Origin of the sequence: Anaerobacillus alkaliphilus (assembly GCF_004116265.1) — a bacterium.
Lineage (GTDB): Bacteria > Bacillota > Bacilli > Bacillales > Anaerobacillaceae > Anaerobacillus > Anaerobacillus alkaliphilus.
The window spans coordinates 1-115,106 of record NZ_QOUX01000045.1; the positions used below are offsets into that span (position 1 = coordinate 1).

Here is a 115,106-nt window from a genome sequence, read left to right on the forward strand (position 1 = left end):
TTATGAATTATGAATTATGAATTATGAATTATGAATTATGAATTATGAATTATGAATTATGAATTATGAATTATGAATTATGAATTATGAATTATGAATTATGAATTATGAATTATGAATTATGAATACAACTTGTGATTTATTCACAAGTTGTATTCTATTTTCTTTTTCTGGTCATTGACGTGAGAGTCTTATTTTGTCTAAACTTAAAGGGACACAAACTTGAATTTTTGGGAGGAACATCAAATGGCACGCATTTCTTGGGATCAGTATTTTATGGCACAAAGTCATTTGTTAGCTTTAAGAAGTACATGCACGAGATTAATGGTAGGGGCAACGATTGTTAGAGATAAGCGGATTATTGCAGGGGGCTATAACGGCTCTATTTCAGGTGGAGAGCACTGTACTGATGATAACTGTTACGTTGAGAACAATCATTGTATTCGAACGATACACGCAGAAATTAATGCGTTATTACAATGTGCTAAATTTGGTGTGCCGACTGCTAATGCTGAAATTTACGTGACTCATTTTCCATGTTTAAATTGCACGAAAGCAATCATCCAGGCTGGGATTAAAACTGTTTATTATGCCAAAGATTATAAAAACCATCCTTATGCGGTTGAGTTATTTAAGAGTGCAGGAGTTCATGTTGAATACGTGGAATTAGAGGAGATGATCTTGGACACAAATTCTGCTGAAAAATTAGCATTCACTGCATCGTTACTAATGAAACTTGGACAAGCAGGTTATAGTGAAGAAGAATTACTGAAATTAAAGGAAGAAGCAAATACGCTTTTTACTTCACCAAAATAGTATCTCCAAATTAAATAGACATAGGAGGTCAATTGACTTGCATGGAACTATTCATATTTTGGTCGTAGCAGCGATATGTAGTATATTATTACGGATACAGGGCTTTCATAGCATCTCTATTTGCTTTTTGTTAGCCCTTCTATATCTTTTGTATCGCAACAAAGAAAACTACGTTCTCCTTGTATGTTCATCAATAACTTTAGTCGTATTTTATGCTAACCCCATCTACTTCGAAGATCCACCTTTACAACCATCTACTCAAATTCTTGATGGACAAATTACTTCTATTCCAAGGTATAATGGTAACAAAATTTCATTTGAGATCAAGACTCCAAGAAAGCAGACTTTCCAAGTGAATTATCATGCTAAAACTTCCGAAGAACTTGATGATTTAAAGACATTAAAAATCGGTACGTATTGTTCCCTAAATGGTATATATAAGGAACTTTCAATACCTAGAAACTTTTATAGTTTTGATTATAAAGAGCACCTAGCAACAAGAAATATCTTTTTTCAATTTACACCTACAAGTTTTGAAAAAACGAATTGTATGGAACTTAGTCAAAATCCGTTTCGTTTACTGCAGAGATATCGGCAAAAAGGAATACAATACATAAAAGACAATTTTCCTGAAGCTAGTCAAGGCATTATGATAGCATTACTCTTTGGTGATCGACATGAGATGAATGATCAGGTTTTACAGGCATACCAATCGTTAGGAATTGTCCATTTATTAGCAGTGTCAGGTCTTCATGTTGGCCTAGTTAGTGGAACAATTTACTTTTTATTACTTCGGATTGGTTTCACAAAAGAGAAGACAATCGAACTATTGCTTATCTTACTCCCTATCTATGCTATTTTGGCTGGAGGAGCCCCTTCTGTTGTAAGAGCATCAGCCATGTCAATGGTCGTGATTTTATGTATTAGAGCACGTATGAAGCTTAATCCTTTAGACGGTATCAGTTTTGTTTGTTTAATTCTACTCTTAATAAATCCTTCCTACTTACTTCATCTTGGCTTTCAGCTATCATTTTTAGTCTCTTATACTTTACTTGTATCCGCGACCACTATCTTGCAACGCTATACTAGTTGGATCTTACAATTATTAGCTGTAACAATACTAGCCCAAATAGTATCGTTTCCACTGATTATATACCACTTTTATGAAATCTCATTTTGGAGCATCCCACTAAACCTCATCTATATTCCTTTTGTAACCCTTTTTACGTTACCGTTTGCTTTTGTAACTTTTGTCTGCCACATACTGTTTCCTCAGCCCATAAGTGACATCATTCTTGTAATTTATGATTTTATTATTGCTACTGCCCATAATGGGTTAGAAAAGATTATGGCTTTACCTTATTCATCCTTTCTTTTTGGCCAACCTCCTCTTTATATAGTTGCCTTATATTATGTTGCAATTGGTGGGATATTTTATAGTTGGGAAAAATTTAATTCGACAACAAGCTTACTAAAGAGTAGCAGTTTGTTCATCATTGTTCTTTTACTTCATTGGCATCTACCGTATTTAACTTCGGAGGGGGAAGTAACTATGTTGGATGTTGGACAAGGGGAAAGTATCCTCATTGAACTCCCAAGAAGAAAGGCAGTTTATCTAATAGATACAGGTGGTATTGTTCAAACAGGTTTTAAACCAGAGTTTATGAAACGAGAACGTGAATTTGATGTGGGTAGAGATGTAGTAGTCCCCTATTTAAAGGCAAAGGGAGTAAGGAAAATAGATAAATTAATTTTAAGTCACGGCCATTATGATCATATTGGTGGAGCAGAAGCATTAATTGACGTTATTTCGGTTGAAACAATCCTTTATGGTATAGGTTCTGTTGAAGGAATTTATGAAAAACAACTGTTAGAGAAATTCCGTGAGATAGGCACCAAAATTATTTTTGTTAAACAAGGGGACTACTGGAGAACAGGAAATAGTGAGTTTTTTATTCTTTCGCCATTTGGAAAAGAGCAAAGTTTAAATAACCGTTCAATTGTGTTGTATACCGAATTTGGTGGACTGAAATGGTTGTTTCCAGGGGATTTGGAAGTTGAGGGTGAGAGAAGGTTATTGGAAAATTACCCACAGCTTGATGTAGATGTATTAAAAGTAGGGCATCATGGAAGTTTCACGTCAACTACGGAAGATTTATTAGAGCAAGTCAATCCAAAGATTGCTCTCATCTCACTAGGGAAAAATAATCTTTATGGCCATCCTCATAAAGATGTGATCGAACGATTAAATGAACGAAATATCAAGGTTTTTCGAACGGATCAAAATGGTGCAATCCGGTATAAGTTTAAACAAGGAACGGGGTATTTTGAAACGATGATCAAGGAAAAAGTTCGCTAAAGGAAGAAGCCCTTAAAGATAAGACTTTAAGGGCTTCTTCCGCTAAGTAAAATTAAACAAATAAATCAATAAGTACTGCAATAGCAAATACTGTTGTGAAAAATCCGAATGATACAACGAAACCAACTGCAGAATCTACTGCATCATTACGGTTGCTTTGGACTTCCTTTTCAAATTGATTCACTGGACATCCCTCCTAATACAACTTTTAGTATAAGCGATAAATGATAAAAAATCTACATTTGAAACATTTTCTACATGTTTACATAAGAAACTTTGTTTGTAGAATAGGATGCAGAAAAAAAGGCCCTAATTATACATGGTCATATCACTTTAAATTGTTTACAACGCTGTGAAATGTTGTCACCTATAGATTGAATTTGCATAGGATATGATAACTAATACAAGAGAAAAAAGCACGTGATTATCGTCCTCAAGGGGTATCCTAGGTCCTACTTGATGATGTTTATCATAAATGGGGGGATTAACTTTTCGGTTAATTCCTCTTTTTCACTTGTACTAGCCGTGTTTGTATGTATAAAATTATTGGTAGATCGTTTAAAGAAAGGGTACCAAAAACAATGAGCTTTTTACAAGTGCAAAAAAACATAAAAAAAGGAATTTTATCGCCACTTTATTTATTCTATGGTACAGAAACGTTTTTAATTGAAGAGACAATACATAAATTAATTAATAAAGTTTTGACTGAAGACCAATACGATTTTAATTTATCTACTTACGAAGCAAAGGAAACACCTATTTCAGTTGCGATTGAAGAAGCGCAAACGATTCCTTTTATGGGCAGCCATCGGGTTGTTATTGTAAAGGAGGCTCAGTTTCTTACAGGAAAAGATCAGTCAAAAGTTGAACATGATTTAAAAGAGCTAGAAGCTTATGTTTTAAATCCGATTTCTGAAACTGTCTTTGTCATTGTTGCCCCATATGAAAAATTAGATGAACGAAAAAAAATTGTGAAATTACTGAAATCTCATTCAGAAGTACTTGATGCAGCCCCTTTTTCTGATCATGAAATGGAGAAATGGCTGGATGAAAGAGTAAAAAAATATGGAGTGCAAATAACTAAAGACGGCCGTGAGCAATTGGTTCAACTGCTTGGCAATAACCTTGTGATGATTGCTGGCGAAATTGAAAAACTGGCTCTGTATGTAGGCGATGGTGGGGTAATAGATGATGTAATTGTTGAGAAGCTTGTTTCTAAAACAATGGAACAAGATGTCTTTTCTTTAGTTGATCATGTTATTCATCGTAGAAAACAACAGGCGCTGCAAGTCTTTTATGATTTGATTAAACAAAAAGAGGAACCAATAAAACTATTAGCCTTACTAGCAAGGCAGTTCCGTATTTTATATCAAGTAAAAGAACTCACAAACCGGGGCTATTCTCAACAAAATATTGCAGGTGCACTTAAACTCCATCCATACGTGGTAAAATTGGCTACCCAACAAGCAAAACAATTTGATGAGAAAAAATTATTATCTTTTTTAGATGAAATTGCCGAAACTGATTATAAAATAAAAACTGGGAAAATTGATAAACAACTTGGATTAGAATTATTTATTATTAGAGTCTTAGGAGTTTAGAGAAACTAAAAAAGGGCTGACTGTTGTCAGGCACCTCAATAGAGGAGCTTGACAACAGTAGCCCTTTTTCCCATTTTCATATAGATTATGCAGAAAGCTCGTTTAATTTCTTCGCTAGGCGAGATTTTTGACGAGATGCCGCATTTTTATGAATTAAGCCTTTTGTTGCAGCTTTATCAAGCTTTTTGGTTGCAACCAAGAACGCTTCTTTAGCTCCTTCAACTTCGTTGCTAGCAACTTTAGCTTCGAAAGTTTTGATAGCTGTACGAAGTGCAGATTTAGCAGAAGCATTTTGTGCACGACGCTTTTCACTTGTTTTTACGCGTTTGATAGCTGATTTAATATTTGGCATTCCTTTCACCTCCTTGATGCAACCGGGTAATTGCGAATATATAAGTACAACACATTGCATTGTAACAAAACTCTAGGCTAATTGCAATAGGGGAATGTAATAGAGAATAGCTGGAAACGAACCGGGGAACAATGAAAGGTAGAATATAGTTAAAGAAGGTGGATTTTATGACAAAAGAAATTAATCTTGAACAATATAATGTCCGTACAGATTTAGCACTAGAAGCACATGAATTAGTTAGAGAAAGAGAAGATCAAAAGCCAGAGGATCAAAAGCAACCGATCAGTGGTGTAATTGTTAAGGAGAGAGATGAAGAAGGCATACATATCTCTACAGTTGAAATCACTGAAGAAGGTGCTAAAAGACTAGGTAAGAAACAAGGTAGATACCTTACCTTAGAAGTTCAAGGAATTAGAAATAAAGATACAGAATTACAAGAAAAAGTGGAAAGAGTTTTTGCGAAAGAATTTAACCACTTTTTAATTGAGTTAGGAATAAAAAAAGATGCCAGTTGTTTAGTGGTAGGTTTAGGTAACTGGAATGTTACTCCGGATGCCTTAGGACCAATTGCCATTGAAAACTTATTGATAACGAAACACATCTTTGAGCTACAGCCTGAACAGGTTTCTGATGGATTTCGTTCAGTTAGTGCGATTACACCAGGGGTAATGGGCATAACAGGTATTGAGACTAGTGATATTATCCATGGGGTAATTGAAAAAACAAAACCTGACTTCGTCATTGCGATAGATGCTCTTGCAGCTCGTAATATTGAGAGGGTAAATACAACCATTCAGGTTTCTGATTCAGGAATCCATCCAGGTTCTGGAGTTGGAAATAAGCGAAAAGAATTAAGCAAAGAAACTCTTGGCATTCCAGTTATTGCGGTAGGTATCCCAACTGTTGTTGACGCAGTTTCAATTACAAGTGATACGATCGACTATGTGTTAAAGCATTTTGGACGAGAGATGCGTGAGGGAAATAAGCCTTCTAGATTACTTACACCAGCGGGAATGACATTTGGTGAAAAAAGAGTACTTACCGATGATGATTTACCTGGGGTAGAAACCCGAAAGAATATTATGGGAATGATTGGTGGATTGGAAGAAGATGAAAAACGCCAATTAATTCGAGAGGTGCTTGCCCCATTAGGCCATAATTTAATGGTTACACCGAAGGAAGTTGATGTGTTCATTGAAGACATGGCGAACGTAATTGCCGCAGGATTAAACGCTGCCCTCCACGGAGACGTAGATCAAGATAATGTCGGGATGTACACTCACTAAGACCAATTGTCAATTAGGAATTATGAATTAGCTGTTGGTTTAGCTCCGAAGCTTATCAAAACAATTCAAATTGACAATTCACAATTAATAATTTTAAAAAAGGTTCTACCCCTCTAAGTTTTGTCATATACATGATGTAGACAGGCTTGAGGGGGGAATAGAATGTCGTCTAGAAAGTTTCGAGGTTTTACAGTTTCGTTAAATAGGACAAGTTTTAAGCGGATCGCAATCCTTGTCATTGTCGGAATTATGGCTTTGTTTATTATTACAGGAATGCTGACAGCATTTGAACCTGGTTATGGAATATCATCAACAACCGTTCATGCGTGGAGTTCTTATGTATCAAGTGATGCATTAATGTATATGATGGGTACTGAAAACCCTTATTTTACACAGGTCTTACCAGAAGGTAGTGAACCACCAAAAGTGTCGTCACTTGCTTTCGAATTAGCCACTAGCTTAAACCCTGATGACCCCAGGAGTTTGTTGGGAAGAGAGTTACCTGGGTTTGCTTTATTCGATGGAAAAATTATTGTAGCTGGTGAAGGAACCGATTTTACGAATATGCCAATCGAGTCCGCACCACCAATGGAAGTAATGATGGCTGAGCGGGAAGCTTCTCAAGAAAGCCTAGAAAAGCTGGACAAGCTGAACGAAGAGTTTCCAGCACCTGAGGTTTCGACAGACGGAAGGAAAGTTGTTCATATTATTCATTCCCATAGTCGCGAATCATTTTTACCGGAGTTGAAAGATGCAAAAGTTCCTAATCAAGCGTTCCATTCTGAGGTTAATATTACCCTAGTAGGAGAACGATTAGGTCGTGAACTTGAAAAGCGTGGCATTGGTGTCGATGTAGATACGAGCGACATTGGTACACTGCTAAGTGAACGTAATTGGGTTTATGGTCAATCCTATGATGCTTCAAGGGAAATTGTAAAAGAGGCAATGAGTAGAAATGATGATTTAGAATTTTTCTTTGATCTTCACCGTGATGGTGTTGGGAGAGATGCAACAACAGTAGTTATTAATGGTGTGGAATATGCGAGGACATTTTTCATCATAGGAGAGAACCATAAAAATTTCCAGAAAAATATACAACTTGCAACTGAACTTCATGAGATGTTAGACAAGAAGTATCCTGGGTTAAGTCGTGGGGTAATCTCAAAAGGTGGCGTCGGTTCTAACGGCCGATACAATCAGGACCTATCACCAAACTCAATCTTAGTGGAATTTGGTGGAGTTGAAAATACGTTAGAGGAAACATTTAGGTCTGCAGAAGCCTTTGCAGAAATCTTTAGTGAATTTTATTGGAATGCTCAAAAGGTAAACAATTAAGATAAGTTGGAGGTGGAAACGGTGACGAAGTTTTTGTTAAAATGCTTTTTTACAACGACAGTGTTATTTCTAGGAGTTTTAATCGGAATTCAAGTTGCTAGTAATAGTATGGTAAACATGACTGGTGATCAACATTACTCAACGAAAAATGTTGTGACCACTGAAAGAAGTATTCAAGCTCAAACCGTTTCCTTCGAGACAGAAAGCAACAACCAACTTACAAGTCATGATTTAGAAGGTAAACAAGCAAAATTAGAAAAAATAGAAACTTTTAATCTTTTTTCACAGGTGGGGGCAAAACTTTCGGATGGACTTAATATTGTCTTTTCAAAATTACTATCAAAAATTACTGTAACGATTGGCGATATCCTGACGTAAAAGAGTTGAAAAAGACTGCATTTGCAGTCTTTTTCGATTTCAAGACTATCGTTATTGTGATCTGTTATTACAGCTGTCCTCCGTTCAATACTGAAAAAGATTGAAACAACCTCCTGCTATTGTTATAATTTAACCTAGTGTATTGACGATTGATAAAAGAGAGTGATGAAATCATGAATAGAGAAGAACGATTAAAACGAAGAGATAAAATCCGTAATTTTTCAATTATTGCTCATATAGACCATGGGAAATCAACGTTGGCAGACCGCATTTTAGAAAAGACAAGTGCTTTGACCCAACGTGAGATGAAAGACCAGATGCTAGATGCAATGGACCTTGAAAGAGAACGTGGTATTACAATCAAACTAAATGCTGTTCAATTGACGTACAAAGCAAAAGATGGGGAAGAGTATACGTTTCACTTAATTGACACCCCAGGACACGTTGACTTTACGTATGAAGTTTCGAGAAGTTTAGCAGCTTGTGAAGGTGCGCTTTTAATTGTAGACGCTGCACAAGGAATTGAAGCTCAGACGTTAGCTAACGTTTACTTAGCACTTGATAATGATTTAGAGATTTTACCTGTAATTAATAAGATTGACTTACCGAGTGCTGAGCCTGAACGAGTAAAACAAGAAGTAGAGGATATCATTGGATTAGACACGTCTGATGCTGTTTTAGCTTCTGCCAAGAACGGAATTGGAATTGAAGAAATTCTTGAACAAGTCGTTCATAAAGTACCTGCACCAAGTGGGGATCCAGATGCTCCTTTACAAGCGCTAATCTTTGACTCTTTATATGATCCTTACCGCGGTGTAGTCGTTTATATCCGTATTGTTGAAGGAACAGTAAAACCAGGTCAAAAAATTCGCATGATGGCAACAGGTGCTGAATTTGAAGTAATCGAAGTAGGAGTATATACTCCAAAACCTGTAAAACGCAATGAGCTTACAGTTGGAGATGTAGGATTTTTAACGGCATCTATTAAAAATGTCGGTGATACACGAGTCGGGGATACCGTAACAAGTGTTCAAAATCCTGCAAAAGAACAATTAGCTGGATATCGCAAAATGAACCCAATGGTATTTTGTGGACTTTATCCATTAGATACGAATGATTATAACGACCTAAGAGATGCGCTTGAAAAATTAGAATTAAACGATGCTTCGCTACAATACGAACCGGAAACTTCACAAGCATTAGGGTTTGGCTTCCGTTGTGGTTTCTTAGGACTCCTTCATATGGAAATCATTCAGGAACGTATTGAAAGAGAATTTAATATTGATATCATCACAACAGCACCAAGTGTTATTTACAGAGTAACGTTGACTGATGGTGAAGAAATTCGAATTGACAATCCTTCAAAAATGCCCGATCCTCAAATCATTGAATTTGTAGAAGAGCCATATGTAAAGGCATCTATCATGGTTCCGAATGATTACGTTGGTGCAGTTATGGAAATTTGTCAAAGAAAGCGTGGCAATTATCTTGATATGCAATATCTAGATGCAAACCGTGTTACCCTTTCGTACGATATACCATTATCAGAAATTGTCTACGATTTCTTCGACCAGTTAAAATCAAGTACAAAAGGCTATGCTTCATTCGATTATGAATTAATTGGATATAAGCAATCTAAATTGGTTAAAATGGATATCCTTTTAAATGCAGAAAAAGTCGATGCTTTGTCAGTTATCGTTCACCGCGATGCTGCATACGAACGTGGGAAGGTTATTGTTGAAAAACTCAAAGAACTAATTCCGCGTCAACAGTTTGAAGTACCAGTTCAAGCGAGTATCGGTCAAAAAATTATTGCTAGATCGACGATTAAAGCAATTCGTAAAAATGTACTAGCGAAATGTTATGGTGGAGATATTTCTCGTAAGCGTAAACTTCTTGATAAGCAAAAAGAAGGTAAAAAACGTATGAAGAGTGTCGGAAGTGTTGAGGTTCCACAAGAAGCATTTATGGCAGTTCTTAAAATGGATGAAAGTAAATAATTCAATTTTAATGAAAAACCGTAGAGTGATTTCTACGGTTTTTCTACGCAAACTAAATTACAATTGTGAATTATGAATTAAGAATTAAGAATGTTTAGTCAATGCTTCGAAGCTAACCCGAAGAATTTTACATTCTACATTCTAAATTCTAAATTCTACATTCTACATTTAGAGAAAGGGTGATCCTAGTGCCGAAAGCAGTATATGTCCATATCCCTTTTTGTGAACAAATTTGCCATTACTGTGATTTCAATAAAGTGTTTTTAAAAGGTCAACCAGTCGACGAATATTTAGAAGCTTGTGAAAGGGAAATGAACGAACTAGTACGTCGTTTTCCTACTAAACAAATTGACACAATTTATATTGGTGGTGGAACACCTTCTGCTTTGTCAGCACTTCAACTTGAGAAATTATTAGGTGACCTAGTTGATGTTTTCCAACCTAAAGGTGAATTTACGATTGAATTAAATCCAGGAAATGCAGATGAAGAGAAACTATCGGTAATAAAAGATGCAGGTGTCAACCGCCTTAGTATTGGTGTACAAGCTTTTCAAAAGGACTTACTCGAGAAGATCGGAAGAACACATGAAGAGAAAGACATTTATGAGACAATTAATAATGCTAGAAAATATGGATTGGACAATATATCAATAGACCTAATGTTTGGTTTGCCACATCAGACACTTGAAATGTTTGCTGAAACATTAAGAAAAGCGCTAGAACTAGAGGTACCTCACTTTTCAGCTTATTCCCTAAAAATAGAAGAAAAGACTGTATTCCATCAATTATTTCGAAAAGGGAAGCTACAGCTCCCAAGGGAAGATGAGGAAGTAGCAATGTATGATCTTCTAATAGATACACTTACGAGTAATGGTTTTCACCAATATGAAATTAGTAACTTTGGAAAAGTAGGTTTTGAAAGTAAACATAATTTAACCTATTGGAACAACGATGAATATTATGGAATTGGTGCAGGGGCCCATGGTTATGTTTACGGCCAGCGGTATGCAAATGCTGGTCCTATTAAGAAATACATTACCTCAGTTACAGAAACAGGCTTAGGTATGTTTGATCAACATCAAGTTACTGAACAAGAAAAGATTGAAGAAGAAATGTTTTTAGGATTGAGAAAACTTGAAGGAGTTTCTATTTCTAGATTTGAAGAGCGCTTCGGAAAGTCTCCAATGGACATATTTGCTAAGGAGATTGAACACTTAAGACTCCAAGGGCTTCTTACAGTTGAAGGTGGAAGGATTTCGTTATCTAGAAATGGGCTTTTCTTAGCAAATGAAGTCTTTGAAAAATTTTTACTTTAATTGTAGCAACGCACTCAATCTCAGTTTGAAATTCAAATGAAAACTTTGATTTGAATCGTTGACAACAATCATAGATTTTTGGTAATTTATTATTGTTAGCAATTAGCACTCGACTAACTTGAGTGCTAACAGAGGTGATTAAGGAATGTTAACAGACAGACAGTTACTCATTTTAAAAGCCATTGTTGATGATTACATTCGTTCTGCAGAACCTGTTGGATCTAGAAGTGTATCCAAACGGGAAGATATCTCTTATAGCCCTGCAACGATCAGGAATGAGATGTCAGACTTAGAGGAACTAGGTTATTTAGAAAAGCCTCATAGTTCTGCAGGTAGAATACCTTCTCAGAAGGGATATCGTTATTATGTGGATCATTTGCTAGTTCCAGAAGAAATTCTGAATAAGTCGGACATTGTTGATATTAAATCATTATTTGCCCAACGGATTCAGGAAGTAGAACAGGTGATTGAACAATCTGCTCAGATCTTGTCTAATTTAACAAGCTACACTTCGATTGTCTTAGGTCCAGAAATCTTTGAAACGACGTTGAAACATTTGCAAATTATCCCACTTACTCAAGATTCAGGAGTTGCCATTATTGTCACAAGTACAGGTCATGTAGAGAAACAAACTGTTTCTATTCCTGAGGGAATGAACGTATCTGAAATTGAAATGATGGTAAATATCTTAAATGAGCGCCTTAAAGGTGCATCAATGCTTGAGTTAAGAGGGAAGATATTCTCTGAAGTTGCTGAAATGTTAAAAATGCACACCAGCAACTATACAGAGATGTTACAAATGCTAGAGCAATCGTTTAAACAAGAAAAGAATGAAAAGATCTTCTTTGGTGGGAAAACAAACATTTTTTCTCAACCAGAATTTCGAGATGTAGAAAAAGTGAGACAGCTATTAGAGATGTTTGAAGAAAAACAGTTAATACATCAATTATTTCGCTCCGAAAACTCAGGTATTACTGTAAAAATTGGTCAGGAAAACAATTTCCAAGCAATGGACCAATGTAGTGTAATTACTGCTACGTATACTGTAGACGGAAAACACTTAGGGACAATTGGGATACTTGGACCAACACGTATGGAATACAAACGGGCAATAGGAGTTTTAGACTATCTGTCTAAAGGGATGACAAATACTTTAACAAATTTGTATCAAAGAAATAAGTAATGGCAATATTGACAAAGAGTGCAAATAGGTATATTCTTCCATAGGTTTGCTAATTTCTCTCGATCGTCTAGTAACTAGTCGATCGAGGCGATTTTTCATAGAGTAGTTATTTTGTTAGGGAGGTGAAGTAGTTGGATCAAGCAAAACAACAACTAAATGATGAACAAATAGAAGTTCAAGAAGATGTAGCAGTTGAAACAGTTACTGATCAATCAAATGAAGTGGAAACTGAGCAAGTATTGCTATCTGAAGAGGAACAAAAAATTCAAGCACTTCAAGGTGAAGTTGAAGAGTTAAATAACCGGCTACTACGTGTACAGGCTGATTATGATAATTTTCGTCGTAGAACTCGCCAAGAAATGGAAGCTGCTGCTAAATATCGTGCACAGGGACTTATCGAGGCATTAATTCCTGCGATTGATAACTTTGATCGTGCTTTAGGTGTAAAAGTTGAAAGTGACGATGCACGTAGTTTACTTCAAGGGATGGAAATGGTACATCGTCAATTAACAGATGCACTTCAAAATGAAGGGCTAGAGGTTATTGAGTCAGTAGGACAAAATTTTGACCCTCACTATCATCAAGCAGTCATGCAAGTTGAAAGTGAAGATCATGAGCCTAATCAGGTAGTTGAAGAGCTTCAAAAAGGCTATAAATTAAAGGATCGTGTCATTCGACCTGCAATGGTAAAAGTTAGTCAATAATATTCGTTACATATATAAATTTAGGAGGTATTATTCAATGAGCAAAGTTATTGGGATTGATTTAGGTACAACAAACTCATGTGTGGCTGTAATGGAAGGCGGAGAAGCAGTTGTTATCCCGAATCCTGAGGGAAATAGAACAACACCATCTGTGGTTGCATTTAAAAATGGTGAACGTTTAGTAGGTGAAGTTGCTAAGCGCCAAGCAATTACGAACCCTAATACAATTATGTCAATTAAGCGTTACATGGGAACGGACCACAAAGTAGAGGTAGAAGGTAAGCAATATACTCCACAAGAAATTTCTGCTATTATTCTTCAAAAATTAAAAGAAGATGCTGAAGCTTACTTAGGTGAAAAAGTAACAAAAGCTGTTATTACAGTTCCTGCTTACTTTAACGACTCTCAAAGACAAGCAACAAAAGATGCAGGGAAAATTGCTGGACTTGAAGTTGAGCGTATTGTTAATGAGCCAACTGCAGCAGCTTTAGCTTACGGATTAGAAAAACAAGAAGATCAAACAATCCTTGTTTATGACTTAGGAGGCGGTACGTTTGACGTATCAATCCTTGAATTAGGAGAAGGCTTCTTTGAAGTTAAAGCAACATCTGGAGATAACAAACTTGGTGGAGATGACTTTGACCAAGTAATTATTGATCATTTAGTATCAGAATTTAAGAAAGAAAACTCAATTGACCTTGCACAAGATAAAATGGCATTACAACGTTTAAAAGATGCTGCTGAAAAAGCGAAAAAAGACCTCTCTGGTGTAACGTCAACACAAATTTCATTACCGTTTATTACGGCTGATGCATCTGGCCCTAAGCATTTGGAGTTAACATTAACTCGTGCGAAATTTGAAGAGCTTTCAAGTAACCTTGTTGAACGCACAATGGGCCCTACTCGTCAGGCGCTTCAGGATGCTGGTATGACACCAAGTGATATTACCAAAGTTGTTCTTGTAGGTGGTTCTACTCGTATTCCGGCGGTTCAAGACGCAATTAAGAAGTTAACAGGAAAAGATCCACATAAAGGGGTAAACCCAGATGAGGTTGTAGCATTAGGTGCTGCAGTTCAAGCAGGGGTATTAACTGGCGATGTTAAGGATGTAGTATTACTAGACGTAACACCGCTATCACTTGGTATTGAGACAATGGGTGCCGTGTTCACGAAGTTAATTGATCGTAATACAACGATACCAACTAGTAAATCACAAGTGTTCTCAACAGCTAGTGATAACCAACCATCAGTAGATATTCATGTTCTTCAAGGGGAACGTCAAATGGCTTCTGATAATAAGACATTAGGTAGATTCCAATTATCAGATATTCCGCCTGCACCACGTGGTATTCCACAAATCGAAGTTACATTTGATATTGATGCAAACGGAATTGTAAATGTTAAAGCAAAAGATTTAGGTACAAATAAAGAGCAATCTATTACAATTACATCTTCTTCAGGCTTAACAGATGATGAAATTGAAAAAATGGTGAAAGATGCAGAAGCAAATGCTGAAGCAGATAAAAAACGTCGTGAAGAAGTAGATCTTCGTAATGAAGCAGACCATTTAGTGTTTACAACTGAGAAAACATTAAAAGACCTTGAAGGTAAAGTTGATGAGGCTGAGGTAGCTAAAGCTAATGAAGCTAAAGAGAAAGTGAAAACTGCATTAGCGGGTACTGATATTGAAGCAATTAAAACAGCTAAAGATGAGCTACAAGAACTAGTGCAAGCTCTATCTATTAAGCTTTATGAGCAAGCAGCTCAAGCTGCACAAGGTGCTGAGGGTGCACAAGGTACAGAAACAAAAGCTGACGACAATGTGGTTGACGCTGAGTACGAAGAAGTAAAAGAAGATAAGAAGTAATCTTACTGGAAAAAGTCAAAGTCACGATATTAGGCTTTGACTTTTTCCTCATTAAGCATCATTACAATAATAACTAGAAGATACCAATCCCCTATGCTTCACATTTTTCAGGGATAGTGTTAAGATATTCGTTATGTAATAAATTCGGGAGTGGGTTCAATGAGTAAACGTGATTATTATGAAGTGTTAGGTGTAGATAAAAACGCTGATGCAGATGAAATAAAAAAAGCGTACCGAAAATTAGCCCGTAAGTATCATCCAGATGTCAACAAAGAGGCTGATGCTGAGGCTAAGTTTAAAGAAATGAAAGAAGCATATGATACGCTAGCAGACCCTCAAAAGAAGGCTCACTATGATCAATTTGGCCATACTGATCCTAACCAAGGCTTTGGTGGCGGCGGTGATTTTGGTGGTTTCGGTGATATTTTTGATATGTTCTTTGGTGGCGGTAGTTCTAGGAGAAATCCTAATGCGCCAAGACAGGGAGCAGACTTACAATACACAATGACGCTCGAGTTTAAAGAAGCTGTTTTTGGGAAAGAAACAGATATAGAGATACCAAGAGAAGAAACATGTGATACTTGTTTTGGAAGTGGTGCAAAACCTGGTACGAAACCAGAAACTTGTTCTCACTGTAGTGGTACGGGCCAATTAAGTGTGGAGCAAAACACACCATTTGGTCGAGTGGTAAATCGTCGCGTGTGTCACCACTGTGAAGGAACAGGAAAGTTTATTAAAGATAAGTGTAATACTTGTGGTGGTAAAGGAAAAGTTCGCAAACGTAAAAAAATTCATGTGAAAATACCTGCAGGAATAGATAGCGGGCAACAAATTCGCTTATCAGGTCAGGGTGAAGCAGGAGTAAACGGTGGACCACCGGGAGATTTATATGTTGTATTTAATGTTAAGCCACATGAATTTTTTGAACGTGATGGTGACGATTTGTACTGTGAAATGCCAATTACCTTTGTTCAAGCAACACTAGGTGATGAAATAGAGGTCCCAACACTACAAGGAAAAATAAAATTAAAAATTCCTGCCGGAACACAAACTGGAACAAACTTTAGGCTTAGAGGAAAAGGGGTTCCAAACGTTCGTGGTTATGGGCAAGGCGATCAACATATTAAGGTTCGTGTGATTACACCAAAGAACCTTACTGACAGACAAAAAGACTTGTTAAGGGAATTTGGAGAATTAACGGGAACTCAAGCACAGGATGAACAAAACGATAACTTTTTTTCAAAAGTAAAACGTGCCTTTAAAAGTTTCAACGATTAAATAAACCAGAAAGATGGAGTTGGTAGGTAATGAAATGGTCAGAACTAAGTATTCATACAACACAAGAAGCGGTTGAGCCTATTTGTAATCTATTACACGAGGCAGGAGCTAGCGGGGTCGTTATTGAAGACCCCGCGGACCTTGTGAAAGAGCGGGAAGATCATTTTGGTGAAATCTATCAACTCTCTCCTACGGATTATCCTGAGGAAGGCGTTATTATCAAGGTCTATCTTCAGGTTAACAGCTTTCTAGGTGAAACTGTTGATGGTATCAAGGATGCCATCAACGGTTTGTTAACATATGGTATTGATATCGGTCATAATACCGTAAAGATTAGTGAAGTGAACGAAGAAGAATGGGCAACAGCTTGGAAAAAATATTACAAGCCTGTAAAAATCTCTAAATATATAACGATTACTCCGACTTGGGAGGAATATGTACCTGAGAATAACGATGAATGTATTATTGAATTAGATCCTGGAATGGCTTTTGGTACTGGTACACATCCAACGACAGTTCTATGTATACAAGCCATTGAGAAGAAGATACAAGCATCTGATCATGTTATTGATGTAGGTACAGGAACTGGTGTGTTAAGTATCGCAGCTGCAAAACTAGGTGCAGAAAAAGTGTTAGCTCTTGATTTAGATGAAGTTGCCGTACAAAGTGCAACGATCAATGTTAAGCTCAATAAAGTACAAGAGATTGTTTCTGTTAAGCAAAATAATTTACTCGAGCAAGTTACTGGTGAAGTAGATCTAATTGTTGCTAATATCCTAGCTGAAGTGATTGTTCGTTTCGTTGACGATGCTCGTGCAAGGCTAAAAAACGGTGGTACGTTTATTACGTCTGGAATTATCCGGGGTAAGAAGGAGGAAGTACAGACGGCTTTGTTGGACAATGGCTTTGTCATTGAGGAAACGCTAGAAATGGAAGATTGGGTAGCATTTATTGCAAAAAATAATAAATAATTCCCTAGATAATATACTGATGGTGGTGTAATTTGTGCAAAGGTACTTTGTTACTAACAATCGATTAACTGAAACAACTTTTTCTATTACTGGAGAAGATGTTAAGCATGTCAGTAAAGTCATGCGAATGTCTTCAGGTGATCAACTTATTTGTATAAATGAAGATGGTCTAGTCACGCAATGTGAAATTGAAACAATAACCAGTGATGAGGTTAATGGTAAGGTTGTTAAGGTATTGGAAGAAAATACAGAGCTTCCGGTAAAAGTTACCGTTGCACAGGGACTTCCAAAAGGTGATAAACTAGAGTTAATTGTCCAAAAAGGAACTGAGCTAGGAGCGTATTCATTTCTTCCTTTTCAGGCATCCCGATCAATTGTTAAATGGGATGAGAAAAAAGGAGAAAAGAAGATTGAAAGGCTTGGAAAGATTGCAAAAGAGGCTGCTGAGCAATCATACCGTCGTCTAGTCCCGAAAATTCACAATCATATGTCCTTTCAGCAATTAATCAAAGAAAGCGTTCATTACGATATAAAAATAGTTGCTTTTGAAGAACAAGCTAAGTTAGGTGAGGTAAAGAATTTAGCTAAGGCTTTTCAGCAAGCGCAATTAGGTAATTCTATTTTTGTAGTTATCGGCCCAGAAGGTGGCTTAACAAATGAAGAGGTAACATTTTTAGAACAAGCAGGTTTTATTTCTTGTTCTTTTGGACCTAGAATTTTAAGAACTGAAACTGCCCCGCTATATTTTTTAGGGGCAATATCCTACCATTTTGAAATGTTGAGGTGATGAGTAATGGCGTCAGTTGCCTTCCATACATTAGGTTGTAAAGTAAACCATTATGAAACTGAAGCAATTTGGCAATTATTCCAACAAAACGGCTATGAAAAGAAAGATTTTGAGTCAATAGCCGATGTTTATGTAATTAATACATGTACAGTTACAAATACTGGTGATAAAAAAAGTAGACAAATTATCCGCAGAGCTGTTCGCAAAAATCCTGATGCTGTCATTTGTGTTACAGGATGCTATGCTCAAACGTCACCTGCAGAAATTATGGATATTCCCGGTGTTGATATTGTTGTTGGAACACAAGATCGTACACGCATGTTAGAGTATATTGACCAATTTAATCGAGACCGTAGTCCGATTAACGCGGTAGGCAATATTATGAAGGCTCGTGTTTATGAAGAGTTAGATGTACCAGCTTTTACAGATAGAACTCGTGCTTCTCTAAAGATCCAAGAAGGATGTAATAACTTCTGTACGTTTTGTATCATCCCATGGGCTAGGGGTTTAATGCGTTCTCGCGACCCTAAAGATGTGATTAAACAAGCTCATCAGCTTGTTGGTGCAGGCTATAAAGAGATTGTTCTTACAGGTATTCACACTGGTGGCTACGGTGAGGACATGAAAGATTATAGTTTAGCTAAATTACTAGTTGAATTGGAAGAAGTTCCAGGATTGAAGCGAATTCGAATTTCCTCAATTGAGGCTAGCCAAATAACAGATGAGGTTATTGAGGTGGTTAACAATTCAAACAAAATTGTTCGTCACCTGCATATTCCATTACAATCAGGCTCTGATACTGTTCTAAAAAGAATGCGTCGTAAGTATACGATGGAGTTCTTTGCTGAGCGTTTAGATAGATTAAAAGAAGCATTGCCTGGTCTTGCGGTAACGAGTGATGTAATTGTAGGGTTCCCTGGTGAAACAGAAGAAGAATTCCAAGAAACTTTTGATTTTATCGCTAGCCATAAGTTTTCGGAATTACACGTGTTCCCTTATTCGAAGCGTACAGGAACACCAGCAGCTCGAATGGAAGATCAAGTAGATGAAGACGTTAAGAATGAACGCGTTCATAAGCTAATAGAACTTTCAACCCAACTTGCAAAAGAGTATGCTTCTCAGTTTGAGGGAGAAGTGTTAGAGGTTATTCCAGAAGACCGTGATGATCAAGAAGCTGGTTATTATATTGGCTATACCGATAATTATCTAAAGGTTAAATTTTTCAGTAACGAAGATATGATTGGAAAGTTAGTTCGAGTGAAAATTGCTAAAGCAGGCTACCCTGTTAACGTTGGTGAATTCGTTCGAGTAATGGAAGATGAAATGCATGAAATCGCAGTTAATAGTTAATTCTAACTCCTAGCAAGCTATCTTGTTAGGAGTTTTTATATATTATTAGAAAAAATTCGATAGAAATTTTCAATTTTCAGTGGTATTCTAATAGAGGTACGTACAACTAAAAAGTGAGTTCTGAAAGGGGTTTTTTTCGTGAGTGAAGAATTAGCTCGAATGATCGACCATACATTATTAAAAGCTAATGCTACGGAGCAAGAAGTCGTCGTGTTAGCAAATGAAGCCAAAGAATATAATTTTGCATCGGTTTGTGTAAATCCAACATGGGTACATAAGGCAGCTGAAATTTTACAAGGAACTGAAGTAAAGGTTTGTACGGTAATTGGTTTTCCGTTAGGAGCAACAACTCCCGAAGTGAAAGCATTTGAGACAAAAAATGCCATTGAGAATGGTGCCACTGAAGTAGATATGGTCATTAACATCGGCGCTTTAAAAGATAAGGAAAATGAGCTAGTTGAACGCGATATAAAGGCAGTAGTAGAAGCTGCGAAAGGAAAAGCTTTAACAAAAGTGATCATAGAGACATCACTGCTAACAGATGAAGAAAAAGTTCGTGCTTGTGAAATTGCAGTTAAAGCAGGGACAGATTTTGTTAAAACTTCAACTGGATTTTCTACTGGTGGGGCGACAGTAGAAGATATTACGTTAATGAGAAAAACAGTTGGTCCTAATATTGGTGTGAAAGCTTCTGGCGGAGTAAGGGACCGTGAGACAGCACTAGCAATGGTAGAAGCAGGTGCGACTCGTATTGGTGCGAGCGCAGGTATTGCCATCGTTAAAGGTGAACAATCAAACGCAACGTATTAAAAAAAGTGAGCCTAGGCTCACTTTTTTTAATTTAGAATTAAGAATTTAGAATTAATCTACATTTTACATTCTACATTCTCACTTTAACATCATCATGTAGGGTAGTAATGAATTTAGTAAATAAAGCTACAAACGGCAAAACGGCTAATGACGATATAATATTAAAGATCGTACCAGCATGAGCTAATTGTAGATTAGGAATTGTTGTCAGACTTGATGAAAGTGCCCCTAACCAACCAATAAATGGGAAGAATACTAAAACACCGATGATGTTTAGCCATATATGAGCAAAACCAACTAATTTTGCGGGTCTCGATGCACCAACACCGGCTAGAAAGGCAGTTAGGCATGTTCCGATATTTGCGCCTAATACAATGCCTATACCAGCTTGTAAGGCTAGAATATTATCATTCATAAAACCCATAGCTATCGCCGTTGTTGCTGTACTTGATTGAATTAGTGCAGATAGTACCGCACCAACGCCAACTGCGAGTAGGTTATTTTCATTCGTTAATTGCAAGAAGTTATAAGCTGCTGGAATAGAAGCTATTGGGTAAGCTAGCGTTTCTAACCCCTGCATTGCTACAAAAATACAACCAAGACCAAAGGAAATGCAGCCAAGGCAATAGGTGATATGTTTCCTCATATTTAATAAAATTACACCTATAATTAACAAAGGGATAATTGCAGAAGTAATGTTAAAAGCAATTAGTTCAGTTGTGAAGCAAGTACCTATATTTGTACCTAGGATAATGCCGATTGACTGTTTAAATGTTAGATAGCCAGCAGCTACAAGACCAACTGTCATGACCATTACAGCAGAGCTGCTTTGTAAAATAGCAGTGACCACAGTTCCAACTAGTAGACCTTTTAGTGGAGAACTGGTCATTTTCATTAAGGTCATTTTTAAACGGTCTTGCGATAAATTTACTAGACCTGTTCGCATAACAGTCATTCCGAATAAAAATATTGTGATATATACTGCAAATAAAGAAAATAACTCGCCCATGATTTTCACCTCTATTACATGTCTATGGACGAGTAAGTACGAGCATGACTAATTTTATTGAAACAATTTTTTAGAGGTATACTTATTCTTTTAAATAAATGGAAAATAATAAAAAAGTTGACCTGAAAAAGTCAATATATTATAATCTTTAAAGACATGTTTTTTTACTATCGTTAAATAGCGATGAGTATTGTGGTAATTACCATCTAGTATTAGTATTGTTATGGAAAACATGTTTCATTGGTTGTTTCGGAGGGAGGGAAATTATAGATGGCAGAGACTCGTGTTCGCAAAAATGAATCGATTGACGCTGCTCTTCGTCGCTTCAAAAAGTCAATCTCTAGAGAAGGTACTTTGGCTGAAGTGAAAAAGCGTAAGCACTATGAAAAGCCTAGTGTAAAACGTAAGAAAAAGTCAGAGGCAGCAAGGAAGCGTAAGTTCTAATAAGAGAGGGTGTTGGATTTGAATCTTCTTGATCGTTTAACTGTTGATATGAAGGAAGCGATGAAGAATAAGGAAAAGCAAAGGCTCTCTGTTATTCGTATGGTTAAATCAGCTTTACAAAATGAAGCGATTAAACTTCAGAAAGAACTTACAGAAGACGAAGCACTCACTGTTCTTAATCGCGAGCTTAAACAACGCAAAGATTCCCTCCATGAGTTTGAAAAAGCTAATCGTGAAGATTTAGCTGAAAAAGTACGTGAAGAGGTCGTTATTCTAACTGACTACATGCCGAAGCAATTGTCTGAAGATGAGGTAGCAACGATTGTTCAAGAAACAATTGAAGAAGTTGGTGCAGCTTCAAAAGCAGATATGGGTAAGGTTATGAGTGCAATTATGCCTAAAGTTAAAGGTAAAACTGATGGTTCAGTTGTAAATCGACTCGTACAACAATTTTTATCATAATAAAACAACGTCCTGTATTTATACAGGGCGTTTTTTATAATGTAAATATCTTTTTTACATCAATGAACTTCATAATTCATAAGTATCGCCATTACGATACTAAATGTAGTTGAGCTAAAACATTCGCAATTACATTTAGTATGATATGGCTACATTAGGTAATTATGAAATTCACTCACATAAGTGCTATTATTTTTAAAAATGTGGGAACTTTCCTATACTATAATCGTATATAGATTATCAGTAATTAGACTTAGGTATCTATTATCAAAAAAATGATAAATTAATTAAAGAGGAAGGAGGATATGGATGACTAGATATAAATTAGTAAAACGTTTGTTTTTTCTTTCACTAATCCTTTGCTCTATGGTTGTTTGGTTTCTACAACCTCCGGCACATAGTCAAACGAATCGTGATACAGTTTTCTTTATCCCTGTGGAACAAAGTGTAGAACGGGGTCTTGAGGCATTTTTAAGGCGTGGGTTATCAACTGCTGTAGAAGAAGGAGCAACTCACATAGTGCTTGAAATAGACACACCTGGAGGCCTAGTGGATGCGGCTACTGAGATTGCATTTTTAATAAGACATACTGAAGTCCCAATTACCGCTTACGTAACTGGGAAGGCTTGGTCTGCTGGTGCTTATATCGCATTAAATGCAGATCAGATTGTGATGGCTCCAGGGACAAGTATGGGTTCTGCTGCTGTTATTGATGGAGCTGGTAACGCAGCTGAGGATAAGATGCAGTCTGCGTGGTTAGCTACAATGGAAGAAGCTGCACAATTGAACGGAAGAGATCCTATTTTTGCAAGAGCGATGGCAGATAAAAATGTTAATCTTCCAGAGTATCGTGCCGGCGAAGGTGAACTTTTAACACTAACAACAGCTGAGGCCGTTAAAGTAGGCTATGCTGAAGCGGTTGTAAGTGATCGTGACGAGCTATTGCTTTTTTTAGGAGTAGAGGATGCTGTTGTTCGCGATTTAGAAGTTAGTTTTGCAGAAAAAATTGCAAGATTTGTTACCAATCCTGTCATAATTCCAATATTACTTTCAATTGGTAGTTTGGGGTTGGTACTAGAACTATATTCACCAGGGTTTGGTATCCCAGGGATTATGGGACTTTCAGCGCTATTTCTGTTCTTCTTTGGTCATTTAGTGGCCGGTTTTGCTGGTTTTGAGACAATTATCTTATTTGGGGCAGGTATCATCCTAATAATTATTGAGATATTTTTCCCTGGCTTCGGCATATTTGGAATATTAGGTATTGTATCAATTATTGGCAGCATGGTATTGGCATCGTATTCAACAGTAAACATATTACTTTCAATAGTTATAGCTCTAGTAGTCACAGTCATTGTTTCAATCTTTTTCTTTAAGTATTTCGGATATCGTGGGCCTTTAAAGAAGTTGATTTTGAACTATGCAACAACATCCGAGCAGGGGTATGTCTCGAATACAACAAGGGCAGAGCTTGTTGGAAAAGTAGGCTATGCTTCTACAGTTTTACGTCCCTCTGGAACGGCAATATTTGATGATGAAAGACTAGACGTAGTTTCTGAGGGCGGCTTTATTTCACAAGGAAAGAAAGTAAAGATAGTCTCAACACAAGGATCTAGAATTGTTGTTCGAGAGTTTCAAGAAACGTAAGCGATGAGTTTTCTTGTAAATCGTAATGGATAACATTTGCAATTAAACATGTTTTATGGGTATCTTAAGGGAGACATGTTTTATGTTTTATAAAAAGGAGGAAATTAAATGGAAGATATCTTTTTACTCATTATTGTAGGTTTAATTATTATTGGTTTCGCCGTATTATTTACGTTTGTTCCAGTAATGCTTTGGATTTCTGCGTTAGCTGCAGGGGTTCGCGTTGGGATTTTCACTTTAGTAGGGATGAGGCTTCGTCGTGTAATTCCAGCCCGTGTTGTAAATCCGTTAATTAAAGCGGTAAAAGCAGGTCTAGAATTAAACATTAATCAACTAGAAGGACATTACTTAGCTGGTGGTAATGTTGACCGAGTGGTAAATGCGTTAATTGCTGCACAACGAGCAAACATAGACTTAAGTTTCGAGCGTGCTGCTGCCATTGACCTTGCCGGTCGTGACGTATTAGAAGCAGTACAAATGAGTGTTAATCCAAAGGTTATTGAAACACCATTTATTGCCGGTGTTGCAATGGATGGAATTGAAGTAAAAGCCAAAGCTCGTATTACTGTTCGTGCCAACATTGACCGCTTAGTCGGGGGTGCCGGTGAAGACACTGTTATTGCCCGTGTTGGTGAGGGAATCGTATCAACTATCGGTTCTGCTGGTAGCCACAAAAAAGTATTAGAAAATCCTGATTTAATCTCTCAAACAGTTCTAGCTAAAGGGTTAGATGCAGGAACGGCGTTTGAAATCTTATCGATCGATATTGCAGATATTGATATCGGTAAAAATATTGGTGCCGAGCTTCAAACTGACCAAGCGGAAGCTGACAAGAAAATCGCTCAAGCAAAAGCCGAAGAGCGTCGTGCAATGGCTGTAGCACAAGAGCAAGAGATGAAGGCAAGAGTAGAGGAAATGAGAGCTAAGGTTGTTGAAGCAGAAGCAGAAGTACCACTTGCGATGGCTGAAGCCCTACGTTCTGGTAATCTTGGAGTAATGGATTATATGAACATCCAAAATGTTATGGCTGATACAGACATGAGAGACTCAATCGGCAAAGCTACTGACGATGGAAAGAATAAATAATACTCTTTAATGTCATGACCATTATTGGCAAGTTGCAAGTTTTTCTATTGCAACATCTGAAAGGAGGAGAAAAATGAACCAACTCCTTGAATTATTATTTGCAAATCCTTTTCTACTCATCATAATCGTCGGTGCTATCTTTAGTTTCTTGAAGAGGGGGAGAGAGCAGGAAGCACAAAGGGAAACTAGAAGACCAAGTGCCCCAAAAGCTCATCCCGTTAGTGACGAGTCCTCACGTAATGAGGTTGATTGGCGTGAGATCTTCATGCAAGAAGAAGCTCAGCAGCCACCGACTAGAAAAGTGCAGCCCGTTCAATCATACTCTTATAATGAGTCTCCGTCGGTCTCGGAAGAGGTGCAAAGAAGAAACGAGCTTTTAGAAAAGTATGAAATAGCTAAGCGGAACAAGGAAGCTCAGAAACAAAAAGAGCTCAGCATAAAGGATTCTCCGGTTTATTCGGGTGATTTAACAGCTAATAAGAATAAGATCAATTTAGATTTTTCAAACCTCACAAAAGAAGATGCTATAAAAGGGGTCATCTGGTCAGAAATTCTTGGCAAGCCAAGAGCAAAAGGCTCCTACCGCCCTTCTTTAAATACAAGAAGAAAACAAGGCTAAGCGATACGCTTAGCCTTGTTTTTTCGTTTTTTGATCTAGTCTAATTTCGTAAAAACATGTCTTCCTTTTTCAATTCTCCGGTTTCAATTATTCTACATTCTACATTTTCCATTCTACATTTCAAAAAAGAGTGATACCCTCTCTATTTCTAACATAAAAATGATATGAAAGGGGGCTTCGTTACATTATGAGGAAGATAAACAAGATGGTCAGAAGATGGATGACAGATAAAATGGAACTTCCTGCAGATGTTATGATGGATCTTCCACGAATTACAATGATCGGCCAACTCCACATCTATATAGAAAATCATCGTGGTGTTCTTAAATTTTCCAATCAAGAGTTGCGACTATTGTTAGAACAGGGACAACTTTTAATAAAAGGAAACCACTTTGTAATAAAAACAATATTGCCTGAAGAACTTCTGTTAGAAGGTATTATTGATCAAGTAACTTACATAAATGAAAATCCGCAGAAAAAAAGGTAGCTAGGAGTGAAAGGGAATGAAGAATTCATGGACAAATACATTTGCAGGCTTTACAAGAATTAAAATTGTTGGAAAGTATACGGAGTTATTTTTAAACAGATGTATGAAAGAAGACATCTCCATTTGGCATATTCGCCGGGTGGGAGATGAAACCATTGTTTGCTATGTTTCATTGGAGGACGTAAAGAGATTACGTCCTATCGTAAAAAATACAAAAGTAAAGATTTACTTTATTGAAAGAAGGGGCATGCCGTTCTTCATAAGGAAGATGGTTTCTAGGAGCGGCTTTGTTGGTGGATTTTTAAGCTTTATCGCACTTTTATTTATTTTATCAAATATGGTATGGGGTATCTCTATCGATGGAGCAACTCCAAAGGTTGAACACCAGTTAGCTCAGGTTGTGAATGAGATGGGAATCAAAAAAGGGAAATTTCACTTTTTATTACCCAGTGTAGAAGAAATCCAAATGAAGGTAACTTCGGAAATTGAAGAGGCAACATGGATAGGGGTGACTTTGAATGGGACGACCTACCATTTTAATGTCGTTGAACAAACATTTCCTGAAAAGGAACCACCTGTATCGCCACGACATTTAGTATCAAAGAAAAAAGCAATCATTCATGATATATTTGTTGAACAAGGTCAAGGAAAGGTAGCACCAAACGATTTTGTGGATAAAGGTGCAATGTTGATAAGCGGTTTTATTGGTAAAGAAGGAAGAATGGAAATTGCACCTGCTAAAGGAAAGGTTTTTGGCGAAATTTGGTACAAGTCTAACGTGTCCATTCCCCTTGTCAGTGAATTCTCTACTTTGACTGGAGAGAAAAAAGCTTATTATTCACTATCGATATTTAATGTTTCTGTACCAATATGGGGGTTTAAAAAACCTGAGTTTGCCCAATATGAAATAAATGAGTACAGTAATAAGCTTCAATTTTTAAGGTGGTCATTACCAATTGAATATAATCGAAAGTATTTGTTAGAGAAGGAAACACTAATGAAAGAGTACAGTGTAGATGAAGCTAAAGATGTAGCAATTCTAATGGCGAGAGAAGAACTTATGAAGAAATTGGATCAAGATGCTGTTATTAAAGGGGAAAAAGTTTTGCGTGAAGCTATTACGAATGGTAAAGTAGAACTTATGATACACTACCAAGTAATAGAGGATATTGCACTTTCACAACCAATCATTCAAGGAGATTGATGAATATTGTCAGAGAAGCTTATCGATTTAAAAGTAGAAAAAGCAAATGAAATACAAAGCTTATTTGGGCCAAATGATGTCCATCTAAAAAGAATGGAAGAAAAATTAGACGTAGCAATAGTCACAAGAGGCGAAAAGATTCTTGTGACAGGAGACGAATCACAAATACTAATTGTTGTAGATGTCATTGATGCTCTTCTCACCTTAATTAGAAAAGGTACAAATATCTCCGAACGAGATATTATCTACGCAGTTCAATTAGCTGAACGTGGTATGCTTGAGGAACTACTTGAATTATATCAGGAAAAAATAGCTGTTAATGTTAAAGGAAAACCAATATTAGTAAAAACTTTAGGACAACGTCATTATGTTTCTGCGATAAAAAAACGTGATATAGTATTTGGAATTGGTCCAGCAGGAACAGGGAAAACGTATTTAGCTGTCGTTATGGCTGTGAATGCATTGAAGGATGGTCACGTAAAAAAAATCGTTCTGACGAGGCCTGCAGTTGAAGCTGGAGAAAGTTTAGGGTTTCTACCTGGGGACTTAAAAGAAAAGGTTGACCCTTACCTAAGACCTCTGTATGACGCGTTACATGATGTTTTAGGAACAGAGCAAACGGCTCGCTTAATGGAACGTAATACCATCGAGGTAGCGCCATTAGCTTATATGAGAGGAAGAACGTTAGATGACTCGTTTGTCATCCTTGATGAAGCACAGAATACGACATCAGAGCAAATAAAAATGTTTCTAACTAGATTAGGATTTGGTTCTAAGATGGTTATTACTGGCGACTTGACCCAAATTGATTTACCAAAAGGAAAAAAATCAGGGTTAAAAACTGCTCTTGAAGTATTAGAGATAGTAAATGGAATTGAATTTATTCATCTACAGGCTGCTGATGTAGTTCGTCATACATTAGTTCAAAAAGTAATCAATGCTTATGAAAAAGTAGAAAAAGAAGGGCTGTAGGTAAATATATCTACAAAAAACGGTAATGATCTTGTAACCTTCTTATGAAATGAATATTGTATACTAAATTGAGAATTAACAATGTTGTTAATTCTCGATTTTTCATTACGGACTTAATGAAAATCATTATCCTAATCCCATGTTTTATGTTAGCATTAAATTAAATTAGGAGAAATCGATAAAGGTAAGAGGTGAGAAAATGGGTAAAAGAGCGCCAATTGATCAACAACAGTGGTGGAAAAAGTTAAAAGACCACCGATACATAAGAGTGTCCCTGTTTGTTATTTTAGGAATTATCATGTATTTATCCATGATAAGTAATGTGATCCCAAATACTCTTAATGTTACTTTAGGATCTGTTGCTGAGCAAGATATTCGAGCACCTATCACAATCGAAAATAAGACTGCAACTGAAGAGAAAAAGCGAGTAGCAGCAGAAGCTGTTGGTCCTCAATATACAAATAAAAAGGACTTTGAAGAGAAACAAGCAAGAAAAATTAATGATATTTTTGATTTAGTGATAAGAATTAATGATGAGGCTGAGCAAAGATATAATGAAGCTTTAAATAAGGTAAGGGAAGAAGAATTTGAAACAGAGGAAGAGCTTGAAGAGAAACTTGAAGAAGTTCAACGAATTCCTCTAGATGAAAAATTAAATCAATTAAGATCTATCATTTCAAACCAAACAAGTGACGATTTATCAGATCAAGCTTTAATAATATTTTTAGAATCGGACAAGTCAGAGCTTCTTATTGCTAAAGAAATGACCTTAGATGCTATACGTACGGTAATGCGTGAAGAAATTCGCTTAAACGATGTTGATGAGGCCAAGGATCTGGTGGAAAAGAAAATTATTCCATCCACTGTAAGTAGTCACCAGCTTTATTTAGCAATGATTGAAATAGCCCGATTTGCTATTACAGCTAACTATATAAATGATACTGAAGCAACTGAGATTGCCAAACAAGCAGCTAGAGACGCTGTAGAGCCAGTGATGATCCGAGAAGGCCAACTTATTGTCGAAGAAGGAGAATTAATAACTTCTTCTATCTACAACCAACTAGTTCTCTTAGGGCTTCATGAAGACCAAGTGAATATACTGCCATTTATCGGTTTAGCTATTCTGGTCATTTTACTAGTTTCTATGTTAGCTTATTATATTACTGATGCAAAAACATCACTTCAAAAAAACAACAGCCATTTAGTGATGTATGTTTTAATATTCGCGGTTACTGCATTAATTATGAAGATTACGAGCTATACACATAACCTAAATATACAAGGAGTAACTTTAATTACCCCTGTAGCTGTTGGTTCAATGTTAATAAGCATGCTAATTCACCAACGGGTAGCTTTATTTACTAGTATGGTGTTTTCAATAATTGCTAGTATCATCTTTAACATAGAATCCCCAGGAGTACTAAATTATACTTTGGGTATTTATGTATTTTTCAGCTCAGTTGCTGGTGTTTTCTTCTTAAGTAAATCTAATCGTGTCTCGAGAATTTTACAAGCTGGTATTTTTGTTTCTGCAATTAATATTTGTACAATTGTGGCATTACTAATGTTAAAGAATGCTCAATATGGTTGGATAGAAATAGGTTCTAACATTGGCTTTGCTTTTCTATCAGGCTTCCTTGCAGCTGTATTAACGATTGGTCTATTGCCATTTTTTGAAGCTGGTTTTGGTATCCTGTCTTCTATGAAGTTAATTGAATTATCGAATCCAAACCATCCACTATTAAGAAAAATCCTAGTTGAGACACCTGGAACATATCATCATAGTGTAATTGTGGCAAATTTATCAGAGTCAGCCTGCGAAGCAATTGGGGCCAATGGCTTATTAGCTCGTGTTGGCTCATATTATCATGATTTAGGAAAAACCAAACGCCCTCATTTCTTTATTGAAAATCAAATGAAAATGGAAAATCCTCATGATAAATTATCACCGCAGTTAAGTAAAACGATAATTATCTCACATCCTTACGATGGAGCTGAGATGCTTAGAAACTATAAGATGCCTAAAGAAATTATTGATATAGCTGAGCAACATCATGGTACAACCTTGCTAAAGTTTTTCTATCATAAAGCAAATCAAGATGCTGAGCAGCCAATTCCTGAAAAAGAGTTTCGTTATCCGGGACCAAAAGCACAAACAATAGAAGCTGCTGTTGTTGGAATTTGCGATTGTATTGAAGCAGCGGTTAGATCGATGGCTAAACCAACTCCAGAAAAAATTGAAACATTAGTAAAGAAAATAATTACTGACCGGCTTGAAGACGGGCAATTTGACGAGTGTGACTTAACACTGAAACAATTGAACATTGTTGCAACATCTATATGTGAAACCTTACAAGGAACATTTCATTCAAGGATAGAGTATCCGGAAGATGTAAAAGAGAAAGGAGAAAAACCAAGTGAGCATTAATATCGATATCCACGATGAAACAGATGAACTCTCTTTGGCTCAGTTAGAACTGGTTGAAACACTTTTAAAGTACGTCGCTCGGGAAGAAAGAGTTACTGAGGGTTCAGAGATTTCTGTTACCTTTGTTACTAATGATAGGATACGTGAAATTAACAAAGAGTATCGTAATAAAGACACAGTAACCGATGTCATATCTTTTGCTTTAAATGATGATGAGAGTGATATAATCGATGAACTAATTCCAAATCTCCTAGGGGATATTATCGTTTCCTATTCAAGAATGGTTCAACAGGCAGAGGAATACGGTCACTCAGTCGAACGTGAGCTTGGGTTTCTTGTCGTTCATGGCTTCCTTCATCTCTTAGGGTATGATCATATGAACGAAGTAGAGGAAAAAGTGATGTTTAAACGCCAAGAGGAACTATTAGAGGCCTATGGACTTCAAAAATAGCTACGACCGTTATTGGAAGCGATTTACCTGTAGTTTTGCGTATGCTTGGTCAGGCTTATTGCATGCAATACGTCATGAGCAAAATATGAAAATACATCTACTTATTGCTATAATGATGCTTGGGTTAGCGTTTATATTAGGAATTTCTAATTACGAAAAACTGATCTTGTTACTGGTAATTGGGATTGTCATATCACTGGAAGTAGTAAATACAGCGATTGAGCGTGTCGTAGACCTTGTAACGAAAGAATATCATCCAATGGCCAAAGTAGCAAAAGATGTTTCGGCAGGCGCCGTTTTGGCATTTAGCATTTTTGCTGCAATCATTGGCATATTAATCTTTTATAAACCGATAATAGAGACAATCTCTACTTTTTTGTAGAATTTTCTAAATATATGGTGAGAGGGGGTTCTTCTCATGTGGAAAACGTTTCAAAAAAACATTATTACTGGTTTTATTACCCTTTTGCCAGCAATTGTTACCATTTATGTGATACAGTTATTGTTCTCACTTATTGATCGTTTTTTAGGACAATTTCTCTCGGATCTCTTAAAGGCATTACGGATTATTACAATTGATAGAGAGACCGATACCATATACTTTTTAGGTGTATATACACCTTTTTCAGAACGAATAGTCGGTATTGGTTTTATTCTAACTGTTTTGATTATAGCAGTCATTGGCTCATTAAGGAGAAAAGGGAAAAAACAGCACATATTTGAACGGGTAGACCTGTTTTTTCGGAAGGTACCTGTCGCAAACTATATCTATTCATCTGTTGAACAAATGATTAATGCATTTACACAAGAACGTTCCTCCTTCAAAAAGGTAGTTATGGTTGAATACCCACGTAAAGGTGTTTATACACTTGGATTTTTAACTGGAGAATCAAAAGGTGAAGTTCAACGTAGAACAAATCAGAATTGTATTAATGTGTTTTTACCGACGACCCCTAACCCAACCTCTGGCTGGTTAGTTTTGGTTCCCGAGGAAAACGTAACATTTCTAGATATGACAGTAGAGCAGGGACTAAAATTCATTATTACTGGTGGAGTTGTTGTTCCACCCGATAAGGCATCCTTGTTTGAAGAGAATGAAGGAAAGAGGCTTGAAGAACAATCTTTTAGGAAAGAATTAGTTGTAAAGGTTCATAAGAGAAAGGACGAATAAAGAATGGAACGAAGTCGCTTAATTGAAGAAGCAAAAATTGCCCGGGAAAGAGCGTATGTGCCGTATTCCAAATTTCAGGTTGGAGCAGCACTACTAACAAAAGATGGAAAAATATACCATGGATGTAATATTGAAAATGCAGCCTACAGTATGTGCAATTGCGCAGAAAGAACAGCCTTATTTAAAGCTTATTCTGATGGAGAAAAGGATTTTGATACATTATGTGTGGTTGCTGATACAAAACGCCCAGTGCCCCCTTGTGGTGCTTGTAGGCAAGTGATTGCAGAGCTCTGTGCGCCAGATATGAAAGTGATCTTAACAAATTTACAAGGTGATGTTGAAGAAACTACTGTAGAAAAACTGCTACCAGGGGCATTCTTACCGGAGGATTTACATGGATAAAACAAAAAAAGGTTATAAGTCAGGGTTTGTTTCAATTATCGGAAGACCAAATGTTGGGAAGTCAACATTGCTAAATAATGTCATAGGTCAAAAAATTGCGATTATGAGCGATAAGCCTCAGACGACAAGAAATAAAATCCAGGGAGTTTATACAGACAACGAATCTCAAATCATTTTTATCGATACACCTGGTATACATAAACCGAAGCATAAATTAGGCGATTTTATGATGAAAATTGCCTATCAAACATTAAGAGAAGTTGATATAGTATTGTTTGTTGTCGATGCTAAGGAAGGCTTTGGTGGTGGGGACCAGTATATCATTGAACAATTAGAATCGGTCCGTACACCTGTCTTTTTAGTAATTAACAAAATCGATTTAATTCATCCTGACAAGCTGCTAGAATTTATTGACCAATACCGTACAAAGTTTGATTTCGCCGAAATCGTACCTATTTCGGCATTACAAGGAAATAACGTAAATACATTAAAAGAACAAATTATTGAATACTTAACTGAAGGACCTCAGTATTACCCTGCAGACCAGGTAACAGATCACCCCGAGAGGTTTATTGTGTCGGAATTAATTCGTGAGAAAGTGCTTCATCTAACTCGCGAAGAAATTCCTCATTCAATAGCTGTTGGGATAGAACAGATGAAACAACGAGAAGGTGGTACCGTATATATCGGGGCAACGATTGTTGTAGAAAGAAGCTCACAAAAAGGGATAATAATTGGTAAGCAAGGGGCAATGCTTAGAGAAGTAGGAAAGCTTGCCAGAGGAGATATAGAGAAATTACTTGGATCGAAGATATTTCTAGAATTATGGGTAAAAGTCCAAAAAGATTGGCGAAACAAGCCAGGATTTTTAAGAGATTTCGGCTTTAGTGAAGATGAGTATTAAATATACCGATAAAATGAAAAACAATGGCTGTTTTACGCTGTTGTTTTTTGTTTTATAAATAAGATAAAATGGATTTAGTGTAACGTTAAGATAAATGTTTGTGGAAGTAGGTCAAAATCTGCTTTATAAGGATTTTCTGTTACACAAATAAAAATTAGTAAATTTTCCTTAACATGTTTTTTGCAAATAAGGTCACTCTAATTGTTATAGCGAGGTCTAGGATAGCTTTAATTATAATGGGATAAAGTTACGAAAGATCCAAGTGAAATCAGGTTTCTCGAAAAAAAGAAAGGGTGGATTGTCTTATGATAGATTTTTCCTGGAAGGTATTTTCGATGACAGGTAACGTCGACACTTACTTAATTATGAAGGAAATTGAAAGAGACACTACGCAATCGTTAGAGGAGTTCACAGAGAAGCTAGATGAAATAGACGCTCCTACAAATTGATCTTGTTTGCCATTATTCTATGGCGGCGCGGTGATCAAGAATGCTTCAAAAAGTAGAGGGAATTGTTATTCGTACCACTGATTATGGTGAAGCGAATAAAATATTAACATTGTATACGAGAGAATTAGGGAAAATTGGAGTGATGGCTCGCGGGGCAAAACGTCCGAAGAGCCGTCTTTCTTCAATTTCTCAACTGTTTACCCATGGTCACTATGTGTTTCAAAGAACATCAGGTCTCGGGGTGTTAAATCAAGGAGAGATGGTTATGTCTTTTCGTGATTTAAGGGCAGACATATTCTTAACAGCCTATGCTGCTTATATTGTCGAGCTATTAGACAGATTAACTGAACAACACGAGATAAATCCGTATCTATATGAACTACTTTATCAGACATTGCATTATATAGATGAGGGCCAAGATTATGAAATATTAACTAGAATATTTGAAGTGAAAATGCTAAGGGTTGCGGGTATTGGTTTACATGTTGATGGCTGTGCTCATTGTGGAGCTTCTGAGGGAGAGTTTTCTTTTTCAATAAAGGAAGGTGGATTTTTATGCCATCGTTGTTGGCATGTAGATGAAAGAAACCTGAAAATACAGCCGAACACAGCAAAGTTGTTAAGACTCTTTTATCACTTTGACTTGAATAGGTTAGGGTCGATTTCAGTGAAACCAGAGACAAAAGAGGAATTAAAAACAATCCTTGAGGCATACTTTGATGAATACTCTGGTCTTCATTTAAAAAGTAAACGATTTTTAAGCCAACTTGATAAAATGAAAATGGAGTAATATTTATAAGATATCTTTTTTCCAAACGGGATATCTTTTTTATTTTGACACATCAAAATAACAGATTATCTTTGAAAAATGAGTATTATAGTATATAATTATCGAAAAAGCATAACACATTTTATAGCTGAAAAACACGAATTACATAGAAGGTAAACACATGAAGGGTTTTCAAAATACATAAGAGTGTTATGGAGGCGGTGAGAACAATCGAATTAAATAAACGACAAGAACTAATTTTACAAATTGTAAAGGATAACGGCCCAATTACAGGGGAGCAGATTGCGGAAAAGTTATCTTTGACTAGAGCCACCTTAAGGCCTGATTTAGCCATTTTAACGATGGCAGGCTATTTAGATGCAAGACCAAGGGTAGGTTACTTCTATACAGGAAAGAGTGGTACTCAGCTACTTGCAGAGCGAATAATGAAGATAACCGTTCAGCAATATCAATCAATCCCTGTAGTCGTTAAAGATTCTTCATCGGTGTACGATGCTATTTGTACCATGTTTTTAGAGGACGTTGGGACATTATTTGTAGTTGATCAAGCCTCTGCTTTGGTGGGAGTATTATCTAGAAAAGACCTTCTTAGAGCAAGTATAGGTAAACAAATGCTCGAAACTATACCAGTAAGTATCATTATGACGAGAATGCCTAATATCACGTTCTGTTTTAAGGAAGATTTAATAATTGATGTAGCAAAGAAATTAATTGAAAAGCAAATAGATGCTTTGCCTGTTGTAAAAAGTGGCGAAGGGCTAAAATACGAAGTGGTCGGTCGAATTACAAAGACAAATATCACGAAAGCAATTGTTGACTTAGCAAATGATGAGCTTTTGTAAAAGGAAGAAATAGAGGAGAAAAATCACATTTTGAATACTTTTAACCTTATATTCAAAATATGAAATTGGAGGTAAGAATGCAGTTAATTAATCATCCAATTGTCTACGTAGTTTCTGACTCTGTTGGAGAAACGGCAGAGTTAGTAGTCAAAGCAGCTGCTAGTCAATTTAACCATTCGACGATAGATATAAGAAGAATTCCTTATGTAGAGGACTATGAAACAATAGAAGAAGTTGTGACGCTAGCTCAAGAAGTTAATGCAATTATTGCGTTCACATTAGTTATTCCAGATAAAAAACAGTATCTAATTGATCAAGCTGAAAAAGCTGGTGTAACTACAGTAGATATCATAGGTCCTATGATGAATAAAATACAGGATTTAACTAAAAAGGAGCCAAGATACGAACCTGGTCTAGTCCATAAGTTAGATGAAGACTACTTTAGAAAAGTAGAAGCGATTGAATTCGCTGTAAAATATGATGATGGTCGAGATCCGAGAGGTATTTTAAGAGCCGATGTCGTGTTAGTGGGTGTTTCAAGGACCTCCAAAACACCACTTTCTCAATATTTGGCCCATAAACGTTTAAAAGTAGCGAATGTTCCACTTGTTCCTGAAGTAGAGCCGCCGGCTGAACTTTTTTCAATTTCACCTAAAAAATGTGTTGGTTTAACGATTAGTCCGGAAAAGTTAAATGATATTCGAGCTGAGCGACTAAAAGCACTCGGGTTAAAGGCTGAAGCTAATTATGCAAATATGGAGCGTATTAAGTTAGAATTAGAATACGCAGAAAAGATTATGACTAAAATTGGCTGTCCAGTGATAAATGTTTCAAATAAAGCAGTGGAAGAAACTGCAAATTTAATTTGGAATATGTTTAACGGAAAATAAGTTTCAAAGCACATAGATCATTGATCTCTGTGTTTTTTTCTTGTTTATAAAACTTCTATAGAAAATTGCGACTATTTAAGAATATGCAATATTATAGATAAATTTTAAAATAATATGGCTAGAATGGTAAAAATGGCTTATAATGAAATATTGTGATCAAAAAAATGCATATTTTTTAAATGGAACAAATAAATTAAAAAAGTCAAGACTTAATATATTTTTTTTGGTAATGATAGTAAGGGAGATCTTTACTATTTTTATCGATGAACAAAAGAAGGATTTCTTTACGAGATGTAGAATAGTCAATTATGCATACTCGTGAACAGACTGTTTATGTTGATGCGGATGCTTGTCCTGTTAAGGATTAGATAGAAGCACTATGTTATTAGTTCAAAACAAATTTAGTTTACGTAGCGTCATATGCCCATTCAATTAGTAAAAATCATGGGTACAAAGTAGTAATGGTTGATTTTCGCCCTGAAGAAGTTGATTTATATATTGTTAACCATGCCAAACGGGGAGATATTGTTGTCACTCAAGATCACGGTTTAGCTTCTTTGTTATTACCAAAAGGAATAAAAGTAATATCACCTAGAGATAGGTTGATGAATTACAGGCATTTAGGTAAGCTCCAAAGAAAAGCTGGCATGGGACAAAAGGTCCTAGTAAATTTACAAATGAAGATATTTTAAAATTTGTAAAGGAATTCGAAAAAATATTGTCACACAAAGAAGGAATTTAGCAAAAAAACTCGAATTAATATACTCCGACCTCTTTATTATGAGCGAGTGAGAATGGTGTGAATGAAATGGGAAGTAGAATTTCTGAAGAAAAAATCGAAAAGATAAGAAATTCTGTAGACATTGTTGACGTAATTGGTGAATATGTTCAATTAAAGAAACAAGGCCGAAACTTAATTGGTTTATGTCCGTTTCATGGGGAAAATACACCTAGTTTTTCGGTCTCACCTGAAAAACAGCTATATCATTGCTTTGGTTGTGGTGCAGGTGGTAATGCTTTTTCATTTGTTATGGCTATTGAGGGGTATGAATTTATTGACTCTGTAAAGCATTTAGCATCTAGAGTTAATATTGATATGCCTGAATTAGAACAAAATGATAAAGCAAATGTGTCGAATGATCTTACAGCTATGATTGCAGGAAATGAATTAGCAGCTAAGCTTTATCATCATCTGTTAACAAATACTGATCAGGGGAAAGAAGCCTTAGAATACTTGTTAAAACGAGGTTTTACCCGAGAAAATATTCAGGATTTTTCGATTGGATTTGCTCCAGATTCGTGGGATACATTGACTCAATTTTTACAAAGGAGAAACGTCCCACTAAATTTTATGGAACAAATCGGGTTGCTTTCCAAACGAGAATTTGATGGTAAGTTATTCGACAGATTTCGAAATCGTGTCATGTTCCCTATTTGGAATAAGGACGGAAAAATCATCGGTTTTGGGGGCAGAGTTTTAGGGAATGAGCAACCTAAGTACCTAAATAGTTCAGAATCGAAATTATTTAATAAAAGTCAGATCCTGTACGGCCTGCACCTAGCTCGACCTGACATTCGTAAGAAAAACGAAGCTGTTCTTTTTGAAGGTTATGTTGATGTTATTTCTGCTTGGAAGGCAGGGGTGCGTAATGGTGTAGCAACCTTAGGTACAGCGATAACAAATGAGCAAGCTAAACTTATACGCAGAAATGCTGAAACCGTTATAGTCTGCTACGACTCTGATAATGCAGGACTTAAAGCTACATATCGTGCCATTCAAATACTCGAGGAAAACAATTGTTTCGTTAAGGTTGCTAAACTTCCGGAGGGTTATGATCCAGATGAGTTTATTCAAAAGAATGGTTCAGAGAAGTTTCGAGTCGAGGTTATCGGGGGAAGTATGACAACAATGGCATTTAAGATGAGTTACCTTCGCAAAGGAAGGAACCTTCAAAATGAGGCCGAACGTATGCAGTACATAGAGGATGTACTCACTGAGATTACAACCTTATCGAAATCCATAGAAAGAGATCATTATATTAGACAATTGGCTGAAGAATTTTCACTTTCTTTAGATGCGTTAAAGCAAGAACTTTTTCGTCTCCACAAATTAAAGAATAAGCAAAGTAATAGCCAGGAAATGCACGAAGTAAAAAAATTCAAACCAAATCTTACTGTACAGAAACGTCTCCTTCCAGCATTTCATAATGCAGAAAGGATGCTCTTGGCCCATATGATTAAGGACGTCAATATTGCCATTCAGGTTCAAGAGAAAATTGGTGGAAACTTTAATATTGATGAATATCAATCAATTGTTGCTTATCTTTATGCGTATTATGCAGACGGAAATGAACCAAACTCTAGTCAGTTTATCCATAGGTTGCCTGATGAAAAATTATCAAGAATTGCAACTGAAATTGCGATGATGACAGTTAGTGATGATTTGTCGGAGCAAGAGTTGAATGATTACTTTAAGCTAATCACAAACTATCCCAAGACCGTTCTAATTGAAGAAAAAGAAAAAGAACGGCAAGATGCTGAGCAGAGAGAAGACTATGCACTAGCCGCTAGGATAGCGATGGAAATCATCCAATTAAAAAAGGAATTAAAGCACTAATGCTTTTATTATAAATAAAAAAAAGATATTTGTTCTAATACTAGCAACAATCGTTGTTTTGATATGGAAAAGCTTGTAGTTGAACTATCGGAAGGAGGGGGTCGTATGGCAGATAAACCGGTTCGCCCAGTGGCTGAAGGAGAAATGTCAATCGATCAAGTGAAGGAACAATTAGTAGAGCTCGGAAAAAAACGAGGTGTACTTTCGTATGCCGAAATAACAGAAAAACTATCTGGTTTCGAACAAGATTCGGATCAAATGGACGAGTTCTTTGAATATTTAGGTGACCAAGGGATTGAGGTTCTAAATGAGTCCGATGATATGCCAAACCTTCAGGACGTAGCAAAGGAAGAAGAAGAATTCGATTTAAATGATTTAAGCGTTCCACCAGGAATTAAAATTAATGACCCGGTTCGCATGTATTTAAAAGAGATTGGCCGAGTTCCGTTACTTTCTGCAGAGAATGAAATTGAGTTAGCTAAAAAGATTGAAACTGGTGATGAGGAAGCAAAACGTCGACTAGCAGAAGCAAACCTACGACTTGTCGTAAGTATTGCCAAGCGTTATGTTGGTAGAGGAATGTTATTCCTCGATTTAATTCAAGAAGGTAACATGGGTTTAATTAAAGCAGTTGAAAAATTCGACTATGAAAAAGGCTACAAATTTAGTACTTATGCTACATGGTGGATTAGGCAGGCCATTACAAGGGCAATTGCAGACCAAGCAAGAACGATACGTATTCCTGTACACATGGTTGAGACAATAAATAAATTAATCCGTGTCCAACGTCAGTTACTGCAAGACTTAGGGCGTGAACCAACACCAGAAGAAGTATCTGCAGAAATGGATTTAACACCTGAAAAAGTTAGAGAGATTTTAAAAATTGCTCAAGAACCCGTTTCCCTAGAAACACCAATTGGTGAAGAGGACGACTCTCATCTTGGTGACTTTATTGAAGACCAAGAAGCTTTAGCCCCTTCTGATGCAGCAGCTTACGAGCTTCTAAAAGAACAACTTGAAGACGTTTTAGACACTTTAACAGATAGAGAAGAAAATGTACTTCGTTTACGTTTTGGTCTTGATGATGGTCGCACAAGAACACTAGAAGAAGTAGGAAAAGTGTTCGGTGTAACTCGTGAGCGTATTCGCCAAATAGAAGCGAAGGCACTACGTAAACTTCGTCATCCTAGCAGAAGCAAACGTCTTAAAGATTTCTTAGAATAAGAAGGGTAGGTTTACTTTGTCTGTGGCGAAGTAAACCTTTTTCTTTGTTTGACACAATATGACATCGGCATATAAGCTTTAACAAAGCTGAAACGTGTTAGAATAAAGTCATATGTTTAAGGAGCCCAAAAATGGATCGCAAGAAAATTATTATTAATGAAATAAAATATTGGAAAAAATGTCGACTCTTACCAGATCATTACTGTAATTTCCTTCTATCTTTATATACAGAAGGTGACCAGCCGGAGGAAATCAACGAGAAACAAACAATGCGACCTTTTAAATTAATGCCATTTCTAATGACAATTTTTGTATTAGCATTATTTGGATTAACATTTCTTGTAATTTATTTTACTGACTTTTCTTCATTTTTGCAAACTGCAGTCGTAATTTTTTTAAGTATTATTATCCTCTTACTATCTATACAAATGAAGCATTACGATTCTCGCCTTGTTCATTTATATATCCTTATTGCTGCATTAATGATTTTTATTGCGACAATCCATGTAACTAATGCATTTTTTCCTGAGCAGCCTGAGGCTATTTTAGGAGCTGTAATGCTTACATGTTTTATTTGGCTTGTTATTGGGAAAAAATATAATTTGAAATATTTTCTTTTATCAGGCGCACTTGGAATTATAATTGCTATTTACTTTTTTCTACGATAGTAGTTAGTAAATTAGTGAAGCTATGTTACTAGAATGATTAGGATATAACTATAAGTATGGTGTTAATGTGAACAAATTAAGGAAATATAACAATTTTTATGCTTTTCCCTTTTCTAGTAAGCATTTTTCGAGTAAAATAACATTAGTTTGAAAAAATGGTCTTATAAAAAGATAATAATATTGAAGGAGTGGCAGTATGAGAGGAAAACCTTTATATGGATATGCTGCAGTTGCAGTTGTTGGTTTAACCCTTATGTTAGTTTTATCCTTTGTTGGTGTAAACCAAAAGGATGCTAGACTAGCTTTAGAAGGTGGAGAAGGTGGGCAACCAGCTCAAGAGACTGTTGATACAACAGATCCAATGGCATTAGGTGAGCAAACATACAAAACAACATGTATTGGATGTCATGGTGGGAACTTTGATGGGCCGATGGGTAATCTACAAGGTTTAGCTGACAGACATACAAAAGAAGATATTGTTAATATCATTCTTCAAGGTGGTGGCACAGACTACCCAGGAATGCCTGCTGGCTTAGTCGATGCTGAAAAAGCAGCTGCAATCGCTGAATACTTACTAGAAGCAACAAAATAACAGATAGAAGGATTGTTTTTCAACAGTCCTTCTTTTTTATTGTTTCATTTGCATAGTCTGAAATAAAAGATTAAGATTAAATTGATACTACATAAAAAATTTAGGTGAGCATATATGAATGAAGATAATTTATCAAAACGTTTAACCCTAGTAGCTGAACAAATACCATCAGGAAGTAGGTTAGCTGATATTGGCTCAGACCATGCCTATTTGCCATGTTTTGCATTGAGACGGGGCTTAGTTAGTTCTGCAATTGCAGGCGAAGTTAATGAGGGTCCTTTTCAGTCTGCAGTAGAACAAGTAAAAAAATTAAATTATGAAGATAAAATTTACGTAAAGAAAGGAAATGGACTAGAGGTTATTTCGGCTGGAGAAGTTGATGTTATAACAATTGCTGGAATGGGTGGACCTTTAATTGCTTCGATATTAAATAATGGTAAAGATAAACTAGAAGGTGTGAAGAGACTAGTTTTACAGCCAAACGTAGCAGCCAATCAAATTCGAGTTTGGTTAGAAGCTAATGATTGGCTTCTTATAAACGAGCTAATCCTTGAAGAAGACGGAATTATATATGAGATACTTGTCGCTGAGAGAACAGGTCCTAACCCATATCATGAACAAGACTACCAAACTGAACTATTACTCGGTCCATTTCTAATGAAAGAAAAGAATGACGCTTTTAAGAAAAAATGGACGAATGAGGTTGGTGAATGGAAAAAAATCCTTTCGCAATTTGAAAAAGCAAAGCAAACCGAAGAAGTTCTTATTAAAAAACAGGATTTAATAGAGAGAATTACACGAGTCGAGGAGGTAATCCAATGACAAGGCTTGCCAATGGAAATACAATTATTCAAGCATTTGAAGGATGGTCCCCTAAATCATTAGCGGTAGAGGGAGATAAAGTTGGGCTTCAAATTGGAACTTTGAATAAGCCAATTAGGAAGGTTATGGTCGTTCTAGATTTATTAGATAGTGTAGTTGAGGAAGCGATAAAAGAGAGCGTGGATTTAATAATTGCGCACCATCCAATTATTTTCCGACCTTTAAAAGCTATCCAGACTGATCGCCCCTACGGTAAAATTGTTGAAAAACTTATTAAGCATGACATAGCTGTATATGCAGCACACACCAATTTAGACGTAGCCAAAGGCGGCGTAAATGATTTAATGGCTCAGAAACTGGGTTTAGAAAGCCTAGAAGTGTTAGCACCAACAACAGAAGTTAAACTTAAGAAACTAGCAGTTTTTGTCCCAAGAGAATATGCAACAGTTGTTCGTGAAGCATTAGCGAAAAGTGGTGCAGGTCATATTGGAAATTACAGTCATTGTACATATAACTCTGAAGGCGAAGGAACTTTTAAACCTGAGACAGGGTCAGATCCTTTTATCGGAAAGACCGGGAGCATTGAAACTGTTCAAGAGATAAAGATTGAAACGATTTTCCCAGTTAATCTTCAAAATAAAGTTATTTCTGCATTAGTAAAAGCTCATCCTTACGAAGAGGTAGCGTATGATATTTATCCATTAGATAATAAGGGTGAACAATTAGGCTTAGGTAGAGTTGGATATCTTAACAAGGAACTAACACTTAAGGAATTTGCCCAATTCGTGAAAAAAGCCTTTGAGGTTGATGGAGTAAGAGTTGTAGGTGACCTAAACCGTTCGGTTAAGAAAGTTGCGGTATTGGGAGGGGATGGTAATAAATATGTATCTAGCGCTATTTTTAAAGGGGCAGATGTATTTGTTACTGGTGATATGTATTACCATGTAGCCCACGATGCAATGATGGATGGTCTAATGATTGTAGATCCAGGACATAATGTCGAAAAAATAATGAAAGAAGCTGTACAAAACTTTCTTCTAACATTCTTAGCTGAACAAAAGTACGATACTGAGGTTGTCTACTCTACTCTTAATACTGATCCTTTTACATTTTTATAAAGGGCTATTTAAAAGCAAAAAAACGGGCGCTTGGCCCGTTTTTATTCTTTTACCTTTGGTAGTATTTTACTTAAAGGTACCTTTTTTTCAATTTGCCAAGTTGTAGGATTTTCTTCGTCATACTGTTCTAAGAAAGTGATCACTTCTTTTGTGATTGGTGTTGGTGTAGAAGCTCCACTCGTCACAGCGACCTTCTGAATTCCTTTTAACCATTCAAGTTTTAATTCTGAAAGGTCTGCGATGCGGTGAGCAGGAGTACCTGCAATTTCTTGTGAGACTTGTGCAAGTCGGTTAGAATTATTACTTTTTGGGTCTCCTACGACAATTAGAAGATCTGCTTCTTTTGCTTGTTCAGCAACGGCCTCCTGCCTAACTTGTGTGGCAAGGCAAATCTCGTTATGAATTTCTGCTTGCGGGTATTTGTCTAATGCTGCTTTCATAATGTGTGAGACATCCCATTGACTCATCGTTGTTTGGTTTGTAATGATGATATTCTCGCTAGTTAGATTAAGACTTTCCACATCTGTCATCGTTTCTACAAGATGTACCTTATCGGGTGCTACACCGATTGCGCCTTCAGGCTCCGGGTGATGTTTCTTACCAATATAAATGACCTCGTATCCGGCAGAAGTTTTTTCCGAAATTAAGTCGTGAGTTTTGGTTACATCTGGGCATGTAGCATCTACCGTCGTTAAGCCACGTTCTTTAGCCATTTTACGGACTTCAAGAGAAATTCCATGTGCTGTAAAAATAACCGTCCCTTTATCAACTTTGTTAAGTATTTCAAGACGATTTGGGCCATCTAATGTAATAATGCCATCTTCCTCAAAAGCATCTGTAACATGTTTATTATGAACAATCATTCCTAGTATATAGATTGGACGAGGTAGATCAAGATTTTTAGCAGCCTGTCTTGCTAACACCATAGCATCAACAACACCATAGCAGTAACCTCGGGGAGATATTTTGAGTACTTCCACTGTTAAGTAGCCTCCTTACTTTTGCTTCTTTCATTATATTGAATGATTGTTTATTACGCAATGATTTACCTAGAGATAAAAAAACAGAACACCCTCTTGATAAGGATGTTCCTGTAACTTATGCTCCTTGAGAAACTTGCACATTTTTATCAATAAAAGCGTATGCTTCATCTTCTGTCATATCATTTGCAAGGATCAGTTCGCTTACAATTAATTGTTTTGCTTTATCTAAGTTTTTACGATCTTGGATATGAAGACCATTTGTTCTTTCATATTCTTTCAAGCTTAGATTAGCAATAACGTGTGCAGCATCGATGATACTTCCAGTTTTTAATAAGTTTTCGTTCTCCCTAGAATATTGTTTAGGGTTTTCATTCTTCGTTTGAATTCCGTTTTGTAGAGCATGAATAAGTTCATCAAGTTGAGTTTCTTCAATTACCTTTCTCAAACCAGAGCTACTAATTCGATCTTCGGGAAGCATTAGTGTTACATCATTCAAAGGGAAATAGAGTACGAAATATGATAATTTCTTCCCTAAGACCTCTTTAACCTCGATATTGCGAATAGTTCCAGCACCGTGATATGGATATACGACGTGATCACCTACATTGAACATAAAGCATACCTCCAAACGTTTTCTATTACAATAAACATCTAGCTCCCCTATATTTGGTAATACTTCACAAACAAGGAAAATGGGAGAATAGTACAAATTAAGCGGAGCGTAATATGTAAAAAAAGTGGTTATTATAGTGAAGATTTTTTGAGGATACGAACAGTATAACACAATTGCCCTAAAAAGAAAAATTTTACAGTACCAAGTGCTTTCCTTTCTACTTCTATAATATGTCCCAATCCTAGTGAAATATGTATGAAAAAGAGAGGATGACTCAAAAAAATAGAGTCAGCCTCTAGTATAAGATAATAAGTAGCGTTAAATATATAATTTTGGTGCAGGAATAGACCCTGTAGACTTCGTAGGCTGGTTAGAATTTTTATCACGTTGTTTCGATTGAGTCCTTGTGTTTTTCTTTGTACTTTTTTGAACAGGTTTTTCTTTTATTTTAATGTTGTTCGATGATTTCTTTTTTTTCTTCTTACGTACTTTTACCTCATTGTAACTTTCTTTTTCATTGTCATCATCTTCAATTGCTATGCTTTCAGTAGGTTCTAATTCGTTATCTTCAGAACCCCCAGTGTTTCTCATCATACTAATTAGTGAAGGTAATGATTTCACAAATGGTGCGTATTGCTGAACCATTGGACTTACTTGTTGAAAAACACCAATTGCTTTTTGTGCATTTTGCAACATACCTAAAATATTTGTAAATCCTCCTCCACCAGCTTGTGCACCACCAAAAAGTTTTGACAATAACCCACCGGATTGACCCATAACCCCTTGTTGAAGAGGCAAATTGCTTAACTGGCTTGCACCACCTTGAAGCATACCTCTAGTTAGCATAGAGGCTCCAGGAGATACTGGTGGCATTTGCGGCGTTGGCATTGGAAACATATGCTCCATCCTTTCGTAAAAACGTCGTTCCTCTACAAATAGGTATATGCACTAAGAGATATCTGTGTGCTTCTTTCTATGATATATTGCAAAATTTGTAGCAATTTTGATTTTATGATAATAATGGTATAGTATTATGGCTAGGATACTAGTACAGAGTAGAGTTAATATTAGGTAGGAGAATGTATATGAGCACTAAATCAAATTTTGAAAGATTTCAGTTAAAGCCATTTATTATTGAGGCCTTAACTGAGCAACGCTTCTTTATGCCAACGGAAATACAAGAAAGATTAATTCCAGCAATTATTTCTGGTAAAGATGTCATTGGACAATCACAAACTGGTTCTGGAAAAACATTGGCATTTTTAATTCCGATTGTTGAGCGTATTGATGTGACAAAAGAAGAAGTACAAGCTGTTATTACAGCACCGACAAGGGAATTGGCTGGACAAATTTTTGCTGAATTAGAAAAAATTCTCAAGAATGCAAATGGTGAGGTGTCAGCGAAGCTTATTGTCGGTGGTACTGACAGGTTACGTGAAATTGGAAGACTAAAAACGCAACCGCAAATAGTAGTTGGTACACCAGGCAGAATTTATGACATGGTTGAAGAGCAGGCGTTAAAAGTCTATACAACTGAAATGTTAGTCGTCGATGAGGCAGATCAAATGCTTGATATGGGTTTCATTGAAGAAGTAGATAAAATTGCTTCAAGAATGGGCGAAGTTTTACAAATGTTAGTTTTTTCTGCTACTATTCCAGAAAAACTACAGCCATTCTTAAAAAAATATATGAATAATCCACGTCATGTACAAGTAGATCCTCATCAAACAACAGCTGAGAGAATAGAGCATTTTTTATTACCTGCAAGGCACAGAGATAGACTAAAACTAGTGGTCGATGTAGCTAAGAAGTATAACCCATATTTTGCGATTATCTTTGCCAACACAAAAGAACAAGTTGATGAAGTTGCCGATGCAATGCTTCAAGCAGGCCTTAATGTCGAAAGGATCCATGGCGGGTTACTACCAAGGCAAAGAAAGCAAGTGATGAAAGAAGTTAATGCTGGGAAAGTTCAGTACTTAGTTGCTTCTGATTTAGCTGCTCGCGGAATTGATATCAAAGGTGTTACTCACATTATTAATTATGAGCTACCTAAAAATGATTTGGATTGGTATGTACACCGTGTAGGTAGATCTGCTCGAGCTGGCGAATCAGGGATTGCTTTATCTATTTACGAAGAGAAGGATGAAGCATCAATTCAAAAATTAACAGATCGAAAAATTCGTTTTACTTATGTGGATCTAAAAAATGGTGAATGGGTAGAATTAGAAAACAAAGTTAGACGCCATGTTAGAAAAACTACACTTGTAACCCCTACTGGTACAAAAAAAGGTACAGTTTTAGCCAATACAGGTGGAAAAGCGAAGGCTAAACCGAAAAAAGTGAAGCCGTCATATAAGAAAAGAGCTAGATGGGCTCAAGAAAAAATTGACCAGAAAGCTAGAAGAAAAAATAAGAAATAGTAAACATATAAAGGAGAAATTGAGAGGATGAAATTAGGTTCACACGTATCCATGAGCGGTAAAAAAATGTTCCTTTCTTCCGTAGAGGAAGCACTTTCATATGGGGCTAACACGTTTATGATTTACACAGGTGCTCCTCAGAACACAAGGAGAAAGCCAATTGAAGAGTTAAATATACCTGCAGGTCTAGCACATATGCTTGAGCATGGGGTTGAAGATGTGATTGTTCATGCACCTTATATCATTAACATTGGAAATTCACAAAAACCAGAAACATTTGAACTGGGTGTAAATTTCTTACGCTCAGAAATTGCCCGGACGCATGAGCTTGGTGCAAAACAAATTGTCTTACATCCTGGTGCGCATGTGAATGCCGGTGCTGATGTTGGAATTAAAAAAATCATTGAAGGTCTAAACGAAGTTTTAGAAAAAGATCAAGAAGTACAAATTGCATTAGAAACAATGGCGGGGAAAGGGTCTGAATGTGGTAGAAGTTTTGAGGAACTTGCTGAAATTATTAGCGGGGTTCACTTCAATGATAAACTATCAATTTGCTTGGATACTTGTCACGTTCATGATGCTGGTTATAATATTGTTGAAGATTTTGATGGTGTACTAAATGAATTTGATAAAATTATTGGAATTGATCGTTTAAAAGTCCTTCACATAAATGATAGTAAGAATGAACGTGGAGCAAAAAAAGATCGTCATGAGAATATCGGCTTTGGTCATATTGGCTTCGACGCATTATGTTACATTGTTCATCATCCACAACTAGTCAATGTACCGAAAATTTTAGAAACACCGTTCGTTGGAGAAGACAAAAAAGATACGAAACCACCATATAAACATGAAATTGCCATGTTACGAAGTAAAACATTTGACCCAGAATTACACCTGAAAATAATGGCATAAATGAACAAAAACCTCCCAGTATTTAGGGAGGTTTTTGTTTTTCACTGTTTAAATGGCTATTAATAAGATTTTGAGAGTGCCAGCATATTGCACTTATAAGTACTTATCATATTGCTTTAACATTTCATTCATTTGCTTTTCGGTCTTGGCGTCTACCTGTTGTTTAATTTTCGCTAATATTCTTTCTCTTTGCCCTAGGTTTGTAACATCAATGTTTTCAGATCGTAGGATAGCAATGATTTTTTGTGCTTGATTATCAGTAATAGTAAATTGATATTGCCTTGCTAATTGGATGAGTTCATCTTTTTTTATAGTATTAAGCTTGTGATTTACCATTTGTATGATAAAAGGGTTCATTTGGGTTATTCCTCCTTTATTAATAATTTCAATCTGTTTATTTTATGTATAGAAACCTAGGATTGTGACCAAAAATTTCTGAAGCGAATTTATGCTTGGTAATAGAAGAAAAATGTTTGCAAAATGGAGGAGAACCTTCTATAATTTAGGTTAAGTTAAAAATGTTTCCTGTAGGAAACATTTTAATATTGAGGCAATAAGGGTATGCACATTTATATCCGTTAAACATATATTAAAATTGATTAGTTTAATAGAGTGCATGAACAAAATTGATAAAGTTCGTTATTACTTTATGAGTTTGCTAAGAGTAAACTTGGTTCTTAAATAAACATGATTATGGAGGAGGACCTGCGATGGCTGCTAATCATCCTGAAATTAAAGTTGAGAGTCTCTCGGTTAACTACGATGGACATCACGCACTAAAAAATATAAATTTCAGCTTTCAGAGTGGTCAGCTAGTTGGAATAATTGGCCCTAATGGTGCTGGAAAATCGACTCTAATAAAAGCGATACTTGGGTTAGAGAAACATATTGGTGAAATTGAGATTTTCGGCAAAACGATTAAAGAGATGAGAAAGAAAATATCATATGTCCCACAACGGAGTGCAATTGATTTTGATTTTCCTGTTTTGGTAGAAGATGTTGTACTTATGGGAAGATATTCATTTATTCCTTGGTACAAAAGAGCTAGTCTAAAAGATAAAGAGATAGCAAAAGAAGCTCTTGAGAAGGTTGGTATGACTGAATTTGCAAAACGACAGATAGGTCAACTTTCAGGTGGTCAGCAACAACGTGTTTTTATCGCAAGAGCATTAACGCAACAAGCAGACATTTTTTTCTTAGATGAACCTTTCGTAGGAATAGATGCTACATCAGAGGAAATCATTGTTAAGCTTTTACGACAACTTCAGCGTGATGGGAAAACAATTTTTGTTGTACATCATGATTTAAGTAAAGTAGAGAAATATTTCGATCAGCTTTTACTCTTAAATCAGGAGCTAATCGGAGCAGGAAAAGTTGCAGATATCTATAAACCTGAATTACTTTCTGCTGCTTATAAAGGAAGTATTACAATGTTTGGGAATAAGGATAACGTGATGGTGGTGAGCAATTAATGCAAGAGATAATGAGTTTTATCGATCAGGTATCTAGATATCAATATTTACAGAATGCTTTAATTGCAGCTATACTGGTTGGCCTTATTTGTGGTATTATTGGCTGTTTTATTATTTTAAGGGGAATGGCTTTAATGGGTGATGCAATTTCCCATGCTGTGTTACCAGGAGTTGTTATTGCGTATATGCTTGGAGCTAGTTTTTTTGTTGGTGCAGTAATCACTGGGGTATTAACGGCATTGGGGATTGGCTATATTTCTCAAAATAGTAGAATAAAAGATGACTCTGCCATAGGAATCATGTTTACAGCTATGTTTGCTTTTGGTGTAGTTTTAAACTCTTCGTTAAGAGGAACGAGCGTAGACCTATGGCATATCCTATTCGGTAATGTCTTAGCGGTATCTAGAGCAGATTTATGGGTAACATTTGGAATGAGTATATTTGTTGTTTTAATGGTTATTCTGTTCTATCGACCATTGTTGCTAAGTACGTTTGATCCTACGATGGCTAAAGCAACTGGGTTACCTGTAAAGTTTATTCACTATATGTTAATGCTTCTTTTATCCTTAGTTACAGTTGTTTCTTTACAGGCAGTAGGAATTATCCTCGTGGTTGCAATGTTAATAACCCCGGGGGCAACGGCCTACTTATTATCAGATAGGCTTTCTGTCATGCTTGTTCTCTCTGCCTTTTTTGGTATCTTTTCAGGAGTTGTGGGGTTATTCTTCTCAGTCATATTTGATGTAAGTTCTGGGTCGACAATTGTTTTAATAGCTTCATTGCTTTTTGGTTTAGCGTTTTTCTTTTCACCAAAACAAGGTGTCGTTTGGAAGTTATTACGATCAAAGCTTCAACAAAATTCATAAAATATAAGAAAAGCGAAGGGATACAATCCTTCGCTTTTTTCTTTCTCAATTGTCTTCGAAATATTTGGCGGCCAAGCGGTAAAAGATTAATTGACTTTGAATTTCTAAGTCATGGACCCCTTTTTTTATATATTTATATGTTCCGTCTTTATCTTGTTGTCTTGCTTTTACGTTGTCTCTAATTGTAATCTCCAAAATATCTTTAATTCTTTTCTTTAGTCTATCTTCGTTTATTGGAAAAAGAATTTCCACTCTCTTTTCCATATTCCTTGTCATCCAGTCAGCAGAAGATAGGTAAGTAGAATTCTTTCCACCATGGTGAAAGTAAAAGACACGACTATGTTCAAGGAAACGATCAACAATACTTCGGACAGAAATATTTTCACTAACTCCAGGTATACCAGGCCTTAAGCAACATATCCCTCTAATAATTAAGTCGATACTGACCCCAGCTTGACTTGCTTCATAAAGCTTCATAATTATTGGTTTATCCGTTAGAGAATTCATTTTTGCGATGATCTTTCCGTTTCCTTTTTGTTTGTGACAAGCAATTTCTTCATCAATTAAGTGTAAGAGTGATTCTCTAATTTCAAAGGGAGCTGTAGATAAGTAGTTCCAAGCAGGTTTTTCACTAAAGCCACTTAAATAATTAAAGAAATTGGTTGCATCTATCCCAAATTTTTCATCACAAGTCAGCAGACCCATATCAGTATAGAGCTTTGCAGTTGTATCATTATAGTTACCAGTCCCTAAATGAACAAAACGTTGAATATGACCTTGATCGTGTCTAACGATTAGTATAATTTTACTATGTGTTTTTAATCCGGTAATGCCATAAATGACATGTACTCCAGACTTCTCTAATTTCTTTGCCCATTGAATGTTATTTTCCTCATCGAAACGAGCTTTCAGCTCAACAAGTACAGTGACTTGTTTTCCGTTTTCAGCTGCTCTTGCTAAGGCATTAATGATGGGGGAGTCTCCACTGACACGATATAGAGTTTGTTTAATAGCCAACACATTAGGATCTTCTGCAGCCGTCGCAATAAAATCAATGATTGGCTGAAATGACTCATAAGGATGATGTAAAAAAATATCTCTCTTTAAGATGGCTTCAAAAATATTCTCATCACTTGCTAAATCTTCTGGCGGTTGAGGAACTAGAGTCTCGTTTACTAAATAATCATGCTCTGCCCCGACATAAGCATAAAATTTATATAAGAAAGTTAGGTCGAGGGGGCCATTAAAAGAGTAGACATCCTTTTCCTTTAATTCTAAGACGTCCAACAAAAATGGTAAAACCTTCTCAGACATTTTTCCACTTTGCATTTCTAGACGAACGGCGGATCCCCATTTCCGTTTTTTTAATTCTTTTTCAATTTCTCTTAATAAGTCTCTAGCGCCTTCCTCGTGTATGGTTAAATCAGCATTTCTTGTAATTCTAAATGGGGATACAGAGAGAACATCATATCCCTTAAAAAGCTTATAAATAAAATGACTAATGATATCTTCAAGCAAAATAAATTGTTTTTGCTCGTTTGCAGGTGGGATAGGAATAAATCGGGTTAGTACACCTGGAACCTGGACAATCGCCAATTTTTCTTTTTTTTGATTAGGCTTTTTTAATAATACAGCTAGGTTTATACTCTTATTTAGGAGCATTGGGAAAGGGCGGTATGCATCAATTGCCATTGGTGTTAACACAGGTAATATATACGTATCAAATCGATCCTGAAGAAATTTTAATTGTTCATTATTACATTGCTCGATGGCTAGAAATTGAAACCCTTCTTGATATAACATTGGAACAAGAGTTTCTGTATAGAGTCGATCTTGTAATGATACAATTCGGTGATTTAGAGCAGAAATTCTTTCAAGTTGTTCACGAGGGGTTAACCCAGCTTTGTTCTCAGGTTTATTAAAACCTGCTTTTACCTGATCCTTTAATCCTGCCACCCGTACCATAAAAAATTCATCTAGGTTAGAACTAAAGATAGCCAAAAACTTTAACCGTTCTAATAAGGGATTTCGCTCATCTATTGCTTCTTCTAAAACCCTTTCATTAAAGCGGATCCAACTGAGTTCGCGGTTATTATAATAAATAGGATTATTCAAATCGATCTCATTAGTAAGAGGACTTGAATTTTCGATCATCAAAATCCACCTTTCCAATCATTGGGTATAGGACTTCTATTATTTTACCAAATATTCTTTAAGACTTTTGTAAATTATATGTTAATTTTTACAAAATAGGAGTTCTATTCGCCGTTTAACCACTTTTTCGAGATGTTTTTTATATTTCTTAGCCTGACTTATTTCGAAATATGCATCTTGATTATGATGTAACTTTAATTCCATCATTTCATTCGATTTTTCTGTTATATGAACTGAAGTAAAAACTTCGCGTTTTGTTCGATTTAAACCGTAGGAAAACTTAAGGATTGCACCTAATAGCTCAATTGTGTCAATCTCATCTCTTTGAAACCAGTCGGTATATGGCTTTAAATAGTTTTGCAGGGTCGCTTTTGATTTAAAAGAAGCAATTAAAGCAATCTTCAATCTTTCTATATGTGTAATTCCATCAATTGATAAGTTTGTTAGTAAATAAAAGGTATGCTGGCTACTTGCTTCATGACTAATAAATTCACCGATATAAAGAACTCGACAGCTTAAATGAAGTAGACGTAAATCCTCCTTAGTTAAGTGGTTAAAGAGCTGAGTCATGTCATCAAATAAGTTGGTCGCAATTTTGGATATGTATTTAACATGTTGAATGTTTATCTCGTAATTTCTCGTCAGTTGATATATGCTTTCTTCTGCAACATTTGGAAATTGCGTTATGTTATTCTGGTTAAAAAGCTCATCATAAAACAGCCCATCCCTTAAACCCTTATTACTCATGATAAAGCTCTTTGAACTAGTAACCTCCATCAACATAATAATTGCTTCAGCCGCTGGAATGATAATATCAGCCCTATCTTTAGAGAGACCCTCTACAAACTGTCTTTCTTTTAAAGAAAGTTTGCCTAAGGTATTAATGATCTCTTTTAAATTCTCAAAGTCCATTTCATATTGATGTAATCCAGATAACGGATAATTTTTACTTCTCTGATGGATAAGAGATAGATTTCTCGCACTACCACCAATACCCACTAGTGGAAGATCGAGTTGCTTAAGCCAATGTAAGGTTTCAAATTGTGTTTTTAAGTATCCTCTAAGGTTCTCTAATTCTTCTTTTGTTGGGATTTCATTTTGAATAAACTTTTGCTTTAAAGAAATGGCTCCGAATGGAAAGCTATGATAGTGCAGTAACTTTCTATTTTTAAATAAAGTTACCTCTGTACTGCCTCCACCGATGTCAATTGTTATCCCATCGTTAATACTCGTGGAATTTGTTACGGCTAAAAAGCCAAAATAGGCTTCCTCATATTCTGATAACACGCGAATTGAAAAATCAGTTTGTTCAGCGATTTTTTTTAGTATTGCTTGTTGATTTTTGGCCTGCCTGATAGCTGCTGTGGCCACACACTTTATAATTGAAAGATTATATGTACGAGTAATCTCTTGGAATTGCTTTAATGTGTTGAGTAAGACACTTACTCCTTTATCTGAAAGTTCTCCGTCCTCAGTAATATGGCTACTTAACCGTGCTACTACTTTTAAATTCTGTATTTCCTTATAGTAGCCTACCCCGTCTAATTGAAAAATCACGAGACGTATTGAATTAGAGCCTATATCAATGAGTGCGATTGACTGTTCTTGTGTCATGGCAGTAACCTCCTAAACTTCCTAATTGGAAAAGGAATGATATTAATTATACAATACTATAATGGAAAGGGTGTATCGTTTACAACAGCCTGATTAGTAATGTATACTACGAATGGACAAAACGGAATGATTCTTAAATTTTTATTGTTTGTAAAACAATGGCATGATCGAGAAAAGCAGAGTGATCCTCTGCTTTCTATATTATCTAGGTTGACATGGTTGTTTGTTAAAAAAACAAGTATTTCTTTAGTATCTTTCAGTGGGGGATAGGATTTTATGTGTAGTGAGTTAAAAAACAATGAGAATGTCATTGATATACAGTCGTTAACGTTTAAATATGGTACGAGAACCGTATTGGATAATATTAACTTGCAGGTGAAAAAAGGAGCCTTTTTAGGACTAGTTGGACCAAATGGTTCTGGTAAATCTACATTACTTAAATGTATTTTAGGTCTCTTGCAACCCTCTAGTGGAAATATTAAACTTTTTGGTAAGTCAAGTCATAAATTCAAGGATTGGGATAAGATTGGTTTTGTATCTCAAAAAGCAAATAGTTTCAATACGGGATTTCCTGCAACGGTTTATGAAGTGGTTTCAATGGGCTTATTTGGAAAAGTTGGGTTGTTTCGTTTTTTAACAAAACAACATAAGGAGAAAGTAAAGGAAGCGATTGAGTTAGTTGGTCTGTCTGAATACATGAAACAAAACATAGGTGAACTTTCTGGTGGCCAGCAACAGCGGGTGTTTATTGCTAGGGCACTTGTTAGTGACCCTGAGCTAATCATTTTGGATGAACCAACCGTGGGCGTAGATATACATTCAGTGAACAACTTCTATGCAATGCTGAGTCAGTTAAATCAAATGGGGATTACCCTTCTTTTGGTAACTCATGATGTATCTGGGATGACAAATCATGTAAATGCAGTTGCTTGCTTAAATAGACATCTACATTTTCACGGGAATACAAAGGATTTTCAAGAAAATCATAAGTTGTCCGCATTTCATGGGCAAGAAGTTCATTTACTTGTTCATAATCACTCTACTCGCGGAGGTGAGTAGAATGGAATTTATTTCAGTTTTTTTACAATATGAATTTTTAAGGAACGCCTTCTTTACAGGAATCATGGTTGGATTTCTAGCGCCTATATTAGGTGTGTTCTTAGTTGTTAGGAGATTAGCATTAATTGCCGATGCATTATCGCACATTACCCTCGCAGGAATTGCAGGGAGCCTTCTTCTAGGGAAGCATATCCTATTTTTTGCTGGTCTTAACCCTCTATATCTAGGTATTATTTTTTCAGTAGGGGGGGCTTTACTCATTGAGAAATTAAGAACAGTGTACAAATCCTACCAAGAACTTTCAATCCCTATTATTCTTTCTGGAGGAATTGGGTTGGGCGTAGTGTTTATATCGTTAGCAGACGGTTTTAATACTGACCTTTTTAACTACTTATTCGGAAGTGTCATTGCTGTTACAAGATCAGACCTCTGGACAATTTCATTTATCACAGCAGTTGTTACAGTATTATTAATTTTCTTTTATAAAGAATTATTCTTTTTATCTTTTGATGAGGAACAAGCGATCGTTTCTGGTATTAATAAGAAGCTGGTTCATTTAGTTTTCATTATTATGGTAGCTCTGGTAATTGCTTCCTCAATGAGAATTGTTGGTATCCTTCTTGTTTCTTCGCTTATGACATTACCTGTTGCAGCGAGTATGCGAATTGCAAAAGGCTTTAAGCAAATGTTTGTATATTCTATCCTATTTGGTGAATTATCAGTTATTATAGGATTAATCAGTGCTTACCACCTTGATTTAGCACCTGGAGGGACAATTGTTGTAACTGCTGTTATTATTTTAATTATAGCTATCATTTGGAAGAAGTTTCGTAAATAGAGGGGGCTTTTTTGTATGGATGTAACGAAGGCATTATTGCTTTTAAAAGAAAAAGGGTACAAGCATACGGGGAAAAGAGAACAAATGCTTCAACTGTTTTCCGATCAAAAAAGATACATTGCAGCGAAGGATGTTTTAGAAGCAATGCAGGGTGACTATCCAGGATTATCGTTTGATACCATTTATAGGAATTTATCTACTTTCGTGGATTTAGGAATATTAGAAATGACAGAATTAGATGGTGAGAAAAAATTCAGGTTTAGTTGTGCCATTGATGGTCATCATCATCATGTGATTTGTTTATCATGTGGCAAAACAAAACACGTTCACCTTTGTCCAATGGATGATTTTAGCGATACGAAGGATTTTAAGATAGTTGGACATAAATTTGAAGTTTATGGTTATTGTAGTGAATGTATATAAAAATAGTAAAAAGTTCTTCCTTAAAAAGGAGGAACTTTTTTACTATTTTATTATTTTGGCAGAAGACCCCCACTTCAAATTTTCAATAGAAAATTAAGTGGCGGGTAGTTCACTTTAACCAGTTATTAACCCATGTGGAAGCTTCATTCCAGTCTTTTACCCTAATCACTTGATGAGGGACTGGGTCTTGGTTATAGGGGGTATCTATTAGGATAACCGGAATTTTACACTCTTCAGCAATATCGCATGCATTATCATGTTTATCTTCAAAAAAGATATCAATATCATTCTTCCTAATGGCATTGAGCTTATCATGTTGACCAAGCAGCTCTATTTGATGAAATGGAATGTTATTTTTTTTAAACCAATTTTCTGTTACTTCAAAAAGATGATTTCCACGTGCACTAATGTACGTGAAATGGTGTGTATCCTGCCAATTCTTAATAGCTTCAGTAAAGAAATTAGCAATTTTTGCATTAGCATAAATAATTGGTTCATGTTTAGACATCCATTGCCAAAACTCTTCTTTAGTAACATTTAATATAGCTGATATTTCGTATTGCGTAATGTCTGACAGGGATATATTTGTTTGAAAGTGTTCATTTAAATATGGAATAAATGTTTCTGGACAGGTAACTGTTCCATCGATATCTAGTCCAAAGCGCATTTGTTTATTCATCTTAAGACCACCAATCATAATTCTTTACTACTTCTATCATAGCACATTCCTTAATATGAAATCATTAACATCTATATATCCTATTGACTGTGTAATACTAAAACTGCTCCTGAAAAAGAAAGTGAGGGATGACGATGACTGATATGAATAACAACATGAACAACAATAGGTTCAACAACGGAAGATTTAACAACAATGGAACAATGAACAACACCAATCAGGATAATCGATCTCTTCGTTTGGAGAATGAAGAGAGAGACGAAAATCCAAATGGTGTAACATCCGCTGATTATCCTATTGGTGATCATCGAGAAGAAACAGCAGCTGAGTTTGCACCTCAACGCGGTTTCGTTGGAGAGCGTCCTTTTGCTGAAAATGTTGATGAGGAGATTGAAGCCGACAGGGACAATGAAGTAACTGAAGGAAGAGGAGTAGGGGCATTTGCCATTGTACTCTCAATTATTTCTTTGTTCTTCTTACCTGTGATTTTAGGAGCAGCAGGTATTATTGTTGGGTTTATCGCTCGTCGTAACGGAGCAACTGGTCTTGGAAACTGGGCTATTGGTATCGGTGCAGTTTCAATTGTCTTGACGTTGTTTTTCTCACCATTTTTCTAATGTGACAACAGGTACAAAATAAAGAAGAGGCAAACTTTTGATAAGTTTGCCTCTTTTTGATCTATATATTATTTTTTGCCATTTTTTCAGCAGCAATAAGATCAATTTCTTTTTTTAGTTCTTCGACCATAATGGCCTCAGGTACCTTTCGGACAATTTCACCATGTCTGAATAACAATCCTTCGCCTCTCGCACCAGCAATTCCAATATCAGCCTCTCGAGCTTCACCAGGTCCGTTTACTGCACACCCGAGTACTGCCACTTTAATTGGTGCTTTAATCTTCGAAATATAATCTTCAATTTCATTTGCAATACTAATTAGGTCAATTTCAATACGTCCACAAGTAGGACAAGAGATAAGTGTTGCTGCATTGGCAGCAAGGCCAAATGATTTTAACAATTCTCTGGCAACTTTTACTTCTTCAACCGGATCGGCACTTAATGAAATACGAACTGTGTTACCAATTCCCATGTGAAGTAGGACTCCAAGACCTGCTGCACTTTTGATTGTTCCAGCAAATAATGTTCCTGACTCAGTAATTCCTAAATGAAGAGGATAGTCAAATGCTTTCGCAGCTTTTTCATACGCTTCAATAGCCAAATTGACGTCAGATGCTTTCATCGAAACTATGATGTCATAAAAGTCTAGATCTTCAAGAATTTTTATATGATGAAGAGCACTTTCCACCATCCCATCTGCAGTAGGATAGCCGTATTTCTCAATAATTCGCTTTTCTAACGACCCAGCATTTACGCCGATACGGATTGGAATACCTTTTTCTTTTGCTGCTTTAACGACAGCTTCTACTTTTTCTCGTCTTCCAATATTTCCAGGATTAATTCGAATTTTATCAGCGCCGCCTTCAATTGCCTTTAAAGCGAGCTTGTAGTCGAAGTGTATGTCAACTACTAAAGGGATATTAATTCTTTTTTTAATTTCGCTAATTGCTTCAGCAGCTCGCATATCTGGGCAAGCAACACGAACAACCTGGCAACCAGCTTCTTCTAATCGTAATATTTCAGCAACAGTAGCTTCTACGTCATGTGTTTTTGTTGTTGTCATACTTTGAATGACAACTTCGTTATTACCACCAATTGTTAATGGACCTACTTTAATTGGCTTCGTTTTCGTTCTATGAATAATTTGGGTCATCTTTGAAATTCGCCCCTTCTAATGGTAAGAATTTAGAAACGTAAGCATGAGATATTTTTACTTAAGTTCAAAATTACTTTCATTTTATCAATGAAGAGGAATGTTTGGCAAGAAGGAAGTAGATAATTATTTTCGGTATACTGGAAAATAGTAAGCTTTACCAGTTTGTATTTTACTTGCATTTGTACCAGGATTTAAGGTTTCGAAATCCAAAACAATTTGCTGAATTGTAGCATTAACAGGTTCTCCATGGAGTTCCTCGACGATGGAAAGTACCGTGTATCCTGGTTCAACGACGATAAGCTCTGCTGGTATTTGGAATGTAGTTTGCTCAGGAACTTCAATCATAGGGCTAGTTTCTGCTGCAAAAGTACTCGTGGGTAACGTACCAATTTTAAGGTCAAAATAAATGCTATATATAGAAATTAGTAACAAAACTGGTATTAGTAACTTTTTCATAAATTTTAATCCCCTTTGTTATTTTTTTAATAGGCTGTTTTCGCAAAGTTTGTTGCTTTCGTAAAAATCCCAAAAGCCGGATTTTTACACAAATTACTAAGAATTTACCATTAATTTAGTAAGTACTGCTCTTTTCTTACATAATTTATTGGCTCATATCTCCATCTAGGTATTTACCCGATTATTTTAGGATAAAAAAGCCACAATGTTTACGAAAAGAGCCTTTTAATAAAAAATAGAATGGACAAGCTGTTAATTCAACGTATGCTTGTCCAACTACCGATATGACCATTTTTTAGTTTTTGTATGAAAGAAAGTTTGAACAAAGGGTATAAAAGCGAAATGTTACATAATATAAGATCTAATTGCGAGAAAAATAGGACAAAGGTCACTTCTTATTTCATTAGAAAAAGTGTTCTATTACAAGTAATATGTTTTATATTAAAAGGTCTATGGAAAGGAGTACATAATGAAAAAACTATCCCTGCTTATATTGATAGGATTTTTTAGCTTGTTTATTCCTAGTGCAGCATTAGGAGATGCTGTAGTAGGGGAGGTAATTGTAACACTAGGTGAGAATTTATCAGTTGACCAGCAAAGACTACTTCTTCAAGAAATGGATGTTGCTGAGGATGTACCAATTATTTTTGTTACAAACCAAGAAGAGCATCAATATTTAGGAAATTATATTAGTAAACAAAAAATTGGAACTAGAGCAATCTCTTCTGCAAGAATTACCATGTTAGAAGCTGGTGCAGGAATAACCGTCCGAACCAACAATATTGATTGGGTGTCTGAGGGGATGTATGCAAATGCCTTAGTTACCGCGGGTCTAACAGATGCAGATATATATGTAACAGCACCATTTAAAGTTTCTGGTACTGGTGCCTTAACTGGCATAATCAAAGCCTATGAAATTTCTGCTGAAATTGAAATTCCTGAAGAACAAAAACAAGTCGCTAATGAGGAAATGGTTAAGACTGCAGAACTTGGTGACCGCTTCGGATTTGAACAAGCAACAGAATTAATGACTAGAATTAAAGAAGAAATTGCGAAAAATCCAGTGACAACTGATGCCGAATTGCGTGACTTAATTCTAAGAGTAGCAAAAGAACTTGGGATTACTTTGACTGATGAGGAATTGAATGGTTTAGTTTCCTTATTTAATCGCATGAAAGACCTAAATATCGATTGGAACCAAGTTCAAAACCAAATAGGAAAAATTCGTGACAACTTAGGGGATTTCTTAAGTAGGGAAGATACACAAACATTTATTGGTAAGTTTCTTGAAGTTATCTCGGAATTAATTAATGTAATTAAAGGTTGGTTTACAAAAGGGTAAACCATAAAGAGGGTCTACTTCTAAAAGAAGTTTGACCCTCTTTTCGAGTTCAAATAATTTTAGTAACCAGTATGATAAACTTTAAGCATATGTAAACAATAATGATTAAATAGAAATCTTTTTGGTTTCAAATTGTTTAAAAGAAAAGCTAGTTTTCTGGTTAGTTTTATGACCTTTATTTTTGGGTATATTGACTTTTTTCAAAATTACACCACCTCTTTAGCTAGTATGCCATCTATGTTTCAAAACATTAATAAATTTTTGAAACAAATTGTAATGCTAATACGTAAGTAAGAGTAAAGAAACGTTAATTTCAAAGGAGTGATAAAAAGATGGATATTCTAAATATAGCAAGTGTAGGCTTTTTAGTCGTATTCATAGGATCACTATTTTTATTTGGTGAACTTCTTGTAAAAGTTAAAGGTTTATTCGCAATTATTGGCATTGGCATTATGGCCATGTATTTTTCGTTTCATATTACAGTAGGATCTGGGATGGGTTTATGGGTTGCTCTTCTATATATTTGTGGGATTTTCTTAATTGTAATCGATGGAAAATTCATTACAGATGGGACAATTGCCATATTAGGAATTTTCTTAATGATTTTAGGGATAGCCATTCCTACACCTAGCATTGTTTATGGCTTTCTTGTAGCAATGGCGCTAATATTAGGCGCAATCTCTTCAAGTTTTTTTATTAAAGTTTTTCCACCAAGAAATATATGGTCAAAAATGACCCTTAAAGATCGCTTAACAGGAGATTTGGGCTATAACTCCTTAAATGCATCTTATAAGGATTTAGTTGGAAAAATAGCAATAACTGCAACACCTTTTCGGCCAATTGGTACAATTGAACTAGATGGGAAATTCTATAGTGCTACGAGTGATAGTCAATGGGTAGATGCCAAAACAAAAGTTGAAATTATTTCTGTTGATGGAACAAGAATTGTTGTAAAAAAAATAGATAATGAAAGTAAAAACGAGTAGTGCCCTTGGGCACTACTCGTTTTTTTAATACTTATCAAGCGAATCTTGTTTTTCTAATTCTTCTTGCTTGGGTTTAGGTATTTCTTTAAAGATTAAGTAAAGCATAATTACTGCCACTACCCAATAAAGAGTAAATGAAATTGGAATTTGGATACGTAAAGCATCTGTAACTGCAAAGAAAACAGTTGGTAGTGTTACTGCATATGCAGATAATATCCAAATTTGTTTATAGGATAAAGTGGCTTCCGAAGTTTTCTTCATAATTAATCCAAATAAGGTTAATACGAAAATACCAATAAACTTTAATGCTGTTAAAACTAAATATAAGATCAATACGATCATGCTAATAATTAAAGGAAGGAGATCTACAACTGTTTCAGTTAGTTCTTCCACTTGTTGCTTACTCATATTAATATTACCTAGATCACGATAGCGAAATGATTCAGCAACACCTTCAGATACTAGCACTGCTTCGGTTTCTAATAAGGCTAGTACATTATTGTAGCGGTTTTCAATTTCAGCTTTTGTCAACGTCCCCGTTGTATCAAAAATAACCATATCACCATTTTGAGTAAGATAGATCGGCTCTTCGATGTCAGAAATTAAAATACTGTTTCTAAGTTCAAAGTCAGGCAGCTCATCCCTAAGATCAGCTTGAAATTGTTGTACTGTTGTTGATATCGTTGTTGCTAGTTGATAGGCTGTAATCGATGTAGTAATAAGCATCAACACGAAAACATACAGTATTGTTTTTCCTATTCCTTGAAAACGGAATTTAGCGACAGTTGGTGGCGAATAAATGCTTTTAATGAATTGTTGGAAAATATTCATTCTCCTACTCCTTTTTATAGTTTATTTTCTATTGTAAGAATCTTAGACTACGGTATATTTTACAGAAAGTTTAACAGCCTAACAAGTACACATTATTGAATCAGACATGTTTTTAAAGCGCGAGTAGGTTTACACTTTATTCATAAAGGCTGTTTTCGCAAAGTTTGTTGCTTTCGTAAAAATCCCAAAAGCCGGATTTTTACACAAATTACTAAGAATCCACCACTAATTTAGTAAGTAATGCTCTTTTCTTACATAATTTATTGGCTGATATCTTCATCTAGGGTATTTTTCCGATAATTTTAGGATAGAAAAGCCACAATGTATACGAAAAGAGCCTTCATAAAAGCCAATAAAGATAAATATTCGTTAAAATCTTTACAAAATCTTTACAAAACGTTAATGTTTTTTCAACAAAAAACAAGTATGCTTGTTAAGAATTGTCGAAAAAAGAAGAAAACAATTGAAGGGGCGAATTTTTTTGGATATTCAACAAATACTGTTCATGTTTTTTGGAGGTCTTGGGATTTTTCTATTTGGAATTAAATTTATGGGAGATGGCCTTCAAAAAGTAGCTGGAGATAGACTAAGGGACATCTTAGATAAATTTACATCAAATCCGGTAATGGGAGTAATTGCGGGTATTATCGTAACTGTTGCTTTACAAACAAGTACAGGAACAACTGTTTTAACGATTGGATTAGTTAATGCAGGCTTTATGACGCTAAAACAAGCAATCGGGGTTATCATGGGTGCCAACATTGGTACAACAGTTACTGCATTTATTATCGGTTTTAAAATACAGGCATATGCTTTACCGATTATCGCGGTTGGGACATTTTTTATCTTTTTCATCAAGAATAAAAAAGCACAAAATTATGGACAAGTTATCTTTGGTTTTGGAGCTTTATTCTACGGTCTAAGCTTAATGGGGGATGCGATGAAGCCGCTTCGTACTCTTCAGGCCTTTATGGACTTAACAGTTAGCATGAGTGACAATCCAATATTAGGTGTCGTAATAGGTACAGTGTTTACCATGATTGTACAGAGTTCTTCAGCTTCAATTGGATTGTTACAGACCTTGTATGATCAAGGAGCCATGGATTTATGGGCAGCTTTACCTGTTCTATTTGGTGATAACATTGGGACTACGATTACAGCAGTTCTTGCATCTTTAGGAGCTTCAATTGCAGCTAGGAGAGCGGCATTAACACATGTAATCTTTAACTTAATCGGAACTGTAATCATTTTAATTATATTAACACCATATACACATTTCATTGCGTATATAGGTCAAGCACTTGAACTTAATCGTCCTATGCAAATTGCATTTGCACACGGAATATTTAACTTTGCTAACGTTCTAATTCAGTTACCATTTGTTGCTGTCTTAGCGCTAATCGTCACGAAAATAATTCCAGGTAAAGACTCAGCGATTGAATATAAAGCACAGCATTTAGACCCGCTGTTCATTCAGCAGTCACCTGTAATTGCCCTTGGACAAGCGAAAAAAGAAGTTATAAGAATGTCTGAATTTGCTGAGCAAGGATTAATTGAAGCTAGTCAATACGCCAAAAATAATCAAAAGAAACATGCAGAACTGACTGTTCAGTTTGAAGATGCTATAAACAATCTTGATCGAAAAATTACCGATTACCTGATTTTAATTTCTGCTAAATCTTTATCAGCAGCAGATTCAGAACTTCATTCCATGTTAATGGACACCGTTCGTGACATCGAGCGAGTTGGTGACCATATGGAAAATATCGTTGAATTAATCGATTATAAAATAACGAATAAAGTAACAATTTCAGATAAAGCAATGAGTGATTTGGACGAAATGTTTAATCTAACTATTTCAACATTACAGCAGGCGATTAAGTCACTTGAGAATAATGATATTATTGAAGCCCGCTCAGTGTTGTTAAAAGAAGAAAAAATTGACAAAATGGAAAGACAATTACGTAAAAATCATATCTTACGTATCAATGAAGGAAACTGTACAGGTTCAGCTGGTATCGTGTTTGTTGATATAGTAAGTAATTTAGAACGTATTGGCGATCATGCTGTTAATATTGCTGAAGCAGTTATCGGAGAAGAAAATCTTTAAGATAGCAACGAAAGTGCCTATACTATTAGGCACTTTTCTTAATCAGGAGATATAAATCGAAAAAAAGTTGTAAAATACCTTGAAATGAAAAAAATATTGTGATATATTTTTCTTTGTCACTAGATTATAACTTAACAAGGATTACTAAAAGGTTAAAAAAGTGTTTGACATATTTGATGCCTTCATGGTAATATAAATCTTGTCCTTAATTTTATTCCACAGTAGCTCAGTGGTAGAGCAATCGGCTGTTAACCGATCGGTCGTAGGTTCGAGTCCTACCTGTGGAGCCATATATGGCGGCGTGGCTCAGCTGGCTAGAGCGTACGGTTCATACCCGTGAGGTCGGGGGTTCGACTCCCTCCGCCGCTACCAATTTTATCTATTCACTTTCACCTATGGCGGTTGTGGCGAAGTGGTTAACGCACCGGATTGTGGCTCCGGCACTCGTGGGTTCAATTCCCATCAATCGCCCCATATTTAACGTTATTAATAGCTTGGACCCTTAGCTCAGTTGGTTAGAGCTACCGGCTCATAACCGGTTGGTCGTAGGTTCGAGTCCTACAGGGTCCACCATTGAATTACGGAGGAATACCCAAGTCCGGCTGAAGGGATCGGTCTTGAAAACCGACAGGCGGGTTAAACCGCGCGGGGGTTCGAATCCCTCTTCCTCCTCCATACTACATAATTTAACGATTTATATGTTCAGTAAGATATGAGCATATAGGTCGTTTTTTATTTTATAACGACATAATTAATAAAAAAAGTGAGTTCCTTAGAAAACAAAGGTACTCACAGCATAAATATATAATTAATTGTTTTAAAAATAGATTTCAATAATAACTTATGTGATCAAATGACGATCTGGACGTCCTGAATAAATATCCAAACAATGACACCGAGTATTATGCAATAAACTGCGAAATATGAAAGTTTGGTCCGATTAACCATTGAAATTAACCATTTTATACCAACAATTGCAAATAAAAAGCTAGCGATAAAAGCAATTGTTGTTTCAAAAAAGTATTCATTAAAGAATAATGGGGACATTTCCGGTATTTCTACAATTGATATACCTACTATCAATGGAATAGATAGCAGAAATGAGTAACGAACTGCTGTTTGTTTATCTAAGCCACACCAAAGTGCAGTAACTAATGTACTACCCGCTCTTGATATTCCAGGTAAGACCGCTAATGCTTGCCCAAAGCCAATAATCACTCCATCTCTCCAAGTCATTTGTCCTGCTGTACGTTTTCCTGGTTTTACTCCGTGCTCTATCAGAATAAGAAACAAGCCAGTAACAATTAGAGAAGCGCCGATAGTTGTGGTATTCGTCATATTATTACCTAAAACATCTTCGAAGAGCTTACCTAAAACGGCTGTTACTCCCGTTGATAAAATTAGTAACCAGCCAAAGTGAAAGTGAACTTTCTTCTCATTTTGTCTTGATAGCAAATATGAAAAAAAGCCTTTGACTATGTCAGAAAGATCTTTTCTAAAATAAATCGTTACAGCTAATAGTGATGCGAAATGTAGCAATACCTCAAACTCTAATTGATTTCCTTCTACATGTATGCCTAATATCTTTTGAACAATAATGAGATGTGCTGAACTTGAAATCGGTAGAAATTCGGAAAGTCCCTGTACAACCCCTAAAATAAGTGCCTCTATCCAATTCATTCTGTTTCTCCTTTCGTTAAGCCATCATTTAGGCCTGTCTTTACATGTATAAAAGAAAAACGAAAAAAAATGCTAAAAAATTCATCATGAATTGGTTATTTGTGGGGTACTGTATACAAGGGAATAATTTTAACGCTTATCGATTCTATGTAAGCTAAATATTTGATTGGTAGGGGTAAATCTGCTAATGTATAATTGACAGTTAGCAACTGTTGGAAAAAAAACATGAATTGTGAATGTTGATTTGTAAATTTTGAATTGTAAGGATCTATCGATATAAACTTCAGTTCAAAATGAACAAATTCTAACTTCATAATTACATAAGCTTACCAAAATTAAAGGAGGAAATATTAATGGCAAACTTTACTTTACCAGAATTACCTTATGCATTTGATGCACTTGTTCCACACATCGATGAGGAAACAATGAAAATTCATCATGGTAGACACCACAATACTTACATCACAAACTTAAATAATGCGTTAGAAGGTCATGCTGATTTGGCTGAAAAAAGCTTAGAAGACTTACTAAGTAACTTAGATGCACTTCCTGAGAGCATTCGTACTGCTGTTCGCAACAATGGTGGTGGACATGCGAACCATACATTATTTTGGGAGATCTTATCTCCAAATGGTGGTGGAGCTCCAACAGGAGAATTAGCTGATGCTATTAACTCTGCTTTTGGAAGCCTTGATGCTTTTAAAGAAGAATTCGCTAAAGCTGCAACAACTCGTTTTGGGTCCGGTTGGGCTTGGTTAGTTGTCGATAATGGTCAATTAACTATTACAAGCACTCCTAACCAAGACACTCCAGTAATGGAAGGTAAAACTCCTGTATTAGGTCTTGATGTATGGGAGCATGCTTATTACTTAAACTATCAAAACAAACGTCCTGATTACATTTCAGCATTCTGGAATGTTGTAAATTGGGATGAAGTTTCAAAGCGTTATAACGCTGCTAAATAAAAGTGTTTTAAGGAGACTACTCAATTAGAGAAAGTCTCCTTTTATTTTTGAGCAATTAACAAAAGCTGCTTTTTCCATTTAATTAGTATAACGACTCTTAATTAAGACAAACTAGCTATGAGATGTTAAAGGGGAGTCGCTAATGAAAACAATTTTCAAAAAATTTCTTGGTGAGGTAGAAGTAAATCGTGATTTAGGTCTGCTTTTAGTTATTGGTGGACTATATGCGCTGAGCATCGCCTTATCGAATACATTTGTAAATGTTTACTTATGGAAGCAGTCAGGTGAATTTACCCATATTGCTCTTTACAATTTAGCATCAGTAGTAATGCAACCTCTAACTTTTATACTAGCTGGTAGGTGGGCAAAGAAAATTGATCGTGTCATCGTTTTACGGCTAGGAGTATCCTTCCTATCCGTTTTCTTTTTTACTGTTTTGTTTCTAGGTGAAAAAGCAAACAGTTACTTATTACTCTTGGGAGCATTAATTGGGATTGGCTTTGGATTTTATTGGCTTGCATTTAATGTATTAACGTTTGAAATTACAGAGCCTGAAACTAGGGATTTCTTTAATGGATTTCTCGGACTACTTACATCCTTTGCAGGAATGATTGGACCAATTTTAGCAGGCTTTTTGATTACAAGCATGGAGAAGTTTACAGGATATAAAGTGATCTTCGCTATTTCATTAGGACTATTCGTAGTCGCTGTAATCTTGAGTTTCTTTCTGAAAAGAAGACCTGCTACAGGAGTCTTTGATTTTAAGCGGATACTAGCTGAACGAAAGAAAAATGCGAACTGGAAGCACATTTTGCATGCTCACTTTTTTCAGGGGTTACGTGAAGGTACATTTGTATTTGTAATCGTTGTCTGGGTGTATATTGCAACAAATAGTGAGTTGGCAATAGGAACCTATGGTTTAGTTGCTTCAGCAGTTTCGTTTGTGACCTATTACTTAGTTGGTCGTTTTATTAAGCCTCATCTTCGAAAGAAAGCGATCTTACTTGGTGGTATAGGTTTATACCTAGCGATTTTCTTAATTATTTTTGATTTGACATTTACAAAACTGATTATCTACGGGATTGTCATTTCCTTGTCATACCCAATTCTATTGGTTCCATATATTTCTCTTACCTATGATATCATCGGTAAAGGGTGGAAGGCTGCAGAAATGCGTGTTGAGTACATTGTAGTAAGAGAAATATTTTTAAATGGTGGGCGTATTACCTCTATACTACTATTTCTGTTAACCGTAACAATTTTTAATGAGGAGCAAGGAATTCCAATGTTACTGTTGTTCCTTGGAGCAGGTCATTTAATCATATCCCTGTTCGTCCGTCATATTAAGGTAGATACACCAAGTGAGGGTGGAGAAGAATATACCTTACCAAGAAATAAAAAACAAGGTGATGGAGATAACGATGGGTCACCTATATAATGAAGTGAATAAGTGTAGAATGTAAAATGAAGAATTCGAAATGAATAACATGATAAAGTTGGAAATTCTCGATTTTACAATCTAAGTTTATGGCACCTTTTGGAGGTGCCTATTTTTCTGTTTTTTAGTATAATGGATAGGGTATTACGGATCTTTAGAAAGAGGGGAACTGGTTCATGAGTAAAAAGAAGAAAAAAACACATATGCCGGTTCGGTTAAATATACTGTTTTTTGTTGTGTTTTTATTATTTTCGGCATTAATCCTTCGCTTGGGTGTAGTTCAAATCGTAAAAGGTGAAGACTACCAGCGGAAAATTGACAGAACTGTAAATGTTATCTCAAAGAATGATGCACCTAGAGGATTAATGTACGATCGTTATGGGCATGTTGTTGTAGATAATGAACTGGTCCTTTCTGTTACTTATACTAGCAGAAATACCTCTAATGATGAAAAACTTAGAGTTGCTAGACGTTTAAATGATTTTATTGATGTTGAAACAACAGCAATAACAGAAAGGGATAAAAAGGACTATTGGTTACTGACACGTCCCGAAGAAGCAAAAGAACTAGTCACTAGAGAAGAAATGAATGAGTTAAATAATGATCATATGAAGATCTATCGTCTTCAATTAGATCGGATAACAGATAGACATTTAGCACAGATTTCTCAAGAAGAGATGGAAGTTCTTGCTATTAAACGAGAATTTGACCGTGGCTATGCCCATTCCCCGCAACGGGTAAAAGTTGATGTCACGTATGAAGAAGCTGCAAAAGTTTTAGAACATTTGCATGAGCTTCCTGGAGTTGATATCTTAAGAGACTCGAAAAGAAAGTATGCCTATGGTAATACATTTTCTTCATTTTTTGGAAACGTAGGGCAAATCCAAAGACCGCTAATTGATCATTATTTAGCTAGAGGCTATGACCGCAGTGATAATGTTGGAACGAGTCAGTTAGAGCAGCAGTACGAAGATGTGTTGAGAGGCAAGAAGGCAGTTGTTGAGCATATACTAGATGGATCAAGGAAAATTGTAGGTCCGCCTCAAGAGAAGTTGGGAGAGCGTGGAAAAGACTTAGTTTTAACTGTAGATATGGAATTACAGCAAGCTGTCGAACAAATAGTCATAGAGGAAGTCGAGCGAGTTAAAGCGAACCGTGGCTTTCATGATAATGGTACAGCTTATGTTGTACTAATGGATCCTGCTACAGGAGAAATATTGTCCATGTCTGGATATGACACGTCTAGACCTTTTATGAATGATGATCTAGGAGTAGTCAACTATGCTTTTGTTATGGGTTCTGCCGTAAAAGGCGCTAGTGTATTAGCTGGTTTTGAAGCTGGCTATGCTCACCCAGGAAAAATTTATCATGATCGACCGATTCAAATTGGAAATACAACAAAAGGTTCTGTTGGTGGTAGATCTTTTGGAAACATAAACGATTTAACAGCACTAGAACGTTCTTCGAATGTATATATGTTTGAAATTGCTATGGCGTTTGGAAATTATCATTATGCCTCAAAACGAGGTGGTGGTCTCAACGACCGTACTAAGGGTTTTCATCAAATGAGGTATTTCTTTAACCAGTTTGGTCTTGGTGTTAAAACTGGAATTGATTTACCAAATGAAGGAACTGGCTATAATGGTGGGGTGCAACAATTAGGGCATTTACTTGACTTTAGTATCGGACAGTTTGACACTTATACACCAATGCAAATGGCTCAATATGTATCGACAATTGCCAATGGTGGTTATCGTATTCAGCCTAGACTTGTCCGAGAAATACGACAGCCAAGTATTGTCGAAAATGAACTAGGAAATATTATAAAACAGTTTGCTCCAAACGTATTAAACCGTGTTGATATGACTGATGAGCAAATTGAGCGAGTTCAAGAAGGGTTTCGTCTTGTTGTCCATGGGAACCAGGGGACAGCTAGGGGGTTTGCAAATAAGCCTTATCTAGTTGCAGGGAAGACGGGTACTGCACAGGTTACGTTAAATGGTGAACGATTAAATAATCATATTTTTGTAGGGTATGCACCTTACGATAATCCCGAAGTTGCTTTTGCAGTGATTGTTCCCAATCTTTATATTCGTGACAGTATAGGAAGACCAGCAATTGCCATTTCAGAGAGAGTTTTAGATACGTACTTCCACCTGAAAACAAATCGCGGATCAAGAAATATTGTTGATGAACTAAACGAATTTGATGGATTTGATGAGGATGTAGAGGAAGAGGAAACAGAAACAGAAACAGAAACAGAAACAGAATAAAAATAAGGGGCTACCAAGTCAGACGAGGTAGCCCCTTATTTTATTCTCTCTTCTCATTATAGCCTGCAGTTAATATGGCAGCTAAAAAGGCCGCAACTACTACAAGAATGAGTAGTGTCTTTGGATAATCTACCGCATGTGTAAATTTCATAATGACTAGATAATGAACGGGAATAATTAAAAAAGCAAAGATAGTAACAATCACAATTGCAGCTACTTTCAAATAGTAAACTCCTTTCATGCATTTGTATCGTTAGTGTTTACTATTTCCTGTTGTTTTAACAATTGTGAAAGGTAGTAGTTACGTTAGTTTTTCAACAATTTCCTCTAGTGACATATCTGATGCGAGCGTATAATCGCCAGCCTTTATCTTTGTTTCTAGACCTTTTTGTTTCAAATAGCTTTCGAAATTTTCTTTACTAGTAATCAAACCTTTTTCTTCCAGTAATAAAGCAATGCTACTACTACTCGTACCTGGTTCGATTGTAAAAAATACTTCCTTAACGACAATTCGTTCAATAATCTTCTCAGAGTTTGGTTCATTGTCAATTTCAACAGTTTCTCTGTTTGCTACTTGGTCAAGTAATTTTTCATAATCAATCAAATCAAGAACGACTAATCCATTTTTTGCAATATATTCTTCTATGTCTTGATCCGTAATAGCTCTTGTCTTTTCTTCACTTGGTATTTCTATTTGTATAGTAGTATTATCAGAATAGTAGAAATTAAATGCAAATACTAACGTGGTTAACAGTATTCCAGTAGCAATTCCTTGTAAAGTTTTCTTGGTCATCTTTCTCTCCTTTCTTACATTGAAGCAAAGTTATTTACGCATTACCTAAAATTTCATTGATCGTATCAATAGGTAATCCGGTCATTTCTTCAATTTCTTCGAGAGAATAACCGTCTTCATAGTAAGATAAGATTTGATCGCGATCTATGTTTGGTTCTTCTTTATTTGTAAAATAGCGCTCATCTTGCCCAATTAAAATCTCTTCCTCAAGGACATTAATTTTTTTTCGTAATTGATATATTTCTTGCATTAATGTAATCGAGAAATTTTCAATTTGTTTTTCAACATCCTTATTACGATCTTTCTTAAAGAAAGAAACAACATACAGAATAATTGATAAGGATAATAAAGCCATAATTGTAGTTTCCATTGATGTGTACCTCCTTAAAACAATACTATTCATTTATATCACAAAAACTAAAAATAACAAGGCTTGCTTAGAAAATGGATACATTTTGCAGTTTCGATTATAGAAATCCTCATCCGGCAGTCTTATAAAGAGATCACAAGTATCTATACGGAGGAAGTTGTCGAATTAAGGGGGTGGTAAAAATATTTGAAAGTGGAATATAGAATAACTTTGTCGTATTAAATCTAGTAAATGTCTTTTATTTTCACTTTAATAAGAATATATAACGTTTGGAAAAAAATAATAAGGTCTACACCCAATAGTTATCTAGCATAGACATTATTCTACAAAATAGACTTCTTGTTGCCTGATTATATCGAATGTAAGATGTAAGTAGATTATTTTTTTATACATACTTATCCTTTAAATAAATACACATGATAAGTTAACTACCTATAGAATACTACCTGAGGTGAAAGTGTTTGATTAGTGAAATTGTTACATTAAGAAATGAAGGATTTTCAATAAAAGAGATCGCCGATGAATTAAATCTTACGATGGGCAAAGTTCGCTATCAATTGAGAGAATTTGATAACAATATTCAGCATAACAAAATTGTAGTTAGGCAGTTCCATGAACATAGTAGTCAATGTACATTAATGGTCCGGTCTCCATACTCACTGTTTTGTTACTGGGAAATATCTGACAAGAAAAGGCATATGGTAAAACACCACTTGAATGATGAGTGGGGATCCTTTGATTTGCAACTAAGATTGTATGATGTTACGAAAATTAATTTTAATGGGCATAACGCACATTGTTTTCAAGACTATCTGCTACCTAGAGAAAGTCAGCAATGGTTCTTTTATGATTTAAACCCAAATCGAACTTATTGCGTAGACATCGGGGTAATTACAAGAGAGAAAAGGTATTTCTTCCCTTTCATTCGCTCAAATACCATGGCTACCCCTCACTTAAATGACGATCAGAGAGGGCTTTCTACGTCAGCTGACTTACAATGGAAAGAAGGAATTAGGAAAGAACCAGACTGGTTAGAAGGATTTAGTAGTTATTCCTATTATGAGAAACTTAAATGAGTGGAGCGAGTAAACTTGATAAATGGTTATTTCTCTTTGGTGCTACATGCACATTTACCATATGTAAGGCACCGTGAGGCAGAAAGACTTGAAGAACATTGGCTTTTTGAGGCTATGACAGAAACGTACATTCCATTGATTTGGGCTTTGGAAAAACATCAATTTAGAAAAGCGTTAACCATTTCTTTTTCAACTCCACTAATGGAAATGCTTACTGACTCACTTATGCAGAGGAGATTTTTACATTACATTGAAAAGATACAACTCCTTTTGGAAAAAGAGTCAAACCGTGAAGAACAAGTTTATGAAGAGTTACTGTTAGTAAACTTTTATAAGGATCGTCTGAAAAAGATAAAGCAAACGTTTTTAAAATACAATCAAAATCTTTTACAAGCATATCGTGAGTTAATGGAAGAAGAAAAAATTGTTTGTATATGTAGCTCGGCCACTCATGCTTTTCTACCCTATTTGCAAACACAAGAAGGGCTCAAAGCTCAAGTGGTCCATGGGATAAAAACATTTGAAAAACACTTTGGTAAAGCTCCAAGGGGCTTTTGGTTGCCAGAATGTGCTTTTACCCTGGGAATTGATCGGGTGCTATTTGAGGAAGGTATTCGTTATACTTTTGTTGATGAACAAGCACTGAAAAATGCTAGTCCAGGCCCTACAATATGTTCAGGAAAACCAATTTACTCACCAAATGGGATTATGCTATTTCCTAGGAATCAGAAGATTTCTAATCAAGTATGGAGTTCAATAGATGGATATCCAGGTGATTTTGATTATCGCGAATTTTATCGTGATGTTGCTTACGACCGTGATTGGGAGTACATTAAGCATTTTATGCATTCAGATGGAATACGTTTTGACACAGGTTTAAAGTATCATCGAGTTACAGGAGCTACTGAAGAAAAAGATTTTTATCATCGAGTGAATGCTCTTAACAAAGTGAAGGAACATAGCGACCATTTTATTGAAACGCTAAAAAAAGAACTTCTATTTAATGAGAAGAAAGGCAATCTTCCCTACCTAATTATGGCTCCTTTTGACGCAGAACTATTTGGCCATTGGTGGTTTGAAGGCCCAGACTGGCTAGAAGAAGTATTAGTAAGAGGAACTCAGGAACAATTCTTCTTCTCACCAGAAGAATATGTAGAAACACATTTTCAACAGATTGATACGGGGTACGTGTCATTTTCCACATGGGGCAGAAATGGATATGGCGAAGTGTGGTTAAATGAAAAAAATAGTTGGATTTATCCTAAGCTTCATAGAATTGAAAAGGATCTTATTCATTTAATTAGTATATACAAATGGGATGGTGTTATTGTCGAACGTTGTCTAAAGCAAATGGTTCGAGAATGGATGCTAGCAACTAGTAGCGATTGGCCATTTATTATTGATGGTGAAACTGCTACTAAGTATGCCAAAAATCGAATTCAAGAGCATCTTCATAGATATGAGAAATTAAGAGAGGTACTCGTTACTCAAAAAATTACACAAGAACTAATAACTGCGTATGAAGCTGACTACCCTTTTTTAGATGACATTTTCTTGGAACTACTAATCTCTAGACATGATCAATACGTAATTAGTAAGTATAGGTTAAAAGAGTCAGAGTTAGCAAAGCGAAGAGTTTTGATTTTAGCATGGGAGTATCCACCCTTGGTGATTGGAGGGTTGGCAAGACATGTCTATGATTTATCTAGAGCACTCTCTGACAATGGTTGTGAAGTTCATGTAGTGACAACTACTGCTGAAGACGCTCCGGAATATGAAGTAACTCAAGGTGTGCATATTCATCGGGTTAATGGATTAGAGCCTCATGCTAGTGAATTTTATCATTGGGTAGGTGGGTTAAATATCGCTTTTATGGATTACGTGTTTGAATTAGCTAAAGTTATTGAATTTGACGTAATTCACGCCCATGACTGGCTTGTTTGCGTTGCAGCCAAAGCAATCAAAGAGCATTTGGAAATACCCATAGTAGCAACAATTCATGCAACCGAATATGGTAGAAATGGTGGTATTCATACTGAGTTGCAGCAAGAGATCTCGCATAAAGAATGGGAATTGACCTATGAAGCAAGTAAAGTCATTGTCTGTAGTAATTACATGAAAGAACAAGTTAAAGAGGTTTTTCAGTTACCTGGAGAAAAAATAGAAGTCATCCCTAATGGTGTTGATATAGAAATGGTTAAAAGCAGTAAATCAGATTGGAAGCAGTGCTTTGGGACAGAAGAAGATATCTATATTTTTTCAATTGGAAGAATGGTCAAAGAAAAAGGATTCCAAACCATTATAGATGCCGCACCGTTAATTATCGAAAATTATCCAAATATCAAATTTATTATTGCTGGGAAAGGTCCTCTCTTACAAGATTATCGGAGACAAATTGTCGAAAAGGGTCTCGAAAAAAATGTCTACTTTATTGGATTTATTGACGACCAACTTAGAAATGAAATGTTTCATGGTTGTGACATTTGTTTATTTCCAAGTTATTATGAGCCATTTGGGATCGTAGCATTAGAAGGAATGATCGCTGGAAAACCAACGATTGTTTCAGAGACAGGCGGTCTAAGTGAGATTGTGACTCATGAAGAAACAGGTTTAACTATTTATCCAAATAATATTGAAAGTTTAACAGCTCAAGTAATTCGTTGTATTGAGGAACAGGAATTAAGCAAGAAAATTTCTATTAATGGAAAAAGGCTAGCTGAAACGAACTATAGTTGGGATTCTATTTCGAAAACGACAATGAAAGTTTATGAAGCGTGCTTAGTAAGATGGAATAAACAGTAAAGTTGTAGAAACTATTCAGTAGGAATGGGGGTGTAATCGATGAAGGGTGTTATAATGGCTGGTGGTAAAGGAACGCGCCTTCGTCCGTTAACATGTAATATACCAAAACCAATGGTTCCGCTCTGTCATAAACCAGTTATGGAGTATGGTATTGAACTGCTGAAAGAATATGGAATTACAGAAATTGCAGTAACACTACAGTATTTACCTGATATTATTAAAAGTTATTTTGGGGACGGAAGCCAATTTGGTGTTAATTTACATTACTTTGAAGAAACATCACCCTTAGGAACTGCTGGCAGTATTAAAAATGCAGAGTCATTTTTAGATGAGCCATTTGTTGTAATTAGTGGTGATGCATTGACTGATTTTGATTTGAAAAAGGGAATTGTATTTCACCAAAAGAAAAGTGCTTTGGCGACAATTTTTATGAAGCAAGTTTCTAATCCTTTAGATTTCGGTGTAATTAAGACCAATGAAAAAAATGAAATTATTAGATTTCTAGAAAAACCAAATTGGAATGAAGTTTTTAGTGATACGATAAATACGGGAATATATGTCTTAGATCCGGAAGTGTTTCAATACCTAGAGCCTGGTGTTCGGACTGATTTTAGTAGGGATTTATTCCCTCTCTTACTAAAAGAGAAAAAGGCGTTATATGGCTACAGAGCTGAGGGATACTGGGCTGATGTAGGAAGTCTTGCTACATATAGAGAAACACAATTTGATATGTTAAACAAAAAAGTAAAGGTAGCTCTAACAGGAAAAGAAGTCAAATCAGGGGTTTGGATTGGTGAGAACGTTATTATTGAAGAAGGTGTAACTTTAAACGGACCTTTATCTATTGGCGATGGTGCAGTTCTACGGACTGGTGTTATTGTCGACGATAATTGTGTTGTGGGTAGGAATACAGTTTTATCAACTAATAGTTCACTTAAGCAATCAATCCTCTGGAATGACGTTTATGTCGGAGATAAAAGTGAATTAAGAGGGACGACTATTTGTAGAGGAACGACACTTAAACATACTGTTTCTTTATATGAAGCCTCAGCTGTCGGAGATCACTGCACAATAGGAGCAAACGTTATTGTTAAACCAGAAGTAAAGGTTTGGCCAAATAAGGGAATAGAAGAAGCCGTAGTTGTTCATACGTCAAAGTATGTGAATAGAATTCGAAATATTCAGAGGTCTCAATTAATAAAAACGGTAGGTGAAATCAAATGAAGGTAAAATATCGTCATGAATTAAGGAAACTAACGTATGGTATCTGGATCGATGGGAATTTTACATGGTTAAATGATAAAGGTTGGATGATTGAAACGAAAAGTGAAGAGCATATTGAGCTTACTCATCATGAACTAAGTATTGAAGTCACAATGAAAACAAAGGTTTATAACGAAGGTACGATTCAATATTTCCTCATAAAAAATTTAAGTAGTAATAAGGATAGGGAAATTAAGTTGTTCTTAAGGCAAAACTTAATGGAAAATGCAGATGAAAGCATAACTTTCTACGCACCGTGTATTCAAGCTATTGTTAGATCTTATAATGATCAGTATTTATTATTAAATGGATTAATGAATAACCGTGGTATTGTTCAATATTGTACCGACTTTACAGAGTGTGATTTGTCAGCAGAAGGTATAGTTCTACTCCAACCTTTTTCATTGAGTAGTGAGGAGAGTATACTTAGTATAGAAGGAACAATAAAGGAAAATGAAAATATTGAAGGATATTTTTGGTTATGTACTGGTGGAGATGAGGAAGAAGTTATTAAGAATAACTCTATCATTCAGTTGTACCTGCCTGATGAAGTTCTTACTACTGGTCTATGTTCAAAATAATGAGTAAAGAAGTACTTGATTGTTAGGTGGGATTTTGCTATTATTTAAAAGTATGATTGAAGTAAAGCATGTTTGGAGGGAAAAGGAATGCGCGTAAATATTACATTAGCTTGTACAGAAACAGGTGATCGTAACTACATCACTACTAAAAATAAACGTAATAACCCAGATCGTCTTGAGTTAAAAAAATATAGCCCAAGATTAAAAAAAATGACTTTGCACCGCGAAACAAAGTAAGCAGACTTTTCTGCTTACTTTTTTTTATAGATAAAGATAAAATAAAAGCATGAAATACTGTTAAAAGGTGGGGGAATTGTGAATAAAACTGTGTTCCGGAACAAAATGAAACAACGGCTCCTAGAGATGACAGATACTGAATTTTTAGCTTTCTCTGAGAATATTAAAGATAAGCTTCTAGAAAGTACTGAATGGATAGAAGCAAAAACAGTTGGTATTACTATTTCAACAGGCAGGGAAGTAGACACAAAAGGAATTATTGAGGAAGGATGGCGACAACAAAAGCGTATCGTTGTGCCAAAATGTTATCCTAGTAGAAAAGAAATAAAGTTTTATGAAATTACTTCATATACCGAGCTTGAAGATAGCTTTTATTCGTTAAAAGAGCCAATTACTAACATTGCTCCACTTGTTTCAAAAGAAGAGATAGACTTACTTATTGTTCCGGGTATCATTTTTGATAAACGAGGTTTTCGAATTGGGTATGGTGGAGGGTATTATGATCGCTTTTTAAGTAATTATCAAAATAAAACACTTTCATTAGCTTTTGATTTTCAAATTGTAAATGATATACCTACTGAAACACACGATATTGCTGTTGGGAAAATAATTCACAATACATAAAGAGTTTGGAGGAAGTTTAATGGTAAGTAAAGATCGATATTCTAGGCAGGTTCTTTTTCAACCTATAGGCGAAGAAGGACAAAGAAAATTGGCAAATAAAAAGATCTTAATTGTTGGAATGGGAGCATTGGGGACTGTGCTTGCAAATCACCTTGTTCGAGCGGGAGTTGGGCATGTTCGTTTTGCGGATAGAGATTATGTGGAAAAAAGCAACCTTCAAAGACAAATGCTTTTTGATGAAGATGATGTGATTGAAGCATTACCAAAAGCAGTAGCTGCACAAAACCGGTTACAAAAAATAAATTCGGATGTGTTGGTCGAAGGTATTGTTACCGACGTAACACTGCAAAATATCGAGGAATTGATGGAAGGTGTTGACTTGGTTTTAGACGGGACCGATAATTTTCAGACTCGGTTCTTAATTAATGATGCTTGCTATCAAAAAGGTATACCATTTGTTTATGGTGGAGCAGTTAGTTCAAGAGGGATGTCAGCAATCTTCATTCCGGGAGTAACCCCTTGTTTACGTTGTTTTATCGGTGGTGGTAATTCAGCTGGACAAACATGTGACACAATTGGTGTCATATCGCCTGTGGTTGATATTGTAGCGTCGTTTCAGGCTATTGAAGCATTAAAATACTTAACCGATAATCATGACGTACAAAGAAAAAGTCTCATAACATTTGATGTATGGAAGCATCATATGTATGAAATGAAGTTTTCAAAAAGGAAAGAGAATTGTCCAACTTGTAGTCTAAATGAGTATCCTGCCCTACAAGGTGATCAAGAACAGACAGTTACTTCTCTTTGTGGAAGAGAAACAGTCCAAATTAATTTGGGCCAAAAGCTAAATATAGAGGAATGGGCTGAAAAGTTAGCAAAGGTTGCTGACGTTACAAAAACGCCATTTTTAGTTAGAGCTAATTTACCAGAGGGTGAAAGATTGGTTTTATTTCCAGATGGTAGGACCCTGGTTCAAGGAACTGAGGATATAGCTAGAGCAAAAAGTTTGTATGCAAGATATATCGGTTTGTAAAAAAAATGGTGTTTCAGTCTAGTAATAGTAACAATATTGCCATATTTATGTAAGTTTTCTTATCACTTCTACGTCTTTATAAAGGTAAAATGAAACAAAGAATCGTTTTGAAAGGGTGGAGTTACACTATGAATATCAATAAAACAACAAGGGTTGTAGTCATCGGCACTGGATTTGTAGGGTCAAGCTATTCATTTGCTCTTTTAAATCAGGGAATTACTGATGAAATGGTCCTACTTGACTTAAACAAAGAGAAGGCCGAGGGAGATGCTATGGACTTAAACCATGGCATGCCGTTTGGTTCACCTATGAGAATTTGGGCAGGGGAATATAGTGATTGTAAAGATGCAGATATTGTGGTGATTACAGCAGGAGCAAACCAAGGACCTGGAGAAACTCGCCTAGACCTTATTGAAAAAAACGCCAAAATCTTTAAGCATATTGTTGGGGAAGTTATGAAGAGTGGATTTAATGGGGTATTTTTAATCGCTACGAATCCTGTGGATATCCTGTCATACGCAACCTGGAAATATTCAGGATTGCCGATGGAACGAGTGATTGGTTCAGGAACGATTCTTGATACAGCACGTTTCCGCTTTTTATTAGGTAAATATTTCAATATCGATTCTAGAAGTGTTCATGCTTATATAATGGGAGAGCATGGTGACACTGAACTTCCTGTTTGGAGCCATGCGAACATTGGTGGAAGACCAATCTTAACATATTTTGAGGAACATAAGGAAGGGCGCAAGATTGAGGATCTTGATGAGATTTTCATTAATGTACGAGATGCTGCCTATCATATCATTGAACGTAAAGGGGCTACTCACTATGCAATTGCTATGGGATTGCTTCGTCTTACAAGAGCGATTCTTAGAAACGAGAACTCAGTATTAACGGTTTCTACCTTACTTCAAGGAGAATATGGCTTAGATGATATCTATATCGGTGTTCCAGCAATTGTAAATAGTAATGGTATTCGAGAAGTGTTGGAGTTAAATCTAAGTGAAGAAGAAAAACAAAAACTTCATCATTCTGCAAAAGTTTTAAAAGAAGCAATGGGGCCAATTCAATAGGCTATTTTAAGAAAACCTTAGATGGATTAGGTTTTCTTTTTTTCGTCGCATAAATCATGTCTCATTGATGAAAACTTAATAATGAGGTGAAAGAAAATGTTTACTACTAGAAATAATAATAACAATATGTTGACAACTCTATTAGTTACTATGCTTTCTGTGTTCTTTGTTTATCGTTACCGATACCGTATTATTAACATTGTATTAGGAACAAGATGGATTCGTCGGTTAGCTGTCACAGGTGCTCTACAAATTCCATTTATCAAAAACCGTTTATATGCTCGGTTTATGCCATTTTAATTAAAAGGCTTTTGGGATTTTTACGAAAGCAACAAACTTTACGAAAACAGCCAATTAAAAAGAAATGTTGTCTTTAAGGGAAGTGAGCATCAATTGTTCACTTCTTTTATGTTCTAGAAAATTCTAAGGTCTACTATTCGAGAAAACGAGCCTTTCGTTGTTATAATAATGGTAAGAGGTGTAAATGACGATGAGATGGAAAACGATATGTTTTGATCTAGATAACACACTTTTTAGTCATGAAAAAGCGTTTGAGGATGCGATATGTTTTTGTTTTAATTCTATTATAAGAAATAAAAACCTAACTGATAAAGTAAGTACAAAAGAATGGTTTCCTGTATTTAAGAAGTATAGTGATTTATTTTGGTCTGATTATGAAGCCGGAGTCATTACCGCTAAAGAATATCGAAGAAAGCGTTTTTTGCAATCGGCTCTGCATTTTCAACTTCCGTTTACGACAAGTGAAGCGGACGAATTTCACAACCACTATTTCTTCATCGTAGATGATTTTAGTGAACCTTATCCAAGTTTACATACAATGATGCAAACATTAGTTACAGCAAATGTAAAAGTGGGTATTATTACCAACGGAACTGCCGATACTCAATCTAATAAGATAAATAAGTTAAATCTAACTCAATGGCTATCAAATGACTGTATTTTTATTTCGGAAGAGTTAAAGGTATTTAAACCTAAGAGAGAAATATTTGATTTAGCGAAAAGTAGACTGCAATCTGATGGTGGGTACCTTTTTGTAGGAGATTCATGGGAGCATGATGTGGTTGGTGCAATTAATGCAGGTTGGGATGCAATTTTCTTAAATACCCGAAGTGAAACACCTAAATCAAATCACAAACCTGTTTATACGAGTGGAACTCTAGCAGAAGTAGCTTCTTTTATCTATCAAGAAAATAATTTGAAAGGATGAAAATATGTACGTACAAAGCCAAGACGCATATTATTGGCAAGTCATTCATCATCTTGTTGTTCATGTTGGAATCACTGCATTTAAAGTAAAATCAAATGAGAAGGAAATTTGGTTAGAGAAAGAAGATACCGATAAGACGACATTGATACGTATTTATCGTCGAGATATGGATTGGGGTAACTATATTAGTAGAGACCTAGAAAATGTCGCTAAAGATGGAGAGTCTATTCGAAAAGAACTACGATGTAGGCACCTAAACATTATTAATGTATATATTTCTACTTTTTTACCCGTGGATACTTATGAGAGTTTACTTGAGCCGGTTGTTACAAAAAATAAACGCATTAAAATTGATACATTTTTACTCCATGGCGAAACTGGAGGTGAAATGGAAGTTTCTAAGTTAAGCGAAAAGCTAGGCTGCAAACTTCCTCTTAGAGACGCTGGTCGTTACTATACAACCGATGATATCCAGCACTATCGTCGTAGAGTGGTTACAATTTCTGAGAAGAAGCTAAATGAAGAGAAAGCTTTATTTACATATGGAAAACCAGTCTTTACAATGGTGCTTTTAGTGAATGTTCTAGTTATCTTTGGATTGATGGAGTATTATGGGAGCAGTACAAGTTTACTAACCTTAGTAGAATTCGGTGCAAAATACGATCCACTAATTTATCAGGGCGAATGGTGGAGATTTTTTACAGCTATCTTTTTACACATTGGATTTCTACATTTATTTATGAACTCCTTAGCGCTCTTTTATTTAGGAAGTGCTGTAGAAAGGATTTATGGAACATCAAGATTTATCATCATCTATTTAACTGCAGGTCTGTTTGGATCAATCAGTAGCTTTGCTTTTAATAGTCAAATCTCAGCTGGTGCTTCAGGAGCTATCTTTGGATGCTTTGGTGCATTACTTTATTTTGGGGTTGTACATCGAAAACTGTTCTTTCGGACAATAGGGAAAAACGTTATTGTCATTTTAATCATTAATTTAGGTCTTGGTGCAATGATACCGATGATTGATAATAGTGCTCATGTTGGAGGATTAATAGGCGGCTTTTTAGCTTCGGCTGCGCTCCATTTGCCTAAGCATAAATTTAAATATCAGCAGATCCTAACATTTGGTGCGACTCTAACATTGGTAAGTGGGCTTTTGATTTATGGATTTTCTTCTGGAGAGGATCCTGAAAAAATGCATTTAATAAATGTTCAGATTAGCCAGGAGTTATTGCAAAGAGGAGACATAGAGAGAGCGTATCCGCTACTTAAAGCTGCAGTAGATGAAGATGTAGATATTGTGGAGGCGAATTTCCTGCTAGCTTACAGTGAAGCAAGGCTAGGTTTACTGCAGGATGCTGAGAAAAACTTATTAATTACTCTAGAACATCGCCCATTTCTTCATGAAGCACATTTTAACTTGTCCCTTGTTTACTTTGAATTGAAACAATATCTTGATGCTTATCGTTCTGTTGAAAAAGCACTAGAATTAAAGCCAAATACCGAAGACTATCAGAATTTAAAAAACACGCTTGAGAAAATTTTAGAGAAAACTAGATAATAATAGAAATGTAGAATGTAGAATGTAGAATGAAGAATGTAGAATGTAGAATGTAAAATGTGGAAGCGTTAGTTCTACATTTTCACATTCTACATTAAAGGCTATTGCAAGTTTTTTATGATAATATATTTTTCTCCGTCTCTACTACTAAAGATGATGAGAAGATGCGAATATGACTTGTGATAAAGGATTAATGGAACACTACTTCCAAGAGGGCTAGCAATGGTTCCATCATGTTTTTCTAAGCCTGAAAAATAATCTTGGTATAAAGTTCCCCAAGTTTGACGAAGGATCTCGTTTGTTTGGGAAACTGGCAATTCTGGAAGTGATAAATCATTGTATTTATAAAGACTTGTTAAGGGGATTGAATAATATTTACTAGAGTCAACTTGAAAATAATTGGTCAATTCTTCCCATGTATATTGCAAATTCTGTTTAATAATTGTATCTAAAATTCTTTGGCCTTCTTCTTCTGAAGGCGAATTAGGTCGTTTAAAGTACTCCAACGGACTTAAAGGAGAATCTAATATATATATTTGGTCATAACTCATGGACTGTACACTTTTTGTAATATCATTTGGGTAATGCAATTCACTATAATGAAAGGTAATTGCTTCAAAATGACCACTATCTTCTCCGTCAACTTTTAATTTTTGAGTTAACTTATTGCTATTTTCTTTTGCTTGTGATAGTGTTTCTTTTAATCGCCCATCTTCAAATAACAAAGAGATATCGTGACTTATGTACATTTTTTCGGTAATCTCGGAACTCGTCTTCCATTCGATTGTATATTCGTCTTCGTCATTTTGTTCAATTAATTTTAATGATGTTTGAACGCTTTTAAATTTCTTATTGTTATCAATAGGAAAGTTAGCAATTGTCGCCTGAAATGGTTTATGGAGTGTTGAATAGTAGAAAGCACAACTAACTACTAAAGCACTAGTAATAATAAATCCAACTAATAATTTCCTCAACGAAATCCCTCCTTGGACAGCCTATCTAACTCTATGATGAAACAATGAAATTTATGTATAGTAATTAAAGGAGTGACTGTGAAATGTCTTTTCAATTTAATTCAAATGAAGTTGTAAGTTTACTAGAAAGGTTAGTAAATATCCCTAGTCCTTCTGGAAGTACCGATAAAGTAATAAGTTTTATTGAAGATTTTTGTAAGGAACTACATATTGAAACAAAACGAAATCGTAAAGGTGGCTTAGTCATTTCCATTGTTGGAAAAGACCAAACAAAACATAGAATGCTAACAGGACATGTCGATACACTAGGAGCCATGGTGAAGGAAGTTAAGAAAAACGGTCGTTTAAAGCTAACAATGATCGGTGGGTTTCGTTGGAACGCCGTTGAAGGTGAATACTGTCAAATAGCAACAAGTGATGGCAAAATTTACACTGGGACGATATTAATGCAACAAGCTTCTGTTCATGTCTACAAAGATGCTGGAACAGCGGAACGGGACGAGAAAAATATCGAGGTTAGAATTGATGAAGTTGTTAAAAATGACGAAGAGGTAAAAGCTCTAGGAATTTCTGTAGGTGATTTTGTTTCTTTTGAACCAAGATTTGAAAGAACGACAAGTGGTTTTATTAAGTCTCGTCATTTAGATGACAAGGCAAGTGTGGCTATTTTATTGAACATAATAAAAGAAATAAAGGAAAATCAGCTCGAATTACCTTATACTACTCACTTTCTAATTTCAAACAATGAAGAAATAGGATATGGTGGGAATTCGAATATTACCCCAGAAACTGTTGAATACCTAGCAGTAGATATGGGGGCAATTGGCCTTGGCCAAACAACAACAGAGTACTGTGTGTCGATCTGTGCCAAAGATTCTAGCGGGCCATACAACCTGCTATTAAAAAACAAGCTTGTACAACTGGCGAAAGAACACCAACTTGACTATGAAATTGATATCTATCCCTATTATGGATCGGATGCTTCGGCAGCCATTCGTTCAGGACATGATATTGTACACGGTTTAATTGGGCCAGGGATTGCAGAATCTCATTCACACGAACGTACGCATATCACTTCACTAGAAAATACGAGTAAGTTAATTTACCACTACTTACTCTCAGAGATGGTTATTTAAATGATAAGAGTGTAGAATACGAGGTTTTAGCTCGAATTCTACACTCTTTTTTGCATTATAGGAAAATATAATTTCGACTTAAATATTGTCTAGCTCCAGGCGCCATCTGCTCCTGCGGTTACTCGTCGCAAAGATCCGAGAGGTAATTCAAAGATGTTCTTGGCTCGAGGTCAAATAACCTGACCAAAGAAAAAGTGTAATGCCTTTTTCCTAGATAAAAAGTGAAAGAGCGCACTTTTTTCGGTCAGAACATTTGCTTGTCGCCGATAGGCTGGTGCCTTGCGCTTTTCTTATTATTCAGGTTTTGACCACATCTCTGTTGGGTTTAGTTCATAAATACCATTTTCTCGATACATAAAGTGATTCATAATGAATTCTCTACGAATTGTTGCATAGTCTTCATGGAATTTTTGAATGTATTCATTTATTTCTTTTTCAGTGTATTTTACCCCCGCTTTTAAACCCTTAACAAGTTGAGTAAAAACAATCAGTTTTTTCTTTCTTTGACTTGGAATTTGCTTTAACTTTCCTTCAGTAGTAAAGAAGTTCTTAATGACCTCACTATTATCTTTCGTTTTCAATTCATCGTCCCCCTCACTTCCTATTCGTAATATGGCTTTCAATGACAGATCAGATTTCTGTTGCAGCGTTTTTTCATTTAAGTAAAAATAAATCGTATTTTTATCTCGACGTTCAGTTATAAGGGCAACTTCCCTTAACTTTGTTATGTGGTGTGTAATGGTCGGTGCTTTTAATCCGAGTTTTCCGGCGATTGCCTGTCCATGTAATGGTCCATTTGCTAATAGTTTTAATATTTTAATCCGGGTTGGATCAGCTAATGCTTTGTGAAAGTTAACAAGTTTATCTAACTGCATAGTGACTCCTTTCATCTATCTAATTAGATATTTATTTAATTAGATAATATTCTAATTGTAATTGTGTGTCAACAAATTTTGAATGGATTTTTATTTTTTAGCAAAAAATGTTATAGAAGTGGAGGCGATAAGTTTGTCATACGATGAATTAGTACACCCAGCATCAAAAGATTTTGATCAGAATATCGCTTATTTAAGCAGAGAACTTGGTGTAGATAAAAGTTTTGATTTAATCCGAATAGACTTGGAGTATGGCGGTAAAAAAATGGCTTTCTTTCTTGTCGATGGTTTTGCCAAAGATGAGGCCTTAACTCAAATCCAAAGAGAGTTTATGCGAATTAAAGATGAAGAGTTAACGGTTGATGCGTTACGAACGCTAGTAAGGTCAAAGATCCCATACGTAGAAATTGATACAGAAAAAGATTTAGAAAAGGTTATTGATCAAGTCCTTGCAGGTCCAACTGCTGTTGTAGTTGAAGGCATTGATGAAGTCATTTTAATCGACACTAGAACATATCCTGTGCGAGGTCCTGAAGAACCTGATACTGAACAAGTGATTCGTGGTGCTAAGGATGGGTTTGTTGAAACGTTAGTTATGAACTGTGCGCTAGCAAGAAGGAGAGTAAGAGATAGGACACTCCGTAATGAATTTATGACAGTTGGACGTCGTTCAAAAACTGATATATGTGTAACCTACATTGAAGACATCGCTGATCCATTCATCGTAACAGAAGTCAAAAAAGCGTTAGATAGAATTGATACAGATGGGTTACCAATGGGAGATAAAACAATTGAAGAATACTTATTTGGTCAGCACTATAATCCGTATCCACTAGTACGTTATACGGAACGACCAGATGTGGCTGCAGCACATCTATTTGAAGGGCATATTATTATTATGGTAGATGGCTCCCCAAGTGTAATTATTACTCCTACAACCTTTTGGCATCATCTTCAACATGCTGAAGAATATAGACAAAAGCCTATTATTGGAATTGCTTTACGATTAGTTAGATTTTCAGCTGTTTGGGTATCGATATTTCTTCTACCATTGTGGCTTTTACTTGCGACAAATCAAAATTTATTACCAGAAACATTAGCATATATCGGTCCAAATGAAACAGGAAGTGTTCCATTGTTAGGTCAGTTTATTATTGCCGAAATTGGAATAGAAATGCTGAGAATGGCAGCAATTCATACTCCTTCCGCATTGGCAACGGCCTTAGGTTTAGTAGCGGCAATTCTCATTGGTCAAGTTGCGATTGATGTAGGTTTGTTTTCACCAGAAGTTGTCTTATATCTAGCTGTAGCAGCTGTAGGTTCTTTTGCAACCCCAAGCTATGAAATGAGCTTAGCAAATCGGTTGATTCGCGTAGGTCTACTAGTTGCCACAGGTTTCTTTAACGTTTTCGGTTATGTAATTGGGGTAACATTGTTATTTCTGTTGTTAACAACAATGAAGGTGTATCATACACCATATCTATGGCCGTTTATGCCATTTTCAGCAAGAAGCTTTCGTGATGTTATCTTTAGGTCACCAATCCCATTAAAACGACAACGACCAAAAGCAATTCATCCTTTAGATGAGGATCGGTGAATAGAAAACAGGGTGGCATTTTGGCCACCCTGTTTTTGTTAGAGACAATTACTATTCCATATCACGCTTATAAATCTCATCTTGTATAAAAAACTCGGGTTCTTTGCCATAGTTAATCGCAGTATTACTAGCTAGAACTAGTCCAATTGGAGTATCATGGCCGTCGTTAACTACTGTAAATGGAATTTTGTACTTTGCTGCTTCCTTAAGATAGTTAGAATAAAGGGTATAGGTTAACTCTCCATTAATAAATAAATGTGCATCTTTCTTTGTCTTCATTACATCAATAGCTTCAGAGTACATTCCTTTATGGATTACTTGTCTATTCGTTAGCGCCAAATAAATTCTTTCACTGATTGTTGATAAGAATAATGCCCGTTCTTCTGGAAGTGTTTCGGGACTTCCGTAAATTCCCCTTTGTAATACATCTTGAAGTTTGTTATTTGCCATGTTTATGCCTCTTTTCAACAAAATCATTTTCTTGTCCTTAATATAAACCTACAAACATAAACTAATACAAGTATACAAGTATTAGAAATGGGGTGAGGTTTTGGCAATTATTATATCTTCTATTTTAACCGTATTCATAGCAGGGCTGTCAACAGGAGGGTTACTTGTTTCTAGGCGGATTGACCCTCATCAAACAGTATTTCTAGTGGTAGGTTTAGCTTTTTTTCTGTTCTCCTATATAGGGATGTTTTTGGGAAGTAAGAGTTCTGGCTTTATAAGCCATGGAGCATTTAGCATTTTCTTTGGATTGTTTTGTTTTGGTCTGATTGGGTTTTTAGTTTGGAAATATGATCCTTCTTTTGGTTTTGTGAAGCAAGAACCTGCGACTTTATCAATTTTTGTTGCCTTTTTTCTACTACTAGGATTTGAACTAGGAGTTTTGGAACTGTCTCTTTGGTTCACACTATTTGGCTTCCTCTTTTTTGTGGGTGGCTTAATTGTCGGTTTTATGTTTATTTATCAAATTATTCAACGTCATCGTAGCCCGCAATTTTTTGCACTTATACCTCTTATTCCTCTGCTTTTCATTGGTCTTTTTAAACTGATATAATAGTCAGGAGAATGAAAGGGTGGAAGATAGATGAAGACGATGTATGAATTAAGACAATTTTTACAAAAACATGGTGCTTTTATTTATACAGGTGATCGAGCAGGCGATCTTGAACTTTTTGAGATGGAATTAAGGCAGTTATACGAATGGAATATGATTGATGTTTTGACACTTCAACAAGGCTTACTGATCCTCAAAAAAGAGTTAAGTGAATACCAAAAGGGAAATTCTTGATTTTTATATGGCATGGTGTGACACACTATAATTGGGTGAGAAATTATGAGTATACTTTCATTAAACCGGGTCTGGAAAAGAACAGACAACGCGTTCTGGCTAAAAAATATTACGTTTGAAATACATGAGGGGGACTGGCTCTTAATCTCAGGTCCAGTTGGACAAGGAAAAGAAGAGTTACAACAAATTCTTTTAGGGTTCGATACGGACTGGGATGGGGAGATCCTCCTACATAAAAAAAGTATAAAAGAAATTACTTCTTATAATGATAAGATTGCCTTTATACCCAATATGATAATGGACGAACAAAAACTTGAAAGTGTATATGAATATTTGGCCTTTCCATTAAAAATTCAAGAACTTTCAGAAGAGAAAATTGCTGAAGAAATTCATTCTGTAGCCAAAAATATTGATCCTTTTATTGACCTTGAAAAACCGATAAAAGAGTTATCTTTCAAGGAAGGGGTACTCATCACATGTATTAGAGCTATTTTATCTAAACCGAGTCTCATAATCATCGATGAACCGTTCTATCAATTCCCGAATAGCAAAAGAAAAGAAATTATACACGTAGTGAAAGAATTTCATGATAACTGGGCAGGCTGTCCTGTCGTTATATTTAGTAGTTATAACAAAGAATGGCTTTCTTTTGTCAATCGTTTAGCTATTATCCAGGGTTACGAACTTCTACAAATTGGAGATCCAAAATCCTTAGTTGAAGAACCAAAATCAATTTTTGTGGCAAAATACATCCATGGCGAAGGCTTCACCCTTTTAAGAGGAAAGCTAAAAGGAAATCACTTTACGAGCAATGGTTTTTCATGTTCCTTGCCACTAATAAAGTTTAGTGAAGATAAGTTCTATGAAGGACAAGACGTTGTCATTGGAATTCATGCGACAAGCTTTCAGATAAACGAAGGAAGAGATACTTCTGATATAGTGTTGAAAGTACCAGTACATATAGTATTAGAGGAGGATTTCTATTACAAGTTGTATACTAATGTCGATAGTCAACCTCTAGTTGCCCATGTGAAAAAAAGTGGTAAAATGAACGAAGGGGAACAAATACAATTGTCACTTCCTTTCGAAAATTTGTTGTTTTTTGATAGGAATACAGAAAAAAGATTAATGTAAAGAGGTTGATATGAATGAGTAGTCATTGGTTTGTAGGCGTGGATATTGGGGGAACAACGATTAAGCTAGCAATTATTGATACATACGGGGAAATCATAACTAAGTGGGAAATCCCCACAAATACAGAAGATGAAGGAAAAAGAATACCTATTGAATTAAGTAAAGCTATTTTCACAAAAATGGAAGAGATCAATGAACCAAAAGAAAAGCTAAGAGGGATTGGTGTAGGAGCCCCGGGCTTTATTGATATGGATACTGGTCTTATATATCGTGCAGTGAATATCGGTTGGACCAATTTCCCTTTAAAAGATCTAATTGAAGTTGAAACTGGTCTTCCAGTTGTTGTAGATAATGATGCTAACTTAGCAGCTCTAGGTGAAATGTGGCGTGGAGCTGGTGAGGGTGCTAAGAATTTATTAGCTGTTACTCTAGGGACGGGTGTTGGTGGTGGCTTAATCGCGAATGGACAAATTTTGCATGGAGTCAATGGAATGGCAGGAGAAATTGGTCATATCACATCAATTGCTAAGGGGGGAGCACCCTGCAACTGTGGGAAAACCGGTTGTTTAGAAACAATTGCTTCTGCAACAGGAATTGCTCGAATTGCTACAGAAAAAGTGATAGGTGGCATTACTAGTAGTGAACTAAAGGAAGTTTTTAATCGAGAAGGCAAATTATCAGCAAAGGATGTTTTTGATGCTGCTAAAAACCAAGATTCTCTTGCTTTAGAGGTTATTGATGAGATAAGTTTTCATTTAGGTTTAGCAATTGCTAACTTGGCTAATGCATTAAATCCTGAGAAGATTGTACTTGGTGGAGGTGTTTCTAAAGCTGGCGAGTTCTTAACTACTTCTATTCAAAAGCATTTTGAAGCCTATGCATTACCGCGTGTCGTTGAAGGAGCAAACATTGCAATTGCTACATTAGGGAATGATGCTGGTGTAATTGGTGCTGTTTGGCTCATTAAACAAAAGATAAACAAATAATTACTTATATAGTCAAACTTCTGTTCACAAGAAGTTTGACTATTTTTTTTTGACCCAAGTTTTTCTATTCTATTTTGTTTGAGACTCCCGTCGATTAATGGGATAATAAAGAGACAAGGAGGGGGTTAATGTGAAGAAATTTTCTGCTATTCTTATACTTATCTTCCTACTTAGTTGTGATCAATTAGGTGAAACTGAATTTTTACCTAGTAGCGATTTATCCGGTAATTCCTCTAGGCTGCTAGCTAAATCAGGCATACCTTTGTCTCTAACAAATATAGAGCAAGTACAAAGCATAGGGGCGTCCATGTATAGTTTTGTAACTATTAATGATTGGTATGATAACGAGTCATTACTTTATTTGACGGATGAAAATGGACTGTCAATTGTTTACAAGTTTCATATATTAACAGGGGAAGAAGAAATCTTTTTTCAGTTGGATCAACCGATTATTAGCTTAGAAGCGAATAGAAATTTCTCTATTTTTGTGATTGAAGTTTCGACAATGAGAGGAAATAAGGAACTCTATTTTTTAAGTAAAAAGGGAGAGGTTTTATATACGTTAAGTGAATTAGGTGAGCACTACGAGTTATATTGGAACCCTCATACAGAAGGTGAATTGACGGTTGCGACAGTTCAAGATGACTTTTCAATAGAATTATTCCACCTTAATCTTAACACAAAGGAAGTAAGAAATTTCGAGTTTGATCATTTCTACATTCAATGGATGAACAAGGAGGAACTAGCCTATTTAAATTGGGACATGTATTCACTTAGTTTCTATGCAACGTTATATACGTATGATGTAAAGGAACAAAGAGAAACAAAACTTCTTGACGAAATTATTACTTTTTTCTCATTTGGTGATGTATTTCTAACAGTCTCAATAGAAGATAAAAATGTATCGAAATCTGACTATATTTTCTATGATACTCAGACCAAAGAGGAAATATCGAGTATAAAAATTCCAATACTAAATACGTATTCAGAACAATGGTGGATTCCTTTCCAAGATTATGACGCTAGCAGTAATACTTTTTATATTTTACAACCTCTGAGCAATGGTGACTTATTTGATTACTCAGAGGGATATAGGTTGGTTTCCTTTGAGGTTGAAACAGAAAAAACAAAAGATATTGCTCTACTTAGTGAAGACTTCCCTCTCAAAGCTTCCCCGGACGGTCAGTGGTTAGTGTACGGGTACCAATTAGAAAACTTGGTTGATATAAAAAAGAAAAAAATACATTCTTTACTACATTGGTAAGTAAAACGATTGAAATTACCTAGATTTCTGTCATAATTAAAGAAAATGTAAAAACTTTATAGAAGACTAGGGGTGCCGCTTTTAGGCTGAGAAAAAGGTAAGACTTTTACCCTTGAACCTGATTTGGATTATACCAGCGTAGGGAAGTCGTTGATTTGCTATGAACTAGCCGTAATCCGTCTTTCTTGGGTTACGGTTTTATTTTAGTTAGAGTATGAAATTTTCGGAGGTTGATTATGAAAGAATTTCGTTTATATGCAATAACAGGAGAAGAGTTTCATCAAGGAAGAGATTTAATTGAAGTGATGGAAGCGGCCATTGTTGGCGGGGTTGACATCTTTCAACTTCGAGATAAAAACAGTAGTAAAAAGGTAGTATTTGAGAAAGCAAAACGACTAAAAGAATTAGCCCAAAAGTATAGTGTGCCGTTCATTGTGAATGACCATATTGACATTGCATTAGCCGTTGATGCAGACGGTATTCATTTGGGTCAAGATGATTTACCACTTCAAGAGGCCAGAAAAATTTTTGGTCAGAATAAAATTATTGGGATTTCAACCCACGAAATAGCAGAAGCAAGAGAAGCCGAACTTAATGGTGCCGATTATATAGGTGTTGGTCCAATTTTCCCGACAAAGAGTAAAGTAGATGTGGTTGACCCTGTGACGACAAAGTATATTGAGGAAGTCGTAAAAGAGATTACAATTCCTTTTGTAGCAATCGGAGGAATAAAGCTTCATAACGTTGATCAAGTGTTAGCCGCTGGAGCAACTAGAATATGTGCAATTAGTGAGATTGTCGGCAATGAAGATATTACAAAAACATGTCAAGAATTTATAAAGAAGATTGAAGCAAGGAGGTAGGGGTATTGTTTATTTTTATTAACGGAGAAAAGACCGAATTATCCTTAGAGACACTAGCAGATGTGGTTAACCATTATAAACTAGATGAACAACTAGTTGTCACTGAAGTGGATGGAGAAATTATTGGGTGTGAAGATCGTCCTCGCACAAAATTACAGGAAGGTATGAAAATTGAAATTGTACAGTTCGTTGGCGGTGGTTGATTAAAGTTCTTTACGAAGAATAGAAACAAAGTGGAGGGTCATAAATTATGACGATAGCGAAAGCATTAACTATTGCCGGCTCTGATTGTGGTGGCGGTGCGGGCATTCAGGCGGATTTAAAATCATTTCAAGAGCGTGATGTGTTTGGTATGAGCGTTATTACTGTTTTAACAGCTCAAAATACACTAGGAGTTCATGGTGTATATCCCCAAACACTTGAGGCTATTGGTGCTCAAATTGATGCGATTTTTCAAGATATGGGAACAGATGCAGTAAAAACAGGCATGCTTTTCTCCGATGAAATTGTTCATCTAGTCGTGGAAAAACTACAACAATATAAGGCTAAGAATATTGTTGTAGATCCTGTTATGATTGCTAAAGGAGGAGCCCCACTATTACAGAAACAAGCAATGGATACAGTAAAGTCACGTTTGCTTCCAATAGCTACAGTTATTACTCCTAATTTACCTGAAGCTTGTGAAATTCTAGGTTTAGACTCAATTAACACGCTTGAAGAAATGAAAAAAGCTGCGAAAGCACTTAGAGAGCTTGGACCTAAATATGTAGTATTAAAAGGTGGCCATTTAGAAGGGAGTAATGAAGCGGTCGATATCTTATTTGATGGTGAAGAATACTTTTATTTTACTGCAAAACGAATTGATACAATACATACTCATGGCACGGGTTGTACATTTGCCGCAGCAATTACGGCTGAACTAGCAAAAGGTAAGTCTGTACATGAAGCAGTTGGTACGGCTAAACAGTTTATTCAAGCTGCCATTGAGGAATCACTTTGTATTGGTAAAGGAATAGGTCCTACAAAGCATAGTGCATACCGTTTAAGATAGGTGATTAGGGATTGTTTAAAGTACGTATTACTTTGAAATAATCCCTTTTTCACTTTTTTCCTTATACATGCTATTCTAGTAGTAAAGTATCTGTTATTAAGAGAGAAATGAGGAGATAGAAACAGTGAACAAATTTGTATTTTTCTTACCGGTAGGAGTAATGGCCCTATTGTTTTACTTTGGCTATCACTATATTAATAATATTGATGCCACCACAAATGAATCGTTACAAAAAGATATCGTAGTTTCATTTGAGGCAAATCGAGAAGGCGATACAGTCACTATCATTGGAAAATGGGACTGGACACAAATGCCAGTAGACGGGCTAGTTGGTAACGATTATATAACCATAGCATTTCAAGATAAAGCAGGAGCTACTCTTTTACCAGACAACATTTATTCAACCGAATTAAATCTTCTTAAAGGAAATCAGGTATTACAAACCATAGAGGGTGAAGTAAATGAGAAAGGCATTGTATTTTCGTTTCCAAATGAAATTATTGATCACGAGAGTTACGGAAATCGAGGAGAAGTAACAGTTGTAGCTCGGTTAGATAGTAATGAGCAATATATGGCTTCGCTTTCATATGTACATACATGGCTTGATCATGAGCTGATTGCTTTTAATAGTCTATACTCGTTAGAAACTGGTCTTTCAGATATCCTAACTAATAAATATTGGGTAATCAATCGATTAATTCAATTTTAAAGGGGCGTGAACATCTTATTGATTAAAGGAATGTCATACCAAAATGGAATTTTCTTTATGGGTAAGACGCATATTTCATGTGCTTATAACGAGCAAGGAAAAATTGTTGAATGGGTCAAGCCTATTGATAGTAAATCATTATTACAAGCAAGTAAGCAAGTTATCGTTGCAATGCCACTTTGGTTTAAATTGTTATCAATGATATTTTTTTTAGCGATCTTTCTACCAAAGGTCCTAGTAACATTTGGAGGATTAGGGTGGAATGGTCTTCCATATTATTCTATCTTTTACTATATATTTGGTACCCATTTCATCTTTCCTAAGGAGTTGCGTAAGTATCATGGTGCTGAACATAAGGTGTTTAGTTTTTCTGGGGTAAAAGCGATGTATCGTGCTCATGAAATCAAACAAGCGAAAATAACTAACCGCTACTGTTCAACAAACATAGTTGTCGTTTATTTTAGCTTAGTAATCACCCTGACGCTCTTGGCTTCCCTATACTTATCGTTTTACGACGCTATTGCCCTTGCTTCCTATGGAGCGTTGCTAATTACTCCCTTACTAAATAAAAAACTTAATCATAAGTGGCTTCGATTTATTCGAGGTTATGTCTTAAACGTTTCTTACTATCTTCAAGAAAAGGTTACAACGACGGAACCAGATGATTTTCATATTCGAACGGCAATTAGATCATATCGAAGGTTAGCATTAAAAGAGTTTCCAAGTGAATTAAGAGAAAGAATACAACCTAAGGAGGAAAAGAGAATGGCAATCGTTGATATTACAATTATTCCAATAGGAACAGATGGACCTAGTGTTAGTCAGCATGTAGTAGAAATTCATAAAGTGTTAGAAAGGTATCAAGATCAAATCAATTATCAGCTTACACCTATGAGCACGATCATTGAAGGTGAGCTACCTATTTTATTTGAAGTGATACAAGCAATACATGAGGTTCCCTTTTCTAAAGGTATCCAAAGGGTTGCTACGAACATCCGTATTGATGACCGTCGTGACAAAATTCAGACGATGGCAACAAAAATCCAGAGTGTCGAAGAAAAGTTACACAAAGAAGAATAAAGAAAAAAGAGGCCGATTGGCCTCTTTTTTCTAAACGCTTCCTGTGAAAGAAGATAAAATTGTCATAACAGAAAACCATCCGAATACAGCAAACGAAAGGAATGCAAATGCTGCTCCAAAAAGGTTTTTGCGACGGAATTCACGAAGAATGCCCAAACCACTTAGAATAGCTACTAATAGTGTAATAATACCTAGAACCATCCTGCAAAACCTCCTTAACTAACTATGTAATGTATTGTTATTATTTTGCTATTATTAAGTACACTATATTATTTTAATTGTTTTCAAACTGTTTGTCGAGTGATACTTTATAATATTGAGACTGAAAACATGTTTATGGATAAAATGTTACAATAATTTTGTAGGCGTCTGCTACTCCTTGAATTAGCTCTTGGTGATAACGTTCTACAAAATAGTAGGTTTTATTCGTACAAGTATCAACACCGACTAAATGTTCATCCATTTGTTCTAAAGCAGCAAGTACATCTTTCTCATTATTTCCTGAAGTTGTAAAAGGAATAACTAAATCTCCATATAGAAAATATTTTTTTTCATTTGAGATAAAACCAAAATCGAGAAATGTACTTTTTGTCGTTGCGTTTTCTAGCATATAAATAGCAAAGGATGTTTCAAATAAATCCAGCGTTTGTAACAAGTTGATTAATTCATGTTTTTCTTCATTCGTCTTTACAACAATTCCATACTGGTAATAATCTAATGGATGTTTTGTTAAGTAGTCTTTAACTTCAGGATACTCAGCAATAATTTCTTTCGTTTCGTTCACGAGTTCAACACCAGTGTATTTGTCCATATATCCTCCATTAGCTGATATTTTTGAAAGCTTGTTTATTTAAGTGTAAAATAAAGACAATATAGATGTAAAGGAGAAGATTTTAATGAAATGGGAACAAATCCCGCTAGGACCGCTACAAACAAATGCATATGTTTTATATAATGAGGACAATAAAGAAGCTATTATCTTTGATCCAGGTGGTGAAGGAGCAAAGTTAAACAATTGGATAAAGTCTGAAGGGTTAAAACCTCTTGCCATCCTCTTGACTCATGCCCATTTTGATCACATCGGAGCAGTTGATGAGGTTCGAGAAAAATGGGAAATTCCTGTTTATATACATAAGAAAGAAAGTGGTTGGTTATCTGATCCTAAAAAGAATGGCTCTGCTTTATTTATGGGAGTAAATGCAATCAAGGCGAAGGATGCAGATTACCTAATTAAAGAAGAAGGTCAATTAGAAATTGGATCATATGTATTAGAAGTACTCGAAACGCCTGGCCATTCTCCAGGTAGTGTTTCTTACTACTTTCAGAAGTTAGGTGTTGTTTTTTCAGGTGATGCATTATTTGCTGGAGGAATTGGAAGAACGGACTTACCTGGCGGCAGCTATGAAGTACTAATGAAGAGCATAAATTCTAAGTTAATGGAGTTACCTGAAAATACGGTTGTTGCTAGCGGTCATGGTTCATTAACAAGAATAGGAATTGAAATGGACTCAAATCCTTTTTTATCTGGGATGTAAGTAAGTAACATAATATAGGAAAATTGTGGAACACTATGAAAAACAAGGAGGGTTTCGTTTGAATAGTGTTTCTACTTTTTTAGTATTTCAAGGGTTGTTCGGTCTCTCTATGAATGCTTGGATTTTAATCATTGTTATGCTTAGTTTGTCTGGTGCAGCCTCGTTTATTTTCATCGGTGCAAAGAATAGTGGTCAGTTCGATGATGTTGAGGGAATTAAGTACAGAATGTTAGTTGAGGAAGAGGAAGAGTTAGAGTTTTATGACTGATGATAAGAAAAGCGCAAGGCGCCCGCCTATCGGCGACAAGCAAATGTTCTGACCGATAAAAGTTTGCACTTTCACTTTAATTAAGGGAAAAAGGAAAGTCACTTTTTCCTTGGTCAGGTTATTTGACCTCGAGCCAAGAACATCTTTGAATTACCTCTCGGATCTTTGCGACGAGTAACCGCAGGAGCAGATGGCGCCTGGAGCTAGACAATTTTTACGTTGGAATTTTATGTAAAAAAGGAGGTTGACTCTACGGGAGTCAACCTCAAATGGGGAGTTAATCTTAGTTATCATAAATGAACTTTTGAGGGGAGGGGGAACTCCCGAAGATCATTGCTAACTTACAAATTTATTATATAACCATATAAACAACATGTCAACAGTGTTAATTATATTTTTTAGGATGGGGGAGATCATTTTGAAAGAGTACGTTATTGCTACAATTCAAAGCACAGAAAAGAAAATGATCACATATGCAGAGTATATAAATCTTGTTTTATATGATACTAGTATAGGTTATTACATGAAGGATCAAAAGAAATTAGGCAAAGACGGAGACTTTTATACCAGTAGTGGTGTTCATGAAGTTTTCGGACGTGCGTTTGCTCATTTTTTCATAGACTTACTTGAGAAAGAGTCTCTACCAGCAAAAATTTGTGAGTTTGGTGGTGGAGATGGCCGTTTTGCCAAAGCTGTTCTTGATGAGTGGGATAGTATTAGTGATCAATCACTAGAGTATGTGATTATTGAAACTAGCCCTTACCATCGAAATGAACAACGAAAGCTAATCGGTGACAACAGATTTTATCAATTTGCTAGTTTAGAAGAATTTAAAGACCATGCTGGAAAAAAATTTGAGGGCATCATTTTCTCAAATGAGCTACTCGATGCATTTCCAGTCCATGTAGTTGAAAAAGCTGGAAATAACTTGTTTGAAGTGTTTGTGGCTGTGGATGATACGGGGAACTTAATTGAAAAAAGAGAAAAATGTAGTGAAAAACTAGAAGAATGGTTAATTGAATATGGGCCAAAGTTAGCTGACAAGCAGCGAATCGAGGTACCAATCTACATGAATTCATGGTTAGATAGTGTAAATCATTTTCTCGAGAAAGGTTTTTTACTAACAATTGATTATGGTTATACAAAAGAAGAATGGACGTTTCCGCAAAGATACGATGGTAGTCTCCGTGGTTACTATAAACATCAGATGATTAAAAATCCACTTGAACATCCTGGTGAAATGGATTTAACTACACATATTCATTTAGATGCCTATGAAGAAATTGTAACAAAAATGGGTTTCGAAAAAATTTGTGAAGTAAAACAAAACCGCTTTTTACTGATGATTGGCATGCTGAAGTTTTTGCAGGAAAACTATGATCCTAATCCATTCTCCGAAAGAAGTAAACGGAACCGAGCGATACAATCGCTAATTAGTGATACTGGAATGAGTGCAGCTTTTCAGGTTTTTCTTCACGGTAAAAAGATTGAACATGGAAAGTCTTATAAGTTTCTTCATGAGGATCCGTATAAAATTTAAAGGCTCTTTTCGTAAACATTGTGGCATTCTTATCCTAAAATAATCGGGAAAATAGCTAGATGAATATATCACCCAATAAATTATGTAAGAAAAGAGCGTACTTACTAAATTAGTAGTAAATTCTTAGTAACTTGTGTAAAAATCCGGCTTTTGGGATTTTTACGAAAGCAACAAACTTTGCGAAAACAGCCAATTTAAAAGTAAGAATAAAAAAAGGCGACTTAGTCAAGTCGCCTTTTGATCGTCTTCTTAGTGTCCGCCAATTCCTGGTACCATTAAGAACGTAGCATAATACGTAAATCCAACAAAAAATAGTGTTAGGAAAGCACCAAAAATGTATAAGTACATACGTTCTGAAAGATTTAAGTAACTTAATGCTAGAAATGCTCCAGTAATTCCGAAGAAAAGTATTGCCGTACTATGCATATCACCAATCATAAATAAAACTGCAAAAATACCTGTCCAGAAGCTTAAAACACGATACATGCGCTCCACGTTATTCCCCCCTTTATTATGTATAGGATATACACATTTAAACAATTTAGTCATTATTTAAATGTGTATGAGAAGATAATATCAAATATATTATATACATAGGAAAACGAGTTGTAAATGTTAAGGTAGGATTAACGTTCGATATGCACAGAAACTATATTGATGACTATCTGACATTGCGTTAGTTTTATCTAAGTTAATTTCTCCAAAGAAGTAGTCAAAGAATCCGTTTATTAAGGCTTGATGCATTTTACAAATGGGAATACGGTCAGGAACTAACTCTTTAAATGTACAGTTATAAACTCTAAAGTTCACTTCATGAGTATTTTTATCATAGTGCAGTTCAGGATTTAAGCCTTGTTGAAGTGCAACAGTTTTAATATGAGTTAGACGTTCTTCATTTGAAAGTGCTTTTAGGTTTAAATCTAGGTATTGTGAATACGTTCGAGAAGTTTCATAACCAAATTTTCTACCCGTCTCCATTAATGCTTTTTCACCAACAGGACCTAAGCTCAGTAGTGTATCTATCGCAATTTCTGATAACTTTTGGAAATCTCGAAATGGAAACTGAAGACTAATAACCTCATCGGAAACACGATAAAACCTGCTCGGTCTTCCACCTTTTCCTGTTTTCTTTGTTTCAGAAATTAACATATTAACGTCTTCTAGTTTTGTTAAGTGAAGTCTTGCTACGTTTGCGTGTATCTCAAATGCATCTGCAATCTCTTGCACTGTCACATCACGATGTTGCTTTGTTACATATTGGTATATAGAGAATCTTGTTGGATCTGAAAGAACACCTGTAATCTTTAATGTTTGTTGTTCCATCTATATTCACTCCCCGTGAGTCTTTCCCTCATTATATTATAATTAAAAGCATTTACAATTTAATTATGTGGTTAAAGTTAGAAATTTATTTGAATTTTTTTTGAACATTTTGATTAGAAAAAACAAAAAAACTATAAATTTTGCTTGCAATTTCTGAAACGATAAAAAGATCCATGGAGCGCATCCATGGACTTTTTAGAAATATAATAATTGCAATGGCTGGGATAGAAGGATTCGAACCTTCGAATGACGGAGTCAAAGTCCGGTGCCTTACCACTTGGCTATATCCCATCAACTGATTACATTTGTTAGTATAGGTAAATTACAAGATATTATTCATAAAAAAGAGGAAAAAGTAAAGTTAATGTCGAATTGTTATTTTGAAATTCCCCATAATTCCCCGAGTAACTTTATAAGGAAGGTGCCAACATGTCTAGCATTGAACGAAAGAGCGATGAAATTGTTTTGAGGGCCGTTCAGCAAAAAGCTTCAGACATCCATATTGTCCCCGCTAACAGCTATTCAGCCGTCCAATTCAAAATTAACAATCGTTTAGTAAGTTACGAAAAGTTGAAAAACAGTGAAGCAGAAAAACTTATCTCTCATTTTAAATTCCGGTCTAAAATGGATATTGGTGAGCGAAGGAGACCTCAAAATGGTTCGTTAAAGATACAAGTCAAGCAGCATGAGACTAACTTACGTTTATCTACTTTACCAACTACTCCTCATGAAAGTTTAGCCATTCGAGTTTTACCTCAAAGTGAAATTACCACCCTAAATCAACTTTCACTTTTTCCCAATCAGACAGATCATTTACGATTATTGATGAAAAAAGCACACGGTTTGTTACTTGTCTCTGGACCAACGGGTTCAGGTAAAACAACAACTATTTACTCCTTACTATCGGATGAGATGCTAAGAGGTAGGAGAATTATCACCATTGAAGATCCAATTGAAAAAAGAAATGATGCCTTTATACAAGTAGAAATAAATGAAAAAGCGGGGGTAACATATGTAGAAGCTCTGAAAGCTACACTACGCCATGATCCTGATATCATTATGATAGGTGAAATTCGTGATGAGAGAACTGCACAAATAGCCATTCGAGCAGCTATGACGGGACACTTAGTCATAAGTACCATTCATGCAACTAATTGTGTGGGCAGTATCTCAAGGCTGAGAGAATTTGGATGTGCTAAAATAGATTTGAAAGAGACAATTATAGGTGTAGTTTCTCAGCGACTTCTGACTTTAAAATGTCCCCTCTGCAATCAGCACTGCTCTAATTATTGTTGCTTTAATCAAAATAAAAGATTAGCTGCTTACGAAATCCTATCTGGAAGTATGTTAGAAATGGCGCTAGATCATAAAGACATCCCACTGAATTTTGAAACTCTTCCTAGAGTGATAAGAAAAAGTATTGCTTTAGGGTATGTTGATATAATGGAATATGAAAGGTGGCTATGTTAATGAAATTGAAACATAGCTGGGATACCCACCAAAAGGCTGAGTTTTTGATTAGAATAGGGACTCTGTTAGAGCAGGGTTATACGATTACCGAGGGTGTAAATTTTTTTAGTAAGTACCAAAAGGAAAACCAGAAGCCGTTACTTAGAGAGCTTTTAGACAATCTTCACAGAGGAGTTACTATAAGTAAAGCATTGGAGGTTTTGAGTTTACCACAACACATTATTGGCTTTGTGTATCTGGCTGAACACTATGGTAACTTACCAAGTGGATTAATCGATGGCGGAAATTTATTAAAAAAGAGCGAAGAGCTCAAAGAAAAACTACAAAAGTTATTAAAATATCCACTATTCCTAATGTGGATGTTAAGTCTATTTATGGTTGTCATGTACCAGTATTTATTTCCGCAATTTTTACAGCTTTTTTCTACAATGAATGTCGAATTACCATTCATAACGAAAATGTTTCTGCACTTCATTAAAAACTCTCCTTTACTTATCCCCTTTATTTTGATTGTCCTAGCTTCTTTTGCTTTCTACTATCTCATTTCATTTCGTAAGAAAACTATAAGACGAAAAGCAAAGTTTTACTCTTCACTCCCACTGTTTGGAAGTTATTATCAAATCGTTATTACATACATGTTTTCTACTAACCTTAGCTATTTAATTAAAAACGGAATTTCCATTTATGATTCACTTATGATTTTTAAAAAGGTTGAAGGTCTAGGGTATATAAGTGAACAAGCAGAAAGGTTAATTGAAAGATTAGAAGCAGGTGAACAATTACAAAATGTCATTATAAATGAAACTCTTTACCTTGATGGTTTGGGATATATTATTGAACATGGTCAAACGAATAGCCGTCTTGATGAGGAGTTGTCACATTATAGTGATTGGCTTTTCATAGAATTAGATAACAAATTAAAAAAATTACTAATGATCGTTCAACCAATTTTGTTCCTGTTCATTGGTCTTATCGTACTCGTAATGTTCGCAGCGATATTGCTACCGGTGTTTTCTCTTATTAAGGGCCTCTAGCTAAAATAATAGTGTCCGCTGTTCGAATGCGGACACTATTATTAATTTGCTAATAACGTGTGAATGGTTACAAATCGGTAGCCTTTTGCTCGAAGTTCATCAATGATTCGGGGTAACGCTTCAACAGTCCCATCCAAGAGTCTAGCGTCCTCTCGATGTGGTTCGAAATTGTGCTGTAAAATAATTCCTCCTGGAGAGATATCACGATGGACGATCGAAAGTATATCGTCCCCTGATAAACCACTCCAATCCAACGTATCAACTGTCCACATAATTGTTCTCATTCCCATTTTCTCTAGCAATAAGGCGTCAGCTTTCGTAATCGCACCATATGGTGGCCTAAATAAATCCGATCTACGACCTATCGTTCGATCGATCACTGTTTGTGTCGAATTAATTTCTTCAATAATTTGTTCAGTCATTACTCGGGGAAAACTAGGATGATTCCATGTATGGTTACCAAATGCATGACCTTCATTAAATATTCTCTTCATAATATTGGGGTAGTTCTCAACTTGCTTGCCCATAACAAAAAATGTGGCACGAACATTTTTTTCCTTTAATATATCTAAAATTTGTGGTGTGTAATGTGGATCAGGTCCATCATCAAATGTTAGTGCCACAAACTTCCGTTCTGGATTGCCTCTTCTAATTGAGCTCTTAGCGGAACGAATATTTGTTGTAATCTCCGTTCTTCTAAGTTTAGGGTTATAGGTTACGATCATTCCAAATTTTTTTGCGAGATCAACTAGGGGTACGTATACATCCCCATCTATTTCAACTGTATTTGTAACCAAAGGAAATCTAACCCATTTTTTCACTTTTCCAAGATAATCATCGGAAAAATTTTTATTTATAGGTAAGGCATAAAGATTTTCTTCAAATGAAAATACCACTGATCGGTACTGTTGGTTACGATTCACATTCACTCCAGTATGCTTTAAAAAAAATGCAGGGACTAATATATGACCGCTTCTCATTAGGTATTTAGTTTTTTGTGGCCTTCCATCAACGATTATTTCAGCCTCAGGTATAGCAGACTCGTCTGCAAAGCTAGAGTTTAAAGGTAGTAGCAAGCAAATTAAAAAACCGACAACAAGGATAGTAAATTGTTTATTCATTAAAACTCTCATTTCTTTTTTTTATTATTTTGTATTGTTTCCTAATTTTAGAAAGATATGAGTAATACATCGGTCATTACATATAGAAAAAAAATATTTGACATTGATAATCATTATCATTTATAATCTAATTAACGAATAGAAGAGCGATGGGAGAGACAAATAAATGAGATCTTTATTAATAGTTGGTGCTGATCACTTGGGGACAATTCCACAAAAATTGGAGGAACTAGGCATTTCAGAAGTAACACATTTATGTGGGAGAAAAGTACAGATGGTAAAAAGAGAAATACCTGAAAATGTAGATTCGATTCTTGTCTTAACAGATTATATAAATCATAATCTAGCAAAAGCACTTAAGAAAAAAGCCCAAGACCAGTCAGTTCCCGTTTATTATGCCAAACGTTCATGGTGTTCAATTTACCAAGCTCTATCTAAATGCGAAATTCTATGTCCTGTACATAATGAATGCAAACAAACAACGATGAAACATTAAATATAAATAAAAAGTAAGCTGAGGGGAAAATCTCAGCTTACTTTTTAGAGCCTTTCAAAGCTATGGTATCGTGTTCCTTGAAATGTTAACTTACCAACATCACCTTCTGCTAGTTGGTTAAATTCTTTTCCTGTGATTTGAAATTCAACATTTTTAGAAGGATCTATTACAAAGGTTGCATAGTAATCAGTGGGAACAGGGTTGTTATCCCTAAGATTGTGCACGGATCTAGTTTTCTTTGTTCGTAGAGAAATAACTTTACTGTTTACTGTAAGGATTGGTTGTTTGTTATTCCGCCTCCAATCCATAACACCCTTATAGATTTTAAATACTATTACTGCAACGACAATGAGAAGCAAGATAGGAAAAATGCTACTCTCAAAAAAGGATGGATCGATCATATAGGAGCCTCCTAATCAATTGGGTTTACTTAAACTAGGATAGAGAAATTTCACAATTTAGTAAAGAAGTTAGTAAATATAAGGCAGGAATTCTGTTGAACTTTGTCAAATCTTACTCATGAAGAACAAATTCCTCTTACCTTAAAGAAAGATGGAGGTGACAAACTTCCCAGAGCTTCCAGTGTTTCCCCTAATCAAACCTACCTTAATAACCCACAATGAAACAGTCTCAATAAAAACTTATTGAGGTGTAAAAATGAAATCACTTAAATATGTCAAAAATGAAATGGCGTTTACATTAATTGAAATGATGATAGTCCTTATGATCATTTCGATTCTCCTTCTAATTGCTATTCCAAATATGTCAAATAATAATAATGTTGCCAATGCACGGGGTTGTGATGCTACAATACAGTTATTGCAAGCACAGGTTGGGGCTTATTATGTCGAGAATAAAATGTATCCAAAGGACTTAGGTGATCTATCTCCTAAATACGTTGAAACAATCGTTTGTCCCGATAAAACAGTGCTTATGTTAACCTCAGATAATAAAGTAGTAGTGAAACCCTAATCCTAATGTTAATCAAGAATGAAAAAGGCCACACCTTACTTGAAATGTCCCTCGTATTGTTCATCATCGCCGTTGTCTCTTCAATCTCTATTATCAATATGAAATCCACTTATGATGCAGGCATTCGTAATCAGTTTTTATACCAACTGCAGCAAGATTTATATTACGCACAACAAATGGCTATCAGTAAGCAAACACTGACAACAGTGATCTTCTATAACGGCACCAAAGAGTATAGAGTTATTCAAAATGGAAGAGCAATTATTCAGAGAGACTTTCCTCATATTGATACTAGGTTTTTCCAGGGGACGTTAGCACTTAACGACATTCATTTCCTTTCTAACGGGAGTCCCCGAAAGTCAGGTAGCTTAACATTTTCCCTAGGTGATTACCGATATCGGTTGGTCTTGCTCATGGGAAGGGGAAGATTTTACATTGAACAATTCTAAAGGATTTTCGCTAATTGAGGTCATGACGTCATTAATGATCTTATCACTTACCTCCATGGCAATTCTGCCAGCACTAAACCAAGTATATGAGGAAAGAATGGCAATTCTGCAAGAAAAACAAGGGATTAACATCCTTGAAAAGATGTTAACAGAGTGGACTTATGATGGTGATTTTTTGTATGAGGAAGAAATCAATGACTTAGAAACAATGTATCGTGTATCCTACACATTTGCTGATTCGGGGCCAGATTTAAAAGTCTGTGTTACTTGGCAAGGAAGAAATCAACGATTGTACGAGAGGTGTGCATCCGCTAAGAAATGAAACATAAAAATGGTTTTACGTTAGTAGAAGTTCTGATCGCCTTTTCAATTCTAATCTTACTTACTTCATTTCTCCCACAAGCTATAAAAGTCATTCGTTTTGAGCCGAAGCTTTTACACCACATGGAAACAAGCTTATTCTTTCAACAATTAACATTAGACGTGCAGCTGTCGTCTACTATCCAAGTTGCTAATAATATCTTGTATCTTCAACAAAACAACGAAGAGGAAGTTACATACGCTTATTTCCAAAACCGAGTAAGGCGGCAAGTAAATCATAAGGGACAAGAGATAGTTTTACAAAATATATCAACTATTAAGTTTACGAAATGGAAAAACGGGATTGACGTGCTTATAACAGACATCTACAATCAGACTCATCAGAATAGAATTACTCATCGTCTTCCTTTAGAGACAATGAAAGATGGATAATAATCGAGGCTTTATCTTGCCAACTACCCTTATGATCCTATTTTTATTACTATCTTTTTTAACCTTTCAAATTAGTCAGTATATGATCGAAAAGGAGCTCATCAAAGAAGAAGCAGAACTTTTTACAGCTGAACGCTTATTACAAAAAGGAATTGTCGATGTCTCAAAGATGTTAAAATCAGATAGTCGGGATGTTTATTCGGGAATACTTTTTTATGAAGAAGGAGAAATAACGTTCGTTGTCAAAAAAGAAGTAAGTACAGTAAAATCTGTTCAAGTAGTAAGTAAAACGTATCAAAATCGATCAAAACAAACTACATTCTATTATAATATACAGAATGAGACTGTTCTGCCGTGGTTAAAGGAGAGATAAGGTGGGTAACAAAGAACACATTTTTTTAACAGGATTTATGGGGGCTGGGAAAACAACTGTTGGCCAATTACTTTCTAGGCAATTAAATATTCCGGTCATTGACACAGACAGCTATATTGAAGAAAGCTTTGATAAGAGCATTAAGGCAATTTTTCAAGAGGATGGAGAAAATATATTCCGTGATTATGAAACAAATGCACTTCAAAGTTTGTGCGGCCAAACTCAAAAAATCATCACAACTGGTGGGGGGATTGTTCTTCGACCTGAGAACCGTCAGTTAATGAAAGAGTATGGCATAGTGATTTTTCTTTATTGTGATATTGAGGAAACAACTCGTAGGTTGGCAACAGATCAAAGCAGACCATTATTTAAAGCGGATTTTGCTGCCAATAAAAAACGTTTTGAAGCAAGACTCCCATTTTACCGGGAAGCTGATTTTACGATTGAAACAACAAAGAAACCCCTTGATGAAATAGTTAATGAAATCATCACTTGTTTAGAATAACAGTCATTAACATTGGTAATAATAAGTGTAAAAACTAAGCTGGTGATTTTGTAATGAAAACAAATGACTATGTAAAATATGTAACCCAACAATTTGTTAGTTATGTAGATACACCTAGTGAGAAACGGAAGGCAATGAAAGAAGAGCGAAAAGCAAGTAAAGATCCTTTTGCTTATCGTTGGTTTGGTTTAATTCCATTTGCTCTTTCGCAACTATTTCAAACGAAGAAGAAAAATTCATAATAAACTAAAACTGACTCAACTTGTTCAAGTTGAGTCAGTTTTGGTTATTTACTACTTAGATAAAAAAGACCACCGTTGATAATGTTGATATTTATTTTAGGTTCATATTGGTCCTTTAGCGCCTCAATTTCTAAGAAATAGCTCTCAGGTTTTTCTTCCATATCTTCGTAAAAAGTTTCTAATAAACGTAAGTCTTGATCCCAACGGTATTGGGCATCTTCTGCCCATTGGTGGTCGTCCTGGGAGATAATCGAACGAATCGTGTTCTCAAGCCGTGACAGTCCACTTCTAGGCGTAATTAACGGTGATAAGGTAAAACAAAAGTCTGGAATTTTAGGAGTTAGATCTTTTGTTAGTAATAAATCATGAAATTGATCTTGGATTTCTCCGTTAATTAAATTGAGTCCTAATGAAATTACAATATCTTTTTTACGATCACATTGATATGAAATTTTTGCATTTAAACAAAGCCAAGGATGTAAAGCCGTAGAATTCATTCTTTCACCTACGGGAATTTGTTCAAAGAGACGAATGTAAGCACCCAACTGCTGTACGGACTGAAAGATTTGATGTAGCCTAGGAGAACCAAAATGAACTTGTTCGCCTTTTTTATCCTCACTACATTCTTCCGGATTTGTAATCAAGGTCATTTGCATAGGGTTAGGTGTCCCACCAGTTTTTTCTAAGTAGTGCCAGTAAAAAGGTCGATTCATTAAAAGTTTATCTAAGTCGATTGAAAGCTGCACATGAAGATAACCTCGACTATTTTCAAGAATGGGACTTTCATTCGCTGTAAAATATCTCTCTAAGAAATTATGAATGTCCTGCTGCTGCATCTTCTTGAGTCGCTCCTTCGCTTAGTTTTATAAGTTCACTGAGATGGTTCATTTTCACTTTTATTTCACCATCACTCCTAGAATTTACAAGGATATCAGAGATATGTTCCTCAATATTATTTAAATCAAGTCTAGCTAATATATCATCTAATTCTCCTATTACTCGCTCAAACAAACGTATTTTATCATAGAGTAGTGATAAAATATGTTGTTCGACTGTATTTTCAGTCGCAAAATTATAGATATGGACATCCTTTTCTTGACCCAAACGATGGATCCGGCCAATTCTTTGTTCAATCCGCATCGGATTCCATGGAAGATCGTAATTTATAATATGGTGACAAAATTGAAGATTTATCCCTTCGCCACCTGCTTCAGTCGCAATAAGCACCTGAGCACGATCTTTAAAGAGCTGTTTCATCCAATCTTTTTTTCCACGTTTAAAGCCGCCTCGAAAGGGAACAGAGCTAATCCCATGTTGATTTAGAAACCACTGTAGATATAGTTGAGTAGCACGGTACTCTGTAAAGATAATGACTTTATCGTTAATATTTTGAATTAACTCAAGTGCTTTTTCTGCCTTTGAATTGGTTTTTACTTGTTCAATCTTTTTAAAGAGAAATTGCACTTTCTCAACTAACTCTGGCGTTTGCTCCATTTTTTCAGCCATATTCTTTAATGTAAGAAACGCGGCTTCTCTGCTACTACAGACTTCCCTTTGTAAGGTTAAAAGTGAAAAATGATTTTTTATTAAAGCCTCTTCATTATTTGAAACTTGTTTTAAGGCAGTGACAGCATCATATAATTCTTGTTCTTCTTTCGATAGAGGAATTGTAATGGTATTTACTACACGTTTTGTCCATTCAATTCCAGTATCCTCGCGACGGTTTCGGACCATGACCTTATTAACGAGCTCCCTAAGTTTTTCATCATTTTTAGGGGAACGGGTATTTGAACGAAAGTCATGATCAAAGCTTGCTTCGTCACCTAAGTGTCCGGGTTTCAATAATGAAACAAGATTAAAGATTTCCTCTAGTCTATTCTGAACAGGTGTTGCCGTTAAAAGTAAGCAAAACTTTTTCTTCAGGCTTTGAATAAACTCGTAGTTTTTGGTTTTTTTGTTTTTAAGCTTATGAGCCTCATCGATAATAATTAAATCGTAATTTTGTTTTAAAACAATATCTCTGTGTGGGTTACGCTTTGCTGTATCAATAGAGGCAACAACAACATCACATTGTTCCCATACATATGTTTTTCGTTGAGCAACGGCAGGAATATAAAATTTTTGGTTTAGCTCGATTGACCATTGAGACACGAGTGAAGCAGGTACTAAAATTAAGGCTTTTTTTACTAGACCACGAATCATATACTCTTTTAAAATTAACCCGGCCTCAATCGTTTTTCCCAAGCCAACCTCATCAGCTAAAATTGCTTTTCCGTTCATTTCTTCAATCACCTTTTTGGCTACTTCTAGCTGATGCGGGAAAATGGTTAGGTTAGGAAGGTGTGTAGGTGCCACGAGCCCAGAAAATTTATTAATAGATAAATTATTTTCGGCTTCAATGGCTAGTTTATACAACTCCCAACTTGACCAAGGACCGTCATCATCCATTTTTTTTAACAATCCCTCTTGCCATGAAGAATCGAAATTCATGGTAATATTCATGGACACCAATCCTTTCTTTGAATAATTAAAATTAAATGATTGCCAATTAATCTAGGGTAGTGATAGGATAGATTATGGGTGTTTTTCATTTCACAAAGTCATATTTTTTAGTATTGACAAAAACAATGGAAAACAATCGAACAATATCATAACTGCGAATGAGAACATGGGGAGAGACTGTAATCTACTGACTTAGAATTGGTTATAGATGAAGCTTTACCTAGCTTTCCTACAGCGCCGAAGGAGCAAGCATATATATGTGAATCTCTCAGGCAAAAAGACTCATGTTTGACGCAACTCTGGAGAGTGTCTGTAATCGATTTCTGATTGATTAGACCACCCACGAGGATAATTCCTACTTACTTATGGAATAAACTTTCTGGTTTAAGGACAGAGAATACACACATATCAGTGTATTTCTCTGTCCTTTTTTGCTGTTTTATTAAAAAATTGCCTTACTATTAAGTCACTTTTTTCCCAAGAAAGAACCAGGTTTATAGGAGTAAAATACTTAAAGTAATAAAAAACTAATGCTAAATGATAAGATGGAGGTTATTTGATGAGTGCTTTAAAACGAACGCCGCTCTTTGAAGTTTACGGGGAGTATGGAGGTAAAACAATCGACTTTGGTGGCTGGGATCTTCCTGTGCAATTTAGTAGTATAAAAGAAGAGCATGAGGCTGTAAGAGAAAGAGCTGGTCTTTTTGACGTATCACATATGGGTGAGTTTACTGTTATAGGTCCTTCTGCGGAACAGTATTTACAAACTTTAGTTACAAATGATGTTTCTAAACTGAAAGTTGGCGGTGCTCAATATGCTGCGATGTGTTATGCAGATGGTGGAACTGTTGATGATCTTATTATCTATAGAAAACAAGAAACTGACTTTCTAATCGTTGTGAATGCTTCAAATATTGAAAAGGATTTCGATTGGATGGAGTCTCACTTAATTGAAGGTGTTGAGCTGAAGAATATTTCAAACGAGGTTTCTCAGTTAGCCATTCAAGGTCCATTGGCTGAACAAGTACTGCAAAAATTGACAACAACTAACTTATCAGAAATTACATTTTTTAAATTTCAAGATGAGGTAGACCTTCAAGGAGCCAAAGCATTAGTTTCAAGAACTGGGTATACTGGTGAGGATGGATTTGAGATTTATTGTAAGCCGGAAGATGCCGTATCCCTATGGAGAAAGATCTTAGAAGTAGGGAATGAGGAAGGAACGCTTCCTTGTGGTTTAGGTGCTAGAGATACACTTCGCTTTGAAGCGCGCTTACCATTATATGGCCAAGAATTAACAAAAGATATTACCCCTATTGAGGCAGGTATCGGCTTTGCAGTAAAAGTTGATAAAGAAAGTGACTTTTTTGGAAAAGAAACATTAAAGCAACAAAAAGAAAAAGGGCTAGAAAGAAAGATTGTTGGTTTGGAAATGATTGATAAAGGGATTCCGAGAACCGGATACGAAGTTTTTGTTGGCGATACACAAGTAGGCTTCGTTACGAGCGGTACTCAGTCACCGACATTAAAGAAAAATGTAGGTTTAGCTCTTGTTAACATAGATTTTGCTCCACTAAATACAATTGTTGAAGTTCAAGTAAGAAAAAAACGTTTAAAAGCTCAAGTTGTTAAAACTCCATTTTATAAACGAGGATAATTTAAGGGGGAAGTACATTGAAATTTCGTTATTTGCCAGTAACTGAGCAAGATAAAAAAGAAATGTTAGAAACAATTGGGGTCCAATCTGTAGAAGAGTTATTCGCAGATATTCCTGAAAAAGTTCGCTTTAAAGGTGAGATGAACTTAAAAGAAGCACTTTCTGAACCAGATACAGTAAGAGAGTTAGGTAGAATGGCTAACAGGAATGCAAATACAAAGCAATACACGTCATTTTTAGGGGCAGGGGTTTACGAACATTACATTCCTTCTGTAGTTGACCACGTGATTTCAAGGTCAGAATTTTATACAGCATACACTCCTTATCAACCTGAAATCTCTCAAGGTGAGCTTCAAGCAATCTTTGAATTCCAAACAATGATTAGCGAACTTACAGGAATGGATTTGGCAAACTCTTCAATGTATGACGGACATACGTCGCTTGCTGAAGCGGCGATGATGAGTGCTGGTCAAACTAAGAACAAAACGATCTTAGTTTCGAAGGCAGTTCATCCTGAAGCAAGAGATGTATTGAAAACGAACGCTAAAGGTCAAAACTTAAAGGTAGTTGAAATTGAAGTTGAAAATGGTGTAACAAGCCTACTAGACCTTCAAGAAAAATATGACGCAGATACAGCATGCGTTGTTGTTCAATATCCAAACTTCTTTGGTAATATTGAAAACTTAGCAGAAATTGAAAAAATAGCTCATTCCCAAAAAGGTCTTTTGGTTGTATCAAGTAATCCATTAGCATTAGGTGCTCTTGTTCCTCCAGGAAAATTCGGTGCTGATATTGTTGTAGGAGATGCACAACCATTTGGAATTCCTCAACAATTCGGTGGCCCCCACTGTGGTTATTTTGCTACTACGACAAAGCTAATGCGTAAAGTACCGGGAAGATTAGTAGGACAAACTACTGATGACAAAGGTCAGCGCGGATTCGTGTTAACATTACAAGCACGTGAACAACATATTCGTCGTGATAAAGCCACTTCAAATATTTGTTCGAACCAAGCTCTAAATGCACTAGCAGCCTCAGTTGCGATGAGTGCACTAGGAAAAGCTGGTGTGAAAGAAATAGCTATTCAAAACATTCAAAAAGCAAATTATGCAAAAAAAGCATTTTTAGAACAAGGATTTACAGTGTTAGATGCTAATAACGCTACTTTTAATGAGTTTGTTGTAAAATTCTCTAAACCTGTAAAAGAAGTAAATGAAATATTATTTAATCAAGGGATTATTGGTGGCTATGACTTAGGAAGAGACTATGCTGACCTTGGAAATCATATGCTACTTACAGTTACTGAACTTAGAACAAAGGCAGAAATTGATCGTCTTCTTGAGGCATTGGAGGGAGTAAAATAATGAAAAATCAACCTTTAATTTTTGAACAAAGTAAACATGGAAGAATTAGCTATGCCCTGCCTGCATTAGATGTACCTGAAATGGAATTATCTGATGTACTACCTAAAGAATTTATTCGTGAAGAAGAAGCAGAACTGCCTGAGGTATCAGAACTTCAGTTAATGCGTCACTATACGGCTCTATCAAAACGTAACCACGGGGTAGATTCTGGATTTTATCCACTAGGTTCTTGTACGATGAAATATAACCCGAAAATAAATGAGGATGTAGCAAGATTTGAAGGTTTTGCTCATATCCATCCATTACAA

The 115,106-nt window shown here is 35.7% G+C and carries 122 protein-coding genes, 6 tRNA genes, 1 pseudogene and 2 riboswitches (1 of these 131 running past the window's edge); of the genes and pseudogenes, 100 read left to right on the forward strand and 29 right to left on the reverse strand.

Going from position 1 to position 115,106, the window contains the following annotated elements; all coding sequences use genetic code 11:
* The first annotated feature begins 246 nt into the window (after positions 1–246).
* Together DS745_RS14110 and DS745_RS14115 are read left to right on the forward strand one after the other, a co-directional pair.
* Positions 247–816: a ComE operon protein 2 gene (locus tag DS745_RS14110; protein WP_129078890.1), complete on the forward strand. Its 570-nt coding sequence runs from the start codon at positions 247–249 to the stop codon at positions 814–816.
* Between the two features lie 37 nt (positions 817–853).
* The gene (locus DS745_RS14115) at positions 854–3,175 is read left to right on the forward strand and encodes a DNA internalization-related competence protein ComEC/Rec2 (protein WP_161568271.1); all 2,322 of its coding nucleotides are present in this window, start codon (positions 854–856) and stop codon (positions 3,173–3,175) included.
* A 52-nt stretch (positions 3,176–3,227) separates the two neighbouring features.
* On the opposite strand, the gene DS745_RS14120 is transcribed toward DS745_RS14115, so the two are convergent.
* Positions 3,228–3,359, reverse strand: a complete 132-nt coding sequence (locus DS745_RS14120) for a YqzM family protein (RefSeq protein WP_129078892.1) — start codon at positions 3,357–3,359, stop codon at positions 3,228–3,230.
* Positions 3,360–3,771: 412 nt separating this feature from the next.
* On the opposite strand from DS745_RS14120, the gene holA reads away from it, so the two are divergent.
* On the forward strand, positions 3,772–4,776 hold the full coding sequence (gene holA, locus DS745_RS14125) for a DNA polymerase III subunit delta (RefSeq protein ID WP_241657830.1): 1,005 nt from the start codon (positions 3,772–3,774) through the stop codon (positions 4,774–4,776).
* Between the two features lie 85 nt (positions 4,777–4,861).
* Here holA and rpsT read toward each other — a convergent pair whose 3' ends face one another.
* Positions 4,862–5,128 (reverse strand): 30S ribosomal protein S20, encoded by a 267-nt coding sequence (gene rpsT / locus DS745_RS14130; RefSeq protein ID WP_129078894.1) that lies wholly within the window; start codon positions 5,126–5,128, stop codon positions 4,862–4,864.
* A gap of 167 nt (positions 5,129–5,295) precedes the next feature.
* Here rpsT and gpr point away from each other — a divergent pair, with 167 nt between their 5' ends.
* From gpr to deoC, 13 genes are all read left to right on the forward strand, one after another.
* On the forward strand, positions 5,296–6,414 hold the full coding sequence (gene gpr / locus DS745_RS14135; RefSeq protein ID WP_129078895.1) for a GPR endopeptidase: 1,119 nt from the start codon (positions 5,296–5,298) through the stop codon (positions 6,412–6,414).
* Positions 6,415–6,576: 162 nt separating this feature from the next.
* Positions 6,577–7,749 (forward strand): stage II sporulation protein P, encoded by a 1,173-nt coding sequence (gene spoIIP / locus DS745_RS14140; protein ID WP_129078896.1) that lies wholly within the window; start codon positions 6,577–6,579, stop codon positions 7,747–7,749.
* Between the two features lie 21 nt (positions 7,750–7,770).
* On the forward strand, positions 7,771–8,127 hold the full coding sequence (locus DS745_RS14145) for a DUF3679 domain-containing protein (RefSeq protein ID WP_129078897.1): 357 nt from the start codon (positions 7,771–7,773) through the stop codon (positions 8,125–8,127).
* 173 nt (positions 8,128–8,300) lie between these two features.
* Positions 8,301–10,127 (forward strand): translation elongation factor 4, encoded by a 1,827-nt coding sequence (gene lepA / locus DS745_RS14150; RefSeq protein WP_421721824.1) that lies wholly within the window; start codon positions 8,301–8,303, stop codon positions 10,125–10,127.
* A gap of 188 nt (positions 10,128–10,315) precedes the next feature.
* The gene (gene hemW, locus DS745_RS14155) at positions 10,316–11,443 is read left to right on the forward strand and encodes a radical SAM family heme chaperone HemW (protein WP_129078898.1); all 1,128 of its coding nucleotides are present in this window, start codon (positions 10,316–10,318) and stop codon (positions 11,441–11,443) included.
* Between the two features lie 145 nt (positions 11,444–11,588).
* On the forward strand, positions 11,589–12,626 hold the full coding sequence (gene hrcA / locus DS745_RS14160) for a heat-inducible transcriptional repressor HrcA (protein WP_129078899.1): 1,038 nt from the start codon (positions 11,589–11,591) through the stop codon (positions 12,624–12,626).
* A 131-nt stretch (positions 12,627–12,757) separates the two neighbouring features.
* A complete protein-coding gene (gene grpE / locus DS745_RS14165) occupies positions 12,758–13,330 on the forward strand; it encodes a nucleotide exchange factor GrpE (RefSeq protein WP_129078900.1) in 573 nt (190 codons plus the stop codon).
* A gap of 37 nt (positions 13,331–13,367) precedes the next feature.
* Positions 13,368–15,197, forward strand: a complete 1,830-nt coding sequence (dnaK, locus tag DS745_RS14170; RefSeq protein WP_129078901.1) for a molecular chaperone DnaK — start codon at positions 13,368–13,370, stop codon at positions 15,195–15,197.
* Positions 15,198–15,356: 159 nt separating this feature from the next.
* Positions 15,357–16,475, forward strand: a complete 1,119-nt coding sequence (dnaJ, locus tag DS745_RS14175; protein ID WP_129078902.1) for a molecular chaperone DnaJ — start codon at positions 15,357–15,359, stop codon at positions 16,473–16,475.
* A gap of 29 nt (positions 16,476–16,504) precedes the next feature.
* On the forward strand, positions 16,505–17,446 hold the full coding sequence (gene prmA / locus DS745_RS14180; RefSeq protein WP_129078903.1) for a 50S ribosomal protein L11 methyltransferase: 942 nt from the start codon (positions 16,505–16,507) through the stop codon (positions 17,444–17,446).
* Positions 17,447–17,480: 34 nt separating this feature from the next.
* Complete coding sequence (locus tag DS745_RS14185) at positions 17,481–18,233, forward strand: 16S rRNA (uracil(1498)-N(3))-methyltransferase (protein WP_129078904.1); 753 nt, start codon at positions 17,481–17,483, stop codon at positions 18,231–18,233.
* A gap of 6 nt (positions 18,234–18,239) precedes the next feature.
* Positions 18,240–19,583: a tRNA (N(6)-L-threonylcarbamoyladenosine(37)-C(2))-methylthiotransferase MtaB gene (gene mtaB / locus DS745_RS14190; protein ID WP_129078905.1), complete on the forward strand. Its 1,344-nt coding sequence runs from the start codon at positions 18,240–18,242 to the stop codon at positions 19,581–19,583.
* A gap of 159 nt (positions 19,584–19,742) precedes the next feature.
* A complete protein-coding gene (gene deoC, locus DS745_RS14195; protein ID WP_421721826.1) occupies positions 19,743–20,393 on the forward strand; it encodes a deoxyribose-phosphate aldolase in 651 nt (216 codons plus the stop codon).
* Positions 20,394–20,463: 70 nt separating this feature from the next.
* On the opposite strand, the gene DS745_RS14200 is transcribed toward deoC, so the two are convergent.
* The gene (locus DS745_RS14200) at positions 20,464–21,402 is read right to left on the reverse strand and encodes a Na/Pi symporter (protein WP_129078907.1); all 939 of its coding nucleotides are present in this window, start codon (positions 21,400–21,402) and stop codon (positions 20,464–20,466) included.
* 270 nt (positions 21,403–21,672) lie between these two features.
* Between DS745_RS14200 and rpsU the strand changes: the two genes are divergently transcribed.
* The 25 genes from rpsU to DS745_RS14325 all read left to right on the forward strand — a co-directional run bounded on the left by rpsU (position 21,673) and on the right by DS745_RS14325 (position 43,691).
* On the forward strand, positions 21,673–21,846 hold the full coding sequence (rpsU, locus tag DS745_RS14205) for a 30S ribosomal protein S21 (protein ID WP_071317389.1): 174 nt from the start codon (positions 21,673–21,675) through the stop codon (positions 21,844–21,846).
* Between the two features lie 18 nt (positions 21,847–21,864).
* Positions 21,865–22,308, forward strand: coding sequence for a GatB/YqeY domain-containing protein (locus DS745_RS14210; RefSeq protein ID WP_129078908.1), 444 nt, complete (start codon positions 21,865–21,867; stop codon positions 22,306–22,308).
* A gap of 309 nt (positions 22,309–22,617) precedes the next feature.
* Positions 22,618–23,955, forward strand: a complete 1,338-nt coding sequence (locus DS745_RS14215) for an NfeD family protein (RefSeq protein WP_129078909.1) — start codon at positions 22,618–22,620, stop codon at positions 23,953–23,955.
* A gap of 108 nt (positions 23,956–24,063) precedes the next feature.
* A complete protein-coding gene (gene floA, locus DS745_RS14220; RefSeq protein WP_129078910.1) occupies positions 24,064–25,041 on the forward strand; it encodes a flotillin-like protein FloA in 978 nt (325 codons plus the stop codon).
* A 73-nt stretch (positions 25,042–25,114) separates the two neighbouring features.
* Entirely contained in the window at positions 25,115–25,660 is a 546-nt protein-coding gene (locus DS745_RS14225) for a hypothetical protein (protein WP_129078911.1), read from the forward strand.
* Between the two features lie 187 nt (positions 25,661–25,847).
* The gene (gene yqfC, locus DS745_RS14230) at positions 25,848–26,147 is read left to right on the forward strand and encodes a sporulation protein YqfC (protein WP_196121271.1); all 300 of its coding nucleotides are present in this window, start codon (positions 25,848–25,850) and stop codon (positions 26,145–26,147) included.
* A 16-nt stretch (positions 26,148–26,163) separates the two neighbouring features.
* A complete protein-coding gene (gene yqfD / locus DS745_RS14235) occupies positions 26,164–27,351 on the forward strand; it encodes a sporulation protein YqfD (RefSeq protein ID WP_129078913.1) in 1,188 nt (395 codons plus the stop codon).
* Positions 27,352–27,357: 6 nt separating this feature from the next.
* Positions 27,358–28,323, forward strand: coding sequence for a PhoH family protein (locus DS745_RS14240; RefSeq protein WP_129078914.1), 966 nt, complete (start codon positions 27,358–27,360; stop codon positions 28,321–28,323).
* Positions 28,324–28,522: 199 nt separating this feature from the next.
* Complete coding sequence (locus DS745_RS14245; protein ID WP_129078915.1) at positions 28,523–30,751, forward strand: HD family phosphohydrolase; 2,229 nt, start codon at positions 28,523–28,525, stop codon at positions 30,749–30,751.
* Entirely contained in the window at positions 30,741–31,202 is a 462-nt protein-coding gene (ybeY, locus tag DS745_RS14250; protein WP_129078916.1) for an rRNA maturation RNase YbeY, read from the forward strand. Before DS745_RS14245 ends, ybeY begins: the two co-directional genes overlap by 11 nt.
* Positions 31,186–31,584: a diacylglycerol kinase family protein gene (locus DS745_RS14255; RefSeq protein ID WP_129078917.1), complete on the forward strand. Its 399-nt coding sequence runs from the start codon at positions 31,186–31,188 to the stop codon at positions 31,582–31,584. Before ybeY ends, DS745_RS14255 begins: the two co-directional genes overlap by 17 nt.
* Before the next feature lie 36 nt (positions 31,585–31,620).
* The gene (locus DS745_RS14260; protein WP_129078918.1) at positions 31,621–32,373 is read left to right on the forward strand and encodes a DUF502 domain-containing protein; all 753 of its coding nucleotides are present in this window, start codon (positions 31,621–31,623) and stop codon (positions 32,371–32,373) included.
* 3 nt (positions 32,374–32,376) lie between these two features.
* A complete protein-coding gene (locus DS745_RS14265) occupies positions 32,377–32,775 on the forward strand; it encodes a cytidine deaminase (protein ID WP_129078919.1) in 399 nt (132 codons plus the stop codon).
* A complete protein-coding gene (gene era / locus DS745_RS14270) occupies positions 32,768–33,679 on the forward strand; it encodes a GTPase Era (protein ID WP_129078920.1) in 912 nt (303 codons plus the stop codon). Before DS745_RS14265 ends, era begins: the two co-directional genes overlap by 8 nt.
* Positions 33,680–33,984: 305 nt before the next feature.
* Positions 33,985–34,128, forward strand: coding sequence for a YqzL family protein (locus DS745_RS14275; RefSeq protein WP_129078921.1), 144 nt, complete (start codon positions 33,985–33,987; stop codon positions 34,126–34,128).
* Positions 34,129–34,168: 40 nt separating this feature from the next.
* Positions 34,169–34,918, forward strand: coding sequence for a DNA repair protein RecO (gene recO / locus DS745_RS14280; protein ID WP_129078922.1), 750 nt, complete (start codon positions 34,169–34,171; stop codon positions 34,916–34,918).
* Positions 34,919–35,109: 191 nt separating this feature from the next.
* Positions 35,110–35,760 (forward strand): transcriptional regulator CcpN, encoded by a 651-nt coding sequence (gene ccpN / locus DS745_RS14285; protein ID WP_129078923.1) that lies wholly within the window; start codon positions 35,110–35,112, stop codon positions 35,758–35,760.
* A 77-nt stretch (positions 35,761–35,837) separates the two neighbouring features.
* Positions 35,838–36,650: a pyruvate, water dikinase regulatory protein gene (locus DS745_RS14290; protein ID WP_196121273.1), complete on the forward strand. Its 813-nt coding sequence runs from the start codon at positions 35,838–35,840 to the stop codon at positions 36,648–36,650.
* Between the two features lie 431 nt (positions 36,651–37,081).
* Positions 37,082–37,342: a DUF188 domain-containing protein gene (locus tag DS745_RS25185; protein WP_241657838.1), complete on the forward strand. Its 261-nt coding sequence runs from the start codon at positions 37,082–37,084 to the stop codon at positions 37,340–37,342.
* Positions 37,343–37,458: 116 nt separating this feature from the next.
* The gene (dnaG, locus tag DS745_RS14300; RefSeq protein WP_129078924.1) at positions 37,459–39,267 is read left to right on the forward strand and encodes a DNA primase; all 1,809 of its coding nucleotides are present in this window, start codon (positions 37,459–37,461) and stop codon (positions 39,265–39,267) included.
* 105 nt (positions 39,268–39,372) lie between these two features.
* Positions 39,373–40,491, forward strand: a complete 1,119-nt coding sequence (gene rpoD / locus DS745_RS14305) for an RNA polymerase sigma factor RpoD (RefSeq protein ID WP_129078925.1) — start codon at positions 39,373–39,375, stop codon at positions 40,489–40,491.
* Between the two features lie 131 nt (positions 40,492–40,622).
* Positions 40,623–41,159 (forward strand): hypothetical protein, encoded by a 537-nt coding sequence (locus tag DS745_RS14310; protein WP_129078926.1) that lies wholly within the window; start codon positions 40,623–40,625, stop codon positions 41,157–41,159.
* Positions 41,160–41,355: 196 nt separating this feature from the next.
* A complete protein-coding gene (locus tag DS745_RS14315; RefSeq protein WP_129078927.1) occupies positions 41,356–41,751 on the forward strand; it encodes a c-type cytochrome in 396 nt (131 codons plus the stop codon).
* A 114-nt stretch (positions 41,752–41,865) separates the two neighbouring features.
* Complete coding sequence (locus DS745_RS14320) at positions 41,866–42,573, forward strand: tRNA (adenine(22)-N(1))-methyltransferase (RefSeq protein ID WP_129078928.1); 708 nt, start codon at positions 41,866–41,868, stop codon at positions 42,571–42,573.
* Complete coding sequence (locus tag DS745_RS14325) at positions 42,570–43,691, forward strand: Nif3-like dinuclear metal center hexameric protein (RefSeq protein WP_129078929.1); 1,122 nt, start codon at positions 42,570–42,572, stop codon at positions 43,689–43,691. Before DS745_RS14320 ends, DS745_RS14325 begins: the two co-directional genes overlap by 4 nt.
* Before the next feature lie 41 nt (positions 43,692–43,732).
* Here DS745_RS14325 and DS745_RS14330 read toward each other — a convergent pair whose 3' ends face one another.
* The 3 genes from DS745_RS14330 to vrrA all read right to left on the reverse strand — a co-directional run bounded on the left by DS745_RS14330 (position 43,733) and on the right by vrrA (position 46,184).
* A complete protein-coding gene (locus DS745_RS14330) occupies positions 43,733–44,671 on the reverse strand; it encodes a 4-hydroxy-3-methylbut-2-enyl diphosphate reductase (RefSeq protein WP_129078930.1) in 939 nt (312 codons plus the stop codon).
* 118 nt (positions 44,672–44,789) lie between these two features.
* Complete coding sequence (locus DS745_RS14335) at positions 44,790–45,287, reverse strand: CarD family transcriptional regulator (RefSeq protein WP_129078931.1); 498 nt, start codon at positions 45,285–45,287, stop codon at positions 44,790–44,792.
* Between the two features lie 318 nt (positions 45,288–45,605).
* Positions 45,606–46,184 carry a VrrA/YqfQ family protein gene (gene vrrA, locus DS745_RS14340; protein WP_161568272.1) on the reverse strand — a complete coding sequence of 193 codons (579 nt, stop codon included), beginning with the start codon at positions 46,182–46,184 and terminating at the stop codon, positions 45,606–45,608.
* A 188-nt stretch (positions 46,185–46,372) separates the two neighbouring features.
* On the opposite strand from vrrA, the gene DS745_RS14345 reads away from it, so the two are divergent.
* Together DS745_RS14345 and DS745_RS14350 are read left to right on the forward strand one after the other, a co-directional pair.
* Positions 46,373–47,710 (forward strand): DEAD/DEAH box helicase, encoded by a 1,338-nt coding sequence (locus tag DS745_RS14345; RefSeq protein ID WP_129078933.1) that lies wholly within the window; start codon positions 46,373–46,375, stop codon positions 47,708–47,710.
* A gap of 27 nt (positions 47,711–47,737) precedes the next feature.
* Complete coding sequence (locus DS745_RS14350) at positions 47,738–48,625, forward strand: deoxyribonuclease IV (protein WP_129078934.1); 888 nt, start codon at positions 47,738–47,740, stop codon at positions 48,623–48,625.
* A 93-nt stretch (positions 48,626–48,718) separates the two neighbouring features.
* Here the strand turns inward: DS745_RS14350 and DS745_RS14355 are convergent, their stop codons facing one another.
* Positions 48,719–48,982 carry a DUF2624 family protein gene (locus DS745_RS14355; protein ID WP_129078935.1) on the reverse strand — a complete coding sequence of 88 codons (264 nt, stop codon included), beginning with the start codon at positions 48,980–48,982 and terminating at the stop codon, positions 48,719–48,721.
* A 353-nt stretch (positions 48,983–49,335) separates the two neighbouring features.
* On the opposite strand from DS745_RS14355, the gene DS745_RS14360 reads away from it, so the two are divergent.
* Positions 49,336–50,097, forward strand: a complete 762-nt coding sequence (locus DS745_RS14360) for a metal ABC transporter ATP-binding protein (RefSeq protein WP_129078936.1) — start codon at positions 49,336–49,338, stop codon at positions 50,095–50,097.
* On the forward strand, positions 50,097–50,963 hold the full coding sequence (locus DS745_RS14365) for a metal ABC transporter permease (RefSeq protein ID WP_129078937.1): 867 nt from the start codon (positions 50,097–50,099) through the stop codon (positions 50,961–50,963). Before DS745_RS14360 ends, DS745_RS14365 begins: the two co-directional genes overlap by 1 nt.
* 45 nt (positions 50,964–51,008) lie before the next feature.
* Here DS745_RS14365 and DS745_RS14370 read toward each other — a convergent pair whose 3' ends face one another.
* Together DS745_RS14370 and ppx are read right to left on the reverse strand one after the other, a co-directional pair.
* The gene (locus DS745_RS14370; RefSeq protein WP_129078938.1) at positions 51,009–53,117 is read right to left on the reverse strand and encodes an RNA degradosome polyphosphate kinase; all 2,109 of its coding nucleotides are present in this window, start codon (positions 53,115–53,117) and stop codon (positions 51,009–51,011) included.
* Positions 53,118–53,198: 81 nt separating this feature from the next.
* Entirely contained in the window at positions 53,199–54,731 is a 1,533-nt protein-coding gene (gene ppx, locus DS745_RS14375; RefSeq protein WP_129078939.1) for an exopolyphosphatase, read from the reverse strand.
* A gap of 276 nt (positions 54,732–55,007) precedes the next feature.
* Here ppx and DS745_RS14380 point away from each other — a divergent pair, with 276 nt between their 5' ends.
* Genes DS745_RS14380 through DS745_RS14390 form a run of 3 tightly spaced genes read left to right on the forward strand, consistent with a single transcriptional unit; the run spans position 55,008 to position 57,051 of the window.
* Complete coding sequence (locus tag DS745_RS14380) at positions 55,008–55,790, forward strand: metal ABC transporter ATP-binding protein (RefSeq protein WP_129078940.1); 783 nt, start codon at positions 55,008–55,010, stop codon at positions 55,788–55,790.
* A gap of 1 nt (position 55,791) precedes the next feature.
* Positions 55,792–56,628: a metal ABC transporter permease gene (locus DS745_RS14385; protein ID WP_129078941.1), complete on the forward strand. Its 837-nt coding sequence runs from the start codon at positions 55,792–55,794 to the stop codon at positions 56,626–56,628.
* Positions 56,629–56,643: 15 nt separating this feature from the next.
* Positions 56,644–57,051: a Fur family transcriptional regulator gene (locus DS745_RS14390; RefSeq protein WP_129078942.1), complete on the forward strand. Its 408-nt coding sequence runs from the start codon at positions 56,644–56,646 to the stop codon at positions 57,049–57,051.
* 109 nt (positions 57,052–57,160) lie between these two features.
* Here the strand turns inward: DS745_RS14390 and DS745_RS14395 are convergent, their stop codons facing one another.
* Positions 57,161–57,730: a hypothetical protein gene (locus DS745_RS14395; protein WP_129078943.1), complete on the reverse strand. Its 570-nt coding sequence runs from the start codon at positions 57,728–57,730 to the stop codon at positions 57,161–57,163.
* Between the two features lie 203 nt (positions 57,731–57,933).
* Between DS745_RS14395 and DS745_RS14400 the strand changes: the two genes are divergently transcribed.
* Positions 57,934–58,347, forward strand: a complete 414-nt coding sequence (locus DS745_RS14400; protein ID WP_241657839.1) for a DUF4190 domain-containing protein — start codon at positions 57,934–57,936, stop codon at positions 58,345–58,347.
* A 61-nt stretch (positions 58,348–58,408) separates the two neighbouring features.
* Here DS745_RS14400 and ispG read toward each other — a convergent pair whose 3' ends face one another.
* Positions 58,409–59,500: a flavodoxin-dependent (E)-4-hydroxy-3-methylbut-2-enyl-diphosphate synthase gene (gene ispG, locus DS745_RS14405; RefSeq protein WP_129078944.1), complete on the reverse strand. Its 1,092-nt coding sequence runs from the start codon at positions 59,498–59,500 to the stop codon at positions 58,409–58,411.
* Positions 59,501–59,626: 126 nt separating this feature from the next.
* Positions 59,627–59,959 carry a hypothetical protein gene (locus DS745_RS14410; protein WP_129078945.1) on the reverse strand — a complete coding sequence of 111 codons (333 nt, stop codon included), beginning with the start codon at positions 59,957–59,959 and terminating at the stop codon, positions 59,627–59,629.
* A 469-nt stretch (positions 59,960–60,428) separates the two neighbouring features.
* Here DS745_RS14410 and DS745_RS14415 point away from each other — a divergent pair, with 469 nt between their 5' ends.
* Positions 60,429–61,301, forward strand: coding sequence for a DUF1002 domain-containing protein (locus tag DS745_RS14415; RefSeq protein WP_129078946.1), 873 nt, complete (start codon positions 60,429–60,431; stop codon positions 61,299–61,301).
* A 332-nt stretch (positions 61,302–61,633) separates the two neighbouring features.
* A complete protein-coding gene (locus DS745_RS14420; RefSeq protein WP_129078947.1) occupies positions 61,634–62,287 on the forward strand; it encodes an NfeD family protein in 654 nt (217 codons plus the stop codon).
* A 24-nt stretch (positions 62,288–62,311) separates the two neighbouring features.
* Here the strand turns inward: DS745_RS14420 and DS745_RS14425 are convergent, their stop codons facing one another.
* On the reverse strand, positions 62,312–63,118 hold the full coding sequence (locus DS745_RS14425) for a DUF1189 domain-containing protein (RefSeq protein ID WP_129078948.1): 807 nt from the start codon (positions 63,116–63,118) through the stop codon (positions 62,312–62,314).
* 481 nt (positions 63,119–63,599) lie between these two features.
* On the opposite strand from DS745_RS14425, the gene DS745_RS14430 reads away from it, so the two are divergent.
* The 6 genes from DS745_RS14430 to DS745_RS14455 all read left to right on the forward strand — a co-directional run bounded on the left by DS745_RS14430 (position 63,600) and on the right by DS745_RS14455 (position 65,903).
* Positions 63,600–65,228 carry a Na/Pi cotransporter family protein gene (locus tag DS745_RS14430; RefSeq protein ID WP_241657831.1) on the forward strand — a complete coding sequence of 543 codons (1,629 nt, stop codon included), beginning with the start codon at positions 63,600–63,602 and terminating at the stop codon, positions 65,226–65,228.
* Between the two features lie 215 nt (positions 65,229–65,443).
* Positions 65,444–65,518 (forward strand) — tRNA-Asn (locus DS745_RS14435).
* Between the two features lie 5 nt (positions 65,519–65,523).
* Positions 65,524–65,600: transfer RNA gene (locus DS745_RS14440), tRNA-Met, on the forward strand.
* Positions 65,601–65,626: 26 nt separating this feature from the next.
* Positions 65,627–65,702 (forward strand) — tRNA-His (locus DS745_RS14445).
* 22 nt (positions 65,703–65,724) lie between these two features.
* Positions 65,725–65,801 (forward strand) — tRNA-Ile (locus DS745_RS14450).
* A gap of 9 nt (positions 65,802–65,810) precedes the next feature.
* A tRNA-Ser gene (locus tag DS745_RS14455) sits at positions 65,811–65,903 on the forward strand.
* Positions 65,904–66,077: 174 nt separating this feature from the next.
* Here DS745_RS14455 and uppP read toward each other — a convergent pair.
* A complete protein-coding gene (gene uppP / locus DS745_RS14460; RefSeq protein ID WP_129078949.1) occupies positions 66,078–66,908 on the reverse strand; it encodes an undecaprenyl-diphosphatase UppP in 831 nt (276 codons plus the stop codon).
* A 353-nt stretch (positions 66,909–67,261) separates the two neighbouring features.
* Here uppP and DS745_RS14465 point away from each other — a divergent pair, with 353 nt between their 5' ends.
* The 3 genes from DS745_RS14465 (at position 67,262) to DS745_RS14475 (ending at position 71,584) form a co-directional block, all read left to right on the forward strand.
* A complete protein-coding gene (locus DS745_RS14465) occupies positions 67,262–67,873 on the forward strand; it encodes a superoxide dismutase (protein WP_129078950.1) in 612 nt (203 codons plus the stop codon).
* Between the two features lie 142 nt (positions 67,874–68,015).
* Positions 68,016–69,311: an MFS transporter gene (locus tag DS745_RS14470; protein WP_129078951.1), complete on the forward strand. Its 1,296-nt coding sequence runs from the start codon at positions 68,016–68,018 to the stop codon at positions 69,309–69,311.
* 176 nt (positions 69,312–69,487) lie between these two features.
* A complete protein-coding gene (locus DS745_RS14475; RefSeq protein WP_129078952.1) occupies positions 69,488–71,584 on the forward strand; it encodes a peptidoglycan D,D-transpeptidase FtsI family protein in 2,097 nt (698 codons plus the stop codon).
* Between the two features lie 40 nt (positions 71,585–71,624).
* Here DS745_RS14475 and DS745_RS14480 read toward each other — a convergent pair whose 3' ends face one another.
* The 3 genes from DS745_RS14480 to DS745_RS14490 all read right to left on the reverse strand — a co-directional run bounded on the left by DS745_RS14480 (position 71,625) and on the right by DS745_RS14490 (position 72,747).
* Positions 71,625–71,807 (reverse strand): hypothetical protein, encoded by a 183-nt coding sequence (locus DS745_RS14480; protein WP_129078953.1) that lies wholly within the window; start codon positions 71,805–71,807, stop codon positions 71,625–71,627.
* A 78-nt stretch (positions 71,808–71,885) separates the two neighbouring features.
* Entirely contained in the window at positions 71,886–72,377 is a 492-nt protein-coding gene (locus DS745_RS14485; protein WP_129078954.1) for an endolytic transglycosylase MltG, read from the reverse strand.
* 34 nt (positions 72,378–72,411) lie between these two features.
* Entirely contained in the window at positions 72,412–72,747 is a 336-nt protein-coding gene (locus tag DS745_RS14490; RefSeq protein ID WP_129078955.1) for a hypothetical protein, read from the reverse strand.
* Positions 72,748–73,208: 461 nt separating this feature from the next.
* Between DS745_RS14490 and DS745_RS14495 the strand changes: the two genes are divergently transcribed.
* The 11 genes from DS745_RS14495 (at position 73,209) to DS745_RS14545 (ending at position 84,231) form a co-directional block, all read left to right on the forward strand.
* On the forward strand, positions 73,209–73,823 hold the full coding sequence (locus DS745_RS14495) for a DUF4912 domain-containing protein (protein WP_129078956.1): 615 nt from the start codon (positions 73,209–73,211) through the stop codon (positions 73,821–73,823).
* A 15-nt stretch (positions 73,824–73,838) separates the two neighbouring features.
* The gene (locus DS745_RS14500; RefSeq protein ID WP_129078957.1) at positions 73,839–76,625 is read left to right on the forward strand and encodes a 1,4-alpha-glucan branching protein domain-containing protein; all 2,787 of its coding nucleotides are present in this window, start codon (positions 73,839–73,841) and stop codon (positions 76,623–76,625) included.
* A 39-nt stretch (positions 76,626–76,664) separates the two neighbouring features.
* Entirely contained in the window at positions 76,665–77,849 is a 1,185-nt protein-coding gene (locus tag DS745_RS14505) for a nucleotidyltransferase family protein (protein ID WP_129078958.1), read from the forward strand.
* A complete protein-coding gene (locus DS745_RS14510; RefSeq protein ID WP_129078959.1) occupies positions 77,846–78,469 on the forward strand; it encodes a hypothetical protein in 624 nt (207 codons plus the stop codon). Before DS745_RS14505 ends, DS745_RS14510 begins: the two co-directional genes overlap by 4 nt.
* Before the next feature lie 87 nt (positions 78,470–78,556).
* Positions 78,557–78,706, forward strand: coding sequence for a 50S ribosomal protein L33 (rpmG, locus tag DS745_RS14515; protein ID WP_071312021.1), 150 nt, complete (start codon positions 78,557–78,559; stop codon positions 78,704–78,706).
* Between the two features lie 78 nt (positions 78,707–78,784).
* Positions 78,785–79,330: a 5-formyltetrahydrofolate cyclo-ligase gene (locus DS745_RS14520; RefSeq protein WP_129078960.1), complete on the forward strand. Its 546-nt coding sequence runs from the start codon at positions 78,785–78,787 to the stop codon at positions 79,328–79,330.
* Between the two features lie 19 nt (positions 79,331–79,349).
* The gene (locus tag DS745_RS14525; protein ID WP_129078961.1) at positions 79,350–80,366 is read left to right on the forward strand and encodes a ThiF family adenylyltransferase; all 1,017 of its coding nucleotides are present in this window, start codon (positions 79,350–79,352) and stop codon (positions 80,364–80,366) included.
* Between the two features lie 128 nt (positions 80,367–80,494).
* Positions 80,495–81,442, forward strand: coding sequence for an L-lactate dehydrogenase (locus tag DS745_RS14530; RefSeq protein ID WP_129078962.1), 948 nt, complete (start codon positions 80,495–80,497; stop codon positions 81,440–81,442).
* Positions 81,443–81,538: 96 nt separating this feature from the next.
* Positions 81,539–81,742 carry a sodium:proton antiporter gene (locus DS745_RS14535; RefSeq protein WP_241657832.1) on the forward strand — a complete coding sequence of 68 codons (204 nt, stop codon included), beginning with the start codon at positions 81,539–81,541 and terminating at the stop codon, positions 81,740–81,742.
* Positions 81,743–81,926: 184 nt separating this feature from the next.
* Complete coding sequence (locus tag DS745_RS14540; protein ID WP_129078963.1) at positions 81,927–82,670, forward strand: HAD family hydrolase; 744 nt, start codon at positions 81,927–81,929, stop codon at positions 82,668–82,670.
* A gap of 4 nt (positions 82,671–82,674) precedes the next feature.
* Positions 82,675–84,231 carry a rhomboid family intramembrane serine protease gene (locus DS745_RS14545; protein WP_129078964.1) on the forward strand — a complete coding sequence of 519 codons (1,557 nt, stop codon included), beginning with the start codon at positions 82,675–82,677 and terminating at the stop codon, positions 84,229–84,231.
* Between the two features lie 101 nt (positions 84,232–84,332).
* Here DS745_RS14545 and DS745_RS14550 read toward each other — a convergent pair whose 3' ends face one another.
* Positions 84,333–85,205, reverse strand: a complete 873-nt coding sequence (locus tag DS745_RS14550; protein WP_129078965.1) for a hypothetical protein — start codon at positions 85,203–85,205, stop codon at positions 84,333–84,335.
* 83 nt (positions 85,206–85,288) lie between these two features.
* On the opposite strand from DS745_RS14550, the gene DS745_RS14555 reads away from it, so the two are divergent.
* Positions 85,289–86,341, forward strand: coding sequence for a M42 family metallopeptidase (locus DS745_RS14555; RefSeq protein WP_129078966.1), 1,053 nt, complete (start codon positions 85,289–85,291; stop codon positions 86,339–86,341).
* A gap of 293 nt (positions 86,342–86,634) precedes the next feature.
* On the opposite strand, the gene DS745_RS14560 is transcribed toward DS745_RS14555, so the two are convergent.
* The gene (locus DS745_RS14560) at positions 86,635–87,216 is read right to left on the reverse strand and encodes a DUF2087 domain-containing protein (protein ID WP_129078967.1); all 582 of its coding nucleotides are present in this window, start codon (positions 87,214–87,216) and stop codon (positions 86,635–86,637) included.
* Positions 87,217–87,349: 133 nt separating this feature from the next.
* On the opposite strand from DS745_RS14560, the gene DS745_RS14565 reads away from it, so the two are divergent.
* Positions 87,350–88,813 carry a spore germination protein gene (locus DS745_RS14565; protein WP_241657833.1) on the forward strand — a complete coding sequence of 488 codons (1,464 nt, stop codon included), beginning with the start codon at positions 87,350–87,352 and terminating at the stop codon, positions 88,811–88,813.
* A 51-nt stretch (positions 88,814–88,864) separates the two neighbouring features.
* On the opposite strand, the gene DS745_RS14570 is transcribed toward DS745_RS14565, so the two are convergent.
* Positions 88,865–89,263 (reverse strand): YueI family protein, encoded by a 399-nt coding sequence (locus DS745_RS14570; RefSeq protein ID WP_129078969.1) that lies wholly within the window; start codon positions 89,261–89,263, stop codon positions 88,865–88,867.
* A gap of 100 nt (positions 89,264–89,363) precedes the next feature.
* Between DS745_RS14570 and DS745_RS14575 the strand changes: the two genes are divergently transcribed.
* From DS745_RS14575 to DS745_RS25195, 11 genes and pseudogenes are all read left to right on the forward strand, one after another.
* Complete coding sequence (locus DS745_RS14575; RefSeq protein ID WP_129078970.1) at positions 89,364–89,873, forward strand: hypothetical protein; 510 nt, start codon at positions 89,364–89,366, stop codon at positions 89,871–89,873.
* Between the two features lie 30 nt (positions 89,874–89,903).
* Positions 89,904–90,107 carry a YqgQ family protein gene (locus DS745_RS14580; RefSeq protein WP_129078971.1) on the forward strand — a complete coding sequence of 68 codons (204 nt, stop codon included), beginning with the start codon at positions 89,904–89,906 and terminating at the stop codon, positions 90,105–90,107.
* Between the two features lie 45 nt (positions 90,108–90,152).
* Positions 90,153–91,241: an ATP-binding cassette domain-containing protein gene (locus tag DS745_RS14585; RefSeq protein ID WP_129078972.1), complete on the forward strand. Its 1,089-nt coding sequence runs from the start codon at positions 90,153–90,155 to the stop codon at positions 91,239–91,241.
* Between the two features lie 14 nt (positions 91,242–91,255).
* Positions 91,256–92,227 carry an ROK family glucokinase gene (locus DS745_RS14590; protein WP_129078973.1) on the forward strand — a complete coding sequence of 324 codons (972 nt, stop codon included), beginning with the start codon at positions 91,256–91,258 and terminating at the stop codon, positions 92,225–92,227.
* Positions 92,228–92,357: 130 nt separating this feature from the next.
* Positions 92,358–93,491, forward strand: a complete 1,134-nt coding sequence (locus DS745_RS14595; RefSeq protein WP_129078974.1) for a YqgU-like beta propeller domain-containing protein — start codon at positions 92,358–92,360, stop codon at positions 93,489–93,491.
* A 58-nt stretch (positions 93,492–93,549) separates the two neighbouring features.
* Positions 93,550–93,653: riboswitch (TPP riboswitch) on the forward strand.
* 74 nt (positions 93,654–93,727) lie between these two features.
* Positions 93,728–94,354, forward strand: coding sequence for a thiamine phosphate synthase (gene thiE, locus DS745_RS14600; RefSeq protein WP_129078975.1), 627 nt, complete (start codon positions 93,728–93,730; stop codon positions 94,352–94,354).
* 5 nt (positions 94,355–94,359) lie between these two features.
* Complete coding sequence (thiS, locus tag DS745_RS14605; RefSeq protein WP_129078976.1) at positions 94,360–94,557, forward strand: sulfur carrier protein ThiS; 198 nt, start codon at positions 94,360–94,362, stop codon at positions 94,555–94,557.
* A gap of 47 nt (positions 94,558–94,604) precedes the next feature.
* On the forward strand, positions 94,605–95,405 hold the full coding sequence (gene thiD, locus DS745_RS14610) for a bifunctional hydroxymethylpyrimidine kinase/phosphomethylpyrimidine kinase (RefSeq protein WP_129078977.1): 801 nt from the start codon (positions 94,605–94,607) through the stop codon (positions 95,403–95,405).
* Between the two features lie 124 nt (positions 95,406–95,529).
* Entirely contained in the window at positions 95,530–96,114 is a 585-nt protein-coding gene (locus tag DS745_RS14615) for a hypothetical protein (protein ID WP_129078978.1), read from the forward strand.
* 30 nt (positions 96,115–96,144) lie between these two features.
* Positions 96,145–96,807 (forward strand): annotated as a pseudogene (locus DS745_RS25190) (DUF1385 domain-containing protein); the annotation flags it as partial.
* Positions 96,808–96,879: 72 nt separating this feature from the next.
* Positions 96,880–97,194 (forward strand): MTH1187 family thiamine-binding protein, encoded by a 315-nt coding sequence (locus tag DS745_RS25195; protein ID WP_241657840.1) that lies wholly within the window; start codon positions 96,880–96,882, stop codon positions 97,192–97,194.
* Positions 97,195–97,224: 30 nt separating this feature from the next.
* Here the strand turns inward: DS745_RS25195 and DS745_RS14625 are convergent, their stop codons facing one another.
* On the reverse strand, positions 97,225–97,395 hold the full coding sequence (locus DS745_RS14625) for a DUF2759 domain-containing protein (RefSeq protein ID WP_129078979.1): 171 nt from the start codon (positions 97,393–97,395) through the stop codon (positions 97,225–97,227).
* Between the two features lie 133 nt (positions 97,396–97,528).
* The gene (locus tag DS745_RS14630) at positions 97,529–98,005 is read right to left on the reverse strand and encodes a hypothetical protein (protein WP_129078980.1); all 477 of its coding nucleotides are present in this window, start codon (positions 98,003–98,005) and stop codon (positions 97,529–97,531) included.
* Between the two features lie 85 nt (positions 98,006–98,090).
* On the opposite strand from DS745_RS14630, the gene DS745_RS14635 reads away from it, so the two are divergent.
* The 3 genes from DS745_RS14635 (at position 98,091) to DS745_RS14645 (ending at position 100,537) form a co-directional block, all read left to right on the forward strand.
* Positions 98,091–98,729: an MBL fold metallo-hydrolase gene (locus DS745_RS14635; RefSeq protein WP_129078981.1), complete on the forward strand. Its 639-nt coding sequence runs from the start codon at positions 98,091–98,093 to the stop codon at positions 98,727–98,729.
* Between the two features lie 58 nt (positions 98,730–98,787).
* Positions 98,788–98,997, forward strand: coding sequence for a cbb3-type cytochrome oxidase assembly protein CcoS (gene ccoS / locus DS745_RS14640; protein WP_206662934.1), 210 nt, complete (start codon positions 98,788–98,790; stop codon positions 98,995–98,997).
* Positions 98,998–99,415: 418 nt separating this feature from the next.
* Positions 99,416–100,537: a class I SAM-dependent methyltransferase gene (locus DS745_RS14645; protein WP_241657834.1), complete on the forward strand. Its 1,122-nt coding sequence runs from the start codon at positions 99,416–99,418 to the stop codon at positions 100,535–100,537.
* Between the two features lie 249 nt (positions 100,538–100,786).
* Here the strand turns inward: DS745_RS14645 and DS745_RS14650 are convergent, their stop codons facing one another.
* From DS745_RS14650 to DS745_RS14660, 3 genes are all read right to left on the reverse strand, one after another.
* Positions 100,787–101,032 carry a DUF2626 domain-containing protein gene (locus DS745_RS14650; RefSeq protein ID WP_129078983.1) on the reverse strand — a complete coding sequence of 82 codons (246 nt, stop codon included), beginning with the start codon at positions 101,030–101,032 and terminating at the stop codon, positions 100,787–100,789.
* Between the two features lie 120 nt (positions 101,033–101,152).
* Positions 101,153–101,860: a helix-turn-helix transcriptional regulator gene (locus DS745_RS14655; RefSeq protein WP_129078984.1), complete on the reverse strand. Its 708-nt coding sequence runs from the start codon at positions 101,858–101,860 to the stop codon at positions 101,153–101,155.
* Between the two features lie 216 nt (positions 101,861–102,076).
* A tRNA-Gln gene (locus DS745_RS14660) sits at positions 102,077–102,151 on the reverse strand.
* Positions 102,152–102,289: 138 nt separating this feature from the next.
* On the opposite strand from DS745_RS14660, the gene comGA reads away from it, so the two are divergent.
* Positions 102,290–103,330, forward strand: a complete 1,041-nt coding sequence (gene comGA, locus DS745_RS14665; RefSeq protein WP_129078985.1) for a competence type IV pilus ATPase ComGA — start codon at positions 102,290–102,292, stop codon at positions 103,328–103,330.
* A complete protein-coding gene (comGB, locus tag DS745_RS14670; RefSeq protein ID WP_161568273.1) occupies positions 103,330–104,364 on the forward strand; it encodes a competence type IV pilus assembly protein ComGB in 1,035 nt (344 codons plus the stop codon). The genes comGA and comGB overlap by 1 nt, the downstream gene beginning before the upstream one ends.
* 41 nt (positions 104,365–104,405) lie before the next feature.
* Here the strand turns inward: comGB and DS745_RS14675 are convergent, their stop codons facing one another.
* The gene (locus DS745_RS14675) at positions 104,406–105,485 is read right to left on the reverse strand and encodes a polysaccharide deacetylase family protein (protein ID WP_241657835.1); all 1,080 of its coding nucleotides are present in this window, start codon (positions 105,483–105,485) and stop codon (positions 104,406–104,408) included.
* Between the two features lie 166 nt (positions 105,486–105,651).
* On the opposite strand from DS745_RS14675, the gene DS745_RS14680 reads away from it, so the two are divergent.
* The gene (locus DS745_RS14680; protein ID WP_129078988.1) at positions 105,652–105,981 is read left to right on the forward strand and encodes a DUF2325 domain-containing protein; all 330 of its coding nucleotides are present in this window, start codon (positions 105,652–105,654) and stop codon (positions 105,979–105,981) included.
* Positions 105,982–106,025: 44 nt separating this feature from the next.
* Here DS745_RS14680 and DS745_RS14685 read toward each other — a convergent pair whose 3' ends face one another.
* The gene (locus tag DS745_RS14685) at positions 106,026–106,382 is read right to left on the reverse strand and encodes a DUF2500 domain-containing protein (protein ID WP_129078989.1); all 357 of its coding nucleotides are present in this window, start codon (positions 106,380–106,382) and stop codon (positions 106,026–106,028) included.
* Between the two features lie 256 nt (positions 106,383–106,638).
* Between DS745_RS14685 and comGC the strand changes: the two genes are divergently transcribed.
* The 7 genes from comGC to DS745_RS14720 are packed head-to-tail and all read left to right on the forward strand — an operon-like array spanning position 106,639 to position 109,275.
* Positions 106,639–106,953: a competence type IV pilus major pilin ComGC gene (comGC, locus tag DS745_RS14690; RefSeq protein WP_129078990.1), complete on the forward strand. Its 315-nt coding sequence runs from the start codon at positions 106,639–106,641 to the stop codon at positions 106,951–106,953.
* Positions 106,954–106,958: 5 nt separating this feature from the next.
* Positions 106,959–107,402 carry a competence type IV pilus minor pilin ComGD gene (gene comGD / locus DS745_RS14695; protein WP_129078991.1) on the forward strand — a complete coding sequence of 148 codons (444 nt, stop codon included), beginning with the start codon at positions 106,959–106,961 and terminating at the stop codon, positions 107,400–107,402.
* Positions 107,389–107,724: a type II secretion system protein gene (locus DS745_RS14700; RefSeq protein ID WP_161568274.1), complete on the forward strand. Its 336-nt coding sequence runs from the start codon at positions 107,389–107,391 to the stop codon at positions 107,722–107,724. Before comGD ends, DS745_RS14700 begins: the two co-directional genes overlap by 14 nt.
* Positions 107,721–108,155: a competence type IV pilus minor pilin ComGF gene (locus DS745_RS14705; RefSeq protein ID WP_129079099.1), complete on the forward strand. Its 435-nt coding sequence runs from the start codon at positions 107,721–107,723 to the stop codon at positions 108,153–108,155. The genes DS745_RS14700 and DS745_RS14705 overlap by 4 nt, the downstream gene beginning before the upstream one ends.
* Complete coding sequence (gene comGG, locus DS745_RS14710; protein WP_129078993.1) at positions 108,148–108,528, forward strand: competence type IV pilus minor pilin ComGG; 381 nt, start codon at positions 108,148–108,150, stop codon at positions 108,526–108,528. The genes DS745_RS14705 and comGG overlap by 8 nt, the downstream gene beginning before the upstream one ends.
* 1 nt (position 108,529) lies before the next feature.
* A complete protein-coding gene (locus DS745_RS14715) occupies positions 108,530–109,033 on the forward strand; it encodes a shikimate kinase (RefSeq protein ID WP_277750926.1) in 504 nt (167 codons plus the stop codon).
* Between the two features lie 53 nt (positions 109,034–109,086).
* A complete protein-coding gene (locus DS745_RS14720) occupies positions 109,087–109,275 on the forward strand; it encodes a YqzE family protein (protein ID WP_129078994.1) in 189 nt (62 codons plus the stop codon).
* Positions 109,276–109,319: 44 nt separating this feature from the next.
* Here the strand turns inward: DS745_RS14720 and DS745_RS14725 are convergent, their stop codons facing one another.
* Positions 109,320–110,111: a YqhG family protein gene (locus DS745_RS14725; RefSeq protein ID WP_129078995.1), complete on the reverse strand. Its 792-nt coding sequence runs from the start codon at positions 110,109–110,111 to the stop codon at positions 109,320–109,322.
* On the reverse strand, positions 110,089–111,777 hold the full coding sequence (locus tag DS745_RS14730; protein WP_129078996.1) for a DEAD/DEAH box helicase: 1,689 nt from the start codon (positions 111,775–111,777) through the stop codon (positions 110,089–110,091). Before DS745_RS14730 ends, DS745_RS14725 begins: the two co-directional genes overlap by 23 nt.
* A gap of 158 nt (positions 111,778–111,935) precedes the next feature.
* Positions 111,936–112,071, forward strand: a riboswitch (glycine riboswitch).
* 265 nt (positions 112,072–112,336) lie between these two features.
* On the opposite strand from DS745_RS14730, the gene gcvT reads away from it, so the two are divergent.
* The 3 genes in view from gcvT to gcvPB are tightly spaced (at most 17 nt apart) and all read left to right on the forward strand, a layout consistent with a single transcriptional unit that may run on beyond the window.
* Complete coding sequence (gene gcvT / locus DS745_RS14735) at positions 112,337–113,434, forward strand: glycine cleavage system aminomethyltransferase GcvT (RefSeq protein WP_129078997.1); 1,098 nt, start codon at positions 112,337–112,339, stop codon at positions 113,432–113,434.
* A 17-nt stretch (positions 113,435–113,451) separates the two neighbouring features.
* Complete coding sequence (gene gcvPA / locus DS745_RS14740; RefSeq protein ID WP_129078998.1) at positions 113,452–114,798, forward strand: aminomethyl-transferring glycine dehydrogenase subunit GcvPA; 1,347 nt, start codon at positions 113,452–113,454, stop codon at positions 114,796–114,798.
* Positions 114,798–115,106 carry the 5' portion of an aminomethyl-transferring glycine dehydrogenase subunit GcvPB gene (gene gcvPB, locus DS745_RS14745; protein ID WP_129078999.1) on the forward strand. It continues 1,146 nt past the right edge of the window, so 309 of the gene's 1,455 nt are visible here — the first part of the coding sequence; it begins with the start codon at positions 114,798–114,800; its stop codon lies off the right edge, out of view. The genes gcvPA and gcvPB overlap by 1 nt, the downstream gene beginning before the upstream one ends.

What these genes read in the sequence shown, in the direction of transcription:
- rpoD (WP_129078925.1), top strand. Translation starts at nt 39,373, where the DNA reads ATGGCAGATAAACCGGTTCGCCCAGTGGCTGAAGGAGAAATGTCAATC.
- DS745_RS14325 (WP_129078929.1), top strand. Translation starts at nt 42,570, where the DNA reads ATGACAAGGCTTGCCAATGGAAATACAATTATTCAAGCATTTGAAGGA.
- DS745_RS14290 (WP_196121273.1), top strand. Translation starts at nt 35,838, where the DNA reads ATGCAGTTAATTAATCATCCAATTGTCTACGTAGTTTCTGACTCTGTT.
- era (WP_129078920.1), top strand. Translation starts at nt 32,768, where the DNA reads ATGGATAAAACAAAAAAAGGTTATAAGTCAGGGTTTGTTTCAATTATC.
- DS745_RS14655 (WP_129078984.1), bottom strand. Translation starts at nt 101,860, where the DNA reads ATGGAACAACAAACATTAAAGATTACAGGTGTTCTTTCAGATCCAACA.
- DS745_RS14490 (WP_129078955.1), bottom strand. Translation starts at nt 72,747, where the DNA reads ATGGAAACTACAATTATGGCTTTATTATCCTTATCAATTATTCTGTAT.
- comGC (WP_129078990.1), top strand. Translation starts at nt 106,639, where the DNA reads ATGAAATCACTTAAATATGTCAAAAATGAAATGGCGTTTACATTAATT.
- gpr (WP_129078895.1), top strand. Translation starts at nt 5,296, where the DNA reads ATGACAAAAGAAATTAATCTTGAACAATATAATGTCCGTACAGATTTA.
- comGG (WP_129078993.1), top strand. Translation starts at nt 108,148, where the DNA reads ATGGATAATAATCGAGGCTTTATCTTGCCAACTACCCTTATGATCCTA.
- thiE (WP_129078975.1), top strand. Translation starts at nt 93,728, where the DNA reads ATGAAAGAATTTCGTTTATATGCAATAACAGGAGAAGAGTTTCATCAA.
- DS745_RS14260 (WP_129078918.1), top strand. Translation starts at nt 31,621, where the DNA reads ATGTGGAAAACGTTTCAAAAAAACATTATTACTGGTTTTATTACCCTT.
- DS745_RS14525 (WP_129078961.1), top strand. Translation starts at nt 79,350, where the DNA reads ATGGTAAGTAAAGATCGATATTCTAGGCAGGTTCTTTTTCAACCTATA.
- DS745_RS14465 (WP_129078950.1), top strand. Translation starts at nt 67,262, where the DNA reads ATGGCAAACTTTACTTTACCAGAATTACCTTATGCATTTGATGCACTT.
- DS745_RS14360 (WP_129078936.1), top strand. Translation starts at nt 49,336, where the DNA reads ATGGCTGCTAATCATCCTGAAATTAAAGTTGAGAGTCTCTCGGTTAAC.
- DS745_RS14625 (WP_129078979.1), bottom strand. Translation starts at nt 97,395, where the DNA reads ATGGTTCTAGGTATTATTACACTATTAGTAGCTATTCTAAGTGGTTTG.
- DS745_RS14730 (WP_129078996.1), bottom strand. Translation starts at nt 111,777, where the DNA reads ATGAATATTACCATGAATTTCGATTCTTCATGGCAAGAGGGATTGTTA.
- mtaB (WP_129078905.1), top strand. Translation starts at nt 18,240, where the DNA reads ATGGCGTCAGTTGCCTTCCATACATTAGGTTGTAAAGTAAACCATTAT.
- DS745_RS14315 (WP_129078927.1), top strand. Translation starts at nt 41,356, where the DNA reads ATGAGAGGAAAACCTTTATATGGATATGCTGCAGTTGCAGTTGTTGGT.
- ispG (WP_129078944.1), bottom strand. Translation starts at nt 59,500, where the DNA reads ATGACCCAAATTATTCATAGAACGAAAACGAAGCCAATTAAAGTAGGT.
- DS745_RS14395 (WP_129078943.1), bottom strand. Translation starts at nt 57,730, where the DNA reads ATGAATAAACAAATGCGCTTTGGACTAGATATCGATGGAACAGTTACC.
- DS745_RS14505 (WP_129078958.1), top strand. Translation starts at nt 76,665, where the DNA reads ATGAAGGGTGTTATAATGGCTGGTGGTAAAGGAACGCGCCTTCGTCCG.
- dnaG (WP_129078924.1), top strand. Translation starts at nt 37,459, where the DNA reads ATGGGAAGTAGAATTTCTGAAGAAAAAATCGAAAAGATAAGAAATTCT.
- ppx (WP_129078939.1), bottom strand. Translation starts at nt 54,731, where the DNA reads ATGACACAAGAACAGTCAATCGCACTCATTGATATAGGCTCTAATTCA.
- DS745_RS14510 (WP_129078959.1), top strand. Translation starts at nt 77,846, where the DNA reads ATGAAGGTAAAATATCGTCATGAATTAAGGAAACTAACGTATGGTATC.
- DS745_RS14485 (WP_129078954.1), bottom strand. Translation starts at nt 72,377, where the DNA reads ATGACCAAGAAAACTTTACAAGGAATTGCTACTGGAATACTGTTAACC.
- DS745_RS14590 (WP_129078973.1), top strand. Translation starts at nt 91,256, where the DNA reads ATGAGTAGTCATTGGTTTGTAGGCGTGGATATTGGGGGAACAACGATT.
- DS745_RS14675 (WP_241657835.1), bottom strand. Translation starts at nt 105,485, where the DNA reads ATGAATAAACAATTTACTATCCTTGTTGTCGGTTTTTTAATTTGCTTG.
- DS745_RS14110 (WP_129078890.1), top strand. Translation starts at nt 247, where the DNA reads ATGGCACGCATTTCTTGGGATCAGTATTTTATGGCACAAAGTCATTTG.
- DS745_RS14545 (WP_129078964.1), top strand. Translation starts at nt 82,675, where the DNA reads ATGTACGTACAAAGCCAAGACGCATATTATTGGCAAGTCATTCATCAT.
- uppP (WP_129078949.1), bottom strand. Translation starts at nt 66,908, where the DNA reads ATGAATTGGATAGAGGCACTTATTTTAGGGGTTGTACAGGGACTTTCC.
- DS745_RS14380 (WP_129078940.1), top strand. Translation starts at nt 55,008, where the DNA reads ATGTGTAGTGAGTTAAAAAACAATGAGAATGTCATTGATATACAGTCG.
- DS745_RS14310 (WP_129078926.1), top strand. Translation starts at nt 40,623, where the DNA reads ATGGATCGCAAGAAAATTATTATTAATGAAATAAAATATTGGAAAAAA.
- DS745_RS14585 (WP_129078972.1), top strand. Translation starts at nt 90,153, where the DNA reads ATGAGTATACTTTCATTAAACCGGGTCTGGAAAAGAACAGACAACGCG.
- rpmG (WP_071312021.1), top strand. Translation starts at nt 78,557, where the DNA reads ATGCGCGTAAATATTACATTAGCTTGTACAGAAACAGGTGATCGTAAC.
- DS745_RS14200 (WP_129078907.1), bottom strand. Translation starts at nt 21,402, where the DNA reads ATGGGCGAGTTATTTTCTTTATTTGCAGTATATATCACAATATTTTTA.
- DS745_RS14685 (WP_129078989.1), bottom strand. Translation starts at nt 106,382, where the DNA reads ATGATCGATCCATCCTTTTTTGAGAGTAGCATTTTTCCTATCTTGCTT.
- deoC (WP_421721826.1), top strand. Translation starts at nt 19,743, where the DNA reads ATGATCGACCATACATTATTAAAAGCTAATGCTACGGAGCAAGAAGTC.
- comGA (WP_129078985.1), top strand. Translation starts at nt 102,290, where the DNA reads ATGTCTAGCATTGAACGAAAGAGCGATGAAATTGTTTTGAGGGCCGTT.
- DS745_RS14385 (WP_129078941.1), top strand. Translation starts at nt 55,792, where the DNA reads ATGGAATTTATTTCAGTTTTTTTACAATATGAATTTTTAAGGAACGCC.
- gcvT (WP_129078997.1), top strand. Translation starts at nt 112,337, where the DNA reads ATGAGTGCTTTAAAACGAACGCCGCTCTTTGAAGTTTACGGGGAGTAT.
- DS745_RS14560 (WP_129078967.1), bottom strand. Translation starts at nt 87,216, where the DNA reads ATGCAGTTAGATAAACTTGTTAACTTTCACAAAGCATTAGCTGATCCA.
- DS745_RS14705 (WP_129079099.1), top strand. Translation starts at nt 107,721, where the DNA reads ATGAAACATAAAAATGGTTTTACGTTAGTAGAAGTTCTGATCGCCTTT.
- DS745_RS14225 (WP_129078911.1), top strand. Translation starts at nt 25,115, where the DNA reads ATGAACCAACTCCTTGAATTATTATTTGCAAATCCTTTTCTACTCATC.
- DS745_RS14540 (WP_129078963.1), top strand. Translation starts at nt 81,927, where the DNA reads ATGACGATGAGATGGAAAACGATATGTTTTGATCTAGATAACACACTT.
- prmA (WP_129078903.1), top strand. Translation starts at nt 16,505, where the DNA reads ATGAAATGGTCAGAACTAAGTATTCATACAACACAAGAAGCGGTTGAG.
- floA (WP_129078910.1), top strand. Translation starts at nt 24,064, where the DNA reads ATGGAAGATATCTTTTTACTCATTATTGTAGGTTTAATTATTATTGGT.
- DS745_RS14470 (WP_129078951.1), top strand. Translation starts at nt 68,016, where the DNA reads ATGAAAACAATTTTCAAAAAATTTCTTGGTGAGGTAGAAGTAAATCGT.
- rpsU (WP_071317389.1), top strand. Translation starts at nt 21,673, where the DNA reads ATGGCAGAGACTCGTGTTCGCAAAAATGAATCGATTGACGCTGCTCTT.
- DS745_RS14425 (WP_129078948.1), bottom strand. Translation starts at nt 63,118, where the DNA reads ATGAATATTTTCCAACAATTCATTAAAAGCATTTATTCGCCACCAACT.
- DS745_RS14265 (WP_129078919.1), top strand. Translation starts at nt 32,377, where the DNA reads ATGGAACGAAGTCGCTTAATTGAAGAAGCAAAAATTGCCCGGGAAAGA.
- thiD (WP_129078977.1), top strand. Translation starts at nt 94,605, where the DNA reads ATGACGATAGCGAAAGCATTAACTATTGCCGGCTCTGATTGTGGTGGC.
- yqfC (WP_196121271.1), top strand. Translation starts at nt 25,848, where the DNA reads ATGAGGAAGATAAACAAGATGGTCAGAAGATGGATGACAGATAAAATG.
- vrrA (WP_161568272.1), bottom strand. Translation starts at nt 46,184, where the DNA reads ATGTTTCCAATGCCAACGCCGCAAATGCCACCAGTATCTCCTGGAGCC.
- recO (WP_129078922.1), top strand. Translation starts at nt 34,169, where the DNA reads ATGCTTCAAAAAGTAGAGGGAATTGTTATTCGTACCACTGATTATGGT.
- DS745_RS14335 (WP_129078931.1), bottom strand. Translation starts at nt 45,287, where the DNA reads ATGTTCAATGTAGGTGATCACGTCGTATATCCATATCACGGTGCTGGA.
- spoIIP (WP_129078896.1), top strand. Translation starts at nt 6,577, where the DNA reads ATGTCGTCTAGAAAGTTTCGAGGTTTTACAGTTTCGTTAAATAGGACA.
- DS745_RS14555 (WP_129078966.1), top strand. Translation starts at nt 85,289, where the DNA reads ATGTCTTTTCAATTTAATTCAAATGAAGTTGTAAGTTTACTAGAAAGG.
- DS745_RS14215 (WP_129078909.1), top strand. Translation starts at nt 22,618, where the DNA reads ATGACTAGATATAAATTAGTAAAACGTTTGTTTTTTCTTTCACTAATC.
- hrcA (WP_129078899.1), top strand. Translation starts at nt 11,589, where the DNA reads ATGTTAACAGACAGACAGTTACTCATTTTAAAAGCCATTGTTGATGAT.
- DS745_RS14275 (WP_129078921.1), top strand. Translation starts at nt 33,985, where the DNA reads ATGATAGATTTTTCCTGGAAGGTATTTTCGATGACAGGTAACGTCGAC.
- DS745_RS14390 (WP_129078942.1), top strand. Translation starts at nt 56,644, where the DNA reads ATGGATGTAACGAAGGCATTATTGCTTTTAAAAGAAAAAGGGTACAAG.
- DS745_RS14345 (WP_129078933.1), top strand. Translation starts at nt 46,373, where the DNA reads ATGAGCACTAAATCAAATTTTGAAAGATTTCAGTTAAAGCCATTTATT.
- DS745_RS14365 (WP_129078937.1), top strand. Translation starts at nt 50,097, where the DNA reads ATGCAAGAGATAATGAGTTTTATCGATCAGGTATCTAGATATCAATAT.
- DS745_RS14420 (WP_129078947.1), top strand. Translation starts at nt 61,634, where the DNA reads ATGGATATTCTAAATATAGCAAGTGTAGGCTTTTTAGTCGTATTCATA.
- DS745_RS14720 (WP_129078994.1), top strand. Translation starts at nt 109,087, where the DNA reads ATGAAAACAAATGACTATGTAAAATATGTAACCCAACAATTTGTTAGT.
- dnaJ (WP_129078902.1), top strand. Translation starts at nt 15,357, where the DNA reads ATGAGTAAACGTGATTATTATGAAGTGTTAGGTGTAGATAAAAACGCT.
- DS745_RS14415 (WP_129078946.1), top strand. Translation starts at nt 60,429, where the DNA reads ATGAAAAAACTATCCCTGCTTATATTGATAGGATTTTTTAGCTTGTTT.
- comGD (WP_129078991.1), top strand. Translation starts at nt 106,959, where the DNA reads ATGTTAATCAAGAATGAAAAAGGCCACACCTTACTTGAAATGTCCCTC.
- lepA (WP_421721824.1), top strand. Translation starts at nt 8,301, where the DNA reads ATGAATAGAGAAGAACGATTAAAACGAAGAGATAAAATCCGTAATTTT.
- DS745_RS14535 (WP_241657832.1), top strand. Translation starts at nt 81,539, where the DNA reads ATGTTTACTACTAGAAATAATAATAACAATATGTTGACAACTCTATTA.
- DS745_RS14635 (WP_129078981.1), top strand. Translation starts at nt 98,091, where the DNA reads ATGAAATGGGAACAAATCCCGCTAGGACCGCTACAAACAAATGCATAT.
- DS745_RS14355 (WP_129078935.1), bottom strand. Translation starts at nt 48,982, where the DNA reads ATGAACCCTTTTATCATACAAATGGTAAATCACAAGCTTAATACTATA.
- DS745_RS14530 (WP_129078962.1), top strand. Translation starts at nt 80,495, where the DNA reads ATGAATATCAATAAAACAACAAGGGTTGTAGTCATCGGCACTGGATTT.
- DS745_RS14475 (WP_129078952.1), top strand. Translation starts at nt 69,488, where the DNA reads ATGAGTAAAAAGAAGAAAAAAACACATATGCCGGTTCGGTTAAATATA.
- rpsT (WP_129078894.1), bottom strand. Translation starts at nt 5,128, where the DNA reads ATGCCAAATATTAAATCAGCTATCAAACGCGTAAAAACAAGTGAAAAG.
- DS745_RS14350 (WP_129078934.1), top strand. Translation starts at nt 47,738, where the DNA reads ATGAAATTAGGTTCACACGTATCCATGAGCGGTAAAAAAATGTTCCTT.
- DS745_RS14630 (WP_129078980.1), bottom strand. Translation starts at nt 98,005, where the DNA reads ATGGACAAATACACTGGTGTTGAACTCGTGAACGAAACGAAAGAAATT.
- dnaK (WP_129078901.1), top strand. Translation starts at nt 13,368, where the DNA reads ATGAGCAAAGTTATTGGGATTGATTTAGGTACAACAAACTCATGTGTG.
- yqfD (WP_129078913.1), top strand. Translation starts at nt 26,164, where the DNA reads ATGAAGAATTCATGGACAAATACATTTGCAGGCTTTACAAGAATTAAA.
- DS745_RS14570 (WP_129078969.1), bottom strand. Translation starts at nt 89,263, where the DNA reads ATGGCAAATAACAAACTTCAAGATGTATTACAAAGGGGAATTTACGGA.
- DS745_RS14370 (WP_129078938.1), bottom strand. Translation starts at nt 53,117, where the DNA reads ATGATCGAAAATTCAAGTCCTCTTACTAATGAGATCGATTTGAATAAT.
- DS745_RS14680 (WP_129078988.1), top strand. Translation starts at nt 105,652, where the DNA reads ATGAGATCTTTATTAATAGTTGGTGCTGATCACTTGGGGACAATTCCA.
- DS745_RS14410 (WP_129078945.1), bottom strand. Translation starts at nt 59,959, where the DNA reads ATGAAAAAGTTACTAATACCAGTTTTGTTACTAATTTCTATATATAGC.
- DS745_RS14255 (WP_129078917.1), top strand. Translation starts at nt 31,186, where the DNA reads ATGGACTTCAAAAATAGCTACGACCGTTATTGGAAGCGATTTACCTGT.
- DS745_RS14580 (WP_129078971.1), top strand. Translation starts at nt 89,904, where the DNA reads ATGAAGACGATGTATGAATTAAGACAATTTTTACAAAAACATGGTGCT.
- DS745_RS25195 (WP_241657840.1), top strand. Translation starts at nt 96,880, where the DNA reads ATGGCAATCGTTGATATTACAATTATTCCAATAGGAACAGATGGACCT.
- DS745_RS14320 (WP_129078928.1), top strand. Translation starts at nt 41,866, where the DNA reads ATGAATGAAGATAATTTATCAAAACGTTTAACCCTAGTAGCTGAACAA.
- comGB (WP_161568273.1), top strand. Translation starts at nt 103,330, where the DNA reads ATGAAATTGAAACATAGCTGGGATACCCACCAAAAGGCTGAGTTTTTG.
- DS745_RS14245 (WP_129078915.1), top strand. Translation starts at nt 28,523, where the DNA reads ATGGGTAAAAGAGCGCCAATTGATCAACAACAGTGGTGGAAAAAGTTA.
- ccpN (WP_129078923.1), top strand. Translation starts at nt 35,110, where the DNA reads ATGGAGGCGGTGAGAACAATCGAATTAAATAAACGACAAGAACTAATT.
- DS745_RS14400 (WP_241657839.1), top strand. Translation starts at nt 57,934, where the DNA reads ATGAACAACACCAATCAGGATAATCGATCTCTTCGTTTGGAGAATGAA.
- DS745_RS14725 (WP_129078995.1), bottom strand. Translation starts at nt 110,111, where the DNA reads ATGCAGCAGCAGGACATTCATAATTTCTTAGAGAGATATTTTACAGCG.